General features: G+C 68.0%; 114 protein-coding genes, 2 tRNA genes and 2 pseudogenes (1 of these 118 cut by a window edge). 75 read left to right on the top strand and 43 right to left on the bottom strand.

The window, feature by feature from the left end; translation table 11 throughout:
• Positions 1 to 95, bottom strand: the 5' portion of a protein-coding gene (gene flgF / locus BM249_RS08100) for a flagellar basal-body rod protein FlgF (RefSeq protein ID WP_091970701.1). Its footprint begins 646 nt before the window's first position; the window shows 95 of its 741 coding nt (coding positions 1-95); it begins with the start codon at positions 93 to 95; its stop codon lies beyond the left edge, outside the window.
• 269 nt (positions 96 to 364) lie between these two features.
• On the opposite strand from flgF, the gene fliL reads away from it, so the two are divergent.
• From fliL to BM249_RS08065, 7 genes are all read left to right on the top strand, one after another.
• Positions 365 to 853: a flagellar basal body-associated protein FliL gene (fliL, locus tag BM249_RS08095; protein ID WP_091970699.1), complete on the top strand. Its 489-nt coding sequence runs from the start codon at positions 365 to 367 to the stop codon at positions 851 to 853.
• A gap of 37 nt (positions 854 to 890) precedes the next feature.
• Entirely contained in the window at positions 891 to 2,096 is a 1,206-nt protein-coding gene (gene fliM, locus BM249_RS08090) for a flagellar motor switch protein FliM (protein ID WP_091970697.1), read from the top strand.
• 7 nt (positions 2,097 to 2,103) lie between these two features.
• Positions 2,104 to 2,619: a DUF6468 domain-containing protein gene (locus tag BM249_RS08085; protein ID WP_091970695.1), complete on the top strand. Its 516-nt coding sequence runs from the start codon at positions 2,104 to 2,106 to the stop codon at positions 2,617 to 2,619.
• A 38-nt stretch (positions 2,620 to 2,657) separates the two neighbouring features.
• Entirely contained in the window at positions 2,658 to 3,467 is an 810-nt protein-coding gene (locus tag BM249_RS08080; RefSeq protein ID WP_425284808.1) for a MotE family protein, read from the top strand.
• Positions 3,468 to 3,723: 256 nt separating this feature from the next.
• A complete protein-coding gene (locus tag BM249_RS08075; RefSeq protein WP_091970691.1) occupies positions 3,724 to 4,287 on the top strand; it encodes an invasion associated locus B family protein in 564 nt (187 codons plus the stop codon).
• A gap of 81 nt (positions 4,288 to 4,368) precedes the next feature.
• The gene (locus BM249_RS08070) at positions 4,369 to 4,779 is read left to right on the top strand and encodes a hypothetical protein (protein WP_091970689.1); all 411 of its coding nucleotides are present in this window, start codon (positions 4,369 to 4,371) and stop codon (positions 4,777 to 4,779) included.
• Positions 4,780 to 5,431: 652 nt separating this feature from the next.
• On the top strand, positions 5,432 to 8,257 hold the full coding sequence (locus tag BM249_RS08065) for a hypothetical protein (protein ID WP_244528643.1): 2,826 nt from the start codon (positions 5,432 to 5,434) through the stop codon (positions 8,255 to 8,257).
• A 76-nt stretch (positions 8,258 to 8,333) separates the two neighbouring features.
• Here BM249_RS08065 and fliP read toward each other — a convergent pair whose 3' ends face one another.
• Both fliP and BM249_RS08055 read right to left on the bottom strand, forming a co-directional pair.
• Positions 8,334 to 9,077, bottom strand: a complete 744-nt coding sequence (gene fliP, locus BM249_RS08060) for a flagellar type III secretion system pore protein FliP (protein WP_091970686.1) — start codon at positions 9,075 to 9,077, stop codon at positions 8,334 to 8,336.
• Positions 9,078 to 9,172: 95 nt separating this feature from the next.
• Positions 9,173 to 10,501, bottom strand: coding sequence for a hypothetical protein (locus BM249_RS08055; RefSeq protein ID WP_244528642.1), 1,329 nt, complete (start codon positions 10,499 to 10,501; stop codon positions 9,173 to 9,175).
• A 339-nt stretch (positions 10,502 to 10,840) separates the two neighbouring features.
• On the opposite strand from BM249_RS08055, the gene flgB reads away from it, so the two are divergent.
• From flgB to recA, 8 genes are all read left to right on the top strand, one after another.
• Positions 10,841 to 11,290, top strand: a complete 450-nt coding sequence (gene flgB / locus BM249_RS08050) for a flagellar basal body rod protein FlgB (protein ID WP_091970682.1) — start codon at positions 10,841 to 10,843, stop codon at positions 11,288 to 11,290.
• A gap of 134 nt (positions 11,291 to 11,424) precedes the next feature.
• Positions 11,425 to 11,835, top strand: a complete 411-nt coding sequence (gene flgC / locus BM249_RS08045) for a flagellar basal body rod protein FlgC (protein ID WP_091970680.1) — start codon at positions 11,425 to 11,427, stop codon at positions 11,833 to 11,835.
• Between the two features lie 53 nt (positions 11,836 to 11,888).
• Positions 11,889 to 12,209, top strand: coding sequence for a flagellar hook-basal body complex protein FliE (gene fliE / locus BM249_RS08040; RefSeq protein ID WP_091970679.1), 321 nt, complete (start codon positions 11,889 to 11,891; stop codon positions 12,207 to 12,209).
• 229 nt (positions 12,210 to 12,438) lie between these two features.
• A complete protein-coding gene (gene fliQ / locus BM249_RS08035) occupies positions 12,439 to 12,705 on the top strand; it encodes a flagellar biosynthesis protein FliQ (RefSeq protein WP_091970677.1) in 267 nt (88 codons plus the stop codon).
• An 88-nt stretch (positions 12,706 to 12,793) separates the two neighbouring features.
• Positions 12,794 to 13,558: a flagellar biosynthetic protein FliR gene (gene fliR, locus BM249_RS08030; RefSeq protein WP_091970675.1), complete on the top strand. Its 765-nt coding sequence runs from the start codon at positions 12,794 to 12,796 to the stop codon at positions 13,556 to 13,558.
• 224 nt (positions 13,559 to 13,782) lie between these two features.
• Positions 13,783 to 14,850, top strand: a complete 1,068-nt coding sequence (flhB, locus tag BM249_RS08025) for a flagellar biosynthesis protein FlhB (protein WP_091970673.1) — start codon at positions 13,783 to 13,785, stop codon at positions 14,848 to 14,850.
• A gap of 178 nt (positions 14,851 to 15,028) precedes the next feature.
• Positions 15,029 to 17,683, top strand: coding sequence for a cell cycle histidine kinase CckA (gene cckA, locus BM249_RS08020; RefSeq protein ID WP_091970671.1), 2,655 nt, complete (start codon positions 15,029 to 15,031; stop codon positions 17,681 to 17,683).
• Between the two features lie 141 nt (positions 17,684 to 17,824).
• Positions 17,825 to 18,916: a recombinase RecA gene (recA, locus tag BM249_RS08015; RefSeq protein ID WP_091970669.1), complete on the top strand. Its 1,092-nt coding sequence runs from the start codon at positions 17,825 to 17,827 to the stop codon at positions 18,914 to 18,916.
• 177 nt (positions 18,917 to 19,093) lie between these two features.
• Here recA and BM249_RS08010 read toward each other — a convergent pair whose 3' ends face one another.
• Complete coding sequence (locus BM249_RS08010) at positions 19,094 to 20,764, bottom strand: methyl-accepting chemotaxis protein (RefSeq protein ID WP_091970667.1); 1,671 nt, start codon at positions 20,762 to 20,764, stop codon at positions 19,094 to 19,096.
• Positions 20,765 to 21,168: 404 nt separating this feature from the next.
• Between BM249_RS08010 and BM249_RS08005 the strand changes: the two genes are divergently transcribed.
• Both BM249_RS08005 and BM249_RS08000 read left to right on the top strand, forming a co-directional pair.
• Entirely contained in the window at positions 21,169 to 21,378 is a 210-nt protein-coding gene (locus BM249_RS08005; protein WP_091970665.1) for a hypothetical protein, read from the top strand.
• Complete coding sequence (locus tag BM249_RS08000; protein WP_244528641.1) at positions 21,375 to 21,827, top strand: hypothetical protein; 453 nt, start codon at positions 21,375 to 21,377, stop codon at positions 21,825 to 21,827. The genes BM249_RS08005 and BM249_RS08000 overlap by 4 nt, the downstream gene beginning before the upstream one ends.
• 106 nt (positions 21,828 to 21,933) lie before the next feature.
• On the opposite strand, the gene BM249_RS07995 is transcribed toward BM249_RS08000, so the two are convergent.
• The 6 genes from BM249_RS07995 to BM249_RS07970 form a co-directional block, all read right to left on the bottom strand.
• Positions 21,934 to 23,181 (bottom strand): Hsp70 family protein, encoded by a 1,248-nt coding sequence (locus BM249_RS07995; protein WP_091970661.1) that lies wholly within the window; start codon positions 23,179 to 23,181, stop codon positions 21,934 to 21,936.
• Between the two features lie 107 nt (positions 23,182 to 23,288).
• Positions 23,289 to 24,605: a replication-associated recombination protein A gene (locus BM249_RS07990; protein ID WP_091970659.1), complete on the bottom strand. Its 1,317-nt coding sequence runs from the start codon at positions 24,603 to 24,605 to the stop codon at positions 23,289 to 23,291.
• 50 nt (positions 24,606 to 24,655) lie between these two features.
• Positions 24,656 to 26,116, bottom strand: coding sequence for a Do family serine endopeptidase (locus tag BM249_RS07985; protein ID WP_091970657.1), 1,461 nt, complete (start codon positions 26,114 to 26,116; stop codon positions 24,656 to 24,658).
• Between the two features lie 167 nt (positions 26,117 to 26,283).
• The gene (locus BM249_RS07980; RefSeq protein WP_091970655.1) at positions 26,284 to 27,114 is read right to left on the bottom strand and encodes a hypothetical protein; all 831 of its coding nucleotides are present in this window, start codon (positions 27,112 to 27,114) and stop codon (positions 26,284 to 26,286) included.
• A 135-nt stretch (positions 27,115 to 27,249) separates the two neighbouring features.
• Positions 27,250 to 27,612 carry a phasin gene (locus BM249_RS07975; protein WP_091970653.1) on the bottom strand — a complete coding sequence of 121 codons (363 nt, stop codon included), beginning with the start codon at positions 27,610 to 27,612 and terminating at the stop codon, positions 27,250 to 27,252.
• A 159-nt stretch (positions 27,613 to 27,771) separates the two neighbouring features.
• Entirely contained in the window at positions 27,772 to 28,989 is a 1,218-nt protein-coding gene (locus BM249_RS07970; protein ID WP_091970651.1) for a glycosyltransferase, read from the bottom strand.
• A 110-nt stretch (positions 28,990 to 29,099) separates the two neighbouring features.
• On the opposite strand from BM249_RS07970, the gene BM249_RS07965 reads away from it, so the two are divergent.
• Positions 29,100 to 30,362, top strand: coding sequence for a glycosyltransferase family 4 protein (locus tag BM249_RS07965; protein ID WP_091970650.1), 1,263 nt, complete (start codon positions 29,100 to 29,102; stop codon positions 30,360 to 30,362).
• A 90-nt stretch (positions 30,363 to 30,452) separates the two neighbouring features.
• The gene (locus tag BM249_RS21620; RefSeq protein ID WP_177232361.1) at positions 30,453 to 30,626 is read left to right on the top strand and encodes a hypothetical protein; all 174 of its coding nucleotides are present in this window, start codon (positions 30,453 to 30,455) and stop codon (positions 30,624 to 30,626) included.
• Positions 30,627 to 30,795: 169 nt separating this feature from the next.
• Here BM249_RS21620 and BM249_RS07960 read toward each other — a convergent pair whose 3' ends face one another.
• The 4 genes from BM249_RS07960 to BM249_RS07945 form a co-directional block, all read right to left on the bottom strand.
• A complete protein-coding gene (locus BM249_RS07960) occupies positions 30,796 to 32,478 on the bottom strand; it encodes an acyl-CoA dehydrogenase family protein (protein WP_091970648.1) in 1,683 nt (560 codons plus the stop codon).
• A 192-nt stretch (positions 32,479 to 32,670) separates the two neighbouring features.
• Positions 32,671 to 33,561: a DMT family transporter gene (locus BM249_RS07955; protein WP_091970646.1), complete on the bottom strand. Its 891-nt coding sequence runs from the start codon at positions 33,559 to 33,561 to the stop codon at positions 32,671 to 32,673.
• A gap of 135 nt (positions 33,562 to 33,696) precedes the next feature.
• Positions 33,697 to 34,530 carry an OmpA/MotB family protein gene (locus tag BM249_RS07950; RefSeq protein WP_091970643.1) on the bottom strand — a complete coding sequence of 278 codons (834 nt, stop codon included), beginning with the start codon at positions 34,528 to 34,530 and terminating at the stop codon, positions 33,697 to 33,699.
• A 24-nt stretch (positions 34,531 to 34,554) separates the two neighbouring features.
• Entirely contained in the window at positions 34,555 to 35,328 is a 774-nt protein-coding gene (locus tag BM249_RS07945) for a motility protein A (RefSeq protein ID WP_091970908.1), read from the bottom strand.
• A 229-nt stretch (positions 35,329 to 35,557) separates the two neighbouring features.
• Between BM249_RS07945 and BM249_RS07940 the strand changes: the two genes are divergently transcribed.
• Positions 35,558 to 37,333 (top strand): glucan ABC transporter ATP-binding protein/ permease, encoded by a 1,776-nt coding sequence (locus BM249_RS07940; protein WP_091970640.1) that lies wholly within the window; start codon positions 35,558 to 35,560, stop codon positions 37,331 to 37,333.
• An 83-nt stretch (positions 37,334 to 37,416) separates the two neighbouring features.
• Here the strand turns inward: BM249_RS07940 and BM249_RS07935 are convergent, their stop codons facing one another.
• The 4 genes from BM249_RS07935 to BM249_RS07920 all read right to left on the bottom strand — a co-directional run bounded on the left by BM249_RS07935 (position 37,417) and on the right by BM249_RS07920 (position 40,921).
• Entirely contained in the window at positions 37,417 to 38,205 is a 789-nt protein-coding gene (locus tag BM249_RS07935) for an ATP12 family chaperone protein (protein WP_091970638.1), read from the bottom strand.
• 54 nt (positions 38,206 to 38,259) lie between these two features.
• The gene (locus tag BM249_RS07930; RefSeq protein WP_091970636.1) at positions 38,260 to 38,910 is read right to left on the bottom strand and encodes an HAD-IA family hydrolase; all 651 of its coding nucleotides are present in this window, start codon (positions 38,908 to 38,910) and stop codon (positions 38,260 to 38,262) included.
• A gap of 13 nt (positions 38,911 to 38,923) precedes the next feature.
• Positions 38,924 to 39,385 (bottom strand): hypothetical protein, encoded by a 462-nt coding sequence (locus tag BM249_RS21940; protein WP_244528640.1) that lies wholly within the window; start codon positions 39,383 to 39,385, stop codon positions 38,924 to 38,926.
• Positions 39,386 to 39,496: 111 nt separating this feature from the next.
• A complete protein-coding gene (locus BM249_RS07920) occupies positions 39,497 to 40,921 on the bottom strand; it encodes an RluA family pseudouridine synthase (RefSeq protein WP_091970635.1) in 1,425 nt (474 codons plus the stop codon).
• Between the two features lie 255 nt (positions 40,922 to 41,176).
• Here BM249_RS07920 and BM249_RS07915 point away from each other — a divergent pair, with 255 nt between their 5' ends.
• From BM249_RS07915 to BM249_RS22120, 4 genes are all read left to right on the top strand, one after another.
• Positions 41,177 to 42,061: a YihY/virulence factor BrkB family protein gene (locus BM249_RS07915; RefSeq protein ID WP_091970634.1), complete on the top strand. Its 885-nt coding sequence runs from the start codon at positions 41,177 to 41,179 to the stop codon at positions 42,059 to 42,061.
• Between the two features lie 140 nt (positions 42,062 to 42,201).
• A complete protein-coding gene (locus tag BM249_RS07910) occupies positions 42,202 to 43,023 on the top strand; it encodes a transglutaminase-like domain-containing protein (RefSeq protein WP_091970633.1) in 822 nt (273 codons plus the stop codon).
• 242 nt (positions 43,024 to 43,265) lie between these two features.
• Entirely contained in the window at positions 43,266 to 44,798 is a 1,533-nt protein-coding gene (locus tag BM249_RS07905; protein WP_091970632.1) for an acyl-CoA carboxylase subunit beta, read from the top strand.
• Positions 44,799 to 45,152: 354 nt separating this feature from the next.
• The gene (locus tag BM249_RS22120) at positions 45,153 to 45,281 is read left to right on the top strand and encodes a hypothetical protein (RefSeq protein WP_280142656.1); all 129 of its coding nucleotides are present in this window, start codon (positions 45,153 to 45,155) and stop codon (positions 45,279 to 45,281) included.
• A 15-nt stretch (positions 45,282 to 45,296) separates the two neighbouring features.
• Here the strand turns inward: BM249_RS22120 and BM249_RS07900 are convergent, their stop codons facing one another.
• The 3 genes from BM249_RS07900 to BM249_RS07890 all read right to left on the bottom strand — a co-directional run bounded on the left by BM249_RS07900 (position 45,297) and on the right by BM249_RS07890 (position 48,232).
• A complete protein-coding gene (locus BM249_RS07900) occupies positions 45,297 to 46,256 on the bottom strand; it encodes a metallophosphoesterase (RefSeq protein WP_091970631.1) in 960 nt (319 codons plus the stop codon).
• Between the two features lie 96 nt (positions 46,257 to 46,352).
• Positions 46,353 to 46,562, bottom strand: a complete 210-nt coding sequence (locus BM249_RS07895; protein ID WP_091970630.1) for a hypothetical protein — start codon at positions 46,560 to 46,562, stop codon at positions 46,353 to 46,355.
• 272 nt (positions 46,563 to 46,834) lie between these two features.
• A complete protein-coding gene (locus BM249_RS07890; protein WP_091970629.1) occupies positions 46,835 to 48,232 on the bottom strand; it encodes an aminotransferase in 1,398 nt (465 codons plus the stop codon).
• 104 nt (positions 48,233 to 48,336) lie between these two features.
• Here BM249_RS07890 and BM249_RS07885 point away from each other — a divergent pair, with 104 nt between their 5' ends.
• Both BM249_RS07885 and BM249_RS07880 read left to right on the top strand, forming a co-directional pair.
• Entirely contained in the window at positions 48,337 to 48,891 is a 555-nt protein-coding gene (locus BM249_RS07885) for a hypothetical protein (RefSeq protein WP_091970628.1), read from the top strand.
• Positions 48,892 to 48,893: 2 nt separating this feature from the next.
• Entirely contained in the window at positions 48,894 to 49,646 is a 753-nt protein-coding gene (locus tag BM249_RS07880) for an HAD family hydrolase (protein ID WP_091970627.1), read from the top strand.
• A gap of 109 nt (positions 49,647 to 49,755) precedes the next feature.
• On the opposite strand, the gene BM249_RS07875 is transcribed toward BM249_RS07880, so the two are convergent.
• Together BM249_RS07875 and BM249_RS07870 are read right to left on the bottom strand one after the other, a co-directional pair.
• Positions 49,756 to 50,919: a GGDEF domain-containing protein gene (locus BM249_RS07875; RefSeq protein WP_091970626.1), complete on the bottom strand. Its 1,164-nt coding sequence runs from the start codon at positions 50,917 to 50,919 to the stop codon at positions 49,756 to 49,758.
• Positions 50,920 to 51,034: 115 nt separating this feature from the next.
• Positions 51,035 to 51,526 carry a MarR family winged helix-turn-helix transcriptional regulator gene (locus BM249_RS07870; RefSeq protein ID WP_091970625.1) on the bottom strand — a complete coding sequence of 164 codons (492 nt, stop codon included), beginning with the start codon at positions 51,524 to 51,526 and terminating at the stop codon, positions 51,035 to 51,037.
• 143 nt (positions 51,527 to 51,669) lie between these two features.
• On the opposite strand from BM249_RS07870, the gene BM249_RS07865 reads away from it, so the two are divergent.
• Both BM249_RS07865 and BM249_RS07860 read left to right on the top strand, forming a co-directional pair.
• Entirely contained in the window at positions 51,670 to 52,449 is a 780-nt protein-coding gene (locus BM249_RS07865; protein WP_091970623.1) for a DUF1499 domain-containing protein, read from the top strand.
• Positions 52,450 to 52,530: 81 nt separating this feature from the next.
• The gene (locus BM249_RS07860) at positions 52,531 to 53,193 is read left to right on the top strand and encodes a nucleotidyltransferase domain-containing protein (RefSeq protein ID WP_177232360.1); all 663 of its coding nucleotides are present in this window, start codon (positions 52,531 to 52,533) and stop codon (positions 53,191 to 53,193) included.
• Here the strand turns inward: BM249_RS07860 and BM249_RS21190 are convergent.
• On the bottom strand, positions 53,168 to 53,827 hold the full coding sequence (locus BM249_RS21190; RefSeq protein ID WP_143103710.1) for a hypothetical protein: 660 nt from the start codon (positions 53,825 to 53,827) through the stop codon (positions 53,168 to 53,170). The genes BM249_RS07860 and BM249_RS21190 overlap by 26 nt on opposite strands.
• 93 nt (positions 53,828 to 53,920) lie before the next feature.
• A complete protein-coding gene (locus BM249_RS07855; RefSeq protein WP_091970622.1) occupies positions 53,921 to 54,835 on the bottom strand; it encodes an MBL fold metallo-hydrolase in 915 nt (304 codons plus the stop codon).
• Between the two features lie 191 nt (positions 54,836 to 55,026).
• Here BM249_RS07855 and BM249_RS07850 point away from each other — a divergent pair, with 191 nt between their 5' ends.
• Both BM249_RS07850 and BM249_RS07845 read left to right on the top strand, forming a co-directional pair.
• Positions 55,027 to 56,367, top strand: a complete 1,341-nt coding sequence (locus BM249_RS07850) for an Nramp family divalent metal transporter (RefSeq protein WP_091970620.1) — start codon at positions 55,027 to 55,029, stop codon at positions 56,365 to 56,367.
• A gap of 141 nt (positions 56,368 to 56,508) precedes the next feature.
• Positions 56,509 to 57,867 carry a carbohydrate porin gene (locus BM249_RS07845; RefSeq protein ID WP_091970618.1) on the top strand — a complete coding sequence of 453 codons (1,359 nt, stop codon included), beginning with the start codon at positions 56,509 to 56,511 and terminating at the stop codon, positions 57,865 to 57,867.
• Positions 57,868 to 57,903: 36 nt separating this feature from the next.
• On the opposite strand, the gene BM249_RS21615 is transcribed toward BM249_RS07845, so the two are convergent.
• Positions 57,904 to 58,065, bottom strand: a complete 162-nt coding sequence (locus BM249_RS21615; protein WP_177232359.1) for a hypothetical protein — start codon at positions 58,063 to 58,065, stop codon at positions 57,904 to 57,906.
• 439 nt (positions 58,066 to 58,504) lie between these two features.
• Here BM249_RS21615 and BM249_RS07835 point away from each other — a divergent pair, with 439 nt between their 5' ends.
• Entirely contained in the window at positions 58,505 to 58,681 is a 177-nt protein-coding gene (locus BM249_RS07835) for a DUF1328 domain-containing protein (protein ID WP_003599466.1), read from the top strand.
• Positions 58,682 to 58,822: 141 nt separating this feature from the next.
• On the opposite strand, the gene BM249_RS07830 is transcribed toward BM249_RS07835, so the two are convergent.
• Complete coding sequence (locus tag BM249_RS07830) at positions 58,823 to 59,041, bottom strand: NepR family anti-sigma factor (protein ID WP_091970614.1); 219 nt, start codon at positions 59,039 to 59,041, stop codon at positions 58,823 to 58,825.
• 185 nt (positions 59,042 to 59,226) lie between these two features.
• Between BM249_RS07830 and BM249_RS07825 the strand changes: the two genes are divergently transcribed.
• The gene (locus BM249_RS07825) at positions 59,227 to 60,030 is read left to right on the top strand and encodes a response regulator (RefSeq protein WP_091970612.1); all 804 of its coding nucleotides are present in this window, start codon (positions 59,227 to 59,229) and stop codon (positions 60,028 to 60,030) included.
• Positions 60,031 to 61,003: 973 nt separating this feature from the next.
• On the opposite strand, the gene BM249_RS07815 is transcribed toward BM249_RS07825, so the two are convergent.
• Positions 61,004 to 61,198 carry a con-10 family general stress protein gene (locus BM249_RS07815; protein ID WP_056173408.1) on the bottom strand — a complete coding sequence of 65 codons (195 nt, stop codon included), beginning with the start codon at positions 61,196 to 61,198 and terminating at the stop codon, positions 61,004 to 61,006.
• Between the two features lie 289 nt (positions 61,199 to 61,487).
• On the opposite strand from BM249_RS07815, the gene BM249_RS07810 reads away from it, so the two are divergent.
• Positions 61,488 to 61,931, top strand: coding sequence for a cyclic nucleotide-binding domain-containing protein (locus tag BM249_RS07810; protein ID WP_091970855.1), 444 nt, complete (start codon positions 61,488 to 61,490; stop codon positions 61,929 to 61,931).
• Here the strand turns inward: BM249_RS07810 and BM249_RS07805 are convergent, their stop codons facing one another.
• A complete protein-coding gene (locus BM249_RS07805) occupies positions 61,932 to 62,375 on the bottom strand; it encodes a VOC family protein (protein ID WP_091970853.1) in 444 nt (147 codons plus the stop codon). It abuts the gene before it with no gap.
• A gap of 190 nt (positions 62,376 to 62,565) precedes the next feature.
• Here BM249_RS07805 and BM249_RS07800 point away from each other — a divergent pair, with 190 nt between their 5' ends.
• The 7 genes from BM249_RS07800 to greA all read left to right on the top strand — a co-directional run bounded on the left by BM249_RS07800 (position 62,566) and on the right by greA (position 70,020).
• Complete coding sequence (locus tag BM249_RS07800; RefSeq protein WP_091970851.1) at positions 62,566 to 63,204, top strand: L,D-transpeptidase; 639 nt, start codon at positions 62,566 to 62,568, stop codon at positions 63,202 to 63,204.
• A 210-nt stretch (positions 63,205 to 63,414) separates the two neighbouring features.
• Positions 63,415 to 66,120 (top strand): pyruvate, phosphate dikinase, encoded by a 2,706-nt coding sequence (ppdK, locus tag BM249_RS07795; RefSeq protein WP_091970608.1) that lies wholly within the window; start codon positions 63,415 to 63,417, stop codon positions 66,118 to 66,120.
• A 177-nt stretch (positions 66,121 to 66,297) separates the two neighbouring features.
• Positions 66,298 to 66,552, top strand: a complete 255-nt coding sequence (locus tag BM249_RS07790; RefSeq protein WP_091970606.1) for a hypothetical protein — start codon at positions 66,298 to 66,300, stop codon at positions 66,550 to 66,552.
• Positions 66,553 to 66,692: 140 nt separating this feature from the next.
• Positions 66,693 to 67,640 (top strand): cell wall hydrolase, encoded by a 948-nt coding sequence (locus tag BM249_RS07785; protein WP_425284804.1) that lies wholly within the window; start codon positions 66,693 to 66,695, stop codon positions 67,638 to 67,640.
• 190 nt (positions 67,641 to 67,830) lie between these two features.
• On the top strand, positions 67,831 to 68,442 hold the full coding sequence (locus tag BM249_RS07780) for a hypothetical protein (protein WP_091970602.1): 612 nt from the start codon (positions 67,831 to 67,833) through the stop codon (positions 68,440 to 68,442).
• A 92-nt stretch (positions 68,443 to 68,534) separates the two neighbouring features.
• Positions 68,535 to 69,521 (top strand): acrylyl-CoA reductase (NADPH), encoded by a 987-nt coding sequence (acuI, locus tag BM249_RS07775; protein ID WP_091970849.1) that lies wholly within the window; start codon positions 68,535 to 68,537, stop codon positions 69,519 to 69,521.
• Positions 69,522 to 69,558: 37 nt separating this feature from the next.
• Entirely contained in the window at positions 69,559 to 70,020 is a 462-nt protein-coding gene (gene greA / locus BM249_RS07770) for a transcription elongation factor GreA (protein ID WP_091970600.1), read from the top strand.
• A gap of 7 nt (positions 70,021 to 70,027) precedes the next feature.
• Here greA and BM249_RS07765 read toward each other — a convergent pair whose 3' ends face one another.
• Entirely contained in the window at positions 70,028 to 70,906 is an 879-nt protein-coding gene (locus tag BM249_RS07765; RefSeq protein ID WP_091970847.1) for a LysR family transcriptional regulator, read from the bottom strand.
• A gap of 125 nt (positions 70,907 to 71,031) precedes the next feature.
• Between BM249_RS07765 and wrbA the strand changes: the two genes are divergently transcribed.
• Positions 71,032 to 71,631: an NAD(P)H:quinone oxidoreductase gene (wrbA, locus tag BM249_RS07760; RefSeq protein WP_091970598.1), complete on the top strand. Its 600-nt coding sequence runs from the start codon at positions 71,032 to 71,034 to the stop codon at positions 71,629 to 71,631.
• Positions 71,632 to 71,759: 128 nt separating this feature from the next.
• Here wrbA and BM249_RS07755 read toward each other — a convergent pair whose 3' ends face one another.
• Positions 71,760 to 72,737 carry an L-threonylcarbamoyladenylate synthase gene (locus BM249_RS07755; RefSeq protein WP_091970595.1) on the bottom strand — a complete coding sequence of 326 codons (978 nt, stop codon included), beginning with the start codon at positions 72,735 to 72,737 and terminating at the stop codon, positions 71,760 to 71,762.
• A 203-nt stretch (positions 72,738 to 72,940) separates the two neighbouring features.
• Between BM249_RS07755 and BM249_RS07750 the strand changes: the two genes are divergently transcribed.
• The 8 genes from BM249_RS07750 to BM249_RS07715 all read left to right on the top strand — a co-directional run bounded on the left by BM249_RS07750 (position 72,941) and on the right by BM249_RS07715 (position 79,612).
• Positions 72,941 to 74,692, top strand: coding sequence for an acyl-CoA dehydrogenase (locus tag BM249_RS07750; protein ID WP_091970593.1), 1,752 nt, complete (start codon positions 72,941 to 72,943; stop codon positions 74,690 to 74,692).
• Between the two features lie 70 nt (positions 74,693 to 74,762).
• Positions 74,763 to 75,518, top strand: coding sequence for an enoyl-CoA hydratase-related protein (locus BM249_RS07745; RefSeq protein ID WP_091970591.1), 756 nt, complete (start codon positions 74,763 to 74,765; stop codon positions 75,516 to 75,518).
• A complete protein-coding gene (locus tag BM249_RS07740; protein WP_091970590.1) occupies positions 75,515 to 76,357 on the top strand; it encodes an SDR family NAD(P)-dependent oxidoreductase in 843 nt (280 codons plus the stop codon). The genes BM249_RS07745 and BM249_RS07740 overlap by 4 nt, the downstream gene beginning before the upstream one ends.
• Before the next feature lie 9 nt (positions 76,358 to 76,366).
• Positions 76,367 to 77,221, top strand: a complete 855-nt coding sequence (locus tag BM249_RS07735; RefSeq protein ID WP_091970589.1) for an SDR family oxidoreductase — start codon at positions 76,367 to 76,369, stop codon at positions 77,219 to 77,221.
• A 10-nt stretch (positions 77,222 to 77,231) separates the two neighbouring features.
• Complete coding sequence (locus tag BM249_RS07730) at positions 77,232 to 78,236, top strand: magnesium transporter CorA family protein (protein ID WP_091970588.1); 1,005 nt, start codon at positions 77,232 to 77,234, stop codon at positions 78,234 to 78,236.
• Between the two features lie 42 nt (positions 78,237 to 78,278).
• A complete protein-coding gene (locus BM249_RS07725) occupies positions 78,279 to 79,016 on the top strand; it encodes an SOS response-associated peptidase (RefSeq protein ID WP_091970587.1) in 738 nt (245 codons plus the stop codon).
• Between the two features lie 161 nt (positions 79,017 to 79,177).
• Positions 79,178 to 79,381: a hypothetical protein gene (locus tag BM249_RS07720; protein WP_091970586.1), complete on the top strand. Its 204-nt coding sequence runs from the start codon at positions 79,178 to 79,180 to the stop codon at positions 79,379 to 79,381.
• A 15-nt stretch (positions 79,382 to 79,396) separates the two neighbouring features.
• Positions 79,397 to 79,612, top strand: coding sequence for an alkylphosphonate utilization protein (locus BM249_RS07715; protein ID WP_091970585.1), 216 nt, complete (start codon positions 79,397 to 79,399; stop codon positions 79,610 to 79,612).
• A gap of 64 nt (positions 79,613 to 79,676) precedes the next feature.
• Here the strand turns inward: BM249_RS07715 and BM249_RS07710 are convergent, their stop codons facing one another.
• Positions 79,677 to 79,934 carry a hypothetical protein gene (locus BM249_RS07710; protein ID WP_091970584.1) on the bottom strand — a complete coding sequence of 86 codons (258 nt, stop codon included), beginning with the start codon at positions 79,932 to 79,934 and terminating at the stop codon, positions 79,677 to 79,679.
• Positions 79,935 to 80,345: 411 nt separating this feature from the next.
• Between BM249_RS07710 and BM249_RS07705 the strand changes: the two genes are divergently transcribed.
• The 5 genes from BM249_RS07705 (at position 80,346) to trhA (ending at position 83,522) form a co-directional block, all read left to right on the top strand.
• The gene (locus BM249_RS07705) at positions 80,346 to 80,531 is read left to right on the top strand and encodes a hypothetical protein (protein WP_091970583.1); all 186 of its coding nucleotides are present in this window, start codon (positions 80,346 to 80,348) and stop codon (positions 80,529 to 80,531) included.
• A complete protein-coding gene (locus BM249_RS07700; RefSeq protein ID WP_244528639.1) occupies positions 80,489 to 80,818 on the top strand; it encodes a hypothetical protein in 330 nt (109 codons plus the stop codon). Before BM249_RS07705 ends, BM249_RS07700 begins: the two co-directional genes overlap by 43 nt.
• Before the next feature lie 351 nt (positions 80,819 to 81,169).
• A complete protein-coding gene (locus tag BM249_RS07695; RefSeq protein WP_091970582.1) occupies positions 81,170 to 82,300 on the top strand; it encodes a COX15/CtaA family protein in 1,131 nt (376 codons plus the stop codon).
• A gap of 226 nt (positions 82,301 to 82,526) precedes the next feature.
• A complete protein-coding gene (locus tag BM249_RS21185) occupies positions 82,527 to 82,709 on the top strand; it encodes a hypothetical protein (RefSeq protein WP_143103709.1) in 183 nt (60 codons plus the stop codon).
• 132 nt (positions 82,710 to 82,841) lie between these two features.
• Positions 82,842 to 83,522: a PAQR family membrane homeostasis protein TrhA gene (gene trhA / locus BM249_RS07690; protein ID WP_091970580.1), complete on the top strand. Its 681-nt coding sequence runs from the start codon at positions 82,842 to 82,844 to the stop codon at positions 83,520 to 83,522.
• Positions 83,523 to 83,699: 177 nt separating this feature from the next.
• On the opposite strand, the gene BM249_RS07685 is transcribed toward trhA, so the two are convergent.
• Complete coding sequence (locus BM249_RS07685; protein WP_091970844.1) at positions 83,700 to 84,515, bottom strand: glycoside hydrolase family 25 protein; 816 nt, start codon at positions 84,513 to 84,515, stop codon at positions 83,700 to 83,702.
• Positions 84,516 to 84,771: 256 nt separating this feature from the next.
• Between BM249_RS07685 and BM249_RS07680 the strand changes: the two genes are divergently transcribed.
• Positions 84,772 to 85,224 carry a DUF488 domain-containing protein gene (locus BM249_RS07680; protein WP_091970578.1) on the top strand — a complete coding sequence of 151 codons (453 nt, stop codon included), beginning with the start codon at positions 84,772 to 84,774 and terminating at the stop codon, positions 85,222 to 85,224.
• Between the two features lie 59 nt (positions 85,225 to 85,283).
• On the opposite strand, the gene BM249_RS07675 is transcribed toward BM249_RS07680, so the two are convergent.
• Positions 85,284 to 85,490 carry a DUF3606 domain-containing protein gene (locus BM249_RS07675; RefSeq protein ID WP_091970576.1) on the bottom strand — a complete coding sequence of 69 codons (207 nt, stop codon included), beginning with the start codon at positions 85,488 to 85,490 and terminating at the stop codon, positions 85,284 to 85,286.
• A gap of 447 nt (positions 85,491 to 85,937) precedes the next feature.
• Here BM249_RS07675 and BM249_RS07670 point away from each other — a divergent pair, with 447 nt between their 5' ends.
• The 13 genes and pseudogenes from BM249_RS07670 (at position 85,938) to BM249_RS07620 (ending at position 97,803) form a co-directional block, all read left to right on the top strand.
• Positions 85,938 to 86,165 carry a hypothetical protein gene (locus BM249_RS07670; protein WP_091970575.1) on the top strand — a complete coding sequence of 76 codons (228 nt, stop codon included), beginning with the start codon at positions 85,938 to 85,940 and terminating at the stop codon, positions 86,163 to 86,165.
• Complete coding sequence (locus BM249_RS07665; RefSeq protein ID WP_091970573.1) at positions 86,165 to 86,626, top strand: BRO-N domain-containing protein; 462 nt, start codon at positions 86,165 to 86,167, stop codon at positions 86,624 to 86,626. Before BM249_RS07670 ends, BM249_RS07665 begins: the two co-directional genes overlap by 1 nt.
• Positions 86,623 to 86,913 (top strand): annotated as a pseudogene (locus BM249_RS22215) (Rha family transcriptional regulator); the annotation flags it as partial. The gene BM249_RS07665 and the pseudogene BM249_RS22215, both read left to right, overlap by 4 nt.
• Before the next feature lie 277 nt (positions 86,914 to 87,190).
• Entirely contained in the window at positions 87,191 to 87,688 is a 498-nt protein-coding gene (locus tag BM249_RS21180) for a MarR family winged helix-turn-helix transcriptional regulator (protein WP_210186990.1), read from the top strand.
• A 582-nt stretch (positions 87,689 to 88,270) separates the two neighbouring features.
• Positions 88,271 to 88,816, top strand: coding sequence for a hypothetical protein (locus tag BM249_RS21175; protein ID WP_143103707.1), 546 nt, complete (start codon positions 88,271 to 88,273; stop codon positions 88,814 to 88,816).
• Between the two features lie 70 nt (positions 88,817 to 88,886).
• Positions 88,887 to 89,055: pseudogene (locus BM249_RS22180) on the top strand (BRO-N domain-containing protein); the annotation flags it as partial.
• Positions 89,042 to 89,389 (top strand): Rha family transcriptional regulator, encoded by a 348-nt coding sequence (locus BM249_RS22210; RefSeq protein WP_091970569.1) that lies wholly within the window; start codon positions 89,042 to 89,044, stop codon positions 89,387 to 89,389. The pseudogene BM249_RS22180 and the gene BM249_RS22210, both read left to right, overlap by 14 nt.
• 892 nt (positions 89,390 to 90,281) lie before the next feature.
• Positions 90,282 to 90,893, top strand: a complete 612-nt coding sequence (locus tag BM249_RS07640) for a recombinase family protein (protein ID WP_091970567.1) — start codon at positions 90,282 to 90,284, stop codon at positions 90,891 to 90,893.
• Positions 90,894 to 91,269: 376 nt separating this feature from the next.
• Entirely contained in the window at positions 91,270 to 91,620 is a 351-nt protein-coding gene (locus BM249_RS21165; protein WP_143103706.1) for a hypothetical protein, read from the top strand.
• The gene (locus BM249_RS07635; RefSeq protein ID WP_091970565.1) at positions 91,617 to 91,844 is read left to right on the top strand and encodes a hypothetical protein; all 228 of its coding nucleotides are present in this window, start codon (positions 91,617 to 91,619) and stop codon (positions 91,842 to 91,844) included. The genes BM249_RS21165 and BM249_RS07635 overlap by 4 nt, the downstream gene beginning before the upstream one ends.
• A gap of 66 nt (positions 91,845 to 91,910) precedes the next feature.
• A complete protein-coding gene (locus BM249_RS07630) occupies positions 91,911 to 96,284 on the top strand; it encodes a D-alanyl-D-alanine carboxypeptidase family protein (RefSeq protein WP_091970563.1) in 4,374 nt (1,457 codons plus the stop codon).
• Between the two features lie 86 nt (positions 96,285 to 96,370).
• Positions 96,371 to 96,841: a ribonuclease HI gene (gene rnhA, locus BM249_RS07625; RefSeq protein WP_091970561.1), complete on the top strand. Its 471-nt coding sequence runs from the start codon at positions 96,371 to 96,373 to the stop codon at positions 96,839 to 96,841.
• A 44-nt stretch (positions 96,842 to 96,885) separates the two neighbouring features.
• Positions 96,886 to 97,803: a DUF4238 domain-containing protein gene (locus BM249_RS07620; protein ID WP_091970559.1), complete on the top strand. Its 918-nt coding sequence runs from the start codon at positions 96,886 to 96,888 to the stop codon at positions 97,801 to 97,803.
• A gap of 248 nt (positions 97,804 to 98,051) precedes the next feature.
• Here BM249_RS07620 and BM249_RS07615 read toward each other — a convergent pair whose 3' ends face one another.
• The 3 genes from BM249_RS07615 to BM249_RS07605 all read right to left on the bottom strand — a co-directional run bounded on the left by BM249_RS07615 (position 98,052) and on the right by BM249_RS07605 (position 100,200).
• Positions 98,052 to 99,626 carry a tyrosine-type recombinase/integrase gene (locus BM249_RS07615; RefSeq protein ID WP_091970556.1) on the bottom strand — a complete coding sequence of 525 codons (1,575 nt, stop codon included), beginning with the start codon at positions 99,624 to 99,626 and terminating at the stop codon, positions 98,052 to 98,054.
• Between the two features lie 82 nt (positions 99,627 to 99,708).
• A tRNA-Leu gene (locus BM249_RS07610) sits at positions 99,709 to 99,793 on the bottom strand.
• A gap of 104 nt (positions 99,794 to 99,897) precedes the next feature.
• The gene (locus BM249_RS07605; RefSeq protein ID WP_091970554.1) at positions 99,898 to 100,200 is read right to left on the bottom strand and encodes a FliM/FliN family flagellar motor switch protein; all 303 of its coding nucleotides are present in this window, start codon (positions 100,198 to 100,200) and stop codon (positions 99,898 to 99,900) included.
• A gap of 85 nt (positions 100,201 to 100,285) precedes the next feature.
• Between BM249_RS07605 and lipB the strand changes: the two genes are divergently transcribed.
• Positions 100,286 to 101,077 carry a lipoyl(octanoyl) transferase LipB gene (gene lipB, locus BM249_RS07600; RefSeq protein WP_425284803.1) on the top strand — a complete coding sequence of 264 codons (792 nt, stop codon included), beginning with the start codon at positions 100,286 to 100,288 and terminating at the stop codon, positions 101,075 to 101,077.
• Here lipB and BM249_RS07595 read toward each other — a convergent pair.
• Complete coding sequence (locus BM249_RS07595) at positions 101,020 to 101,460, bottom strand: PACE efflux transporter (RefSeq protein ID WP_091970551.1); 441 nt, start codon at positions 101,458 to 101,460, stop codon at positions 101,020 to 101,022. The genes lipB and BM249_RS07595 overlap by 58 nt on opposite strands.
• Positions 101,461 to 101,549: 89 nt before the next feature.
• On the opposite strand from BM249_RS07595, the gene BM249_RS07590 reads away from it, so the two are divergent.
• The gene (locus BM249_RS07590; protein ID WP_091970549.1) at positions 101,550 to 102,458 is read left to right on the top strand and encodes a LysR family transcriptional regulator; all 909 of its coding nucleotides are present in this window, start codon (positions 101,550 to 101,552) and stop codon (positions 102,456 to 102,458) included.
• Positions 102,459 to 102,491: 33 nt separating this feature from the next.
• Here the strand turns inward: BM249_RS07590 and BM249_RS07585 are convergent, their stop codons facing one another.
• The 3 genes from BM249_RS07585 to BM249_RS07575 all read right to left on the bottom strand — a co-directional run bounded on the left by BM249_RS07585 (position 102,492) and on the right by BM249_RS07575 (position 104,054).
• Positions 102,492 to 103,379: a cation diffusion facilitator family transporter gene (locus BM249_RS07585; RefSeq protein ID WP_091970547.1), complete on the bottom strand. Its 888-nt coding sequence runs from the start codon at positions 103,377 to 103,379 to the stop codon at positions 102,492 to 102,494.
• Positions 103,380 to 103,506: 127 nt separating this feature from the next.
• The gene (locus BM249_RS07580; protein ID WP_091970545.1) at positions 103,507 to 103,761 is read right to left on the bottom strand and encodes a hypothetical protein; all 255 of its coding nucleotides are present in this window, start codon (positions 103,759 to 103,761) and stop codon (positions 103,507 to 103,509) included.
• 41 nt (positions 103,762 to 103,802) lie between these two features.
• Entirely contained in the window at positions 103,803 to 104,054 is a 252-nt protein-coding gene (locus BM249_RS07575; protein ID WP_091970544.1) for a hypothetical protein, read from the bottom strand.
• A gap of 131 nt (positions 104,055 to 104,185) precedes the next feature.
• Here BM249_RS07575 and queA point away from each other — a divergent pair, with 131 nt between their 5' ends.
• Together queA and tgt are read left to right on the top strand one after the other, a co-directional pair.
• A complete protein-coding gene (queA, locus tag BM249_RS07570; RefSeq protein WP_091970542.1) occupies positions 104,186 to 105,271 on the top strand; it encodes a tRNA preQ1(34) S-adenosylmethionine ribosyltransferase-isomerase QueA in 1,086 nt (361 codons plus the stop codon).
• 44 nt (positions 105,272 to 105,315) lie between these two features.
• The gene (tgt, locus tag BM249_RS07565) at positions 105,316 to 106,473 is read left to right on the top strand and encodes a tRNA guanosine(34) transglycosylase Tgt (RefSeq protein ID WP_091970540.1); all 1,158 of its coding nucleotides are present in this window, start codon (positions 105,316 to 105,318) and stop codon (positions 106,471 to 106,473) included.
• Between the two features lie 122 nt (positions 106,474 to 106,595).
• Here tgt and BM249_RS07560 read toward each other — a convergent pair whose 3' ends face one another.
• Positions 106,596 to 107,663: a hypothetical protein gene (locus tag BM249_RS07560; RefSeq protein WP_425284807.1), complete on the bottom strand. Its 1,068-nt coding sequence runs from the start codon at positions 107,661 to 107,663 to the stop codon at positions 106,596 to 106,598.
• Positions 107,664 to 107,784: 121 nt separating this feature from the next.
• Between BM249_RS07560 and BM249_RS07555 the strand changes: the two genes are divergently transcribed.
• From BM249_RS07555 to BM249_RS21605, 3 genes are all read left to right on the top strand, one after another.
• Positions 107,785 to 107,860 (top strand) — tRNA-Lys (locus tag BM249_RS07555).
• 460 nt (positions 107,861 to 108,320) lie between these two features.
• Positions 108,321 to 109,037, top strand: a complete 717-nt coding sequence (locus BM249_RS21155) for a class I SAM-dependent methyltransferase (RefSeq protein ID WP_143103705.1) — start codon at positions 108,321 to 108,323, stop codon at positions 109,035 to 109,037.
• A 126-nt stretch (positions 109,038 to 109,163) separates the two neighbouring features.
• The gene (locus BM249_RS21605; protein ID WP_177232356.1) at positions 109,164 to 109,307 is read left to right on the top strand and encodes a hypothetical protein; all 144 of its coding nucleotides are present in this window, start codon (positions 109,164 to 109,166) and stop codon (positions 109,305 to 109,307) included.
• A 71-nt stretch (positions 109,308 to 109,378) separates the two neighbouring features.
• Here BM249_RS21605 and BM249_RS07550 read toward each other — a convergent pair.
• On the bottom strand, positions 109,379 to 109,900 hold a 522-nt coding region (locus tag BM249_RS07550; RefSeq protein ID WP_143103704.1), incomplete at its 5' end, for a transposase.

Here is a 109,900-nt window from a genome sequence, read left to right as displayed (position 1 = left end):
GTGGTGGATGCGTTGGCCATGTTGTTGGCGACCACCTCCAACTCACGCTGGAGCGCGACCTGGGTTGAGACCCCGACTAACATTGCGTTCTGCATGACACGATCCGACTGCGGCGAGCGACGATGAAACACCGATCCGCACGGGCCGTGCCATTTCAGGAAAATCCATTTTCCTTAGAAAATTCCGTCACTTGCCTGAAATCATCCACCCGGCAGACTTCGACCCCATTGCGTTCGGGCGGTAAATCCGACCCGGCAGATTTTGCCGCTTTAACGGCGCGTTAACCTTAACAATCGATAGCTCTGTCTCACGAGCCGGGCGTGACCAAGCAGCCTCGGACAGAAGCGTAGGCAGGGCGAGACCGATGGCAAAGAAGCCCAAAAAGGCTGCCGTGGAGGGCGAAGAGGGGGAAGCCCCGACCGGCTCCAAGAAGAAGCTCATCATCATCGCCGCGGTCGCCGTTCTGGCGCTCGGCGGCGGCGGCGTGTTCTTCATGAAAAAGAGCGCCGCTCATAGTCAGGCCGCGGCCGAGGTCAAGGCACCAATCGTGTTCCTCGACGTGCGAGAGATGACGATCAATCTCTCCAACGAAGCCGGTCAGGACAAGGCCCGTTTCGCCAAGATCAAGGTCGCCCTCGAACTCAAGGATGCAAAGGTCGAGCAGGAGGTGAAACCTTTGATGCCGCGCATCGAGGACACCTTCCAGGTTTATCTGCGCGAACTGCGCGCCAGCGATCTGGCCGGTTCGGCTGGCCTCTATCGTCTGCGTGAGGAACTCTTGCGAAGGGTGAACCTCGCGATCCACCCGGCACGCGCCGAGGCGGTGCTCTTCAAGGACGTCGTCGTCCAATAATTCCGGCTTCCTCCCTTCACACGCATTCGAGATTGCCATGGCCGACGCGGACGAAGACGATTGGGCTGCTGCTCTCATGGAGCAGAACGAGGGCAGCGGTGATGCCACCCTCGCGGACGAGTGGGGTGCCGCCCTCGCGGAGCAGGGGACCACCACATATGCGAGCGACGTCGCCGCCGAATGGGCGACGATGATCGAGGACGGCGAGACGGACAATCTCCCCGAGCTGGCCGGCAACGACCGAATCCTCAATCAGGATGAGATCGACGGCGTCCTCGGCTTTTCCCTTCGGGAGTTGTCCGCGTCGGGGGCCGGAGGCGTACGGGCTATCGTCGATTCGGGAGTCGTTCAATACGAACGTCTGCCGATGCTGGAAATCGTCTTCGACCGGATGATCCGGTTGCTGTCGACGAGCCTGCGCAACTTCTTCCAGGATAACGTCGAAGTGACGCTGGACAACATCACGTCCGTCCGCTTCGGCGACTATCTCAACGCGATCCCGTTGCCGACTCTCCTGGGCGTGTTCCGGGCGGACACCTGGGAAAATTCGGGGCTGGTCACGGTCGAGTCGAATCTCGCCTATTCGACCATGGACCTATTGCTGGGAGGCAAACGCGGCAACAGTTCCACGCGGCTCGACGGCAGGCCCTTCACCAGCATCGAGATGCAACTGGTCCAGCGTCTCATCGAGATCATTCTTTCCGATCTTGAAATGTCTTTCCAGCCGCTCTCGCCCGTTCGGTTCACCATCGACCGGATCGAGACCAATCCGCGCTTCGCGACCATCACCCGGCCGGCGAACGCTGCCATCCTGATCAGCCTCAAGCTGGACATGGATGGACGCGGAGGCATGCTGCAGATCCTTTTCCCTTACGCTACCATCGAACCGATCCGTGAATTGCTCATGCAGAGCTTCATGGGCGAGAAGCTCGGTCGTGATCATGTTTGGGAAAGTCACCTCGCCACGGAAATTTGGCAGGCCGACGCCAAGATGGAGGCGGTCCTGCACGAAACGATGCTGCCCCTGAAACGCGTGCTGTCGCTTAAAGTCGGCGACACTCTGATGTTCGACACCAAGCCAGCGGATCTCATCTCGGTACGCTGCGGCGACTGGGCCCTGACACAGGGCCGGATCGGCCGTGTGGACGATAGTATCGCCGTCCAGCTGACCCGGCCGTTGCGCAAGTCGCGAACCACACTCCAAGCCTTCGAGGCTTCCATGAACAACCGTAACGAAGGGTGACTTCGCCATGAGCTTTCCGATCACCCTGACGGTCGACATTCTCGTAGCTGTCCTTCTCGTCGGAACCATCGTTTCGTCGATGCGGCTGAGCCGTCGCCTCGCTCGAATGAAGGCTGACGAGGTGGGTATGCGCCAGACCATCAGCGATCTCGTCGTCGCCAGTGCAACGGCCGAACGGGCTGTCGTGGGTCTGCGTGCGACTCTCGATGAGTGCGACCGCACGTTGGCCGACCGTCTCGCCACAGCAGAGCGTTATGCTGCCGACCTGTCGGCTCAGGTCGCTGCGGGCACGACGGTCATTGAGCAGATCTCCGCCATCGTGGCCCAGGCGGCCGGGGGATCGAAGGCGCCGGCACAGGTCGAGGACACGTCCGCGAACGTCGATGCGCCGGTGACGACGCAGAACCGTACCCCCGTCGAAATCCAGACGAGTCCCAACCATGAGCGCCTCGGCGCCGCCGCCGCCGCCGCCCTCGCCGTATCGGAGCGCGCCCTCGGTCGCCTGAGGAGCAAGGCCGCATGACCCAGCCTGTCTCCCCCCCGACGTCGGATCTGGTCAAGATCCCGGCCCCCCTTGAGAAAATGGGGTTGCGCGTGCGCTTTCCCCAACCGCGCCCGCTCAAGCTGCGCCTCATCGATGGCGTTACCCTCGCAGCCGCCGGTCTTCTCGTGCTGAAGCTCGCTTCCATCGCGATCGAGGATTCGAAGCCCGTCCCGGGCGCCCCCTTGCCGGAATTCGCCCGCGTCCTTGCGAAGGCCCGGACCGGATACGAGCCGTCCGATCCCGCCACCACCGGCTCCGTCACGCCAAAGGAGCCAGAGAAGGCACCATCCGAACCTAAAAAACCCGCTGCCCGTCCGCCATCGCCCCAGGAAGCGATGTCCGCCACAGAACGCGCCATTCTCGAGCGCTTGGCCAATCGGCGCGATACCCTCAAGCAGCGCAGCGAAGCCCTCGACATGCGCGAGCAACTCATTGGTACCGCCGAACGCAAGCTGGAGAACGGCGTCGATGCCCTCAAGCAGGAGGAAGGTAAGATCGAAAGCGGCACGACGGAGCGTGCCGAGGCCGAGAAGGCAGCCTTCAAGAATATCGTCACCATGTACGAGACAATGAAGCCTAAGGACGCGGCACGAGTGTTCGATCGCTTGAACCAAGACGTTCTTGTTCCGATCGTTCTTACGATGAATCCGCGCAAGATGGCGGAAGTTCTAGCACTGATGCAGTCCGAGCCGGCTGAAAAACTCACGGTTGCCCTCGCAAACCGTGCTCAAAACAAGACACCGACCTTGCAAATTCCCTCGATCGCTGGGCTTGGTCCCTCCGAGTTGCCAGCCATAGAGATGCTGAAGCCCCCCTCCAAGCGCTAAGCCACAATCTCAGGAAAGCCTTATGGTTGCGCCCGGTGGGCGGCGCGTTTAGGCGGCAGGCTCCGAAATCGTCACGCGGGCCGTTCCCCAGAGGAATGGTGCTGACCGCGTGACGGGCTTCGAAAGACCTCGATGCCCCTGGAGGCTGAATTTGCCGCTCCACCGCCCATCGTTCCGCCCGCGCGCAGTCGCGCTCGGCCTGATCCTATCCAGTCAATTCCTGCCTCTTACGATCTGTTCGACCCGCGCTCAGGACATGGGAGAGGCCAGCGCGCCGAACGCGCCCACGCCAAAGCCCAAGGCCAAGCCGAGGCCCGCCCCCGCAGTCAAATCCGCTCCGGCTGCCAAACCAGCCCCCGTCGCCCTCTGGCCAGCTGGTGCCAGTTCCATAAGCGAGGTCTACGGCGATTGGACCGTTGTCTGCGCCCGCGAGGGGACTGGGCCAGCGACATGCACCCTCATGCAGGCTCAGGGATCCAAGACCGATGGACGTCGCTCGTTCGCCATCGAGTTGCGCACACCGACGGAGGGCCGGGCGGCGGGCCTTATCTTGATGCCTTTGGGCCTTAACATTGAAGGCGGTGTGCAGTTCAAGCTCGACGAGGCGGTTCTCGGGCAGGGGGCTCCCTTCCTCAGTTGCAGCCAAGAAGGATGCATGGTTCCGGTCAGCTTTCCAACTCTGGCAACCGATGCCATGAAGTCCGCCAAGGCTCTGACCGTCACGGCGACGCGCCCCGATGCCAAAGATCCCCTTGTGGTCACCGTCCCGCTCGGTGGCTTTGGCCCGGCACTCTCACGAGCCGTGGCCTTGGCCGGATAACGACAGCGAACTGAACGCGGCGCACTCAACAATCTTCGAACAATGAAGACATCGCGCCGATACAATCACGAGGAAACGCCGATGAAGATCCTTTCGCTCGCCTGCCTGTTCGCGATCATCGTCACGACTTGCGCCTCGGCCCAGACCGCACCCGAAGCCCCCTCGCCAGCGGTGGCATCACCGGACAGTCCTACGCCGGACGCGAAAGCCGAACGGCAGCGCAACACGGCTGCGAAACTCGCTGGCCTCACATACTTCGTCCAGAACGCCTGTCCGGATCTCCAGCCCGACTACAGCCGCTTCAAGGAGGTCGTCGCCGGTCTCGGGGTGAAGCTCGACGATCTCTCCAAGGGGGACCTCCTGTTGCGGTCGCGCACCTACACGGAGACTTACACCAAGGACACAGTGGCGAACTGTTCTCGGGCCGAAACCAATTTCGGTCCGAGCGGAACGATCATCCCAGGGCTGATCGTCAAGCGCGCCGCTCCATAGTCCGGAGGACTTTTAAGCGCCCGTTAGCCCAATTCTGAAAGAGTGACCGGACTGTGTGGCGCAAGACGCCCCGCTCGCTTCGCGTGTGGTGCGTCCCTCGAGTTTGGTGAATCCCGCAATGGTTTTGGGCCGAGACATCACCCATCGACGGCGCCGGCCTAGGGCCGGCCTCGCCGTGGCGTCGATTTTGGCTGGGCTGGCTATGAGTGGCCCGACCTCAGCCGCCCGTCTGATGGGCATCACCGGAACGCAAGCGGATCGCTACGGTCGCATCGTCCTGAACTTCGATACGGTCGTAACCGTGAAGGCCCGTGTCTCGGACACGGTCCTCATCATCGGTTTCTCCGATCGGAGCCCAGCTTTCGCTGAACGCTTGGCTACCCAGATGCCAAACTACGTGTCCCTGGTCCGACGCGATCCAGATGGCACGGGGTTACGCGTCGCCCTGCAACGCCCTTACCGGGTCAACGTTCAAACGGTCGGAGAGAAAACCTTCGTCGATCTCCTCCCCGTGGATTGGGCGGGCCTCCCTCCGCCGCTACCGCCGGAGGTCGTGGCCGACCTGTTCGCCAGAACACAGGCTGCTGAAGCCGCTCTCCGATTAGTCCGTCCCAAGCCAGCCGAACCCGTGCGACTACCGCTGGAGCTTGCCTTGCGTCCGAACCTCGCCCGGTTGAGCATCCGCTTGCCGGAAAGCGTCGCGGCCCGCATCGAGCAAGTTGGAACGGCCACGCGCTTGGACGTGCCGGGCTCCTGGCGGATCGACGACACGGCGAGTCGTGGGCGTCTCAAGCCCTCTATCGCATCCCTCTCCGTCGAGGGGGATGAGGCGGGCGCTCGCCTGCTCGTGACCCCCGCAGCGGGCTATGAAATTCATTACGCTCGGGACGCGGACGGAATCACCCTCGATCTTCAGCAGAAGGCTGGCGGCACGAAACCCGTCGCTGAACGGGGCGCGGAACCCGCTCCGGACACGAAGCCTCCCAATGCTGTCAAGCCTTCGCCCGTCGAAGTCCCGACCGCACAACAGCCGGCGAGCTCCCCCCCGGCGACCGCCCCCAACGCCAAGGTACGCCCCGCCCTGGTTCGGCCTGCCGGTCCCGGACTGATCTTTCCGTTCACGCGAATTCCAGCCGCGGCTCTGTTCGAGCGCGCGGGCATCACCACGCTGGTTTTCGAAACCCCCGACACCATCGTGGTTCCGGCAGGCGATCCTGTCCTGAAACCCTTGGGTCAACCCGTGCGCACGGGCAACTTCGTCTCGATCCGTTTCCCCACGCCCCAGGACCGCCTGTTCGACCTTGTCCCGGCCGGCCCCGTCGATGCTCCGACCGGATGGGAACTCGTGGCCGGTGTCGGCGTCGCGGCCAGTGTGCCCTTGACCCCCATCAGGACACTCGCGGCGAATGGGCAACCCATCATCAGCGTGAAGTTGCCGAATACCGGGGGGGCCACATGGCTCGACCTCGACGGGGAGCGCATCGCCATCGTGACGGGGTATGGGCCAATGCCCGCAGATATCTCGAAGCGCCAGACCTTCGTCGATTTTGAACTGCTCGCGAGCCGCCAGGGCATCGCCGTCTTGGCGCAGGCCGACAATCTCGTGGTGCGACCGGACATCGATGGCGTGACCATCGAACGTGACGGCGGAATCGCGATTTCCGGCCTCGCGCGCTCCGCGGCCGCCCCCCTTACGGTGACGGCCGATCTCGTCATCGATCGTCTGCAGTGGGAAGCGGCACGCACCGGTGAGGTTCGCGACGCCATTCGTCAGAAGCTCGACGAGATTACGGAGGCCAACCGTAGCGCCCGAGGACCGCTTCGGTTGGCTTTGGCAAAAATCCTCCTCGCCAATGGCCTGGCGAGCGAAGCCAGCGGCGTCCTCAAGGTCGCGGCGACGGAAGATCCCACCCTGGCGGGAAAGCGCGAGTTATCCCTTCTCCAAGCCATCGGGGCGGCCCGTATGGGACACATGGCCGACGCCCGGCGCAGCCTGGGCAGTGACGGGCTCCGATCCGACCCCGAGGCGCGTCTCTGGCAGGGGTATCTCGACGCTCTCGCCGGCCAGTGGGACAAGGCGAGCGCCGCCTATCAGGAAACCGGGGGTGTCTTGGAGCGCTATCCCGATGACCTCCAGGTCTTCCTACGAATGGCGGCAGCGGATTCCGCCATCGAAGCTGGAGACGCGGACGCGGCTAGCCGTCAGATCGTCCTGGCGGGCGCGCGCTATCCCGAGCAGCCGATGCGTGACCAGCTCACGCTCCTACGGGCTCGGGTCGACGAGATGACCGGGCGAACGGCGTCGGCACTCGACAGCTACAAGCGTCTCGCCGAGGAAGGAAACGGCCCCGTCGGCGCCGAGGCGTCGTTGCGGGCATCGCTCCTGGGACATTCCCTGGGCAAGCTGTCGCTTTCGGACGCCATCGACCGGATCGATACGCTTTCCCTGATGTGGCACGGCGACGAGATCGAGATGCGGACCCTGTCCGCGCTCGCCCATCTCCAAGCGGAGGCCGGCCATTGGCGTGGAGCGTTCACCGCCGTGCGTCGTGCCGTGGCTTCAAAAAGCGAATCCCCCGTCGTCCGAAATCTGCAGGAATGGGCTCTCAACCTGTTCGATGAACTCTACCTGGGCGAGCGTGGAGCCAAAATGTCCGGCGTCGAGGCCTTGGCGCTGTATTTCGATTTCAAGGAATTCGCCCCGATCGGACGACGTGGCGACGAAATCGTCCGCCGGCTCTCGGATCGCTTGGTCGAATTCGATCTCCTCGAACCTGCCGCCGACCTCTTGCAGCATCAGGTGGATCATCGTCTGACCGGACCCGCTCAGTCGGAAGTGGCCGCACGTCTGGCAACCATTCGACTCATGGACGACAAGCCGCTCGCCGCACTCCAAGCGCTCGACGCGACGTATCTGCCCGAGCTTCCGGAGGATCTGCGCCGCGCCCGTGCGCTCCTGCGCGCCCGAGCCCTGTCGGATCTCTCGCGGACGGATCTCGCCCTGGAGACCGTCGAGGGTGAGACGGGCGCCGATGCGACACGCCTGCGGGCGGATATCCTATGGACCGCCAAACGTTGGCGAGAGACCGGTGAAGCACATGAGTTGCTGGCCGGAGATGCCTGGAGCCAGCGCAAGCCCCTCCATGACAAGATCCGCACGGATGTGATCCGCGCCGCCATCGCCTACGGTCTCGCCGGCGAGACGTTGAGCCTGGACCGTTTGAAGGCGAAGTTCGCCAATCCCATGGCGGAGAGCGTCGATGCCCGGACGTTCGCCCTGCTGACGCAGCCCAATGCCGCGCGGACAGCGGGCTTCCGCGAGATCGCCCAGAAGGCCAGTCGGTCCGAGACCCTGCAGGCCTTCCTGGTCGAATATCGCAAGCGCTATCCCCAGGCGGCCATGCCGGAGCGGGGCAAGCGTGAAGAGGATGCCCGCGCCGACGCGCAGTCCGAGGCCCCGGCGACGCCGCCGGGCTGAGCGCCGCGTACCGCTCGGCAACGGCTTCTGAGAAAACGCCTTTGGACGAGGCCGCGACGCCTCGTCCAAAGGCTCGTCAGCTCCCGTAGCTCTGCACGAGGGAGCCTGCCACAAGGGTCCAGCCGTCGACCAACACGAAGAAGATGAGCTTGAATGGGAGGGCCACGGTGGCCGGCGGCACCATCATCATACCCACGGCCATGAGGATCGAGGCCACCACGAGGTCGATGATCAGGAACGGTATGAAGAGCAGGAAGCCGATCTCGAAAGCCCGACGCAACTCCGAGATCATGAACGCCGGCGTCACGATCTCGAGGCCGACGGCTTCCGGGCCGGAAGGCGTCGGAACCTTCGCCATGTCCAAGAAAAGCTTGAGATCTTTCTCGCGAACGTTCTTCAGCATGAACGCCTTGAACGGAATCGACGCCCGCTCGAATGCGACGCTCTGGGTGATCTGCCCGGCCAGCAGCGGCTCGACGCCGGTGCGGTAGGCCTCTCGCCCGACGGGGGCCATCACGAAGGCCGTCAGGAACAGGGCGAGGCTCGTGATCACGGTGTTGGGCGGCGCGCTCTGCGTCCCAAGCGCCGAGCGCAGGATCGAGAAGACCACCACGATTCGGGTGAAGGATGTCGCCATCACGAGCACCGAAGGCGCCAGCGCCAGAACGGTGATGAGGGCAACGAGTTGCAGGGCGCGCTCGGTGGTGCCGCCCGCGCCGAGATCGAGGGACACGCTCTGCGCCATGGCGCCGCCCGCCGCGAGGGTCAGGCCAAGGGTCGCCGCCAGGAGGGCGACGGCACGGGGTTTTGGTCGAATCATCGTGGTTCCGCAAGAACATAGCAGGAGCAGCGAATCACCCGATGCTCCGGGGCCGCGCCGTCCTCCACCCCAAACCTGTCGGTGTCGTGGCCGGATCAGCCCTTCTTGTCGAGGGAGCGACCGAGTAGCCGCGCGAACTCGGCCTCGATCTCCTCGACGGAGAACGGATTCGGGGAGGTGCCGGCGGAGGATTTTCCCAAGTCGGTCGGTTGTTTAGCGGGCTCCGCCGGGGGCGCGACGACGTCGGGCGCCGCTGGCTTCGCAGGCGCGACGGCCGGCTCGACGACGACCGGTGCCGGCTCGGAAACGAGCGGGCGCGGCTCCGGCGCCACGGGGGCGGATACCGGCGCATCGGGCGTCGGCGTGGGACGGCGCACGGGCGGAATGGGACGGTCCGTCGTCGGTGTGGGACGCTCCGGCTCCGGCGCGGCCGGCTCGAACAGGGCATCATCCCGCTCCGGCGTCTCGGCCGTCTCCGCCATGCCGGCCGCCATAGGGTCGACCGCCTCCGGTTCGGGCGGGGCAGGGGGAGGGGGAGCCGGTACGGGTTCCGTGACGACGGGCTCGGCGGCGACCGGTTCGGCGGGGGCGGGCGGGGCAGGGGGGAGCACGAAGGCCGGCATCGCCGGGGCAGCCGGGCGTCGCACCACCTGTTCGAGTTGGCGGGCCATATCCGAGAGAATCGCCGGATCGACGGGGCGGGCGGACTCCCCGGGTGGCACCGCGTCGGTCACGCCGGCGGCGGTCACGGCCGAATCACCGTCCGTCGTCGGAGCGCGCTTGGCCGCGCCGGGGACGAGGTTGATGACGCTCGGGACGAGGTTGGCGAGGGTGGGCGAGAGCCGCCGAGCCGGACGCGAGGGGGAGGGGGCGACGGGCGGGGCCGACGCCTCCGAAAGGCCCGGGCGGGCGGGGCGCAATTCGGATGGGCGCGCGGTCTGCGGTTCGATGTCGTCGGGCGCGAACAGGTCGGGGGCAGCCAGATCGGAAATGGGCGGATCGTGGGGCCGCGCGACGGGGTCGGGGCGGGCCGGCGAATCGGGCGGGGGGGGCACCGCCACGGGCATCTCGAAGGCGGGCTCGAAGGCCGGCGGGAACCGGGCCGGGTCGGCGATGGCGGCCTCGGACGGGGCCGGCTCCCCCTCGGCCAGGCGGGCGGCGACCCCGCGGGCGATGTTGCGCTCCACCACCACATCGTTGGGCCCGCCGACGAGGAGCAGGTGCTCGACATCGTCCCGGCGCAGGAGGATGAGCTGACGCTGCCGGTCGAGTTCGTAGATATCGACGACGCCGAGGCGGGGCTGCCGGCCGCGACCGCCGACCTTGGTGGAGATGGACTGGCCCTGGCCGGACAGGCGTCGGAAGGCGAACACCGCGACGGCCAGAACCGCGAAGATGAGGGCGAATATGATCGCGAACTGCATCGTCGTGGAGCCGTCTGAACTGAAGAACGAAGACAAGGTCCGGTCTCTCGCTTTTGGGGCCCGACGGCCCAACGCAACGCTTCGATCTCAGCTTTATCACGTCTGTGACGGGCCTGGGCAACACTGTTAAGATTTCGTTAACAGTTCCTTGCGTGAGGCCGAGGGGCGGATGGGGCCGCGTCCACGGGCGCGGCGGTTGCCGCGAGGGCACATGCCTCACGGCGGCACATCGCATCCGAACTTTTGTGTAGGGCCCTTAACTCCGCATTAACCATGCGAACGGCAATTTCTACCCATCGCCCGGCACATCCCGCTCGGCGAGGGGGCTTCCGCCAAGCCATGTCCGTCACCGACCTTCCGATTCTCGGTCTTCTGCGCACCCGGATGCAATGGCATCAGACGCGTCAGAAGGTGTTGTCCGAGAACGTCGCCAATGCCGATCTGCCGGGCTTCAAGCCCCGCGATCTGATCAATCCCGAACTCGGCCGCGGCCGAGGCGGCAATCCGGGTGCCGGCTTCGGCACCCTCGCCATGGCCCAGCCCGTCGGCGCGGCCGGCGCCGGACTCGCGGTCACGAGCCCGGCCCATATCACCATCGCGCAAAGCGGCGACGGCCCGGGGGCCGCCTCCCGCCAGGTCAAGGGGTTCGAGGTTCGGCCCAGTGGCAACGGCGTGAACCTCGAGGAAGAGATGATGAAGTCCGGCGACAACCAAGCCGACTATCAGCTCGCATCCTCGCTCTATCAGAAGAGCCTCGAGACGTTGAAGATCGCCATCGGCAAGCGCTGAAGGCAGGCGGGACGCCTTTTCATGATCCTTGGATCACGAGAAAGCTCTGACGCCGAAGTAAACCGCATTTTCTTTCGCCGAACCGGTCTTCATGTCGGCGGAAAATGCTCGAGTCCCGCACGATTGAGAGCACAATGGACTTTCTCAAATCCCTCACCACAGCGGCGTCGGGCCTCAAGGCTCAGTCGAGCCGCATGCGGGTCATCGCAGAGAACATCGCCAACGCCGAATCGGCTCCGACCAAGCCGGGCGGCGAACCCTATCGCCGCAAGATCCCGACCTTCAGCCACCAGATCGACCGCGAGACCGGCGCGAGCCTCGTCGAGACCGGCAGGATTCGCCGGGACACCTCGCCGTTCCGCACCAAGCACGACCCCGGCAATCCCGCTGCCAACGCTCAGGGCGACGTCAGTCTCCCCAACGTCAATGGGCTCATCGAGAACATGGACATGCGCGAAGCCCAGCGCGCCTACGAAGCCAACCTCAACATGATCACCGCCACACGCCGGATGGTGGCCAAAACCCTCGACATCCTGAAAGCTTGATATTTCCTGGGCAGAAGGCCCGCTCAACCACTATTGACGAAAGACTATCCGTTATGGCTACCAACGCCTTCGCCGCCGGCGCCTATGCCGCGATCCAGAACATCGGAGCCAAGGGTGGCTTGGCCGAGGCTCCGCCCCTGTCCACCCCGCCGCAGGGTGGCAACTTCGGTTCGCTCCTGTCCTCGACCCTCGATTCCATCAGCGAGGCGGGACACCGCACCGATGCGCAGGCCATGACGGTTGTCGGCGGCAAGGCCAACGTCGTCGACGTGGTCACGGCGGTGGCCGAGAGCGAGACCGCCCTGCAGACCCTCGTGGCCGTCCGCGACCGCGTGATCTCGGCCTACGAGGAGATCATGCGGATGCAGATTTAACATTCGGTTTCAGCTCCGGACGACGCCTGCTCTCGCGACCGGCGTCGACACGACACCGAGGGCTCCCGCATCGGAAAGGCGATCCGGCCCGGACCGACATGCGGGACTTGCCCTCCCGCAAGACCGGTCACGAGACCTGCCTCCACGCCGCATCCGTCACGCCACAGGGCAGGCGGATATCGACCCGTCGAACGCCCGTCCTCCACGCCCCCTTGCGAAAAGTGATCCCATGACCGGCCTCGCCATCATCGACGTCGCCCGCGACGGGATCTTCGTGTTCCTGAAGGTCGCCGGCCCGATCATGCTCGTCGCCCTCGTGGTCGGCCTCGCGATCTCCCTGCTGCAGGCCCTGACCCAGATCCAGGAACAGACCCTCATCTACGTGCCCAAGATCGTGGCCGTGTTCGCCACCCTGCTGTTCATGCTGCCCTTCATGGGCGACGCCCTGGGCAGCTACATGACCCGTATCGCCGCCCGCATCGTCTCCGGCGGCTGACGCAAGGTCGCGTTCCCCTTCCGCCCGCTCGCGTGCTTCCTTTCTCCGGGAGCCTGCCCCATCCCGCGGGAGCCTGCTATGACGGGCCATGAATCTGCTCCTGCCCAGCATCGCGGCGGCTTTCCTCCTCACCTTCGCGCGGGTCGGCACCCTGGTGATGCTGATGCCGGGGGTTGGCGACCAGCTCGTCTCGCCGCGCCTGCGCCTCGCCTTCGCGGTGCTGCTCACCCTCGTGCTGTTTCCCATGGTGCGGCCGCTCCTGCCGATGCAGGGCGAAACCATCGCCGGCCCGGCGCTCATCGCCCTGCTGTTCGGAGAGATTCTCGTCGGTCTCATGCTGGGCTTGAGCGTCCGGATGGTGCTCGCCGCCCTGCAGACCGCCGGCATGGTGATCTCGCAGCAGCTCGGCCTCTCCTACGCCATGACGGTGGACCCGACGCAGGGCGGCCAGCAGGCGGCCATCGGCAATTTCCTGGCGCTCATGGGCATCACCCTCATCATGGCGACGGACCTGCATCACATCGCGATCCAGGCCATCGGCCGCAGCTACGTGCTGCTGCCGCCCGACGCCGTGCCGGGCATGGGCGAGGCGGCGCGCCTCGCCCTCAAGGCCGTGGCGCGGGGCTTCTCCCTCGGTTTGCAGATCGCCGCCCCGTTCATCGTCTTCGGCATCCTGTTCAATGTCGGGCTCGGGGTGCTGGCGCGGCTGATGCCGCAGATGCAGGTGTTCTTCGTCGCGGTTCCGGCCTCCGTGCTCATCGGCATGCTGGTGCTCCTGGGCAGCCTCGGCGTGATGATGGCCGTGTTCCTCGACGATATCGGCCGCTATCTCGCCGATCTGGCCGGGCGGTGAGAAGGATGGTGCCCGCTCCCGTCCGAGACAACGCGTGTCCTCGTTTCGTTCGCGGGCAGCGCGGGTCCCCTCTCCCGAAGGGGAGGGGGCTTGTCGCGCGCCACGCAGTTCTGGCCAGGCTCGCGAAAGCCGCCCCGGCGTACGGGACGGCTCCCATCCGTCCCGCCCGCGCGGCGCCGCGCATCGTCACCCACCCGCCAGCCCATCGCGAAAAGGTCTGAGCCATGTCCGAGGGCGCAGAGCAGGAAGACAAGACCGAAGACCCGACCGCCCGACGCATCGAGAAGGCCATCGAGCAGGGCAACGTCCCCAACAGCGTCGAGATCAACACGTTCTTCATCCTGGGGGCCTTCACCCTGGCCCTCGCCATGGCGTCCGGCACCATCGCGAGCGGGTTGCTGACGGGCCTGCGCGGCTTCCTCATGAATGCCGATCAGGTGCCGTCCGATCCGCACGTCTATGCGGGGATGGGCCTGCGCATGTTCTGGATCTACGCCCAGGCCCTGGCCGTCCCCATCGGCCTCGTGGTGGTGGCCGGGCTGGCGGCGGGCCTGCTGCAGCATCCCCTGGTGTTCTCCACCGAGACCCTCGGCTTCAAGTGGGATCGGGTGTCGCCCAAGGCCGGCGCCAAGCGCATCTTCGGCGTCGAGGCCCTGTTCCAGTTCGTGAAGGGCCTGGCCAAGCTCATGATGGTGGGCGTCGTCGGCGGTACCATCCTGTGGAACGAGCGCGACCGCCTCGACGTGTTCGCCCGCCTCGATCCGCACGCCACCCTGCAGGGCATTCTCTCCCTCGCCCTGAAGCTCATGGCCGGCATGCTGGCGGCGTTCGTCGCCATCGCCCTCGCGGACGCGGTGTACCAGCGCTACCGCTGGCGCCAGAAGCTGCGCATGTCCAAGGAAGAGATGAAACAGGAGCACAAGGAGAGCGAGGGCAGCCCCGAGGTGAAGGGGCGCATGAAGCAGATCCGCATGAACCGGGTGAAGAAACGGATGATGGCGGCGGTGCCCAAGGCCACCGTGATCATCACCAACCCGACCCACTACGCCGTGGCCCTGCGCTACGAGACCGGGATGCAGGCGCCGGTCTGCGTCGCCAAGGGCGTCGACTCCCTCGCCCTGCGCATCCGCGCCATCGCCAAGGAGAACGACGTGCCGATCCTCGAGAACCCGCCGCTTGCCCGCGCCCTCCACGCCACCGTGGCCATCGATGACGAGATCCCGACGGAGCACTATCGCGCCGTGGCCGAGGTCATCGGCTTCGTCATGCGCCTGCGGCGCAAGGCGGCGTAATCCCGGGGTGGACGGCGGGCGCGGCCTCGTCCCGCTTGCCGGATGAACCGTGGCGGCAAAGCCACTGTTTATGCACCTTTCGACCTGTACTGTGCCGGGAGCCGCGGCGGGATGCGCCTTGCCGCGCGCGTGGGCCGGGCGCTACCCCCGATGCCGATGACAGGTGGATCGACCCCCGATGGCTGAGTTCAGCGGACCAACCAAGGCCGCGCCGAACGCGATCGACCGGTCCGAGCGGCCCGGCCGCGTCGGGCTGCTCCTCGTCCTGGCGGGCCTCCTCGTGGGTGCGGCCGTCGGCCTGTCCTTCGTGGCCAACGAACAGGCCCAGCCCCTCATCCTCGGCCTCCTGGCGCTGCTGGCCATGGCGGGCGTGTTCTGCCTGTTCGCCCTCGCCATCGGGGCGCTCCAGCTCGCGGGCCAGACCGGGCGGGACGACATCACCAAGGCCATCGTGGACGCCGCCCCCGAGGGCAGCATCGTGGTGGAGGAGGGCGGCCGCCTCATCTACGCCAACGAGGCGTATCTGCGCATCGTCGGCGGCGAGACCTTCGCGAACCTGCGCGCCGTCGAGCGGGTGTTCGTGGGCTCGCCGGAGGTGTCGGAGGCCGTCTATCGCCTCGCCGAGGCCGCCCGCGAGGGCCTGAGCCACGGCGAGGAGATTCGCATGGCGCCGCCCCCCGACGGGCTCGGCGACCGGGCCTTCGCTTGGTACCGCATCGCCGTGCGGCCCATCGACCGGCCGCGCCGGCCCGCCGCCCTCTGGAGCGTGGCCGACATCACCCACGAGCGCGAGCGCCAGGAGAACGTCTTCCAGGAGCTCCAGCACGCCATCGACTACCTCGACCACGCGCCCGCCGGCTTCCTCTCCATCGATCCGGCCGGGTCCGTCGTGTACATGAACGCCACCCTGGCGGCGTGGCTCGGCTACGACCTCGCCACCGTCGGTTCGGGCGGCCTGCGCCTGCCCGAGATCGCCCCCGGGGCCGACGTGCTCACGGCCTCGGGCGGCCTGCCGGGCGAGGTCCGCACCGACCGGTTCGACCTCGATCTGCGCCGCCGCAACGGCCATCCGCTCCCCGTCCGGCTCTACCACCGCGTCGCCTTCGGGCAGGACGGCAAGCCCGGCCCCTCGCGCACCATCGTGCTCAACCGCTCGGCCGGAGCCGAGACCGACGAGCCCCAGCGCGCCGCCGAAGTGCGCCTCGCCCGCTTCCTCAACAACAGCCCCATCGCCATAGCCACGGTGGATCGCCACGGCCATATCGGCCGGGCCAACGCCTCGTTCGCCCGCCTGTTCGGCGGCACCGCCCGGCAGGCGATGCCGGACGGGGCCGGGAGCCTCGCGGCCGAGCCCGTGGTGCGCGACGCCCTCGTCGAGCGCGACCACCCCGGCTTCGACGCCGCCCTGGCCAAGGCGTCGGGCGGCCTCGCCGTGATCGAGCCCATCGAGGTGACGCTGACGGGGCCGGGCAACCGCTCGGCTCGGGTCTGGCTCAGCCCGGCCGGCGTCGAGGGCAACGCCCCGGCGGGCAGCACCGACGCGGAGCCGAACGACCGCGAGCGGGTGATCCTCTACGCCCTCGACACCACGGCCCAGCGCCAGCTCGAACAGCAGGTGGCCCAGGCCCAGAAGATGGACACCGTGGGCCAGCTCGCCGGCGGCATCGCGCACGACTTCAACAACGTCCTCCAGGCGATCATCGGCTATTCGGACCTGCTGCTCGCCAGCCACCGTCCGACGGACCCGGCGTTCCAGGACATCATGCAGATCAAGCAGAACGCCAACCGGGCCGCGTCCCTGGTGCGTCAGCTCCTCGCCTTCTCTCGCCGCCAGACCTTGCGGCCCGAGGTGATGAGCGTCGGCGAGGCGCTGTCCGACCTCACCCTCCTGTTGAAGCGCCTGCTCGGCGAGCGGGTCGACCTCGACCTCAAGCACGGGCGCGAGATCTGGCCGATCAAGGCCGACGTCAACCAGTTCGAGCAAGTCATCGTCAACCTCGCGGTCAACGCCCGCGACGCCATGCCGGAGGGCGGGCGCCTCCTCATCCGCACGCACAACGTGCTCCACGACTCCGCCCCGGCGGAAGCCCGTCTCGGCATGCCGGAGGGCGACCACGTCCTCATCGAGGTCATCGACACCGGCCAGGGCATCCCGCCCGACGTCATGGAGAAGATCTTCGAGCCGTTCTTCACCACGAAGGAGATCGGCAAGGGCACGGGTCTCGGCCTCTCGACGGTGTTCGGCATCGTCAAGCAGAGCGGCGGCACCATCGACGTGCGCTCCACGGTGGGGGAGGGCACCACCTTCCGGCTCTACTTCCCCCGCCACGTGCCGGCGGCCGAGCCCGAGCCCGTCCTCCCCGTGGCGACGGAGACCAACAGCGGCGAGATCGCCGCCCACCGCCTCAAGGGCACGCCCGAACTCGCCGCCCCCTCGCCGCGCAAGCCCGCCCCCGACCATACCGGCCAGGGCGTCATCCTGCTCGTCGAGGACGAGGACCCCGTGCGGGCCGTCAACAGCCGCGCCCTGTCGGCCCGGGGCTACACGGTGCTCGAAGCCGCGTCGGGCCTCGACGCCCTGAAGATCATCGAGGACACCGACCAGCCCATCGACCTCGTGGTCTCAGACGTGGTGATGCCCGAGATGGACGGCCCGACCCTGCTGCGCGAGCTGCGCAAGCACCACCCCGAGCTCAAGGTGATCTTCGTCTCCGGCTACGCCGAGGACGCCTTCCGCAAGAACCTCCCCGACGGCGAGGACTTCAACTTCCTGCCCAAACCCTTCAGCCTGAAGCAGCTCGTCGAGACGGTGAAGGAAACCATCGCGCGGTGAATTTTTGCGGGGCGTTCCCTCCGGCGTTCACGGGCAATCCTTGGGCGCCGGCCTTGCACAATGAGAACAAAACAGGTACATCCAGCGTCATCCGGAGCGCATTGAGCCTGGCTCCCACCCCATGCATAAGGAACCCGACGAATGGCCCAGCCCGCGCTGAAAGTTGTGGACGCTCCCATGGTGGACAAGGACAAGGCGAAGGCGATCGACGCCGCGCTGTCGCAGATCGAACGGGCCTTCGGGAAGGGCTCGATCATGCGCCTGGGCAAGAACGCCCAGGTGGCGGAGGTGGAGGTGGTGTCCACGGGGTCCCTCGGCCTCGACATCGCACTCGGCGTCGGCGGCCTGCCGCGCGGCCGGGTCATCGAGGTCTACGGTCCGGAATCGTCGGGCAAGACCACGCTCGCCCTCCACACCATCGCGGAGGCCCAGAAGAAGGGCGGCGTCTGCGCCTTCGTGGATGCCGAGCACGCCCTCGACCCGATCTACGCCCGCAAGCTCGGGGTGCAGCTCGACGACCTGCTCATCTCGCAGCCCGATACCGGCGAGCAGGCCCTCGAGATCACCGACACCCTGGTGCGCTCGGGCGCCATCGACGTCCTCGTGGTCGATTCCGTGGCGGCCCTGACGCCGCGCGCCGAGATCGAGGGCGAGATGGGCGACAGCCAGCCCGGCCTCCAGGCCCGGCTCATGAGCCAGGCCCTGCGCAAGCTCACGGGCTCGATCTCGCGCTCGAAGTGCATGGTCATCTTCATCAACCAGATCCGGATGAAGATCGGCGTCATGTACGGCAGCCCGGAGACCACCACGGGCGGCAACGCCCTGAAGTTCTACGCGTCCGTGCGCCTCGACATCCGCCGCGTCTCGACCCTCAAGGATCGCGACGAGGCCATCGGCAACCAGGTCCGCGTCAAGGTGGTGAAGAACAAGGTCGCCCCGCCGTTCAAGCAGGTCGAGTTCGACATCATGTTCGGCGAGGGCGTCTCGAAGGTGGGCGAACTCATCGACCTCGGGGTCAAGGCCGGCATCGTCGAGAAGTCGGGCGCCTGGTTCTCGTACAACAGCCAGCGCCTCGGCCAGGGTCGCGAGAACTCGAAGGGCTTCCTGCGCGACAACCCCGAGATCGCCGCCAAGATCGAAGCGGCGATCCGCCAGAATTCCGGCATCCTCGCCGACAAGATCCTGGATACGGCGAAACCCACGGAAGAGGATCTCGACGAGGGCGAAGCCTGAGACCGGCCTCGAAGCCGGGGCAGGGGACTGGAAAACAGGAAGCCGCCGGGTCCCGAGCCCGGCGGCTTCTCGCTTGTTGGGTCCATCTCCGAAGAGGTCACACACCTCACCCTGTCCCTCTCCTTTCAGGAGAGGGAACCAGCGCTCCCCAACGACCGCTTCGAGGGAGGGGCCGTCTCAGGCCGCCCGCACCGTCGCGAGGAACCGGGCGACCTCGGCATGCAGGTGCTCGGACTGGCGCGAGAGTTCGGAGGCCGCGCCGAGAACCTGGGTCGCGGCGGCGCCCGTCTCCCCGGCGGTCTCGGCGACGCCGCCGATATGGCTCGTCACCGCATCCGTGCCGGCCGCCGCCTCGGCGACATTGCGGACGATCTCCTGGGTGGCGCCGCCCTGCTCGTCCACCGCCGCCGCGATGCCGGTGGTGACCGTGTCGATCTCGCGGATGCGGGTGGTGATGTCGGCGATCGCCGAGACCGCCTGACCCGTCGCCGTCTGAATCTGGGCGATCTGCCCCGAGATCTCCTCCGTCGCCCGCGCCGTCTGCGTCGCGAGTTCCTTCACCTCGGCAGCCACCACGGCGAAGCCCCGGCCGGCATCGCCGGCCCGGGCCGCCTCGATGGTGGCGTTCAGCGCCAGCAGATTCGTCTGCCCGGCGATGCTGGAGATGAGGGCGACGACGTCGCCGATGCGAGCGGCCGCCTGGGACAGGGTCTCCACCAGGGAGGCGGTCCGGTCGGCCTGCTGCACGGCGCCCTGGGCGAGGGTGGTGGACCCGGCCACCTGCCGCCCGATCTCACGCACGGAGGCGCTCAGTTCCTCGGCCGCCGTGGCCACCATGGTGACGTTGGTGGCGGCCTCCGAGGCGGTGGTCGCCACGGTGGCGGACTGGTTGGCGGTCTGCGTCGCCGTCGCCGACAGGGTCTGGGCCGTGGCCTGAAGTTCCGTGGCGGCGGAGGTGACCGTGCCGACGATGCCGCTCACCGCGCCCTCGAAGGCGTTCGCCATGTCCTGCATCATCGCCGTGCGCCGCGCCGCCGCGGCGGCCTCGCCCGCCCGCTGTTCCGCTCGCAGCGCTTCGGCCTCGACGAGGCCGTCCCGGAACACCGCGAGGGAGGCGGCGATGGAGCCGATCTCGTTGCGGCTGTCCGCGTAGGGGATCGGGGTCGCGAGCCGGCCGGCCGCGATGGTCCGCATCGCCTCGGTGATACGGGCGAGGGGCCGGGTGACGCCGCGCAGGACGAACAGAATGCCGCCGAGGCCGAGGATCACGCCGAAAGCGCAGACCGCCAGGGTCAATGCGACGGCGCGCTCGTAGATGGTCTGGGCCTGCTTCGCCGCCGCATCCGCGCCGGCGGCGTTCAGGGACGCGGCCTTGTCGATGGCGAGCATCAGGTCATTGAAGACCGGGCGGGAGGCGTCGAACGTCGTGAAGGTCTTGGCCGCGTCGCCGGCCCGAACGGCGGCGGGAAACGCCCGTCGCGTCGCGTCGTAGCGGGCGAAGCCCTCGGTGATCTGGCGGAACAGGGCCGCCTCCTCCGGCGCGTTCACCAGGGGCTCGTACTGCTTGAGGGCGGCGCTGACGGCGGCCGAGCGCTCTTCGCCAACCCTCTCGAGATCGGCGACGGGCTCCTTGGCGATGACGTAGCGCGAATCGACGAGGCGCAGGCGGGTGAGGGTGTACTTGACCTTGCCCACGGCGTGCACGCTCGGCAGCCAGTTCTCAGCGAGGCTCACCGTGCCGTCGTTGAGATTTCGCAGCTGACTGACCGCCAGAAAGCCCTGCAGGCCAAGCCCGAGGGTCAGCAGGCTCACGATGGCGGTGAGAACGGTTTTGAGGGATGCGCGCACGGAACCGATCCTCGAAGGCCCGATCAACGAGGGCCGCGCACGTCGCGGCACACCTCGGATCGACCAATCCAAGGTAGAGGTTTTCCGTTAAGCGACCCCTCCTTTCGCAACGCGTTCCGGCGTGGCGCACCGGATCGCGTGCGATGCCCATCGAGAACGCGCCGCCTCCCCCCCGCGGACGGGTGGCCCGGGCCTGACCGCGCGAGGAAGGACACGCACGACCGGACGTGGATCGACCGTGGACCGGACAAGATCGATACCGCCGCAGCAACTTGACGGACAGCGGAAACCCATCATTCTCTGGCCCGCAACAAGCAAAGGAGCCGGCTCCGTCGCAATAATCATGAGAAATTCATGAGATCGACTGTCGGACTCCCCGCGAACGATTGATAGGCCCAGATCGCATGTCCCAACACCACAAGCATGCTTCCGTCGCGGTGGCGCAGACCCTGTTCGACGGGATGCCTCCGGCCGAACAGGCGCAGGTTCGGGCCGAGGCGGAGGCCAAGGGCGTCAGCCCCATCGAGATCGTGCGCCTGTCCCTCGACATCCTCATCGCGGAATCCCGGCCAGCCTCCGCCCCGGTGCGCGGAACCGGGCCGACGGGCGCGTGACGCCGACTGGCATCGCCCCCGGCCTGTGCCGGCCCGGCCGCCTCGATCTCGGGAGACCGAGGCGAGCGATGCTGCTCTCGGCGATGCTGTCCCTGGCGCTGCCGGTCTCGGGGCTCCCCGTCCGCGCGCAGGTGGTGGAGGACGGCTCCGACGCGGGTCTCGCCAAGGCGGCGATCCGCACGGTCCTCGACCTCGTCGCCGAGCGCTTCGCGGCCCTCGACCCGAAGGTCAGCGCCCTGCGCCGGGCCGAGGGCGGTTGGATCTGCGGTTCGGTGAACGTCAAGAATCGCGAGGGTCTCTACCTCGGCGAGCGCGGATTCGTGGTCGATCCGGCCACCCGGTTCTTCGGGCGGGTGCCGGACGGTCCCGAGCTGCTCAACCCGCGCGCCGCGGGGTTCGCCGAAATGGAGCGAATCCGGGAGGCGTATTTCCGCCGCTGCCTCGACTGAGGGGACGGGGACCCGCCCCCACCACGATGCGGCCCCGGACGAACTCCGTTCGGGGCCTTCGGATCGCCGAGGCGCGCGGGACCGAAGGGATCGCCCGGAAACGGTCTCAGGCCGCGCGCCGGGCCGCCTCGATGGTGAGGCCGGTGCCGACGGAGCCGAAGGTGTCGCCATCGACCACGCGGGCGCCCGGCACCGTGGCGGTGAGGGCGGCGCGGACATGCGGCAGGCCGGTGGAGCCGCCCGTGAGGAACAGGGCGTCGATGCGGTCGGCGGTGAGTCCCGCCTGGGCGAGGCAGCGGCCGACGCGCTCGGCGATGCGGCGGGCGAGTTCGTCCGTATGGGTCACGAGGCCCGCCCGGTCGACCTGCGCCGCGAGGCCGCGCTCGACCCAATCGAGGTCGATGCTGCCCTGGCCGGCATCCGAGGTCGCGATCTTGGCGCCCTCCACCGCCATGGCCAGCGAATGGCCGCGCTCGGCCTCCACCACCGTGTACAGCCGGTCGATGAGTTCGGGGCGCTTGGCGTCGCGGCGCACCTCCTCGATCTCCCTCAAGGTCCGGGCGTTGTACAGACGGTTGATGCTCGACCAGGTGGCGAGGTCGTGGAAATAGGCGTTGGGCACGTTGATGTCGCCCCGGCTCATGGGGGTGCCGAGGCCCAGCAGCGGCATCACCGTGCCGAGGCTCAGGCGCCGGTCGAAATCGGTGCCGCCGATGCGCACGCCGTCATTGGCCAGGATATCGTCGCCGCGCTCCGCCTTGGCGTGGCGCTCGGGCGAGAGCCGCACGATGGAGAAATCCGAGGTGCCGCCGCCGATATCGGCGATGAGGGCGATCTCCTCCGCGCGCACCTGCTGCTCGTAATCGAGGGCCGCCGCGATGGGCTCGAACTGAAAGGAGACGTGACGGAAGCCGATGCCGTTGGCGATCTCCCGCAGGGCGTTCTCGGCCTTGGTGTCGCCCTCCGGATCGGCATCGACGAAGTGGACGGGACGGCCATGCACCACGGTGTCGAATTCCGTGCCGCCCGCCTCCTCGGCGCGGGCCTTCACGGCCGTGAGGTAGCGGGCGATGACATCGCGGAACTTGATGCGCTCGCGCCCCACGGGGGTGGTCTCCTCCAGCAGGGAGGAGCCGAGGACGGATTTGAGGCTGCGCATGAGCCGTCCGGGCGTGCCCTCGACGTACTCGCCCATGGCGGCGCGGCCGACGAAGGCGGGCTGGCCGGGGGGGAAGAAGATCGCGCTCGGAATCGTCACGTGCCGCCCCTCCAGGGGCAGCAGGCGCGGGCGCGCCTCGGTGACGAGGCCCAGGGTGGTGTTCGAGGTACCGAAATCGAGGCCGCAGGCCGCCATGGTGGGTCTCCGGCAAAGGGCGGATAGGCTGGGCCGGCTCACCTACAGGCTCGCCCGCCTCCGGTCCACCGGCTTTTGTGCGTTGCGATGGTGCGGAGCCGCTCGCCTCACTCCCCCGCTCCCCGCCGGATCGCGCGCAAACGCTCCCAATGCGCCAAGCGGTCGGTGTAGCGCTGTTCCATGCCCCGGTCGGTGGGCTCGTAGAAATGCTGGCGGCCGAGCTTTTCCGGCCAGTAATCCTGGCCCGAAAACGCGTCGGGCTCGTCGTGGTCGTAGCGGTAGCCGTCGCCGTAGCCGATCTTGCGCATGAGCTTCGTCGAGCCGTTGAGGATGGTGCGGGGCGGCGGCAGGGAGCCGTGCTCCTTCGCCACCCGGGTCGCGGCCTTGTAGGCGGTGTAGACGGCGTTCGATTTCGGCGCGCAGGCGAGGTAGACCGTCACTTGCGCCAGGGCCAGTTCGCCCTCCGGCGAGCCGAGGAAATCGAACGCGTCCTTGGCGGCGGTGGCCACCACCAGGGCCTGGGGGTCGGCCAGCCCGATATCCTCCACCGCCATGCGGACGAGGCGGCGGGCGATGAACAGCCGGTCCTCGCCGCCGTCGAGCATCCGGCAGAGATAGTAGAGCGCCGCGTCCGGGTCGGAGCCGCGCACGGTCTTGTGCAGGGCCGAAATGAGATTGTAGTGGCCTTCCTGCGACTTGTCGTAGATCGGCGCGCGGCGCTGGATGAGGGTCTGAAGATCGTCCGCGCCGAAGATCTCGTCCGCCTTGGCCGAGCGCCAGATCTCCTCCGCGAGGGTGAGCGACGCGCGCCCATCGCCGTCCGCCATGCGCACGAGGACGTCGCGGGCCTCCTCGGTCAGGGGCAGCGGCCGCCCGGTCAGGTCCTCGGCCCGCCGCAGCAGCTTGGCGATCGCCGCCTCGTCGAGGGAGCGGAACAGCAGGACGCGGGCGCGCGACAGCAGGGCGGCGTTGAGCTCGAAGGACGGGTTCTCGGTGGTGGCGCCCACCAGCGTCACGGTGCCGTCCTCCATCACGGGCAGGAAGGCATCGAGCTGGGCGCGGTTGAAGCGGTGGATCTCGTCGACGAACAGCAAAGTGCCGCGCCCGAGGCTGCGGCGCTGGCGCGCGGCCTCGAACACTTTCTTCAGATCGGCGATGCCGGAAAAGATCGCCGAGATCTGCTCGAAATGCAGGTCGGTCTCGTGGGCGAGGAGCCGCGCCACCGTGGTCTTGCCCGTGCCGGGCGGCCCCCAGAACACCAGGGAACCGAAGGACTTGCCGGCGAGCAGGCGCGTTAGGGCCCCGTCCGGCCCGGTGAGGTGCTCCTGCCCCACCACCTCCGCGAGGGTCCGGGGCCGGAGGCGGTCGGCGAGGGGGCGCGGCGCGGCGTTCTGGAGACCGGCGGAGGCGAAGAGATCGGACATGGGGGCATCAAGACGCGGGCGGGGCGGCGGCGCAACCGGGCCGGGGGGTCCTATCCCCCGAACACCGACGTCAGCACCTCGCCGCCCCGGTTGATCGAGACCTCCCACATGTTGAGGCTGTTGCGGGTGACGCGTTCCAGGTCCTTCGTGGTCGCGATCGGCAGGCCGTTGATGGCCACGATGATGTCGCCCTTCTGCAGGCCGGCGCGGGCCGCGATGGAGTTCTCGTCGACGCCCGAGACGGCGACGCCCTCGGCGGGCAGGTCCATCTGGATCTCTTCCGAGACGGCCGGCGAGGTGTTGACGAGGGTCGCGCCCATGAAGGGCGAGCGGGTGCGGACCTTCAGGGTGTCGCGCGGGCGCGTCTCCGGCGCGGGGCCGAGCTTCACCGCCACGGTGGTGCGGCCGGTGCCGCGCAGCACGGCGAAGGTGGTGGTGCCGCTCAGGCCCTTGAGGGCGAAGCGGTAGCCGAAGGCTTCGGGATCGTCGACGGTCTTGCCGTCGACGCTGAGGATGAGGTCGCCCCGCTTCAGGCCCGCCTCCTCGGCCGGGCTCTTGGGCTGAAGACTCGCCACGAGGACGCCCGTGGGATGGTCGAGGCCCATGCTCTCGGCGATGTCGGGCGTGACGCTCTGGACGCGGGCGCCGAGCCAGGGCCGGCGTACGGCGGTGGCGCCGCCCTTGGCGGTCTCCACCACGGCGCGGACCATGCTCGCGGGAATCGCGAAGCCGATGCCGTGGCTGCCGCCCGATTGCGAGAAGATCGCCGTGTTGATGCCGACGAGCTGGCCCTTCAGGTCGACGAGCGCTCCGCCGGAATTGCCCGGATTGATCGCCGCATCCGTCTGGATGAAGAACTGGTAGTCCGAGGACCCGACCTGGGTGCGGGCGAGCGCCGAGACGATGCCCTGCGTCACCGTCTGGCCGACGCCGAACGGGTTGCCGATGGCGAGGACGAAATCGCCGACCTCCAGGGCTTCGGAATCGCCGAACGGCATCGCCGTGAGGCCCCCCGTCGGGCTCTTGATCTTGATGACGGCGAGATCCGTGCGCGGATCGCGCAGGACGATGGACGCCTCGAACTCCCGCCGGTCGGCGAGCGCCACTCGGACCTCGTTCATGTTCTCGATGACGTGGTTGTTGGTGATGACGAGGCCGGATTCGTCGACGATGACGCCGGAGCCGAGGGATTTCTGCGCCCGCTCGCCCGGGGCGCCGCCCCGCCCCCGTCCCCCCCCGTTCTCCCCGAAGAACCGGCGCATGAACTCGTCCATGGCGCTGCGGCTCGCCCCGCGCGGCTCGGTATGGGAGGCGTAGACGTTGACCACGGAGGGCGCCGCGCGCTTCACCACGGGGGCGAAGGACAGCTGAACCTGGGCTTTCGATTGGGGCACCGCCTTCTCGGCGACGCTCGGCAGCTTGTCCGACGTCTGCGCCATCTGGGCGCCGGCCGGCCCGGCGACGAGCAGGGCTGCCGCGAGGGGCAGGATGGTCAGGGGCAGGCGCGGCATCGAGAACTCCCGAGAAACGAACCGGTCGGCCCCGCCGGAGACGGCGGTGGCCGGGGATGAGTTCGGGTTATCTAGACGCGCCATGGGCCCGGTGCGAGGGGCGGGGACGTTCGCCGCCGCGGGCGCTCGATACCGATCCGGGCTCCGTTTCCCGGGCGGAGCGGGGATCAGGCCCGGCCGATCCCGGCGGCCAGCCGTCCGGCCCGGCGAGCCAGGGCGGAGAAGCAGGTGAGCGACGCATCCGCCGCCCGCTGCATCTCGCTGACTTGGATGCGCAGGAGATCGGCCGGGGTCTTGGCGCTGGACAGGCTCTGCCAATGCGCCATGGCGGCGTTGCCCTCGTTGCGCAGGAACGTGAGGAGGGTGGCGTTCGCTTCCGCGATCTCGCCGATCACGTCGATGGAAACCCCGCTGGTGATCCGGATCGCATCGCGCGTCTGGGTCGGGATCGCTTCCGGCGCCACCACCGCCGGGGGAGGGGTGACCACATCCGTCGCCGCGACGGGCTCGGGGGCCGGATCGGTGTCGGGGGCGGCCTCCACGGCCTCGGGCGGCTGCATCAGGGCCGGTTCGGCCCGATCATGGACGGCCTCGTCGGGAGAGGCTTCCTGGGAGTTGGTATCTTGGGAGGTAGTATCTTGGGAAGTGGCTTCTTGAGGGGCGGAATCTTGGGGAGCGGAATCTTGGGGAGCGGCTTGCTCGACGCGCGCGGCATCGGCGGTGGCGTCCTCGGGGGCGGCGGATGCCTCGGGCTCGGCCGGCGCAGCCTCGGAGGCGGGGGCCGGATGGCCGCCGGCAACGTCGATGGCCTCGGGCGACACCGTCTCCAGAAGGGCGTCGTGGACCGACGGCGCGTGGTCCTCCGTCACAGGCAGCTCCGGAGCCACGGTCTCGGCAACAGCCTCGACCGGCGGAATCTCGGAGATCGTCCCGCCCTTGTCCTCGGCATTCCGCGCCACGCTCGGCCGCGCGGTCGGCTTTCTACGCCGTTTCACCATGGCCACCGTCTCCTCGAATCGTATTGCGGTATCCTATCCCGAACCGGCGCGCCGTGCCGACCCGTGGGGACGGGCCGGTGTCGCAGGGCGCGCCGCCGGGCGGGCGATGGCCGCTGGCGGTCGCGGCGGGGTCGCTCAGGCGGAGGGGCGCAGGGCGGTCTGGGCCAGGGCGCCGAGATCCTTGGCCTGGGTCTGCAGGCTGGCGATCTGCGAGCGCAGGAACTCGGTCTGCAGCTCGAAGGCCTCGCGGGGGTCGCGGGTGCGGACGAGCTTCTGGGCGAAATCGAACGTCGCGGTGGCGTTCTCCTGAGCATGGTCGAAGCTCTTGGCGATGGCGGTCTGCACCGTCGTCTGAACGGTCTTCGAGGAGGCCTGGAGCTGCTCGGCGGTCTTCGACGCGGTGCCGAGGAGGCTGCCGACGGCAGTGCGGGCCTGATCGACGCTCTTCTCGGCGAAAGCGCGGATCTCGGTGGGGATCTCGAAAGTCTGGCCGCTCATGACGATTCTCTCTCGTGAAGGGAGGGGGCGCACCGATTCGCCGCGCCGCGTCAGCTTTATGTTGCAGTGCAATATAAACGTCAAGACTGTCACAGCCGGAAAGTGCCGCTCTCCCGCCCGCGTCTGCATTGATCGCCCGAGACGATCATCTCGACATCATCATGCGGCGTGCTCGTCGCGGATACGCCTATAGACGGCTCCCAGGGCGGCGGCGTGCGCCGCCCCGGTCATGGGCGCCGCCCAGTAGCGGTCGCTCGCCGCCCGCCCGAGGGCGCGGACGGTCGCGTCGTCGGAGAGGCGGCGCAGGGCCTCCGCCAGGGGCTCGACCTCCGGGGCGACGGCGAACCCGTTGACGCCGTCGACGATCTTCTCGGCCGAGCCCGCGCGGGTGGAGGCGATGACCGGGAGCCCATGGGCGAGGGCTTCATAGACCGTGAGCGGGCCGGTCTCGTACCAGCGCGACGGGGCCACGAGGGCGCGCGCCCGCACCCGGACGGTCTCCCAGACCGCCTCGGGGCTGCGCCAGCCCAGGATCTCGACGCCCGGCATGGCGGCGAGCTCCGCTTCCAGGGGACCGGCGCCGATGAACAGGGCCGGCAGGCCGGCCCGCGCGGCGGCGGCGGCCACGAGGTCGGCGCCCTTCTCACGCGTCAGGCGGCCGACATACACCACGGCGTCGCCCCGGGCCGGATCGGCCGGGGCCACCCGCGCCACCCGGACGGGATTGTCGATCCGGTGGTGGATGAGATCGTGGTGGCGCAGCAGCCCGCCCATCCGATCGAGGCTGGCGTCACTCACATGGATCACGTCGAGGCGCCGTCCGCTCAAGGTTCGGCGCAGGATTCCCGTGCGCCCCACCCGCACGAGCTTGTGCAGGCGGCCGCGCCCATCGCAGGGCGCCGCGAGACATCCGGCCGACAGGGGCGCGAGGGTGCAGGGACCCTGGGTGTCGAAGCGGTAATAGACCCCGTTCGGACAGGCCAGGAAGTAATCGTGCAGGGTCACGACCACGGGCAGGTCCCGCGCGAACAGGACCGGGAACAGGCTCGGCGACAGGCTGCGGGTCCATTGGTGGAGGTGAACGAGGTCCGGCCGCGCGGAAAGACCGTCGAGGGCGGCCCCGAGGCGGGCGGCGGCGGCGGCGTCCCAGAGGCCCGCGAAGGCGGCCCGATGGGCGGGCCGCTCCCAGATGTCGGTGTTGTGGAGCGGCACGCGGGTGATGCCGGGATGGTCGAGGAGCGCATCGGCCGGGCCGTCGATGCCCTGGAGATAGGTGACGGCGTGCCCGGCCTCCGCGAGACCGCGGGCGGATTCCACCGCGACCTTCTCGGCGCCGCCGCTCGCCACGGCGAATTCGGCCAGGATCACGATGTTCATGCCGCCCGGTGCTCGAACGAGGAATCGAAGACGAATGTCGGTTTACCGGCGGTCAACGCAACGCGCGGTAAATCTCCTCCCGTCGCGGGTCGTCGAGGGAAGCGTTCGCCATGCACGTCGTCCTCGTCGTCGATCACGCCTTCATCAACGGCGGTCAGGCCAAGGTGGCCCTCGATGCCGCCCTCGGGCTACGGCGGCGGGGCCACCGCGTGACGGTGTTCGCCGCCGTCGGCCCCGCCGATCCGCGCCTCGCCGCCGCCGGCATCCGGGTGGTGTGCTTGGGCCAGGACGACATCGCCTCGACGACGAACAAGCTCGCCTTCGCCGTCCAGGCGATCTGGAACCGGCCCGCCGCCCGGCGTCTCGCGCAAGAACTCGCCGGCCTCGACCCCGCCGACACGGTGGTGCATGTCCACGCCTTCGCCAAGGCCCTGTCGCCCGCCATCGGCGTGAGCCTGCGGGCCTCGGGCCTGCCGCTCCTCTACACCATGCACGAGTTCTTCCTCGTCTGCCCCAATGGCGGCTTCTACGACTATCCCGCCAACGCCATCTGCCACCGCACCCCGATGTCGCGCGCCTGCATCGCGACGAACTGCGACGCCCGCAGCTATCCGCGCAAGCTCCTGCGGGTGGTGCGCCACGCCGCCCTCGACCACGTCGCGGGAATGCGCCGGCTGTTTCCCCACATCGTCACCATCAGCGCCCTGCAGCAGCGGGTGATCACCCCTTACCTGCCGGCCGAGACGGTGTTCCACCGGGTCGACAACCCCATCGCGGTGGAGCCGGCACCGCCCCGCGCCGGGTCGCCGGGCGACTTCCTGTTCGTGGGCCGCATCTCCGCCGAGAAGGGCGCGCCGATCTTCGCCGAGGCGGCGCGGCGGGCCGGGGTCCGTCCGGTCTTCGTCGGCGACGGACCCGCCGCCGCCGGCCTCGCGGCGCAGTACCCGGAAGCGGTGATGCTCGGCTGGAAGGACGAGGCCGCCGTCCACGCCCTCATGCGCGGGGCGCGCGCCCTGGTGTTCCCGAGCGTCTGGTACGAGGGCCAGCCGCTCACGGTCTACGAGGCGCTGGCCTGCGGCGCGCCGGTCATCGTCAGCGATGCCTGCGCCGGCCGCGAGGCGGTGGAGGACGGCGAGACCGGGTTCTGGTTCCGCTCCGGCGACGCCGATGCCCTGGCGGCCCACCTCGTCCGCCTCGGCGACGATGCCCTCGCCATCCGCATGAGCCGGGCGGCCCAGGCCCGCTACTGGGCGGCGCCCCTGACCCTGGACAACCACCTCGACCGGATCGGCTCCGTCTACGATCAGGTTCTGCGCACCGCCGGGGCAACGGCCCGCGCCGACGCCCGTCCGGCCGTCGCGGCCCTCTCCTGACTTTCGTGCCGTCGGCGGATCGGGGGCGGGCGCCCCGCGTTGACCGTGCGACACGCGGGCCCGTGAGGCCGGCAGGAACAGGAGGGCCGCATGGCCGAGGACAAGACCCCCGACACCATCGCCACCACGGGCGCCCCCGCCCCGAAGGGCTCCGACAAGAGCCGGCCCGAGAACCAGCAGGGCGAACTCAGCGAACGCCTCGACGAGGCCCTGGAGGAGACGTTTCCGTCGAGCGACCCGGTCTCCGTGAAGATCACGAAGTAGGATGCATCTGGAAACGAAGAACGCCGGGGCCATGGACCCCGGCGTTCTTCGTTCCATCATCCTGTTGGTCTCGTGGTGACGGAGAAAGCGTTGTCCTTCACGCGCGGCCCTCTTCCCACGAGCGGGGAGAGGGGGAACGGCGCGATCGTCACCACGAAACGGGGCGTCGTCAGGCGGTTTCGAGCAGGCGGCGGGCGATGACCTGGGCCTGGATCTCGGCCGCACCCTCGAAGATCGAGAGGATGCGGGCGTCGCAGAGCACGCGGCTCACGGCGTATTCCAGGGCGAAGCCGTTGCCGCCGTGGATCTGCAGGGCGTTGTCGGCCGCCGCCCAGGCGACGCGGGCGCCGAGCAGCTTGGCCATGCCGGCCTCGAGGTCGCAGCGCTTGCCCTCGTCCTTCTCGCGGGCCGAGAAGTAGGTGAGCTGGCGGGCGATGTTGATCTCCACCGCCATCATGGCGATCTTGTCGGCGACGCGGGGGAAGTTGATGAGCGCCTTGCCGAACTGCACCCGCTCCTCGGCGTAGCGCAGGCCGAGATCGAGGGCGTTCTGAGCGACGCCGATGGCGCGGGCCGCCGTCTGGATGCGGGCCGATTCGAAGGTCTGCATCAGCTGGGCGAACCCCTTGCCCTCGACCTCGCCCAGCAGGTTGGCCGCCGGCACGGCGAAATTGTCGAAGGCGAGTTCGTATTCCTTCATGCCGCGATAGCCGAGGACGTGAATCTCGCCGCCCGACAGGCCCTCGACGGGGAAGGGGTTCTCGTCGGTGCCGCGCGGCTTCTCGGCGATGAGCAGGGACAGGCCCCTGTGGCCCTTCTCCTCGGGCTTGGTGCGCACGAGGCAGGTCATGATGTCGGCGCGGACGGGGTGGGTGATCCAGGTCTTGTTGCCCGAGATCCGCCAGGTGTCGCCCTCCTTCACGGCCTTGGTGCGCAGGCTGGCGAGGTCCGAACCGGTGTTCGGCTCCGTGAACACGGCGGTGGGGAGCGTATCGCCCGAGGCGATGCCCGGCAGGAAGCGGTGCTTCTGCTCCTCGGTGCCGCCGCACAGGATGAGTTCGGCGGCGATCTCGGAGCGGGTGCCGAGGGACCCGACGCCGATATAGGCGCGGGACAGCTCTTCGGAGACCACGCACATGGAGATCTTCGGCAGGCCCATGCCCCCGTACTCCTCCGGGATCGTCAGGCCGAAGACGCCGAGTTCGGCCATCTTCTGGATGATCTCCATGGGGATGTAGGCGTTCTGGCCGTGCCATTCGTGGGCGTGCGGCACCACCTCGGCCTGACCGAAGCGGCGCATCTCGGAGCGGATCGCCTCCATGTCCTCGTCGAGGCCGGACTTGCCGATGGTGGCGGCCCCGCCGTTGTCGCGGATGCGGGCGACGAGGGCGGCGCGGTTCTCCGGGGTGTTGCCCTCGGCGATCAGGGTCTCGACGGCGGGGGACCGGAACTGCGCGACCTCGCGGGCGCCCAGGCCCAGCGACCCCGTGGGACGCACCATCTCGCCCTGGCTCATGGGGATACCGGAGAACATCTGGTCGAGGTATTCGCCGAGACCGATCTTCACCAGCAGGGACTCGGTCTCGCCGAACTCGCCCGTTTCCGTCAGGCGGGCCGCGTAGGCGCCGAGTTCGCGCACGCCCTCGGCGTAGGTGGCGATCCAGGCCAGACCATGGGCGGCGTGCTGCTCGGTCTCGAGCTTGTCGGCCGAGATCTTGCCCTCGGGCGAGAGCACGCGGGCGCGGACCCGGCGGGTGGCTTCCGCCACCAGGGCCTTGGCGGCCTCACCGGCTTCGCGGGCGAGGGTCAGGAGATCCTGCGGTTCGGCGGAGACGACGGGGGAAGCGGACATGCGGACGCTCTCTTTCGAAAAGAGGAAGGATTGCCGCTCATTATAGGCAGGTTCGTCCGGGCTGTAGAGGCGTCTCGCCGCAGAACGGCACTTTCCCGCGCGTATTCATTATTCTTGCGCGCAAACACCGTCCGTCTGCCTGCGCGGTGACGCCAGTTCTAATTTAATTGCCGGTCTGTTTGAAGAAAAACTTCATCCCCGGCTCGCCAGGGCGACCCCGGCGGCGGCCAGCGCCATGCCGGCGAGCTGCACCGGCACCAGGGCCTCGCCGAACAGGCCATAGGCCATGAGGGCCGAGACCGGTGGCACCAGGAACAGGAGCGAGGCGACCCCGGCCACGGCCCCGCGCCGGATGAGGACGAGGAGGAGCAGGATTCCCGCCACGGAATTGACGAGGACCGACCAGGCGAGGCCGAACCACGCCGGCGGGGAGGCGTCGAACCGTCCGGTGCCGACGAGGAGCGCCACGGGAATCGCCAAGGCGGCGGCGCCCACGAACTGCACGGTGGCGTTGGTGAGGAGGTCGGCCGCGCCGCCCCGGCTCTTCTGCCACAGGGTCCCGGCGGTCATCGCCACCATGGCGCCGAAGCAGGCGGCCAGGGCGACGGGCGGAATCCCGGACGGATCGCTCGCCCCCACCTTCGGGGCCAGCACCAGGGCGGCGCCGACGAAGCCGAGGCCGATCCCGGCCCAGCGCCTCGAACTCACCCGCTCGCCGAGCACCGGCCCGGCGAGCACGGCCGTGAGCAGGGGCTGGAGCGACCCGACGAGGGCCGCGATGCCGGCGGGCAGGCCGTGCTGGACCGACCAGAACACCCCGATGACGTAGAGGCCCTGCATCAGGATTCCGGCCATGCCGGCATCCGCCCAGGCCCGCCCGCCCTTCGGCCAGCGCGCCCCCAGGGCCGCCGACAGGAGCGCCAGCACGACGGCGACGCAAGCCACCCGCAGGGCCACGAACGTCACCGCATCGGCATGGGGCGACACGAACCGCGCCGCCACGAAGCCCGTGGCCCAGATGAGGACGAAGACGCCCGGCACGGCGGCCGTGGCGGCGGAACGATCGGGCGCGGGCGTGCTCATGCTGGGGCCGCAGGCATCACAGGGCGAGGGGGAACACAAGTCGCGTCAGATGCACAAAGGGCGCGGCGGAAGACCCGCCGCGCCCGAGCGCCGTCACGAAGACCGGTGCGCGCCATCGCGCACCGAATCGATGGCTCAGGGGAACTTCAAGCCGACGGGCATCGCCGGGGCCTCGGAGAGCAGCGTCACCGTCACGCGGCGGTTGGCGGCCTGGAACGGATTGTCGGGGAACATCGGGTCGGTGTCGGCCTTGCCGGTGACGGAGGCGAAGCGGTCGTTGGGGACGCCGTTGGCGGCGAGGATTTCCCGCACCGAGATGGCGCGGTTGGCCGAGAGCTCCCAGGGCGGCGCGGCCGGCTTGGTGCCGGGGCGCTCCGTGGCGGTGTAACCCGTGATCGCGATGCGGTTGGGCATCTTCACCAGGGTCGGGGCCAACCGCTCGAGGAGCCGGCGGGTCTTGTCGTTGGGCCGGCTCGACCCCTCGGGGAACATGGCGGCGCCGTCCTGATCGACGATGGCGATGTCGAGACCCTTGTTGGTCGGGATCACCATGACGTTCTTGGAGATCTCGGCGATGTCCGGCATGTCCTGGAGGGCCTGGCGCAGGCTGGCGGCGGCGAGGCCGAAGGCTTCGGGGTTGCCGGTCTCGGGCAGGCCGGCATCGGGCGCGATGTCCTTCGAGGAGGTGTTGGGCCGGTCCGTGGCCTTCTCGGGCGGGATGTCGCGCTTGTTCACCACGGCGCCAGCGGCCGGCAGACCGTCCTTCTCGATGATGCCGGCGAGGCGCGATTCGCGGTTGACGCCGAAGGCTTCGCGCATGGAGCCCGCCACCGCCTGGAGCTTCTTCTGGTCCTGGGTCGAGTAGGCGGCGATCATCACGAAGAAGCTCATCAGGAGCGCCATCAGATCGGCGAAGGTCACGAACCAGCCGTGACCTCCATGGGCGCCGCCGCGCTTTTTCTTGGCCATGGCGTGGTCCTCCTTGTCCGCCGATCAGGCCGCTTCGGCCGTGAGTTCGTCGCGGTGATGCTGCGGCAGGTAGGCGACGAGCATCTCGCGGACGAGAGACGAGCTCTTGGAGTCGCGGATGAGCAGGATGCCGTCGATGATGAGGGAGCGCGACACGTCCTCTTCCTCGAGCTTGAGGTGGAGCTTGTCGGCGATGGGCAGGGTGATCATGTTGGCGATGAGCGCGCCGTACAGGGTGGCGAGGAGCGCCGTCGCCATGGCGGGGCCGAGCTTCGAGGGGTCCGACATGTTGGCGAACATGGTCACCATGCCCAGAATGGTGCCGATCATGCCCCAGGCCGGCGCGCAGTCGCCGAAGGCGCGGTAGATCTTCGAGCCCTCGTCGAGGTGCATGAGGAAGTTGTCGCGGTCCCGCTCCATGGTGTCGCGGATGAACTCGCGGTCGTAGCCGTCGGCGATGTAGCGGGCGCCCTGGGCCAGGAACGGATCGGAGATCTCCATGCTCTCCAGGGCCATGGGGCCGGACTTGCGCACGAGGTCGGCGATCTTGGTGATCTCCTCGATGAGCTCCGGCGGCTTGATGGAGCGCATGGAGAACGCATAGCGCAGGCCCATGGGCAGGCCGTGCATGATCGTGGTGAACGGAAAGCGGATCATGGTGGCGGCGGTGGCGCCGCCGAAGATCACGATCAACGCATGCTTGTCGTAGTAGGCGGCGAAGTTGCCGCCGTCGATCATGATGAGGGTGAAGACGGTGCCGAGGCCGCCGAGAAGGCCGATAGCAGTTGCGAGATCCATGGTCACCGAGCCCAAGGCGGCTGTTCCGTGCCGCGACGACGCCGCGGGAGGAGGCGTCGTCCCCACGAATAGGGAATCAGGTTGAACGAAGCGTAAAAACCGAGACCTCCGGTGGCGTCATCGCGTCATTCACCGTTCAGGGAGCGACCGCCATAACCACGCCACGCCAAGGCGTTGCCCCCCGGACAGGGGGCCGCGTTCGGGTTTGGCAGTCGGAGCGAACGGTCTCATGTCATTGATTCGCCTCTATGCGCGGGTGATGGGTCTTCTCGGGGCGGACAAGCGCCTCGCGGCAGTCCTGGCCGTCGCCAACGTCGCCCTCGCCGTCGCGGCCTTCGCCGAGCCCCTGCTCATGGGCCGGATCATCGATCAGCTCACCCATCTGAACGCCCGCTCGAACGCCTTCGCGACCCTGGCGCCCCTCATCGGCGCCTGGGTGGCCTTCGGCCTGTTCACCATCGCGGCGGGCGTGACCATCGCGCTCCACGCCGACCGGCTGGCTCACCGCAACCGCCTGTCGTCCATGGCGAACTACTTCGAGCACGTCCTCGAATTGCCGCTGGCGTTCCATTCCTCGAACCATTCCGGCCGCGTCCTGAAGGCGATGCTGGAGGGCTCGAACGGCATGTTCTGGCTGTGGCTCGGCTTCTTCCGCGACCATTTCGTCGCCTTCGTGTCGCTGGCCGTCCTCCTGCCCATGACCCTGTTCGTGAACTGGCAGCTCGGCTCGATCCTGGTCGTCCTCGTCACCGCCTTCACGGTGCTCACCACCCTGGTCATGCGCCGCACCGAGACCCTGCAGGGCCGGGTGGAAGCATACCAGTCGGGACTCGCCGCCCATGCCTCGGACGCGCTCGGGAACGTCGCCGTCATCCAGTCCTTCACCCGCGCCAAGGCCGAGAAGGAGGCGATGCACGGCATCATCCACAACCTGCTCGCCGCCCAGATCCCGGTCCTGTCGTGGTGGGCGCTCGCCAACGTCGCCACCCGCGCCTCCGCGACGCTCACCATGACGGCGATCTTCATCACGGGCATCGCCCTCCATCAGAACGGTCAGGCCAGCGTCGGCGAGGTCGTGGCGTTCATGAGCCTCGCCACCATGCTGGTCTCGCGCCTCGATCAGGTCGCCACCTGCATCAACGGCCTGTTCCAGCAGATGCCGAAGATCGCCGAGTATTTCGAGATCCTCGACACCACCCCGGCCGTGCACGACCGCCCGAACGCCGCCCAGATCGCCCGTTTCGACGGCACCGTGTCGTTCGAGGGCGTCGGCTTTTCGTACAACGCCCGCCGCAAGGCCCTGGAGGACGTGTCGTTCACGGCGCGGGCCGGCGAGACCATCGCGCTGGTCGGCACCACGGGCTCGGGCAAGTCGACGACCCTCGGCCTCCTGCACCGCGCCTTCGATCCCGACCACGGCGCCATCCGCATCGACGGCACCGACATCCGCGACATCGGCCTGTCGTCCCTGCGCCACAACATCGGCGTGGTGTTCCAGGAGCCGATGCTGTTCGCCCGCTCCATCCGCGAGAACCTCCTCGTCGGCCGCCCCGACGCCACCGACGCCGAGATGCTCGACGCCCTGGAGCGGGCCCAGGCGACGGAGTTCATGGCTCGCCAAGCCGACGGCCTCGACACGGTGATCGGCGAGCGCGGCCGCTCGCTCTCGGGGGGCGAGCGCCAGCGCCTCTCCATCGCCCGGGCGCTGCTCAAGAACCCGCCCGTCCTCATCCTCGACGAGGCCACCTCGGCCCTGGACGCCACCACGGAGCGCAAGCTGCAGGGCGCCCTGGAGACCGTGATGGAGGGCCGCACCACCTTCGTGATCGCCCACCGTCTGGCGACGATCCGCAACGCCGACCGCATCCTCGTCTTCCACGAGGGCCGGATCGTCGAGGCCGGCACCTTCGACGACCTCGTGGCCGAGAACGGCCGCTTCGCCGCCCTGGCCCGGGCCCAGTTCATGGCGTCCGAGGAGCCGGAGGACCTGCAGCTCGCAGCCTGATCCGACGGGCGATGAACGACAACGGCGCCGTCCTCCGGGACGGCGCCGTTTTCATGTCGAGGGTTAGGCCGGTGGGGCCGGCGTCAGCGCGCCAGGGCGGCGAGGCGGGCCGCCGCTTCGAATTCGGCCGTGCGCAGGGCGTGGCGGGCCGCCGCCTCGGCATCCGCGCCCCAGACGCTCGCTTGATAGGTCTCGTCCACATGGGCGGCGGCCCAGGCGTCGGCCGGGGTGAGGTGTCCGTGCAGCACCGCCAGGGCCAGCACGAGGGAGCCCGTGAGGGTCGTGAGGGTGTGGAGGGCCGCGAGGCGGAACGGTCCCTCCGTCGCCGCGATGGCCCGGCGCAGGGCCGCGACGGTGTCCTCCGGCTGGGCGACGTGCATCACCCCCTCGCCGAGGATGAAACGGGCGCCGAGGGCGTCGCGCGCCCAGTCGAGCACGGGGTCCCAGGCTGCGCCCTGCGCGGCGACGAGGCGCTCGGGATCGCCGGCCCGGTAGGCGAGGAGGTCGGTGCCGGCATAGGCCGAGAGATCGTCGATCACGGCGTCGCGCCGGGGCGCGACCCCGTCGATGGCGGTGTTGGCGAGGCGCGTCAGCGGCATGGTGGCCGGATCGATGACCCCCACCTGCGCTTCCCATTCCGCCGCCACGGCCTCGGCGAGGGTTCGGGTCGGCAGCGCCAGGGGATTGCGCGCGGGGGTGTGGGCGGGGCGCCCGTCGAGGGTCAACCGCCAGCCGCCCTCCGCGTCCGCGAGCCCCGCCGCCGTGTAGAATCGCTTGGGCAGGGCCGGTCGGCCGGGGCCACGGGCGGCGGCGGTGGGATCGGGAGCGGCCTCGGCGGTGCCGAGCCAGTCGGAGGGAGTGTCATCGCTCATGGCAGCGGGATAACCTATCGCGCCCGCCCCCGCGAGGGCCGGCGGCGCCCTGGATCACGCCTCCGGAAACAGCGCGCCCAGGGCTTCCGCGCTCTCCACCACCGTGGCGGCCCCGGCCGCGAACAGGGCGCCGGCCGGATGATAACCCCACGCGACCCCGATGGCGGCGGCCCCGGCGCTCACCGCCATGGCCATGTCGTAGGAGGTGTCGCCGATCATCACCGTGGTTTCGGGAGTGGCGCCCGTCTCCGCCATGGCCTGGAGCAGCATGGCGGGATCGGGCTTCGAGGGCGCGTCGTCGGCCGATTGGGTGGTGGCGAACCAGCCCTGCCAGCCGTGGGTCTCGATGAGCCGGTCGACCCCGCGCCGGGCCTTGCCGGTGGCGATGCCGAGCCTCACGTCGCCGCGTCCGTGCAGGCGCCGCAGCAGCGCCTCCATGCCGGGAAACAGCGGCTCCTCGTAGGTCGGATCGAGGCGCAGCAGGTTGAAGGCCCGGCGATAGCTCTCCGACAGGCCGTCCACGGGACCGTCATCGCCGACGAGGCGGCGGAACGCCTGCGGCAGGGACAGGCCGACGACGGAGAGGGATTCGGTCCGGCTCGGGGCCGGGAGCCCATGCTCGGCGAAGGCGAGGCCCTGGGCCGCCACGATGAGGTGCTGGCTGTCGATGAGGGTGCCATCGACGTCGAAGACGATGAGCGTCACGGGCGGCCGACCGTCACGGCTGACGCGACGGTGCGACTTGGGGCGGACGCGGCGTCTCGTAGCCGAGCTTGCACCGGATGAGGAAGCGCCGCCGCGCGCCGCCGCGCAGGCCCCGGGTATGGGCCTGCCGGTTGCAGGCCGCGTAGGAGACCTTGGGACGTCGCCGGGCGCCGGCCGGCCGGCCGGCCACCGACCCCGCCGGCGTGGCCTGTCCGGGATTGACCTGCCCGGGATGGGATTGGCGCCCCGCCGGCTGCGGCGCGGCGCGGGTGGGATTGGGTTGACCGGAAGTCGCTTGACCGGGAGTTCCTTGGCCCGCGCCCGCCTGCCGCGGGGCGGGCGCCGTCGTCGGCGCGGATTGCGTCGCCTGCGGCGGCGTCTGCGCCAGGGAGGCCGGCGCGCCGGCGATGGCGGTCAGGGTCAAGGCCAAAGGAAGAGCCAGAAGCGCGCTACGGGCGGCGGTCGCGGGGGTCATGGATGGCACCTTCGGGACGGCGTGACGAGGGGCGGCCCTGACGGACGACGCGGCCTCGTGGGAAAGGATAAGGCATGGCGGCCGATTGCCAAGGTCGCCACGCTGCCCTTGTCAGCTCTCCGGCGCCTCCACGATGGGATCGTAGCGCGCGGCGTCGAACCCGAGGAGATTCCAGCTCTGGGCCATGTGCGGCGGCAGGGGCGCGGTGACGTCCACGGGCTTGCCCGTGCGCGGATGCGGGATCACGATGCGGCGCGCCAGGAGGTGCAGGCGGTTCTGGATGCCGCCGGGCAGCGCCCAGTTCTCGATGCTGAAATACTTCGGGTCGCCCACGATGGGGTGCCCGATATGGGCGGCATGGGCGCGCAGCTGGTGCGTGCGCCCGGTCACCGGCTTGAGGGACAGCCACGAGACCTTCTGGGCCGCGTTGTCCACCATGGCGTAATAGGTGAGGGCGTGCGCGGCACCTTCCTCACCGTGCTGGGCGATGCGCATGCGGGCATCGGCGTCCGTCGGCTCTTCCTTGGCGAGGTAGGTCGAGATCCGCCCCTGCGGCACCCGTGGCACCCCGGCGGTGAGCGCCCAATAGACCTTGCGGGCGGCGCGCGAGCGAAAACTCTTGGCCAATGTCGCGGCGGCGAGGCGGGTCTTCGCCACGATGAGGCAGCCGGCCGTGTCCTTGTCGAGGCGGTGGACGAGGCGCGGCTTCTGCCCGTCCGGACCCGCGAGGGCTTCGAGCAGACCGTCGACGTGCCGCACGGTGCCGGAGCCGCCCTGGACCGCGAGGCCGAACGGCTTGTTGAGGATCATCATCTCGGCATCCTCGTAGAGGATGAGCGAGCGCAGGAACTCGGCATCGGTGGCGTCGCGCTGGGGGCTGCGCGGGCGTTCGCCCACGGCATCGAGCTTGAGGGGCGGCACCCGCACGCTCATGCCGGGCAGGAGCCGGTCGTTGGGCTTGGCGCGCCGGCCGTCGACGCGCAGCTCGCCCTTGCGGACGATGCTCTGGACGCGGGTGAAGGGCAGCTGCGGGAACCGCGTCGTCAGGAAGCGGTCGATGCGCATCTCGGCCTCGTCCTCCTCGACCACGAGGGTCTGGACACCGGACGCTAGGGTGGCGGAGGCGGCGGCCCGCTGCTCGCGCCGGGTCGGCCCCTCCGCGGGTGCGGCGGGTGCCTCGGCGCGGGGGGCGCGGGCGCGGCGGGGCGCCTCGTCGGAGTCCGGGCGCGGGGCGCGGGGGGCACGGGCCGGGGGGGCGTCCCATGCGTCGTCGGTCTCGACCTCGGGCGCGTCGCCGGGGCGCCAGGGCGCGCGCTTGTCGGCCTCACCGCGCAGGGCGGCGGCCCGCTGGGCCGCGTCGAGGGCGGTGTTGCGCGGCCCCTGGCGCTCGCGCTCGGGTCCCTTGGCGGTGCGGAAGTGCCGCTTGGGACCGAACGGGCCTTTGCCGCCGGGACCTTTGCCGGGGGGGCGCTTGCCCGCCCCGGCGCCGGAGCCCTTGCGTCCTGAGCCGCCGCGTGAAGGTGGTCGTGTGGTCATGCCCGCTCGTACCACCCGCTTCCGCCGGGGCATAGCGCGCCCGGCGCACGGCTGTCCGCGCCAAGTGCCGGGATTCACACATCTTGCGAGCGCGGCCGCCGACGGCGTTCCGGAAGACCCGTCCGCGTGTTCGGGGAGGCCGGCGCGTGGGTTTCCCCCGCCTGGAGCGCCCCCAACGGCCTCGTGCGTTGCGCGAGGACGCGGCCTCGGGTTTAGAGGACGGCCCGACCACCGATCGAGGAACACCCCGCCGCCGTGAGCAGCCTCAAGAAGCTCCTCGAGATCGCGAGCGTCGCCGCCCAGCGCTTCATCGCCCATGACGGCTGGGCCATCGCGAGCCACATCGCCCTGTCGATCCTCATCGCGCTGTTCCCGTTCCTGATCCTGCTGGCGGCGCTCGCCGGCCTGTTCGGCACCAAGTCCCTGGCCGACGAGGCCGGGGTGCTCATCTTCGACACCTGGCCGCGCGAGATCGCCAAGCCCGTGGTCAACGAGATGCACCGGGTGCTCACCGAGCAGCGCGGCGGCGTCCTCACCGTCGGCGCCGTGCTGGCCCTGTACTTCTCCTCGGCGGGCGTCGAGAGCCTGCGGGTCGGGCTCAACCGCGCCTACGGCCTGCGCGAGCAGCGGCCGTGGTGGCTCACCCGCCTCGAATCCATCGCCTACGTGATCTGCGGTGCCTTCGCCATGCTGGCCTTCGCGCTCCTGGTGGTGCTCGGCCCCCTGATCTGGCGCAACATCCTCAACGTCGCCCCCGGCCTCGAACCCCTGAGCCTCACCGTCGCCATCGGGCGCATCGGCATCACGGCGATCCTGCTGGTCGGCGTCCTCACCATCGCCCACAAGTTCGTCGCCACGGGTCGGCGCTCCCTCATGGCGGTGATTCCCGGGGTCGCCGTGACCCTGGTGCTGTGGTTCCTCGCCGGTCTCGGCTTCGGCTACTACCTCGACCGGTTCTCCAACGCCTACGTCTCCACCTACGGCAGCCTCGCCACCGCCATGGTGGCCCTGGTGTTCCTCTACTGGCTCGCCGCCATGTTCCTGTTCGGCGGCGAGATCAATGGCACCGTCATTGCAGCGCGGCGGGTCCGGCTCCAGGCGCGGATGCGGGAAAAGCAGGCACGGGCGCAACGGCTCTGAGGCGGAGCGGCGCACCGCGCCGCTTCATCCGCGCACAAGGGCGAAATCACGGGGGCCTGTGGCCTTCCCGGCCTAGTCTCGCCCGCGGGGGGCGGGCATAGGGCGGAGGGCGGCACGGCGACCGACCGGAGAGGGCTCCCATGCGGATCAGGTTCGGCTGTGAGATGGGGTACGAGTTCACCCATCCGACCCCGCTGATCGCCCGGCTCAACGCCTTTCCGGCGAAGGGCCTCGCCGCCGTCCCGCCCGATGTCCTGCGGATCGAGCCGCCGGTTCCGGTCAAGACGTTTCGCGACACCTTCGGCAACCGCGCCGTCCGGTTCGTCGCCCCGGCCGGGGCCGTGTCGCTCCATGTCCGGGCCGAGATCCCCGACGATGGCGGCCTCGACCCCGTGGTGCCCGAGGCCGTCGAGCACGCCGTCGAGGACCTGCCCGAGGAGGCGCTGCCGTTCCTCGTGGCGAGCCGCTACTGTGAATCCGACCTGCTCTCCAACGAGGCGTGGAACCGCTTCGGCCATGTGGCGCCGGGCTGGGCGCGAGCGCAGGCGGTGTGCGACTTCGTCCACGAGCATATCACCTTCGGGTATGCCTTCTCGCACGTGGACCGCACGGCGGCCGACGCCCTGGCCGGCGGGCGCGGCGTCTGCCGGGACTACGCCCACCTGTTCGTGGCGCTCTGCCGGGCGCTCAACATCCCGACCCGCTACTGCACCGGCTATCTCAGCTTCATCGGTGAGCCGGAGCCGCACGGGCCGGGCGACTTCGCCGCCTGGACGGAATGCTACCTGGGCGGGGCGTGGCACGTGTTCGATCCGCGCAACAACGCCCCGCGCCGGGGCCGCATCCTCGTGGCGCGCGGCCGCGATGCCGCCGACGTGCCCCTGACCCACACCTTCGGCCCCAACCGCCTGACCAAGTTCCGGGTCTGGGCCGAGGACGCGACGCAGCCGCATCGGGAGTAGGGCACCGCCGGCGCCAGAGGCCCTCCCGATCCGGCATCCTCCCGTTCGCGGCGCAAACCGGATCGTCAGGCCCGCGCGGCGGCGAGCGCCGCCGCGACCGAAGTCGATACGCGGCGCCGGGGCCACGGTCGAAAATCGATTTTCGCTGCCAGCGTCGCGTGCTAAGGGCGCTTCAAACCGTGGCCGTGGGTCGCCCCCGGCGCGGGTCCCGTGATTTCTCTCGAAGGCAGGCGTTTTTCCGCATGAAGGACATTCTCGAAAAGCTCGAGGAGCGCCGCGCCCAGGCTCGCCTCGGCGGCGGTGAGAACCGCGTCGTCGCCCAGCACAAGCGCGGCAAGCTCACGGCGCGCGAGCGCATCGAACTCCTCCTCGACCACGGGTCGTTCGAGGAATTCGACATGTTCGTGCAGCACCGCTCGACCGATTTCGGGATGGAGAAGCAGAAGATCCCCGGCGACGGCGTGATCACCGGCTGGGGCACCATCAACGGCCGCACGGTGTTCCTGTTCTCGAAGGACTTCACGGTGTTCGGCGGCTCCCTGTCGGAGACGCACGCGGCCAAGATCGTCAAGGTCCAGGACATGGCGCTCAAGATGCGCGCCCCGATCATCGGCATCTTCGACGCCGGCGGCGCCCGCATCCAGGAGGGTGTCGCGGCGCTCGGCGGCTACGGCGAGGTGTTCCGCCGCAACGTCGCGGCCTCGGGCGTGATCCCGCAGATCTCCGTCATCATGGGACCGTGCGCGGGCGGTGACGTCTACTCGCCGGCCATGACGGACTTCATCTTCATGGTCCGCGACACGAGCTACATGTTCGTCACCGGCCCCGACGTGGTGAAGACCGTGACCAACGAGGTGGTGACGGCCGAAGAACTCGGCGGCGCCAAGGTGCACACCACCAAGTCCTCCATCGCCGACGGCTCGTTCGACAACGACGTCGAGGCCCTGCTGCAGATCCGTCGCCTCGTCGACTTCCTGCCCGCCAACAACATCGACGGCGTGCCGGAGATCGAGAGCTTCGACGATCCGTTGCGCCTCGACATGAGCCTCGACACCCTCATCCCCGACAATCCGAACAAGCCCTACGACATGGGCGAGCTCATCCGCCGGGTCGCCGACGAGGGCGATTTCTACGAGATCCAGGCGACCTACGCCCGCAACATCATCACGGGCTTCGGCCGCATCGAGGGCCGCACCGTCGGCTTCGTCGCCAACCAGCCCATGGTGCTGGCCGGCGTGCTCGATTCCGACGCCTCCCGCAAGGCGGCCCGGTTCGTGCGCTTCTGCAACGCGTTCTCGATCCCCATCGTGACCTTCGTCGACGTGCCGGGCTTCCTCCCCGGCACCGCCCAGGAATATGGCGGCCTGATCAAGCACGGCGCCAAGCTGCTGTTCGCCTATTCCCAGGCGACGGTGCCGCTGGTGACGATCATCACCCGCAAGGCGTTCGGCGGCGCCTACGACGTGATGGCGTCCAAGCACGTCGGCGCCGACCTCAACTACGCCTGGCCCACGGCCCAGATCGCCGTGATGGGCGCCAAGGGCGCCGTCGAGATCATCTTCCGCAGTGAGATCGGCGACGCGGACAAGATCGCCGAGCGCACGGCCGAGTACGAGGACCGCTTCCTGTCGCCGTTCGTGGCCGCCGAGCGCGGCTACATCGACGAGGTGATCATGCCCCACTCCACCCGCAAGCGCATCGCCCGGGCGCTGGGGATGCTGCGCACCAAGGAGATGGAGCAGCCCTGGAAGAAGCACGACAACATCCCGCTCTGACGGGACGGCTCCCCGGGCTCAGACGCGCGTATTCACACATGGCAGCGCGTGCCCCCTCTCTTGGACGGAGAGGGGGCACGTTGTTGCCGACGCCGACTTTGCGAGGCTCGCGAAAGCGCTCTCGAGAGATCCGGGAATACCGCAGCCAATTCCGGCCTCGTGCTGTGACGCAATCACGTCGTTCCTGCGCCAGAGCACGAGGCTTTTGTTTTTGCATCAATTTTCCGAGACACGGCTGAAGCCTCCGTGTGGATCGATGCACTATGGACCGCAAGGGTCCGGCAAAAATACTTTCCATGCCGTGGTTTTTGAAAGTCGTGCGATGGTGAGCCTCGAAAACCCGAGGAGATCTCCATGGCGAGCGAAAACAGGCGTGGCAGTCGCGAGGCGAAGAAGCCGAAGAAACCGGTGGTGAAGACCATCGCGGCAGCGGCCTCGACCAAGGACATGGTCAGCGCGGCGGTGAAGAACGCCAAGAAATAACGAATGGACGCCGGATCATCCGTGCCGGCGACCATCGTCCTGCACGGTGCGGTCCGCGTGGCCCGCTCCCTCTGTACGCCCGAGTTCGAGCAGCACGATCTCGGGCGGCACGCCGATGCGGATGGGCACGCGGCTGACGCCGAAGCCGCCGGACACGATCATGTGGCGACCCTGGCGGACGACGTGGCCGTAGGCAAAGTCGTTGCCCTTCACGGACGGAATCACCGGCGAATAGCCGAACAGGCGGATCTGGCCGCCATGGGTGTGGCCGGCGAGCGTCAGGGACACCCGGTCGGGCACGTCGAGGAAGATGTCGGGCTCGTGCACCATGAGGAGCACCGGGGCGTCGTCGGTGATCCGCGCGAGCGTCCCGGGCAGGTCGTCGCGGCCCTGGTAGTTGCCGACCTTCACGAACGGCTCCTGATCGCCGAGCCCCGCGATCCAGAACGGATGCCCGTCCTTTTCCAGGCGCAGGACCGTGTTCTCCATCACGGGAATGCCGCGCGCTTCGAGGACACGCTGGGCCTCCGTCACGTCGCGCTCGCCCGCCTGCACGGCGGCGTCGTCCCACCAATCGTGATTGCCGAGGATCGCGTGGACGCCGAGGGGCGCGCGCAGAACGTCGACCACCCGGGCGAAGTCGCTCAGCGGCACCTTTCGGATGGTGACGCGGTCCCCGGCCGGATAATCGCCGAGCATGAGGATGAGGTCTGGCGCGAGGGCGTTCGTCGCGTCCACGATCTCGGCGATGCGATCGAGGGGCATGAACGGCTCGCAGACGTGGAAATCCGCCAGCACGGCGACGCGCAGGCGCAGAGCCGGATTCCAGCGCGGCAGCACCGGATTGTAGCGGGTGACCACGAGGCGGAAGCGCGGTTCGATGACGAAGCCGTAGGCGCCCGTGGACAGGCCGAGGGCGGCCCCGGTTCCGAGGCCGCCCAACAGCACTTGCCTGCGGCTCGGCAGAATCAACATCGCGGGCGCCTTCGGGTTACGGTCCGGACCGTCTCCCTCCGCGCCAATGGTGACGAATTGACGACCGGCGAGCCGGCGCGGCCCGCCCGTCGGCGATCAGAGCTGCGGCGCGTCCTCGTGCTCGAACCGCTGCGCCAGCCGGGCCGCCTTGGCCCGGGCGGCCTTGGTCTTGGTCGCCACCGCCGAGACCAGGACGGCGGCGGCCAGGGCCGGCAGGGCCACGGGCCGGAACCCGTCGGCCGCGCGGGCGGAGGAGGGGGAACGGCGCTCCGGGGCGGCGCTCGGGTTCTGATCGACGGCGTACATGAAACGGATGTCCTGACTTGCGCCCGCGCGCCGCGTCCAGGCGCCGTTCGGCTCATCCCGGACGCCTTGCGAGCATCTCGGGATCTATAAAGATAGCCGTCACATGAACGGAAGCTTAAGGCTCTGCCCTTGCCTCAAATGACGGCAGCCCTCTTTCTCATCATCCTTCGTGAACCAACGAATTCGTGATCGTTGTTGCGGCGATGCAATAACGTTCCCCGCAATGCGGTCGAAGCTGAATACAAATTCCCCGTTGCCGATGGGGCACCGTGTCAGGCCCCCTGGGGCGTCACGGGCGCCAGGCCCTCGGCGGCGATCCAGGCCCGGGTGCGGTCCAACGCCCGGCCGAGGCGGTCGAACAGGGTGTCGATCTCGGCGGGCGCGATGACGAGGGGCGGGCACACGGCGATGCGGTCCCCCGCGAGGAAGCGCACGATCAGCCCTTCCGCCTGCGCGAAGGCGACGCAGCGGGCGGCCACACCGGCCTTGGGATCGTATTGGCGCTTGGTGCGCTTGCAGGCCACGATCTCGATGCCGCCGATGAGCCCGACGCCCCGGGCCTCGCCGACGATGGGGTGATCGGCCAGGGCCGAGAGACGGGCCTGGAAGTGCGGGGCCTTGGCGGCAACGCCTTCCACGATCCCGTCCCGCCGGTAGATCGCGATGGTCTTCAGCGCCACGGCGCAGGCGACGGGGTGCCCGGAATAGGTGGTGCCGTGCCCGAAGGTGCCGAGCTTGGCGCTCTGCGACACCATCTCCCGGTAGAGGGGCTCGTCGATAGAGATGCCGCCGAGCGGCATGTAGCCCGAGGTCAGGGCCTTGGCGAAGGTGAGGCTGTCGGGGCGCATCCCCATGGCCTCGGCGCCGAACCAGGTGCCGAGCCGCCCGAAGCCGCAGATCACCTCGTCGGCGATGAAGCGCACGTCGTAACGCTCCAGAACCGCCTGGATCCCCGCGTAATACCCCGCCGGCGGCACGATGGCCCCGCCGGCCCCGAGGATCGGCTCGGCCACGAAGGCCGCCACGGTGTCGGGTCCCTCGCGCTGGATCAGGGCGTCGAGTTCGTCGGCGAGGCGCGCGGCGAACGCACCTTCCGTCTCACCCGCTTCCCCGAACCGATAATGGTGCGGGCACCCCGTGTGGAGGAAGCCCGGCAGGGGCAGGTCCCAATCGGCGTGGTTGGCGGGCAGGCCGGTCATGGAAGCGGTGGCCACCGTGACGCCGTGATAGCCCTTGCGGTGGCAGATGATCTTCTTCTTCGTTGGCCGGCCGAGCGCGTTGTTGAGGTACCAGGTGAGCTTCACCTGGGTGTCGTTGGCCTCCGACCCCGAGGAGGTGAAAAAGATCTTCGAGGTTGGGACCGGCATCAGTTCCTTGAGGGTCTCGGCGAGCTCGATGGCCGGGTCGTGGCTGCGGCCCGAGAACAGGTGGGTGAACGGCAGGCGGGACATCTGCTCGCGCGCCGCCTCCACCAGCTCCTCGTTGGAATAGCCCAGCGCCGTGCACCACAGCCCCGCCATGCCCTCCAGGTAGGGGCGGCCGTCGCTGTCGTAGACCCAGACGCCGTGGCCGCGCTCCAGTACGAGGGAGCCGGTCTCGCGAAACGTCGCGAGGTTGGTGTAGGGGTGGATCAGGGTCTCGACGTCGCGGGCCGCCAGGTTCGAGAGCATCCGAATGTCCGTTCCGTGAAGCGGGCCGCGCCGGCTCGCCGAGGCGGCCACACTAACGGCCCGATGCCCGGGCAGAAACCCACCGCTCGCAACCGGACCCCGCCATGCTCTCGCCCACCACCCTCGATCCCGCGAGCGTCGTCGCGATGCCGGCCCCCGGCCGGGCCTGCGGGTCCTGCACCCTGTGCTGCAAGGTCTACGACGTCCCGGCCGTGGAGAGCACCGCCGGGCAATGGTGCCGGCACACGAAGCAAGGCAGGGGATGCGCCATCCACGAAACCCGGCCCGACCATTGCCGCGCCTTTCACTGCCTCTGGATGACGGAAGCCTGGCTCGGACCCGAATGGAAGCCCGACCGCGCCAAGATGGTGCTCAGCCTCGATCCGGTCTCGCGCCACATGAACGTGCAGGTCGATCCGGGCCAGCCCAATGCGTGGCGGCGGGAGCCGTATTACGCTCAGTTGAAGCGCTGGGCGGTGTCGTCGCTGCCGCAGAAGCGCCACGTCCTCGTTCACCTCAACAAGATCACCACGGTGGTGCTGCCCGACCGCGACGTGAACCTCGGCGTGTTCGAACCCGGCGACCGGCTGGTGGCCCGCGAGCGGATGACGGCCACGGGACCCGTCGTCGAGGTCGAGAAGATACCGGCGGCGGCTTGAGCATGAACAACCGTCTCAGCGGCCTCCTGTTCGACAAGGATGGGACGCTCATCGATTTCGACCGCACCTGGGGGCCGGCGGCCCATGCGGTGATGACCACCCTGGCGGGCGGCGACCGCGCGCGGTTCGAGCGGCTGATGCGGGTGAGCCACTACGTCGAGGCCGAGCGGCGCTTCCTGCCGACCTCGCCGCTGCTGGCCGGCGCCTCCTCGGTCTACGGGCCGCTCTGGGCCGAGGCCCTCGACCGCCCCGCCGGGCCGGACCTCTATGGCGAGATGGACCGGCTGTTCCGGGCGGCGGCCCTGCGCACGCTCCACCCCATCGGCGCCCCGGCCGACCTCGCCGCCGCCTTACGCGGGGCGGGCTACACCCTCGGGATCGCCACCAACGACGCGGAAGCCTCGGCCCGCGCCCAGGCCGACCGCCTCGGCCTGACCCCGCATCTCGACTTCATCGCGGGCTACGATTCCGGCCACGGCGCCAAGCCCGGCCCCGGCATGGTCCTGGCCTTCGCCGACCGCCTCGGCGTGCCTCCGCACCGCATCGCCCTGGTGGGTGACACGACCGCCGATACCGGCGCGGCGCGGGCCGCCGGGGCCGTTGCCATCGCGGTCCTCAGCGGACCGTCGGGGGAGGGGGCCCGCGCGGTGATGCGGGAGGAGGCGGACCACGTCATCGGCTCGATCCACGACCTGCCGGCCCTACTCGCCGAGATCGACGGCCCGTCGGCCCCCACGGGGGCATCGTCCCGTTAGGGGTCTCGTGCATCGATCCAGACGGGGGCTTCAGCCGTGTCTGGGAAAATTGATGCCAAAACAAAAGCCTCGTGCTCTGGCGCAGGAACGAAGTGATTGCGTCACAGCACTAGGCCGCGGCCGACACCCGATTCGGCTGCGCGCTCTCGATGCGGTTCCGGCCGAGGCGCTTGGCCCGATACAGGGCGCCGTCGGCGCTCGCGAGCATCCCGGAGAGGTCGCGGCAATCGGGGGCCGCGAGGCCGATACTGACGGTGGCGCGGATGCCGGGACCGTCCGACCGGACGGCGGCGGCCGCGAAAAGGCTGGCGATCCCGGAGGCGCGGCGGAGCGCTTCCTCGGCGTCGCAATCCGGCAGGAGGGCGGCGAACTCCTCGCCCCCCAGCCGCACCGGCAGGGCGTCCGCTCCCGCCTCGTCGCGCAGGATCCGCGCGAACAGCGCCAGGATGTCGTCGCCGACGGCATGGCCATGGCGATCGTTGATCGCCTTGAAGTGATCGAGGTCGAAGGCGAGGAGGGACACGGGTCGGCCGGCCCGATCCGCGAGGATGCGGTTGCCCTGCGAGAAAAGGGCGTGCCGGTTCGCGAGCCCGGTCAATTGATCGGTCTGCGACAGGCGCAGGAGTTGCCGCTTCTCCTCCTCGCGGACGAGCGCGAGAAACGACATCGGCATCGCCACCGAATACAAGACGGCCTCGGTCATCGTCGCCTTGGCGATGGCGGACAGCATGTCCGGCCCGTACCACTGGGCCAGGACGGGGGAGAGGAAGGCGCGGCCGAGGTAGAACATGGCGTGGGCGCCCGAGATCGCGACGGCGAGGGGCCGGGAGCGAAGTCCCTGGACCGCGCGGCTGCGCAGGAGCGTCCACGCCGTCAGGCCGCTGGCGAGGGCGATGGGCAGGGCCGCGACATGGTTCCAGAACGCGGCCGGGGCCTGCGTGCCCAGGACCACCCAGACGACGGCGATGACGCCGAGGGCCACGGCCGATGCGCGGACGTGGCGCCGGCCATCGAGTCCGGCCGCGGCGTTGAGGACCAGAAGATAGCCCGACATCATCAGGACGTTGGTGGCTCCCATGCCGAGGGTCATGGGAAACCGGCTTCGATTCATCGCGACGATGCAGCCGAGAATGAACGCCAACAACCCCCCGGACAGAATTGCGAGCACGTCGGCGCGCCCCGGATGCGCCTGCCGCTCCCAGAGGAGAAGCAACGCCGACACGGTCAGCGTTCCGACGGTCAAATACCAGAGGGTCTGGAGATCGATTTGCATGTCTCTGCCTGTCCTGGGCGAGAAACTACAGGACCACGGTCACCGAATTCATTACGCGGGCGCGCCGACGGCTCGGCATGGTTCGCGCCCGGTTAAGCGTCGTCGTTCCCGGCCCTCAGGCCACGTCGTCCGCATCCGCCCGCGCCACGTCCCGCCAGCGCTGCACCAAACCCTCGAACGCCGCAATATCCTCGGGGGCGAGGCGGCCGAGGGTGCGGGTGACGTAGGCTTTCTGCGCCGCGATGCCGCGCGCGGCAAGGGCGGTGCCGGCGGGAGTGAGGTGCAGGGCGTGGGAGCGCCGATCCCCGGGAATCGCCCGGCGCTCGACCCAGCCGGCCTCCACGAGGCGGTCGACCAACCCCGAAACGTTGCCCTTCGTGACGTAGAGCCGGGCCGCGAGGTCCTGCTGGGTCAGCCCTTCGCGCTCGGTGAGGGTCGAGAGGGCATCGAATTGCGGAATCGACAGGCCGAGCCCCCGCAATTCGCCGGCCATGGCGGCGGTGACGCGGCGGTTGAGGCGGATGAAGCGGAACCAGACCCGGAGCGGGTCCGAGCCCTCGGCCTCGGGCAGCCTCGCCTCGGATCGGTCGGGGGCGGTCACGCTCATGATCCTGCCGCTATAGCAGAACCCCGGCGCGGCGTAAGCACGGGTGGCGCGCCGTGCCCGCGCCCGGTAAAGCTCGGGCGTCCGCCGGGGGCGCCCCGCACGGCCATGGGCAGCCTGCCCGACAGGGATCGTCCTTAAAGCCCATGCGTCGTCTGCCCTTCGAGGACCCCGTGACCCGCGCCGGTCCACTCGCCCGCACGGTGGCCGTCCTCGCCCTCCTCGTCACCCTGTTCGCCGTGGTGCTGGTGCGCGATCCGCGCGCGGAGGCCGGCCCGGCCCTGGCCACCCTCGGGGCGGGGCTGGCCCTGGCCCTCGTCGCCGTGGCGCTGGCCCTGTTCGCCTTCGTGCGGGTCTGGCGCGAGGGCGCGCGCGGCCTCGGGGCGGCCGTCCTCGGCCTGGTCCTCGCCTGCGCGCTCCTCGCCTACCCGGCCTTCGTGGGCCTGCGGGCCCTCGGCCAGCCGGCGCTGACGGACGTGTCCACCGATCTCGACAATCCACCGGCCTTCTCGCGCTCGCGCGCGGCCTTCGCGGCGCGGGACGGGCACTACACCCCCGAGCCCGGCCCGCCGGCGCGGACGGGCCAGCGCGCGGCCTATCCGCAGGTCGCTCCCCTGACCCTCGACCTCGACGCCGACATGGCCTTCGAGCTCGCCCGCAAGGCGGCGGTGAACCGGCGCTGGCAGATCGTCGAGGCGATCCGGCCCGGCGGCCGCATCGGCAACGGCCGCATCGAGGCGGTGTCACGGAGCCTCATCCTCAACCTTGCCGACGACGTCACCGTCCGGGTGCATCCGCGCGGCGACGGCGCCCGCATCGACGTCCGCTCGGCCTCCCGCCTCGGCGGCCACGATTTCGGCGCCAACGCCGACCGCATCCGGGCCTATCTCGACGAGGTCGCCAACCTCGCCATCGCGGTGAAGTAGCGTTTTGGGGGGCAAGGTCCGACCGGCGCGGCGGCGCTTGCACGGTCTGATCTTTCACATCTGCGTCCAGCGGATCTTGCGATGATCCCCCTCGACGACGATGCCTGGGATGCGTGGTCTCCCGACGAACTCCACCAGCGCCTCCGGGAAGCGACCTCGCCCTGGTACGTCGCGGGCGGATGGGCCTTGGACGTTTGGCATGGCGAGGCCACGCGCGCGCACGAAGACCTGGAGTTCGTCGCTCTTCGCGAGGACGCAAACGCTGTCCGCGCGCTTCTGCCGGAGCTGGATTTCTTCACCGTCAAGGACGGGGCCTTCGCATTTCTCCCCCCGTCATCGAACCTGCCGGACGATGTCTGGCAGCTCTGGGGGGCGGACCGGCGACACGGGTGCTGGCGCGTGGACCTGATGCTGGAGCCGGGAACGCCGGACCTTTGGATCTACAAGCGCGATCGGACGATCCGGATACCCCGCGCCGAGGCCGTTCGGAGGGGCGGAACCGGCATTCCGCACCTCGCCCCGGCCCTCGTCATGCTGTTCAAGGCCAAGTATGAAAGGGACAAGGATCAGGCGGATTTCGATCTTTTCCTCCGGCGATCCTCGGCGGAAGAGAAGGACCGATTGCTCGCCTTGCTGCGGACCTTGCATCCCGAACATAAGTGGAATGGGAGCCTGACGAAGGATCGACAGGACGGCGGCCCGATCGCGCTGTCGCCCCCTACCGCCTCAAACCCGGAAAGCTGATCTGCGGGCGAGCCGCGCGCCCGGCCGCCGCTTTCTTGATCCGATCGGCTTCACACAAGTGCCGCGCTGCTTCTGGCGTATCGGGCGAGCAGAACCAGCGTTCCTCGAAGCTCCAGTCCTTGGTGCATGAGAAGTCCGTCGAATCGGACGAACCGGACGAACCGGGCACCATGGCGCGGCGCGTGCAAATTCCCGCCGACACGTCATCGTCGGTGAACGTCGGCTCACACCAGTTCACGCCGTTGTAATAGCGCGAGCACGAGAGGTGGAGCACGGCTTCGTCGACGACCTTGCACTGGACAGAGCGGCGTCGACACGCACTGTCGTCATGGGGATGGCAGGTTGCGTCTTCCCAAACCTCGTTGCGTGAGCAGGTGGAGCAACCATCGGTCCAGCGAAGGCAGAAATTGTTGGTCCAGGCGGAAGCCAATCCCTGGCGGTCCCCGTCGATCGACGGATTGACCTGTTCGCTCTCCGGGGGATCGGGTCTCGGATCCGTTCCGGACCCGACGATCGCAACGCCACCGGCGAATTGCGCCTGAGCGTGGACGCCTCCGGTCCCATACGGCGACGCGATCATCGAGATTGCGAGAAACGCCGAAACGATCAGTCTTTGATGGACTCGCGCTGGCACCGCATCGTCCCCTGCCGCAACCCCGATCGGCGACCGGTCATGCAACCATGGATGCTAGACCGCTAACATTCGGTTCACGCGAGAGTTTTGTACCTATGCCGGCGCGTAGCGTCCCTCCAGGCGCGGCGGCCCGTCGCTGACGATCACGCCGCGCTCCACCAGATCCTCCAGATGGGCGAAGACCGAGAGGGCGGCGGCGCCGTGCAGGGCCGGGTTCAGGCCCTGGTAGATCGCCGCCACGATGGCGCGGACATCGCGGTCGCCCGCCTCGATCCGGCCCCGGATCGAAGACTCGCGCTGGCGGCGATGGGCGGCGAGGCCGCGCACGAACCGGCGCGGATCGCGCACCGGGCCACCGTGCCCGGGCCAATACACCGTCTCGTCGCGCTCCCGCAGCTTGTCGAGGGACGCGAGATAGGCGCGCATGGAGCCGTCGGGCGGCGCCACGATACTCGTGGACCACGCCATGACGTGATCGCCCGAGAACAGGGCCGCTTCCTCGGGGAGCGCGAAGGCGAGGTGGTTCATGGTGTGGCCCGGCGTCTCCAAAGCCACCAGGGTCCAGCCGTCGCCCGCGAGCGTGTCGCCCTCCCGCATGAGCCGGTCGGGCGCGTGGGCCCGGTCGGCGCTGGCGTCGAGGTGCGGAAACTCGCCCTCCGTCAGTTCACGGGCCGCACGGTGCGGGCCGCAGCCGACGATGGGCGCCCCCGTGCGGGCCTGGAGCAGGCGCGCCCCCGGCGAATGATCGCGGTGGGTGTGGGTGACGACGATCGCCGTCACCCGCTCGCCCGGCAGGGAGGCCAGCAGGGCCTCGACGTGATCGGACGCCTCCGGCCCCGGATCGATCACCGCGACGGCGCCCGTTCCGACGACGTACGTGCAGGTGCCGCTCGCCGTGAACGGGCTGGCATTGGGGCAGACGCGACGCCGGATCAGGGGCGACAGCCGCACGGTCTCGCCGCTGGGGGGGAGGGCGGCGTCGAGATCCGGTGGGGCGGGGGCGCTCATGCGGGGTGCTCGTGCTCGGTCGCGTCGGCAGGCCCGGGGACATGCGCGGATCGGCCCAGCCCCTAAGCCATCGACCGGCCTGCGACAACGCCCGGCGAATGAAGCCTTTTATTTTCATTATAGCCGATGCTATATCTCACCCATCGAAGCTGGGGCGTTGGTGTGGCCTCGCCGGGGGATCGTTCGGGCCGATGGGACATGAGGAACGGGCGTGGCGCGTGGCCCGCGACACACGGGAGCAGCCGAGCCTCGGCTCCCTGAACGGCAGCGTGCCCGTGCGGCAGACGGGCTCCTGGCTGCGGCGGCTGCTGGGCTTCCTCGGGCCGGGCTACATGATCTCGGTGGGCTACATGGACCCGGGCAACTGGGCGACCGACATCGCCGGCGGCGCCCGGTTCGGCTACACCCTCCTCTGCGTCATCCTGCTCTCGAACCTCATGGCCATCGTGCTGCAGGCGCTCTCGGCGCGGCTGGGCATCGCCACGGGCCGCGACCTCGCCCAGGCGTGCCGCGACCACTATTCGCGCCCCGTGGGCTTCGTCCTATGGCTGGCCTGCGAGGCGGCGATCATCGCCTGCGACCTCGCCGAGGTCATCGGCACCGCCATCGCCCTGAAACTCCTGTTCGGCATCCCCCTGGTTGTCGGGGCGCTCATCACGGCGCTGGACGTCTTCCTCATCCTGCTGCTGATGCGGCGGGGTTTCCGGGCGCTCGAAGCCTTCGTGATGGCGTTGCTCGGCGTGATCTTCGTGTGCTTCGGCATCCAGATCGCCCTGGCGCATCCACCGCTGCACGCCGTGCTGGCCGGCTTCCTGCCGACGCCCGAGGTGGTGACCAACCCGGCCGCCCTCTACATCGCAATCGGGATCATCGGCGCGACGGTGATGCCGCACAACCTCTACCTCCACTCCTCCATCGTGCAGACGCGCGCCTACCCGCGCACCGATACGGGTCGGCGCGAGGCCCTGCGCTTCGCCGTGGCCGATTCCACCATCGCGCTGATGCTGGCCCTGTTCGTCAACGCCGCGATCCTGATCCTGGCGGCGTCGGTGTTCCACGCCCATGGCCGCACGGACGTGGAGGAGATCGAGCAAGCCTACGAGTTGCTGTCGCCGCTCCTCGGGGCCGGCATCGCCTCGACCCTGTTCGCCACGGCGCTCCTGGCCTCGGGCCTCAACTCCACCGTCACGGCGACCCTCGCGGGCCAGATCGTGATGGAGGGTTTTCTGCGGCTGCGCATCCCCGACTGGGCGCGGCGCCTCATCACCCGTGGCCTCGCCATCGTGCCGGTGGTGGCGGTGACGGCCCTCTACGGCGAGGCCGGTACCGCCCGGCTCCTCGTGCTCAGCCAGGTCGTGCTCTCGATGCAGTTGCCCTTCGCGGTGATCCCCCTGGTCCGGTTCGTGTCCGACCGGGGCAAGATGGGCGCCCTCGTCATCCCGGGCTGGCTCGCGATCCTGTCCTGGGCCATCGCCGGCCTCATCGTCGTGCTGAACCTGAAGCTCCTCGTCGACACGGTGACGGGCGCCTGATCCCGCCGCGCGGGGCCTGACGAACCCGCGCCGACACCGCCGTCCCAGACTCCACCAGACGGACCCGGTTCTCCGACCGGGCGCCGACGGCTGCCGCACGCCCAAATTATAGCCTAGGCTAAATTGTTCAGGAGAGGCTCTATGCCGCCAGCGTCATTCCGGATTTTCGTCGCCGCCTGTCTTGTCCTGGCGCTCGCCGCCGGGAAGGCGGCCGGCGCCGAACCGGAGGGTCCGCTCCCGGTCTCCATCGGCGCGGCCCTCGGCCCATTCGCCGATCCCGGCGGCGTGCGCGCCGCCCTGCGGGCGCGGGGAATCGACCTGACCCTCCTGTCGACCCATGAGGTGCTGGGCAATCCGAAGGGCGGCCTCCGCACCGGGCCGATCTACGCCGGAAAAAGCGAAGCGATCCTGTCGGTGGATCTCGACCGTTGGGCGGGCTTGTCCGGGTTCACCGCCTTCGCCAACGCGTTCCGGATCGACGACACCGGGGGCTTGCGCGATCGCAGCTTCCGGCGGCTCGTCACCGTGAGCAACATCGAGGCTGCCTCCACCACGCGCCTGTCGGAACTCTGGCTCGAACGCCGCTGGGCCTCGGGGGTAGCCCTCCGGGTCGGGCAGCTCGCGGCGGATGGGGAGTTCTTCGCCTCCGAGACGGGCAAACCGTTCTTGAGCAACGATTGGCCCACCATCACGGGCGCCAACCTGCCGAGCGGCGGCCCGGCCTATCCCCTGGCCACGCCGGGCCTGCGCCTGCGCTACGATCCGATGCCCCACCTCTCGGGGCTCCTCGCCGTGTTCAACGGCGATCCGGGCGACCAGGGCATGACCAACCGGCACGGGACGAATTTTCGTCTGACCGATCCGCCCCTGGTGATGGCCGAATTGCAGACGCGGTGGAATCAGGATGCGGACGCACCCGGCCTCGCGGGCAGCCTCAAGCTCGGAGGCTACCGGCATGTCGGGCCGGCGGCGCATCTGCGCTTCGACGCCGAGGGCCTGCGCCTCGGCGATCCGGCGAGCCTGGGATCGGCGCGGCGTCTGCGCGGCACCGGCGGCCTCTACGCGGTGATGGATCAGCAACTCTACCGCCCCGAGGGGGGCGGACCGGCGAGCGGGATTTCGGTCTATGCCCGACTCGCGGGCAGCCCCTCCGACCGCAACCTCATCGACCTCTGGGCGGATGGGGGACTCGTCGTCGCCGGTCTGGTGCCGGGACGACCGGACGACCTGTTCGGTCTGAGCGTCATCTACGCCCGGATCGGCGCGGCGGCCCGCGGCTTCGACCGCGACCGGCTGACCTTCGGCGGCGGCGGCTTCGTCCGAACGGCGGAGGCGAGTCTCGAACTCTCGTATCAGATGCAGGTGGCGCCCGGCTGGACGGTTCAGCCGGATATCCAATGCGTGTTCAATCCGGGCGGCGGGATCGAAAATCCGTCGAAACCCGGAGCGCATCTCGACGGCGGATATGTCTTCGGACTCAGATCGACGGCACTTTACTGAAGTGCCGGCCCCCGATTGGGACCAGCTTGCCCGCCCTCACGGCCGACGGCGCGTCTGCCGAACCCGGACGGGCACGAGCTGCGGCGCGGGTGCCGCCCCCTCGACCAGGGCACCGAGACCGCGGGATACGGCGTCTCCCACCGTACCCACCGCCTTCACGAGCCGCCGCACGAGCGATCCGATGGGCGATTCCTTCATCACGGGCTCCTCGATCAACGACGGACAACGAACGCGACCCGGGACGGGCCGGTTCCTGCACCGGTTAAGGAAGACATAACGAGTGCCGGTGTGGCTGCGCAGGGTCGAACGTCAATCCGCCGCACCTTCGCGCCACCGGGACATGACGCGCAAAAGCCATGCCCCCCGGGACATTGCCCCGGTCCGACACCCGCGTGCCCCCACGCGGTGTCAGCGTCCCGGGAAATCTGACAGCCCCGGCGTCCCCTGGCAAGGACAGGCCGGGTTCCCCGGCCGAGGATGGTTGCCGGATTAGGATCGCGGCGAACCCGCGCGAGGAATCGTCGTGCCGAGCCCCCATTCGACGAACGCTGGGGCGGAACCGGGGTGAAAACTTGGCGTTATCGCTGCAATGAGGTCGCAGCCGACGCTGCGCCGGTCTTTCGAAGGATAGAGTCAGATGCTGGGTTGGGCCGTTACTTTCCTCGTCGTCGCTCTCGTGGCCGCTCTGCTCGGATTCGGCGGCATCGCCGGCACCGCCATGGAAGCCGCCAAGCTCGTCTTCTTCGTCGCCATCGTGCTGTTCGCCATCTCGGCCGTCATCGGCCTGATGCGCGGCCGTTCGCCGACCCTGTAAGGACGATCCTCGACGGGCGGGCCGTGTGGTCCGCCCACCGAGCCGGCCCCTTCGAGGGGCCGGAGACGGCACGAACAGGAAGAGGGCCGCCCGGCGGCCCTCTTCCTGTTCGTGTTTTCGCGATTGACGCCATCCGGCGCCTCAGGACGCCGGATCGTCCGACGGCGTGGCTTCGAGTTGAGCGATGAGATCGCGAAACCGATCCGGCACGGGCTGCTCGACGATCTGATCGTAGAGCGCCCTCAGGTGAAGTCCGATGCGTTTCTGCGTGTGATCGCTCAATCCCCGGCCACGGGTCTCCTCCTTGGCACGCAGGGCCGTCTCCCCCGGCGGGGAACCGCCCTCGTCGTGGTCTGTCATCCGTTCTTCCCCTCGATGCCGCACGGGCATCGCCGCAATTGTTTTGCGGCCCGACTTAGGCCATGGCTGCACCTGCAACGCCGATGTGAACAGTCGGTTCCCGCAGCGCGGAACGCAGCCCTTTATCCCGCGTTGTGGCGGAACGGCCAAGAGGCGGCCCAGAACGGCAAAGCCAAGGGGATAGTATGTCGACAGCCCAACTCGTGGTGCAGCACCTGCCGTATCTGCGCCGCTACGCGCGGGCGCTCACGGGCAGCCAGGTCGCGGGCGATGCCTACGTCGCCGCCACCCTCGAGACACTCGTCAACGAGCCGGAGACCCTCGGCCGCAGCGCCAACGTCAAGGCCGACCTCTTCCGCGTCTTTACGCGCATCTGGAATTCCCTCTCGGTGAACGGCCAGAGCGAGCAAGTGCAGCACGACCTGCCGGCGGAAGTGCGCCTCGGCCAGATCACGCCGCTGCCGCGCCAAGCCTTCCTGCTCTCCTGCCTCGAGGGCTTCTCGGAGGAGGATGCGGCGATCATCCTCGATGTCGATGTCAGCGAAGTCCGCGACCTCGTCGACGAGGCGGGCCGCGAACTCGCCGCCGACATGGCCACCGAGATCCTCATCATCGAGGACGAGCCCCTCATCGCCATGGACCTCGAAGCCCTGGTGGAGGGCCTCGGACACAACGTCATCGGGGTCGCCCGCACGCGGACGGAGGCGATCAAGATCGCCTCCGAGGGCACGCGCCCCGGCTTGATCCTCGCCGATATCCAGCTCGCCGATGGCAGCTCGGGCCTCGACGCCGTGAACGACCTGCTGAAGACCTTCGAGGTGCCGGTGATCTTCATCACAGCCTATCCGGAGCGATTCCTCACGGGCGAGCGTCCGGAGCCGGCCTTCCTCATCGCCAAGCCGTTCCAGCCCGCCAACGTCTCGGCTGTGATCAGCCAGGCGCTGTTCTTCCAGCAGAGCGCCCGCCGCCGGGATGTGAAGTCGGCCTAACCCCCTTCGGTCCTCCTGGATCGACCCGAGGCCCCGGCATCGCCGGGGCCTTTTTCATGCGGCCCGGGCCACGAAAAAACGGGCCGGAGCGCAAGCTCCAGCCCGTCGATGAGGTTCCGGCCTGTTCACAAGGGGATTGCGGGGGAGGACCAGACGGCCGGGTGATGGAACAACGGTTTCGCGGTCACGCCGTTCCAACCGAGGCCCGAGGAGCTCCGATTTTTCGCAATTTGATGCTTTTTCGCCACGCCCCGCCGTGCGGGACGATGGCCAGATCCGTCAAATCCTAATGATTTTCGATACGATCATTATTGTGTTTGCCCATTTCGAAACAGTCGAGGAACCGTCAAGGTCTGACGGCGTTGTTATGACATCCTGTCAAGCTCCTTTTGGGAGACAACGACGATGTTTCGGTCGGGCTTCCTCCTCAGCATCAGCGGACCCGCAGCCCTCCTGACCATCTTGGTCCAACCGACGGTACAACAGACCGCCGATCACTGGCTCGGCGCGACCGCCGCGCCGATGGCGCGGCAAGCCGCGCTTCCCGGACAGCGCGTCGCCTCGACGGCGATCAGCCCGATCCGTCTCGCCTCCATCGCACGCCCCGTGAATCGTGCGAACTCCACGGCTTCGAACCAGCCGGCGCGTACTGCGAGCGAGAAAGAGACCCCGAAGGTGCGTCGCCTCATGCGCGAAGGCTGTGAAGGTGCCATCAGCTCCCTCGCTGGCCCCGAGGCCCGGCGCATGTTGCCGGGGCGGTGCATCTCGTAAACGCAAACAGCCCCCTTACCGAAGGGGTTAGCACTCAGCCCAGCGCGACCGGCATGAGACCATCCTGATCCCGTGGCCCTCCAAGGAGCGCCAAAGCATCCCATCAACGCAAACAGGCCCCCTCCAACCCGGAAGGGGCCTGTTCGGTTCTCAAGACCGCAAGAGGGCGCGCCGAGGCTCCGAGAGCCTCGGCGCCCACCCGTCAATCCTCGCCGGGACGACCCGTTCCCGTCGACTGACCGCCCTTGCGTCCGGCCGACGAAGCCAGCTCACGATCCTGGGAAAACGAGCGCTTCTCGGCCGGCACACTGCGCCCACCCTTGCTCGCGATCTCCCGCTGCCGCTCCAGATCCATCGAGGCAAAGCCCCGCTTCGAGGTGGAGTTCGATGCCATCAGCGCCTCCTCAAAATTGCTCTCACTGCCAAGACAACCTTCACCAATATCGATGGTTCCTTGGCGAAGATCGCCGCAAATGGAAGCCCGACGGACAAGCGTGGCTATAGCATCGGGGTGAATTTCCGTTACCGTACCGAGACTGCCGGCGACACACGGTCGTCGGCGATTCGCTTCCTCACGATTGGTTCCAACCGCTCCGTGCCGCAGGGAGCACCGGATCTGAACAATTCGTGCGCGCGCAACCCGAATGGGCTATGAGTTCCGGCATGACGTGCACGATGACCGGCCGATGACCCTCGAGACCGAAGTCTCGTCCCTCCGACAGGTCCCCCTGTTCCGGGGCGTCGAGCCCTCGCGCCTGAAGCTCCTCGCCTTCACGAGCGAGCGGGTGCATTTCGAAGCCGGCCAGGCCCTGTTCGCCCGGGGCGACGCGGCGGACGCCGCCTACCTCCTCCTGGAAGGCGAGGCGGAAGTGTCCATCGACGGGCCGCAGGGGCGGTTTCGTCTGGCGCTGCTCGGCGCCAACGCCCTCCTGGGCGAAATGGGAATCCTCGCCGAACAGCCGCGCTCGGCCACGGTGACGGCCCTGACGACCCTCACGGCGCTGCGCATCGACCGTACGGTCTTCCTCGAACTCCTGGCGCAGTTCCCACAGATCGGCATCGCGGTCCTGCGCGAACTCGCCCTGCGCCTCGAACAGACGAATCAGCAGCTCGCCCAGAGCCAGGGCTGATCACACCTCCGGATAGGTGATGAATTCCAGCAGCGATCCGTCGGGATCGCGGAAATAGACGCTGACGCCCGCCCCCGCCGCGCCATTGCGCTCCACGGGACCGAGTTCCACCGCCACGCCCTGCGCCGCGAGGTGCGCCGTCGCCCCCTCGATGGGACCGGACCAGCGGAAACACAGGTCGCTGTTGCCCGGCAACACGGGCTTGGCGGCGAGCGGCGCCGCCGTCACGCCGGGACCGTGGACGTTGAGTTGTACCCCGCCGAAGCGGAACGCGGCGCCCACGGGACGCGCGATGATCTCGGCCCCGAGGACGTCGCGGTAGAACGCGATCGACCGATCCCAGTCCGAGACGTGGATGACGCAATGGTCGAGGTGAATCGCGGGCGCCAGTTCCCGCAGCACGTCTTCCACCTCGGGAACCGGAAGCGTCTCGGTGTCGGGCATGGCCATCCTCGTTCGCGTCTTCTCCTGATGTGGCCCTGACCACGGCCGGATCAACATCACCCGGACGACGCCCGGATCGCCGCTCGGCGGCACCTGCGGCGGGAAAGAGACACCCGTCGGCCGTCGAAGGGGCTAATCAGGACACCGAAACGGCCACCATCGGTCCGATCCCGCCCTCGTGGAGCCCGCCATGCCGATCCGCAACGCCATCCTCGGCCTGGTCCTCATCGCCCCCCTGGCCGCCTGCAACGCGCGCGGGCCGGTCAACGTCGCGGCCGAGGACGCCGCCTGGTACACCGGCACCCTGCCGGACAAGCCGTTCGACGTGCCCCTCGTCGACAAGACGCGCCTCGATCCGAAATATCGCCGTCAGGTGGTGCGTTACACCGGCCCCGAGAAGCCCGGCACCATCGTGGTCGACATCGATAACCGCCTCATCGCCCTGGTGCAGGAGGACGGCACCGCCCTCCAGTACGGCGTCGGCGTCGGCAAGGCGGGGTTCTCGTGGAAGGGCGAGGCCCGGATCGCCCGCAAGGGGGTGTGGCCCGATTGGAGCCCGACCCCCACCATGGTGTCCCTCAACCCCGACCTGCCGCGCACCCGCAAGGGCGGCCTCGACAATCCCCTCGGCGCCCGCGCACTCTACCTCTATCAGGGCAACCGCGACACCCTGTTCCGCATCCACGGCACCAACGAGCCCTGGAGCATCGGCGAGCAATTGTCGTCGGGCTGCGTGCGGATGCTCAACGAGGACATCGTCGACCTCTACGAGCGCGTCCCCGTGGGCACCCAGGTTCTGGTCAAGCGCAACGGCAAGTATCGGGCCTGAGGTCCGGCGTGCCCCCGGCGGGGCCTTGGACCGGGTCGGCACGGCCGCTTTTGAGCCGGCGCAACGCCGGAGGGTGACAACACTCGCAATCCGTCATGTCCGCACAGGCTGGCCGCCCCGTTCACCTTGCGTTGCAGCAAGAGATGGTCCAACCCGCCGGTACGATGGGCGCGCGCTGCGCGATGTCCTCCAGCAACCGGGCGGATCACGATGGGCAAGTGGGTCTATTCCTTCGGGGACGGCAAGGCGGAGGGCGAGTCCTCCATGCGCAACCTGCTCGGCGGCAAGGGCGCGAACCTCGCCGAGATGTCGAATCTCGGCCTGCCGGTCCCGCCCGGCTTCACCATCACGACGGAAGTCTGCACCGCTTACTATGACAACGGCCGCACCTATCCGGCGGAACTGAAGGAACAGGTCGCCGCCGCCCTGGCGGCCGTGGGCCGGCTGACCGGGCGCGGCTTCGGCGATCCGAAGACTCCGCTCCTCGTCTCCGTCCGCTCGGGCGCCCGCGCCTCCATGCCCGGCATGATGGACACGGTGCTCAACCTCGGCCTCAACGACGTCACCGTCGAGGCCCTGGCGGAGGGCGCCGGAGATCCGCGCTTCGCCTACGATTCCTACCGCCGCTTCATCACCATGTATTCCAACGTGGTGCTGGGCGTGGAGCACCACGCCTTCGAGGAGGCCTTGGAGCACTACAAGGACGAGAAGGGCGTCAGCCTCGATACGGAACTCGGCGCCGAGGATTGGAAGCACCTCGTCGGCAAGTACAAGGCCATCGTGAAGGCCGAGCACGGCTCGGACTTCCCGCAGGGCGCCGAGGACCAGCTCTGGGGTGCCATCGGGGCGGTGTTCGATTCGTGGATGATCCCCCGCGCCAAGAAGTACCGCGAGCTGAACGGCATCCCGGAGAGTTGGGGCACGGCCGTGAACGTCCAGGCCATGGTGTTCGGCAACATGGGCGAGACCTCGGCCACCGGCGTCGCCTTCACCCGCAACCCCTCCACGGGTGAGCGCGCCCTCTACGGCGAATTCCTCATCAACGCGCAAGGCGAGGACGTGGTGGCGGGCATCCGCACGCCGCAGGACATCACCGAGAAGGCCCGCATCGAAGCGAAATCCGACCGCCCCTCCATGGAGAAGGCGATGCCGGAATCCTACGCCGAGCTGGTGCGGATCTACGGCCTCCTCGAGACCCATTACCGCGACATGCAGGACATGGAATTCACCATCGAGAGCGGCAAGCTCTGGATGCTCCAGACCCGCAACGGCAAGCGCACGGCCAAGGCGGCCCTGCGCATCGCCGTCGACCTCGCGGCGGAGGGCCTGATCACCCAGGAGGAGGCCATCGGCCGCATCGAGCCGGCGGCCCTCGACCAGCTGCTCCACCCGACCATCGATCCGAAAGCCGAGCGCAAGGTCATCGCCTCGGGCCTGCCCGCCTCGCCGGGCGCGGCCACGGGCGAGATCGTATTCAATTCCGAGGATGCCGAGGCCGCCCGCAAGGCCGAGCGCAAGTGTATCCTCGTGCGCATCGAGACCTCGCCGGAGGACATCCACGGGATGCACGCCTCCGAGGGCATCCTCACCACGCGCGGCGGCATGACGAGCCACGCGGCCGTGGTGGCCCGCGGCATGGGCAAGCCCTGCGTCTCCGGCGCCGGCACCGTCCGGGTCGATTACAAGGCCGGCACCCTGACGGTGGCCGGCACGGTCCTGAAAGCCGGCGACAAGATCACCATCGACGGCTCGACGGGCCAGGTGCTGCTCGGCGAGGTGGCGATGCTGGAGCCGTCCCTGTCGGGCGAGTTCGCCACCCTGATGGGCTGGGCCGACAAGGTCCGCACCATGAAGGTGCGCACCAACGCCGACACCCCGACCGACGCGCGGGCCGCCCGCAACTTCGGCGCCGAGGGCATCGGCCTGTGCCGCACGGAGCACATGTTCTTCGAGGGCGACCGCATCGTCGCGGTGCGCGAGATGATCCTGGCCGACGACGCGGAAGGGCGCCGCTCGGCGCTCGCAAAGATCCTGCCCTATCAGCGCCAGGACTTCGCGGAGCTGTTCACGATCATGTCGGGCCTGCCCGTCACGATCCGCCTGCTCGATCCGCCGCTGCACGAATTCCTGCCGCACACGGATGCGGAGGTTCAGGATGTCGCCACCAGCATGGGTGTTTCGGAGGACAAGCTGCGCCGCCGGATGACGGAGCTGCACGAGTTCAACCCCATGCTCGGCTTCCGCGGCTGCCGCCTCGCCATCGCCTTCCCGGAGATCGCCGAAATGCAGGCCCGCGCCATCTTCGAGGCCGCCGTCCAGGCCGCCAAGGAGACCGGCGCCCCGGTGACGCCGGAAGTGATGGTGCCGCTGGTGTTCACCCAACGGGAGTTCGACATCGTCAAGGCGCGCATCGACGCCATGGCGAAGGCCGTCTCGGAGGAGACCGGCAGCAGCGTCGCCTATCAGGTCGGCACCATGATCGAGCTGCCCCGCGCGGCGCTGCGGGCCGGCGACATCGCCCGGACGGCGGAGTTCTTCTCCTTCGGCACCAACGACCTGACCCAGACGGCCCTCGGCATCTCCCGCGACGACGCGGCGACCTTCCTCGGGGCCTATACCCAGAAGGGGATTCTGGCCGCCGATCCGTTCATCTCCATCGATCAGGAGGGCGTGGGCGAGCTCGTACGCATCGGCGTCGAGCGCGGCCGGGCCGTGCGCCCGGACATCAAGCTCGGCATCTGCGGCGAGCATGGCGGCGATCCGGCCTCCATCGGCTTCTGCCAGGAGGTCGGTCTCGACTACGTGTCGTGCTCGCCCTACCGCGTGCCGATCGCCCGCCTCGCCGCCGCCCAGGCGGCTCTGGCGTCCCGCGACGGCGCCAAGGATGCCGGCAACACCGGGCGCAAGGACGCCTGAGACACGTCCGTCCCGGGCGCTCCCCGCCGCTCGGGACGGACATGGCGAAATCCGTTCAACAAATTGTCGGAAACACGGCGAACCGATTTCGTTCCGGCACGTTCGATGCTAGTGCCACTCCATTGCGCGATACGTCCGGCTCACTGGAGTGGCTGCCTTCGCGTGGGAACGCCGGCCATGATCGATACGACGCCCACCCCCCTGTTCCTCAACGAAAATCCCGCTGCCGTCCCGATCCCGAAAGCCGTCCAGCAGGCATATGTCTGGGCCTTCGGCGGTCTCGCGACGCTGGCGCTCCTCGTCGTCGCCGTCGCCACCCAGAGCAACGCCGACGCGGCCCGGATCACCGGCCTGCGGGAGGGCGGCGCCTCGGCGCCCGCTACCCTGGTGAACGCCTTCGCCGTCGCCCACGGGCGCCCCGGCGCATTCTGAACCGACGGCGGCGGAACGGCCTTAACCGCTCCGCAACCATGCCACGCGATCATACTCCGGTCGGCGGCCGAACACGGGAACCCATAAGGGCACCGTGAACGGCGGGCCGCTGTGGTGTTGTGTAGCGTGAGTCGGTGAGCGTGGGCACGAAACGGGTACGACGCGATTCGAGCCTGCGTTGGCTCAGCGCCGCCATGGCGCCCTGGGCCGCCGGCATGGGCCTCCTGGTGTCCTTCACGGCGAGCGCCGGCACGGGGGCCTCGTACCCCGTCGCGCGCACCGCGCAGATCGGGACACCGGCCGTCCCCCTCATGGGCGCCCGGATCGGCACGGCCGGATCGGCGGATGCCGCCGCCGCGCTCCTCCTCGCCGGCCTGTCCGGCGCGATCCTTCCCGGCGCCGCCGCGTGGACGCCGGACCTCGATCCCGAGGCCGGCTGGGTTCCGCCGCGGACGGGGGAGGGGATCGTCGAGACCGACGACGGTGCGACCCCGGCGATTCCCCGCGCCGTCGCCCTGTCCTCCACCACCCCGGCCCCCGCCGACGCCACTCCCGTGGAAGTCGCCGCCGCGAGCCTCGTGATCCCCGGCTTCTCGCCGCGCCACGATGGCGGAGCGCCCGCCGCCTCCATCCCCGAGGTCGCCCGCCACCGCTATGCCGACCTCATCGAACCGGACGCCCTCGACCGCGAACAGCGCTGCCTCGCCGAGGCCGTGTATTTCGAGGCCCGCAGCGAGCCCGAGGAGGGCCAGGCCGCCGTGGCGCAGGTGGTGCTGAACCGCGTGAAAAGCGGGCTCTACCCCACCAATGTCTGCGGCGTGGTCTACCAGAACCGGCACCGCTACATGGGCTGCCAGTTCTCCTTCGCCTGCGAGGGCAAGTCCCTGCGCATCACCGATGGCCCGTCCTGGCAGACGGCCACCCGCATCGCCAACGCGGTGATCGAGGGACGGACCTACCTCAGCGAGGTCGGCGGGGCGACGCATTACCATGCCGATTACGTGAAGCCCGGCTGGTCGCGGCGCCTGCGCAAGATGGATGTCATCGGCCGGCACATCTTCTATCAACTCAAGCGCGGGCAGACCTGAATCCCCATCGGTTCCCCGCGCCTTTACGTAAGTAGCGCAAGATCTAAGTAGTCCTAAGCTTGGGTTAATTTTACCCTGAGTCTGAATCCGGCTTGCTCGGGCCGCAACAAAGCTGCCTCTGATACGTCGAGATGTGCGCCCGGTCACGGCGCCCGTTTCACGGTATCCGCGTCCAGCCCGAGGAAGCCCCATGACCGCGCCGGTCACCCGACTCATCTCCGCCGCCACCTTCGCCATCGCCGGCGCCGTCCTGTCCGCCGCCACCGCCCAGGCGGGCGGCTGCGGCGGCGCCGAGTGCTACCGCTACGTCGCGACCCCGCCGGTCTACGGCGCCGTCAACGAGCAGGTCCTCGTGCGTCCCGCCGAGACGGTCTACCGCACGGTGCCGCCCGTCTACGAAACCGTGTCCGAGCGCGTCCTCGTCAGCCCCGGCGGCCGGGTCTGGCAGACCCGCCGCGATGCCTATGGCGAACTCGTCGGGTGCTGGGTGGACGTGCCGCCGCAATACACCGTGCGCAGCCGCCGCGTCCTGGTGCAACCGGCCCAGACCATCCCGGAGACGATCCCGCCAGCATACGCCAATGTCCGCCGCCGCGTCCTCGTTCAGCCGGCCCGCGCCGGCTGGGTTCCGGCCGGGCACCGTCCTGTCGGCTACGGCGTCGGCTACGCGCCGCGCTACAATGCCGGCTACGGCCCACGCATCGGCTCCCTGCCGGACGCCTTCGGGATCACCGGCGCCAGCTCGGCCGATATCGGCGTCGGCCTCGGCTTCTCCTCCGGCAGCATCTACGACGGCTATTGAGGGCCGCGTCGTTCCGGCCGGGCACACCGGCCGGGACGCTTGATTCCCGCGTCTCCCGCCGTACCTTCCCGAACGGGTGACGGGAGATGTCGATGGGCCGGTTCAGGGCATGGGTGGTCGACAAGACCGCGACGGGGCAATCCCTGACCTTCGGCGAGCGCGACGACGCCGACCTCATGGACGGCGACGTCACCGTCCGGGTCACCCACAGCACGGTGAACTACAAGGACGGTCTCGCCCTCACGGGTCGCTCGCCCATCGTGCGCCGGTTCCCGATGATCCCGGGCATCGATTTCGCAGGAGTGGTCGAGACCTCGACCCACCCCGACTACGCCCCCGGCGACGGCGTGATCCTCACGGGCTGGGGTGTCGGCGAATCGCATTTCGGTGGATATGCCGAGCGGGCGCGGGTGAAGGGCGATTGGCTCGTGCCCCTGCCCGAGGGCTTGAGCGGCGCCGAAGCCATGGCCATCGGCACCGCCGGCTACACGGCGATGCTCTGCCTCATGGCCCTCGAACATCACGGCGTCCGCCCGGAGGACGGCCCGGCCCTGGTCACGGGCGCTTCGGGCGGGGTCGGCTCCGTGGCGGTGGCGCTCCTGGCGCGGGCCGGTTGGCGGGTCATCGCCGCCACCGGCCGGGCGACGGAGGCGGATTATCTGTTCGGCCTCGGCGCCAACGAACTCCTCGACCGGGCGAGCCTGGCGCAGGCCGGCAAGCCCCTCGCCAAGGAACGCTGGGCGGCGGCCGTGGACGTCGTCGGCTCCCACACCCTCGCCAACGTCCTGGCCGGGACCAAGGCCGACGGGGCGGTCGCGGCCTGCGGCCTCGCGCAGGGCATGGATCTCCCGGCCTCCGTGGCGCCGTTCATCCTGCGCGGCGTGTCGCTCCTCGGCATCAACAGCGTGACGACGCCCCAGCCGAAGCGCCGGGCGGCCTGGGACCGCCTGGCCCGCGACCTCGACCGCGAGGCGCTCGCCGCCATGACCACGACGGTTCCCCTCTCGGAGGTCGACGGCGTCGCCGAGACCATCCTGGCCGGGGATGTGCGCGGCCGTACGGTGGTGACCGTTTCGTGAGCGGAACCGCACACGGGGTCGGCGCATTGCTGGTTTCATGAGCAGAGCATTCGTCAAAGAACCCGAAGGCGGCGAAGCCTTCGAGGACCTTCCCGATCGTCCGATCTCCGAGCACCCGAATTTCGTGACCCCCGAGGGGTTGGCGCAGATCGAAGCGGAAGTCGCGCGCCTGCGCGACGCGTTCTCGGCCCTGACGCCGGACGCCAAGGCGGACGAAGCCCGGATCACCCGCGACCTCGCCTACTGGACGGCGCGCCTCGGCTCCGCCCAACTCGTGGAGGTCGAGCCCGGCGACGTCGTGCGGTTCGGGTCCACCGTGACCATTCTGCGCGCGGACGACAGCCGTCAGACCTTCCGCATCGTCGGCGAGGACGAGGCCGACCCGGCCAAGGGCAGCATCGCCTATGTCTCGCCCCTGGCCCGGGCGCTGACGGGCAAGGGCGTTGGCGACGCCGTGGAGGTGAACGGCCAGGAGATCGAGATCGTCGAGACGAGGTAGCTCGCCGTCACCGGGGAATCGTCGTGCCCTCGATCCGGGGGCGCAGGGCCGCGATCTCCTCCGCCATGAAATCCATGAACGCCCGCACCCGTGCCGAATGGCGCAGATCCGGGTGGGTGAGGAGCCAGAGACCGGCGCCGAGTTCGGGCTCCAGGCCCGACAGCCGGATGAGGCCGGGGCGGCCATCCGCCGACCAGCAGGGCAGGGGGCCGATGCCGAGCCCGGCTTCCACGGCCTCGCGCAGGCCAAGCACCGTGTTGAGGGTGAGGACGACGCGCTCGCCGGCGCCCCGGTTCTCGCAGAACCGAGTGAAACGCCCGGCCGCGACCCCGTCGCTCGGCACCACCCAGGGGCATTCGTCCAGCTTCGAACCGGCGAGATCCGCCCGGCCGTAGAGCGCCCACGCGATGGTGGCGAGGCGGCGCCCCACCAGGGTCGCGGGCGGGGCGTCGCTGGCGCGCAGGGCCACGTCGGCGTCGCGGCGGGAGAGGTTCAGGGCCTCTTCCGCCACCACCATGTGGAGGCGCAGGCCCGGATAGGTTCGCGTGAAGCGCCCCAGCGCCGGCATCAGCATGTCGGCGACGAGGCTCGCCGGGGCGGTGATCCGCAACTCACCGACGGGATTGCGGTCCTGTCCCGCGAGTTCGCGGGTGAAGCGTTCGACGTCGCCGGCCATGCGGGCGGCCGCCGCCATCATGGCGAGACCCGCCGCCGTCGGCACGTAGCCGGCCCGGTGACGGTCGAACAGGGCGGTGTCGAGGTTCGCTTCGATCCCGGCGAGGCGGCGGAACGCCGTCGAGGGGTTGATGCCGAGACGCTCGGCCGCCCGCGTCAGTCCACCGGCCTCCGCCACGGCGCGCACGAGGCGAAAGTCGTCCCAATCCATGGCCGCCATGCCTTGCGAAATTGCAAGATCGCTCTTGCACGACAGGGCATTTTCGCAAAGCCGTTTCCGGGCGATAAGGCGACACGAACCCCGGTTCGGGGCGTGATTTGCGAGGAGACGACGCGATGACCAAGGTTCTGGTGCTGTACTATTCGTCGTGGGGCCACGTGGAGAAGATGGCCGAGGCCGTCGCCGAGGGTGCGCGCGAGACGGGCGCCGAGGTCACGATCAAGCGCGTGCCCGAGCTGGTGCCGGAAGAGGTCGCCCGGCAGTCGCATTACAAGCTCGATCAGGCCGCCCCCATCGCCACCGTGGACGAGTTGCCGGGCTACGACGCCATCATCTTCGGCACGCCGACCCGCTACGGCAACATGGCAGCGCAGATGAAGCAGTTCATCGACCAGACCGGCGGCCTGTGGGCCAAGGGCGCCCTCGTGGGCAAGGTCGGCTCGGCCTTCACCTCGACGGCGAGCCAGCATGGCGGCCAGGAGACCACGCTGACGAGCTTCCACACGGTGCTGCTGCACCACGGCATGGTGGTGGTGGGCCTGCCCTACGCGTTCCAGGGTCAGATGGGCGTCGATGAGGTGAAGGGCGGCTCGCCCTACGGCGCCACGACCTTGGCCGACGGCGACGGCTCGCGCCAGCCGAGCGCCACGGATCTGGCCGGCGCCCGCTTTCAGGGCCGCCACGTCGCCGGGATCGCGGCCAAGCTCGCGGGCTGAGCGCCCAAGAAAAAAGGCTCGGATCGCTCCGAGCCTTGAAAGGCGAAAGGCCATTGGGGGCTGAACTGGCCTTCGAGCCGGGAAAACGGCCCATCCGCCGAAGAGTTCCCAAACGTTTTGAAAAAGTTTCAGCGGGGCGCGGCGGCCCGGCGCAGGCGGTCGTTGATCGCCTCGCCGAGGCCGCCCCGCGGGATCGGCGCGACGGCGATGGTCTCGGCCCCCGAGGCATCGAGCAGCCGCAGGGCGGAGAACAGGTTCGCGGCGGCCTCCGCGAGGTTTCCCGTCGGGCTGAGATCGAACACCGCCGGAGCCTCCGTGGCCTCGGGCACGCCGCCGAAGCGTAGGACCGCCTCTGCGAACACTGCGGTTGTGGCATCGAGGCGCACGCGGGCGCGGGGGGCATAATGCGAGGCGAGCAGCCCCGGCCCGATGGGGGCCGCCGCATTCTCCGCCTCGACCCCCGCGAGGGCGTAGCCCAGCACCCGCTCCAGTTCGGCCCGCGTCACCCCGCCCGGCCGCAGGAGGCGCGGCGGGCCGCCGAGGCAGGCCACCACCGTCGATTCGACCCCCACGGGGGCGGTGCCGCCGTCGAGAACCGCATCGATCCGCCCGTCGAGATCGGCCAGCACATGGGCCGCGCAGGTGGGGCTGACCCGGCCCGAGCGATTGGCCGAGGGCGCCGCCACGGGGCGGCCGACGCGGGCCAGGAGATCGCGCGCGATGGCGTTTCCCGGCACCCGCAGGGCCACGCTCGCGAGGCCGGCGCGGGCGAGGTCGCACACCGTGCAGGCGGGACCGGCCGGGACCACCAGGGTGAGGGGGCCGGGCCAGAACGCCCCGGCGAGGCGGGACGCCGCGTCGTCGAACACGCCCTGCGCCTTGGCCGCGGCGGTCTCGGCCAGATGCGCGATGAGGGGATTGAAGCTCGGCCGCTCCTTCGCCGCGTAGATGCGGGCCACGGCGACCGGATCGGAGGCGTCGGCCCCGAGGCCGTAGACCGTCTCCGTGGGGAACGCGACGGTGCGCCCCGCCGAGAGCAGCCGCGCCGCCTCGGCGAGGCCGTCGGCATCGGGCACTAGGCGCAGGCTTGACCCGAGATCGTTCATATCTAAACTATCTCCGGAACCGCTGCGGCGACCGCCCTGATTCTTCCCACCGGAGAGGGCTTAAGTCGTTGCATGGTCGAAGCTTAAGGCCCCCCGGCGTCACGCTTGGGGGTGCTCTAGCGCCGGGGCCGCCCTTACGTCAAACAGGGATCGAAGCGCGCGAAGAGAAGCGCGACACCAGAAAACGGTTCTGAGGGAGCCCCATGACCTACCGTGCCCCGGTCTCCGACATGCTGTTCGCCCTGCGCCACGTCGCCGGGCTCGATGCGGTGCTCGGCGACGACCTCACCCCCGACGATGCCCGCACCATTCTGGAGGAGGCCGCCCGCGTGGCGGACGGGGTCATCGCCCCCCTGAACCGGATCGGCGACCGCCACGGGACGCCGTTCGCGGACGGCGCCGTCACGACGCCCCCCGGTTGGAAGGAGGCGTATCGGACCTGGATCGAAGGCGGTTGGAACGGCCTCTCGGCCGATCCCGAGCATGGCGGGCAGGGCCTGCCGCTCCTCCTCAACGCCGCCTGCACGGAGATGTGGAACGGCGCCAGCATCGCCTTCGGCCTGTGCCCCCTGCTCACGGCCGGCGGCATCGAGGCCCTGGCCCAGCACGGCTCGGACGACCTGAAGACGCGCTACCTCGGCAAGCTCGTCTCGGGCGAGTGGACCGCTACCATGAACCTGACGGAGCCGCAGGCCGGCTCCGACCTCGCCCTCCTGCGCAGCCGCGCCGAGCCCATGGGCGACGGCCGCTACCGCATCGTCGGCGCCAAGATCTACATCACGTATGGCGAGCACGACCTGTCCGATAACATCGTCCACCTCGTCCTCGCCCGCCTGAAGGATGCGCCCGCCGGCACCCGCGGCATCTCGCTGTTCCTCGTGCCGAAGGTGCTGCCCGACGGCAGCCGCAACGACCTGCGGTGCTCGGGGCTGGAGCACAAGCTCGGCATCCACGGCTCGCCGACCTGCTCCATGGCCTTCGGCGACGCGGGCGGCGCCATCGGCTGGCTCATCGGCGAGGAGAACCGGGGCCTCGCCTGCATGTTCACGATGATGAACTCGGCCCGGCTCAATGTCGGCCTGCAGGGCGTCGGCATCGCCGAGCGGGCGACGCAGGCGGCGCTGGCCTATGCCCGTGAGCGCCGCCAGGGCAAGGCGCCGGGGGCGCAGGCCACCAGCGCCATCGTCGAGCACGCCGACGTGCAGCGCATGCTGCTCGCCATGAAGTCCTATACGGCGGCGTCGCGCGGCATCTGTTACCTCACGGCCGCCGCCCTCGACGCGGCGCATGGCCCGGAGGGGCAGGCGGCCCATGACCGCGCCTCGCTCCTCACTCCCGTCGCCAAGGCGTTCTCCACGGACATCGCCAACGAGGTCACGTCGCTCGGCGTGCAGGTCCATGGCGGCATGGGCTTCGTCGAGGAGACGGGCGCCGCCCAGCACATGCGCGATGCCCGCATCCTCGGGATCTACGAGGGCACCAACGGCATCCAGGCCATCGACCTCGTCACCCGCAAGCTGCCGCTGCGGGACGGCGCCACGGTGCGGGCGCAGATCGCGTCGCAGCGCCGGGTGGCCGAGGGCCTGCTCAAGGACGCCGACCCGGCCTACGGCCAGATGGGCGCGCGCCTGCGCGCCGGCATCGAAGCCCTCGACCGGGCGACGAGCTTCCAGCTCCGGGCGCTGACGTCCAACCGGCCCGAGGCGGCGCTGGCCGGAGCGAGCCCGTACCTACGCCTGTTCGGCCTCGTCCAGGGCGCGGCCTGCCTCGCCCAGGCCGCGCGCGCGGCGCGGGCCGCCCTCCAGGCCGGCGACACCGATCCGGCCCACGCGGCCCGCATCGCCCTGGCGCGGTTCTTCGCCGAGAACGAGCTGACGGCGGCGGCCGGCCTCGCCGACAGCGTGATGGACGGTGGCGCCTTCACCGAAACGGCGGCCCTTGCGCTGGCGGGGTGACCGAGAAACCCCTCTCCCGCAGGGGAGAGGGGGATAGGCGGCGTGCCGCGAGACAGCCGAGGACACACCCATGACCGAGCACGTCGTCATCCAGGATACCGGCCCCGTCCGCCTTATCCGGCTCGACCGGCCGGACAAGAAGAACGCCCTCACGGGCGCCATGTACGAGGCCCTGCGCGAGGCCCTGGCGGAGGCCGACGGCTCGGAGGCCATCGGCGCCGTGGTGTTCGCCGGCGGCCCCGGGGCGTTCAGCGCCGGCAACGACCTCTCGGATTTCGTGGAGGCATCGCGCCATCCCTTCGAGCAGTCGCCCGCCCTGCGGTTCATCCGCCAGCTCGCCCGCACCCGCACGCCCCTGGTGGCGGCCGTCGACGGGATCGCGGTGGGCATCGGCGCGACGCTCACCCTGCATTGCGACCTCGTCTATGTGAGCCCGGCGGCCAATTTCCGGATGCCGTTCGTGGAACTCGGCCTCGTGCCGGAAGCGGGGTCGAGCTACCTCCTGCCGCGCCGGGTCGGCCTGCCGCGCGCCACCGAAATCCTGCTGTTCTGCGAACCCTACGGGGCCGACGAGGCCGTGCGCCTCGGCCTCGCCAACGCGGTGATTCCGTCCGACCTCCTCGTCGAGCACGCGATGACCAAGGCCGCCCGCCTCGCCGCCCTGCCGCCGGGGCCGCTCCAGGCGACCCGCGCGTTGATCCGGGGCGATCAATCGGCCCTCGAAGCCGCCGTCGAGACGGAGGCCGTGGCCTTCGAGGCGCGCCTGCGCTCGCCCGAGGCGCAGGCCGCCTTCGCGGCCTTCCTCAACCGGGCGCGGAAGGGGTGACCCCGGATCTGCGCCGGAAAATCTGCCTCGTCGCCGGGGCGTCGCGGGGGGTCGGGCGTGGGATCGCGCAGGCGCTCGGCGAGGCCGGCGCCACGGTGATCGTCACCGCCCGGTCCAGCGAGACCGGCCCGCGCACGGAGGGGCGGCCCGAGACCATCGAGGACACCGCCCGGATCGTCGACGCCGCCGGCGGGTCCGGTCACCACTACCTTTGCGATCACACCAGCGAGCGGGCCGTCGATACCCTGGTCCACTGGGCCCTGCGCCGCTTCGGCCGCATCGATGTCGCCGTCGCCAGCGTCTGGGGCGGATCGGAAGGCTATGACGGCGAACGCTATCCCGATGGGGCCGCCTGGGGCACGCCATTCTGGCGCCGTTCGGCCGAGCCGTTCGCGGACTTCTTCGGCACCGGGCCGTATCCGGGCCTCCTCCTGGCACGGGCGGTGGCCCCCGCCATGGTGGCGGCAAAATCCGGGCTCCTCGCCTTCGTGTCGTTCGACACCGCGCCCGGCTACCTCGGCGACGTGTTCTACGACCTCGCCAAGGCGACCACCAACCGCCTCGCCTATGCCTGCGCCCAGGAACTGGCGCCGCACGGCGTCACGGCCCTCGGCCTGTCGCCGGGCTTCGTCCGCACGGAGCGTGTGGTCGATGTCGGCCACGGCGACCTCGCCACGGAGAGCCCGCTCTATGCCGGCCGGGCGCTTGCGGCCCTGGCGGGCGACCCGCAGGTCGCGGCCCTCGCCGGGCGCATCCTGCACGCGGGCGACCTCGCCGCCCGCTACGGCTTCACCGACGCCGACGGCACCCGGCCGGCGCGCTTCCACATCGGACCTTGAGAGGACGGCATGTCACTAAGCGGCAAGACCCTGTTCATCACCGGTGCCTCGCGCGGCATCGGCCTCGCCATCGGCCTGCGGGCGGCCCGCGACGGCGCCAACGTCGCCATCGCGGCGAAGACCGACACGCCGCATCCGAAACTGGAGGGCACCATCCACACCGCCGCCGCCGCCATCGAGGCGGCCGGGGGAAGGGCGCTGCCCCTGCTGGTGGATGTCCGCGACGAGGACAGTGTCGCGGGAGCCATCGCGAAAACCGCCGAGACCTTCGGCGGCATCGATATCGTGGTGAACAACGCCAGCGCCATCTCGCTCACCCGCACGCCGCAGACGGAAATGAAGCGCTTCGACCTCATGCATCAGATCAATACCCGCGGCACCTACATGGTCTCGAAATACGCGATCCCGCATCTCGAAATGGCCGAGAACCCCCACATCCTCATGCTGTCGCCGCCCCTCGACATGGCGGAGAAGTGGTTCGCGCCGCACCTCGCCTACACCATGGCGAAGTTCGGCATGTCGCTCTGCGTCCTGGGATTGGCTGGCGAACTCAGGCGCCAGGGCATCGCCGTCAATGCCCTGTGGCCGCGCACCACCATCGCGACGGCGGCGGTGAAGAACCTCCTCGGGGGCGAGGCCCTGATGCAGGCGAGCCGCACGCCGGAGATCATCGCCGACGCGGCCCACGCCCTGTTCCGCCTGCCCGCCCGCGAGACCACGGGGCGCTTCCTCATCGACGACAGCTTCCTCGCCGAACAGGGTGTCACGGACTTTACAAAATACCGCGTCACACCGGATGTCCCCCTTGCTCCGGACTTCTTCGTGCCGGATGCGAGTTCACCGCCTCCCGGGGCCTTCGCCTGAGACGCCATCCGTGATCTTCATCCACCAGCCGGTCGCCGGCGCCGGGCAGACCCTGCTCGAGCGCCGTTCCCTCGAATTGCAGGACGCCATCCCCGACGACACCGTATGGCTCGACATGATCCGCCCGACGCGGGAGGAGGACCTGAAGGTCGAGGCGTTCATGGGCATCTCGGTGCCGACCCGCGAGGAGATGAAGGACATCGAGCCCTCCGAACTCCTCTATGTCGAGGACGGGGCGCGCTACATGACCGGCCGGGTCCTGAGCAAGGTGAGCGACGGCGACGAGCCGGGGCTCGCCGGCATCACCTTCATCCTGCGCGGCAACCGCCTCGTCACCGTGCGCTACGAGGAGCCGCAGGCATTCCGGATGTACACCCAGCGGGCCGGGCGCTCCACGGGCAACGGCCCCTCGGCCGTGCCGTCGGGCGAGACCATCCTGGCCGGCCTCATCGAGACGGTGATCGACCGGGCCGCCGATGTGCTCCAGCTCCAGGGCGAGCGCATCGACCGGCTGTCGGGCAAGATCTTCGAGGAGAAGGCCGATCCGAGCGCCCGCAACACCGCCCTGCAGGACACGCTCCGGGCCCTCGGGCGCCACGGCGACCTCATCTCGAAGCAGCGCGAGAGCCTCGTCTCCATGGAGCGCATCCTGCTCTCGCTCTCGGCCACCTACCGCACCACCAAGGCGCCGCGCGAATTGCGCGAGGACGTGCGCTCGACCCTGCGCGATCTTCAGTCCCTCGAAGAGCACGCCACCTTCCTGTCCTCGAAGATCCAGTTCCTCCTCGACGCGACCCTCGGTCTCGTGAACCTGGAGCAGAACAACATCATCAAGCTGTTCTCGGTCATGGCGGTGGTGTTCATGCCGCCGACCCTGATCGCGTCGATCTACGGCATGAACTTCAAGGCCATGCCGGAGCTCGACTGGAACTTCGGCTACCCCATGGCGGTGGTGATGATGGTGGTGGCCGCCGTGCTGCCCTACGTGTTCTTCCGCTGGAAGCGGTGGCTTTAGGGCGCCCGTCGCCTCGCCCGAACGAACTCCCGGTGGTTCCCCATGTGCGGTCGCTACTTCGCCTCCCAATCACCGGAGATCTACCGGCGGTTCTACGGCTATGCCGAACAGCCGAACTTTCCGGCCCGGTACAACATCGCCCCGACCCAGCCGGTCCCCGTCGTTCTCCAAGAGAACGGCCGCCGTCAGTTCCGCCTCGTGCGCTGGGGCCTGTGGCCGAGCTGGCTCAAGGACCCCAAGGGGTTTCCCCTCGTCATCAACGCCCGGGTCGAGACGATCCAGGAGAAGCCGACCTTTCGCGGGGCGCTGCGCCACCGCCGCTGCGTCTTCCTCGCCGACGGGTTCTACGAGTGGCGCCGGGAAGGCACGGGTAAGGCGGCGATCAAGACCCCGTTCATGATCCGCCGCGCCGACGGCGCCCCCATGGTGCTCGCCGGCCTGTGGGAGAACTGGCTCGGGGCCGACGGGTCGGAGATCGACACGGCGGCCATCGTCACCACCGGGGCCAACGGCACCATGGCGGCGGTGCACGACCGCATGCCGGCGATCCTGTCGCCCGACCAGGTGGAGCCCTGGCTCGACACGCGCGGCATCGAACCGGCGGCGGCCACCGCCCTGTGCCGGCCATGCCCCGAGGATTGGCTGACCCTCGATCCCGTGAGCCCACGCGTCAACGACGCCCGCAACGACGGGCCGGACCTCGTCGTCCCGTTGAGCCAGCCGCGAGGGGCCACGACGCCGCCGGACACGCCGCAGGAGGAATCGACCGCGCTCCAGTGACGCCGATGCGCAGGGGATGCTGTTCTGAAGACCGTTCCGGTCCCGTCGCGGGCGGGGCGGGGGCGCGTGATGCGACATTGCGTCAAGCGCGCAAACGCGGCATCGCACGGGGGCGACCGGACGAACCGTCCGGTTCGCGCAACGACCCGAGGGGACGAACCATGACGCCCGACGACATCCGCGATCTGAACCGGGCCCGTGAGAGTCTGGCTCGGCAACGCAGCGCCCTGTGCAAGCGGATCGGCGCCAGCGAACTCGCCGCCGCCTCGGCCGCCGAGGATCTGACCCGCATCCTCCTCGCCATCGAGGCCGTGGACCGCGCCCTGACCGAGGCGGGACGGCCCTACACGCCCCCCATGGACTGACCTTAAGAGACGACGATGGACGACACGAAAGATTCCAACGGCACTAAGCTCGCCGACGGCGATTCGGTGACCCTCATCAAGGACCTGAAGGTGAAGGGCACATCCGCGACCCTGAAGCGCGGGACACTGATCAAGAACATCCGCCTCACGGACGATCCCGACGAGATCGAGTGCAATGCCGAGAAGGTCAAGGGCTTGGTGCTGAAGACCCAGTTCCTGAAGAAGGCTTGAGCGACTGGACACCGGGCCCGATGCGGGATGCCTCGCCGGGTGGAGGCCCGGCGAGGCCGTGGGGTCAATCGTCGTCGCCGCTGCTCGGGGCACGGGCCGGCGAGCGGGTCAGGCTGCGGATCGACTTCATGGGGCGACCCGACTTTTCGGAGATGGCGCGGTCCTGCTCCTCGATGAGGTCGCGGGCCGGCGCGTCGCCGTCGAGGCCGCCGAGGATCTCCATGGGGACGCGGCGGTTCGAGGCGCGGGACTCGTCTTCGTAGAGAACGTCGAACAGGACGGAGCCCCGCTCCTGCGGTTTCGATTTGGTGCGCTTGGCCATGACGGAACGGTACTCGGACGCTGAGAATCGCGGAAAAGCCGACGGCCACGCGGCGGCGCGGAAGGCGGCGTCTCCCGGACCGTCCCATGGCCGTCTCCGGTCGAGCGACAGGCATCGCCACCGGCACGGGGCTGAGATGGGCGCGCGGGCACGGCTTGGCAAGCCGAGGCCCCGCATGGCTCCCAACCGAAACCGGACCTCCACCGGCCTCGGGACGACCGCGCTTTTTCGTCGGCTTGACAGGAACCGATCCCCGTCTCGGTCCGTTTGAGAAACAGGTCTCAGCGCCTCGATTCCTCCCGAGCCTCTTGCAGTCTGTCTGCCGTTCCCGCGGCGGCAGGCTGTTTCTTTTTCGGCCGTCGCGTGGTGAAAGACGGGGCGGGAATCGTCCGCGAGACCCGGAGCGAGACCATGCGCAACATCCTCACCCTCGCCCTTCTCGGAGCCATCGGGTTCGTTCTCGTGGCCCTCTACGTGGCGCCGAGCCAGCCGGACCTGCGCCGCTGGTACCTCGACCATGCCTGTGAGCACCTCGACAAGGTGAGCCCGACGCTGTGCCAGCCCCTGCGCGACGCCGATGGGGCGCGGGGCATCTGAGCGCCGTCGACTGGTTCCTGCGCAACCGCCACACCGGTGAGATCACCATCGCGCAGTGGCCCAACGCGCCCCTGACGCTGTTCGGCCTCTGCGCCGTGATCGATTGGGCCTTCGCCCCGGCCGGGACCGTCGGAACCGTGGTAAGGGGTGCCGGCAGCCTGGCCCTCGTCGTCTGGGCCGCCGACGAACTCCTGCGCGGCGTCAATCCGTGGCGGCGTCTCCTCGGGGCCGGCGTGCTGGTCTGGCTCGCCCTGCGCTGGGGCTTCGGAGCCACCGGCCCCATCTGAGTGCCATCCACCAAACTCCCGCCGCACCGTCGTCGCCAGAGCGCGGACCGTCCAGGGACGGGAGTGTGGTGAGGCACGCCAAGGCCCCGAATCCACGGCTCGGTTTGATCGCTTGCGACGCGCCGCGACTCGCCTATCATCGGGCATCTTCGCGCGGGAACGGGGCGACTCAGATGGCTTTCTTCATTGGCATCGCTTGCCCCTGGCTGGTGGTGGCCGTTCTCGATCTCCTCGCCCTGAATCGCAGCCGCGAACTCGCCGCCGCCGAATAGGGACGCCGCTGCGTCGCCCGGCGGCGTTGCCCTCGCGGGCGCCCGCGTCTACCTCCCGTTCGAGGATTCGAGCGGCCGGATGGGGAAGAGCGCGATGATGCTGGGGAATGCAGCCGGCCGTGACAACGGCGACCGCGCCGTTCGCGTGTGGCTCTACGTGCTGGCCGCCCTCGTGGTCGCCATGGTGGCGGTGGGCGGAGCGACTCGCCTCACCGGCTCCGGCCTCTCCATCACCGAATGGCGGCCGGTGACCGGCGCCGTGCCGCCCCTCTCGAACGAAGCCTGGATGGCCGAATTCGACAAATATCGGGACACGCCGCAATACCGCATCCTCAACCAGGGGATGGGCCTGTCGGACTTCAAGACGATCTACGCCTGGGAATGGGGGCATCGCCTGCTCGGGCGCTTCGTCGGCCTCGCGTTCTTTCTCCCCTTCCTCTGGTTCTGGGCGAGCGGGCGCCTCAGCCGCCGCCTGGGGCTCGGGCTCCTCGGCCTCGGCCTCCTCGGTGGCCTTCAGGGCGCCATCGGCTGGATCATGGTGGCATCCGGCCTCCAGCCCGGCATGACCGCGGTGGCGCCCCTCAAGCTCGCCCTGCACCTCACCACCGCGAGCCTCATCCTCGCCGGCCTCGTCTGGCTCGCCGCCGGCCTGCGGGCCGAGCCGGCGCCGCCGGTGACGGCCCGGGTCGGGGGGACCGCGAAGGCCATCGTGGTGCTCGCCCTCGCGCAGATCTTCCTCGGCGGCCTCGTCGCCGGCTCGAAGGCCGGGCTCGTCTACAACACCTGGCCGGACATGGACGGCGCCTTCGCGCCGCCGCTCGGCGAACTCTTCGCCGTCCGCCCCTGGATCGAGAACTTCGTCGACAATCACGCCCTGGTGCAGCTCAACCACCGCCTGACGGCCTATCTCCTCCTCGTCGTGGCGATCTTCCACGCCGTCGATGCCCGCCGGACCCTGCCGGGCAGCGGCGCGGCGCGGCGGGCCACGGGCATCGCCGGCCTCGTCCTGGCCCAGGCCGCCCTCGGGGTGACGACCCTGCTCCTCGCCGTCCCGCTCTGGGCCGGCCTGAGCCATCAGGTCTTCGCCATGGCGGTGCTGACGATGGCCACCGTCCATGCCCGCCTCAGCCCCGTGGTGACGCCGCTTCCGATGCGGCCCGAGACGGCGCCCGCCTTCGGGTTCGAGGCCTGGAACGGTCGCGCCGCCTGATCCTGCGCTGCCGCGGTCCGGTTTTCATCCGGGCCGTCCGCACGCCCGGTGACGGGACGCACGGCCCCGAGAGACCCTCCCTTCCCATCCTTAGCCGGAAACGGCATCGTTCGGTCGGACGCTTTATTGCGCTGCAGCGAACCGGATCGCATCCCGGACGTTGATGTCCGAGCCACGCTCGGGACGCTGCGTTCGCCCGCGCACAACGAACGAGGACCACCCCCCCATGACACCCACGCCGATGACCCCCACCGCATCGACGGACGAAGCCGCGCCGAAGAAGCCGACCCCGCGGCGCCACAAGCGCGACCGGCACACGCGCCGGATCGTGTTCGGCCTCACCGGCGCCCTCGGCTTCGCCTGGGCCGTCGTCATCGCCAGCCGTTATACGGGCCTCGTCGCCGGCTGATCGCCCGCCCGACGCCCCGCCCGCGTGCAGTGCGGCGAGAGTTCGCCTGTGTATGGCATCCATCCTCGATGTATGTTGGGAACACTTGGGCAAAGCCAAGCGTAGCCTTCCCATGACCGATGGGAGTCAGCGATGTTCCTGGCAGAGGATGGACGGCCCGCTGGGCTGAGATGGGATTACACCCGCCGCGAACTGCTCGCCGACGGATTGATACACTTCCTCGGCGTCGCCTCCGGGCTCGCCGGGGCCATCGCCATCGTCATCCTGGCGGCGCTCTCGCCCCTGCCGGCCCTGGACCAGGCGGCCGTCGCGGTCTACGCCGCCGCCCTCGTGTCGATGCTCGGCGTCTCGGCCACCTACAACATGTGGCCCGTGGGGCGCCGCAAGTGGCTGCTGCGCCGCGCCGACCACGCCCTCATCTACCTCATGATCGCCGGCACCTACACGCCCCTGGTCGCCCTCGTGGGCACCGGCGCCGTCGCCTGGGGCCTGCTCGCCGGGGTCTGGCTCGTGGCGGGTATCGGCATCGCCCTGAAGTTGACCCTGCCGGGCCGGTTCGACCGGGCCGCCATCGGCCTCTACCTGCTTCTGGGTTGGAGCGGACTGGCGGCTTACGAATCCGTGATCGCCCGGCTTCCACCCGCCGCCCTGTGGCTCATCGCCCTCGGCGGTCTGCTCTATTCCTTCGGGGTGGTGTTCCACGTCTGGCGCAGCCTGCCGTACCAGAACGCCATCTGGCACGCCTTCGTGCTCGCCGCCACGGCCTGCCACTACGGCGCGGTTCTCGGCTTGGTCAGTTCCGCAGCGGCCTGAGACCGCGCGCGTGTGAGAAAGCCCGGATCACCGCGTGAGCCCCCGCGAGCGCGCCGGATGCCGTCGGATCTACGATGATGGGCGGGCTCACAAGCGAAGGCCGGCTTCGCTCGAACAGCACGATCCGATCTCCGCGCCGGAACGCGGAAATCGGATCGGACCGATCGTCCAAGACACCTATTTGTCGGTGCAGAGGCCCCGGTTCGACAGCATGCCGTGGTCGCGCGGATCACAGGCGGTGGAGAGGAACGAGGCCCATTCGGCCGTCGAGCCGTAGAAGGCGTTGCGGTCGACGTCGCCGCGCACGCCCGGCACCCGGCCCGTGGAGGTGAACTGCCAGAGCATCCACCGGCGCTTGGCGAAACGCTGCTCCGGCTCGGCCGCCGTGGACCGGACCCAGTGCGGATAATCCAGGAGTTCGTCCTCCAAGACGTCCTTGTGGAAGGTGATGTCGGTGTAGATGATCGGTCGCTTACCCGTGTAGCGCTCCATCTCGTCGAGCATGTAGCGGATCATGGAAAGGGCCTGCGCCTTCGGCAGCTTCTTCGGGCAGAGCTGCGAATGGCCGTTCCACTCCACGTCGAGGACAGGGGGAAGGGCGGTGGGATCGGCCGGAACGTTCTTCTTGAACCACGCCATCTGGTCCTGGGCCGAGCGGCACCAGAACACGAAGTGGTAGGCCCCGCGCGGCACGCCGGCCCGCGCCGCGCCGTCCCAGTTGGCGCGGAACCGCTCGTCGACGTGGTCGCCGCCCTCCGTGGCCTTGATGAAGGCGAACTGAGTGCCGGCGGCGCGCACGGACGCCCAATCGACCGGCCCCTGCCATTTCGAGATGTCGATGCCCTGCACCGGATGCTGCTTGGCCCGGGCGACCCCCGGATGGGGCTTCACGTCGCCCTTGGTGGGGTAGAAATCGGTGCTGCCGGAGCAGGCGGCGAGGGAAGCCGCGAGGGCGAGGCCCGTCGCGCGCGCCACCCAACGGAGCGCGCCCATCCGGCCGTCACGGCGGGGGGCGAGGAGGTTCGCGGTCCCGTTCGTCCTCGACATCGATGCCCGACCCATCTCTTTCCACGCACGCAACATGGGACCACGGTTGCCGGTGCGCAGTTAACAGAGCTTTGACGGCATTGCGGCGCTTTTCGGGAAGGCATGGCGTCACAGCCACATACGGGGCGCCCCGAAGGGTCGCCATCGACCCCACGGATCGCCTAAGTCCCGGTCACGTCTCGTCCTTTGCTCAAGGGTTCGCATGCGCAAGACTGTGTTCACCATCGGCTACGAAGGTCTCGACCTCGAGCGGTTCACCCTCGCGTTGACGGATGCCGGGGTCGGCACCCTCGCCGACGTCCGCGCCGTGGCGAACTCGCGCAAGCGCGGATTCTCGAAAGGCGCCCTCAAGGCCGGGCTCGAGGCGGCTGGCCTGTCCTACGCGCACGCCCGCAGCCTCGGCACCCCGAAGGCGGGTCGCCAGGCGGCGCGGGCCGACGACGCGGCCTTGATGCGCAAGATCTACTGCGAGGAGGTGCTCGATACGGCCGATGGCGGCCTCGCCCTCGACGCCCTGTGCGATCTCGCGGCCCGCAGTCCGACCTGCCTGCTCTGCTTCGAGCGCGACCCGGCCCGCTGCCACCGCCGGGTCCTGGCCGAACGGATGGAGGCGCGCGGCTTCGTCACCGTCGATCTGTTCGGCCCGGAGCTGTGAAACCCCAGACGTACCCCGACGTGCCGCCGGGAAGAGGGCGGCTGAAACGCGTGGCGAACTCAGACGATGCCGCCGCCATCCCGCGCCGGCCAGCTCTTGCCGAGGCGGTCGGCCACATCGGAGGGGGCCTCGCCGACGGCGGCGACGGCGGCCTCGATCTCCTCCACGGGCACCTCGAAGTAGCGGGCCCAGTAGGCGCGCGTCCAAGGCTCGGAGACGTTCACGGATTTCGGGGCATGAGGATCGGGCGGCGGGCTGTCGGTCATCACGGGTCCGGGCTCAAGAGAGAACTCCGGATCAACGCACCTGCCGCGCCACGGTTCGTCCTGCGGGACACCGTCAGACAAGAGAGTTTTGCGATCTCACGCACGCATGCGGAGATCGGCCTCGAGCCTCTCTCACCCGGACGACGTCCATCGCGCTTTCGATGGACAGGGCCGGCGGAAATTCCCTCGCCGTCACCCGACAATTGAGCACCAACACAACTGTGTTGGTGCGGCCAAGAGGACTCGAACCTCCACGGAGCGAGTTATCTCCCGTAATTACAATGACTTAACGAGACCGCTTGGTGCCATTGTGTGAGAGTGTAGTGTGACCGTCAAGGTAGCTCGCCGGGGCGCCATTAATTCATTCCTTCCCACCCTTGGCCGAACCTATCGACCTGTGGAGCGTTCCCTATCCGTTCTCACGGCGGATCGAAGGGGCATCACCGCGTGGCACCGAGAGACGACACCCAGCCACCCGCCTCTTGTCCCATCAAGGCCATCGCTCAAGCCTACCTCGTGACCACCGAGGGCAACGAAGGGTGGGCGCTTCGCATCGCAATCACGGATGCCCTCGCGGACCTCATGGAGGCTGATAAACGAGCCCGAGCGCAGAGCCGTCTTATCTCCCGTGGCTACGTGCGTGGTGCCCTGGACGATGCCACCTCGGAAGCCTGATGCCGTCTCTCGCCCTCACGGTCCATGAGGTCGAAGGGGAGCCTCGGGTTCTCGATACGGACCTCGCCAAGGCGCTTGGTATGGCAAAGCCAGCCATGATCCGATCCAACATCATCGAGCCGAACCGGGCCACGTTGGAGCAGTTCGGGAGTTTGCCTGCGGTGAAGGCAAACCCTGGCCCGAAGGGAGGACGGCCTACCACGGCCTTCTACCTCAACGAGGAACAGGCCCTCTACGTCACCATGCACTGCCGCACGGAACGCGCGAACGCGGTCAAGGTGGAAGTGGTGAAGGTGTTCACGGCGTGGCGTAGAGGGACGCTTCAGCCCCTCGTTCCCGCTCAGCCCGCGCTCCCGAACTTCGCAGACCCCATCGAAGCTGCCCTGGCGTTCGTCCAGGCCGAACGTGGGAGGCGTGAAGAAGCAGCTCGGAAGGAGCCCCTCAAGGAGCACCGGACATGAACATGATGACCACCATTCCCGCCAACCTCACGATGTCGAGCCGGGAGATCGCAGAAAAGACCCGGAAGCGTCATGACAACGTGATGCGGGACGTACGCGCGATGTTGATTGCGCTCCATGGGGGAGGGGGTCTCCTCAGTTTTGAGGACACCTATACGAACCCTCAGAATGGGCAGAGCTACCCGATCTTCAACCTTCCCAAGCGCGAGTGTCTGATCCTCGTCTCTGGCTACAGCGTCGAGCTTCGGGCCGCGATCATCGACCGCTGGCAGGAGCTGGAGGCGCAGCAGGCACCGCGCATACCTACGCATGTCGAGGCCCTTCGGCTGGCCCGTCGTCAGCCAAACAGCGCGGCTGGATGTAAACTGAGCGATCCTCCCATGATTTTTTCGACCATTCACCAGCGCCACACTTACCGCCACACGGCTCACGATGATCGCGAATGAGCGGCTCCCAGCGCAGGCAGATCAGCGAGTTACGGCTGGGCAGCTGCGATGAACACAGGGACTAAATTCTCGTGGAGTAGAGGTGAGTAGCGATTTCATCCCAGAGCGATGCTTGACGATGCTGGGAGTGGTTGCGACAGATGGATTTGTCCGATCCCTCCAAATCCATAGTTGCACCTTCGTGGACCACCAAATCCCATCGTCTGAAGTCGCAAAGCTCATCAGGATTATCCGTCACGCGCGGCTTACGGGAAACATCAAGCGCCCAGACGGCAAGTGGATTGACCTGATGTCTCCTCAGGCGCTCCAGATCACGCTTGAAGTAGCGCAGCACCCTGGCATCACCATGAAGGAACTCATGGACGCCTCTGGTATCGCCCTAGGCTCCGTATCGAGAAATCTAATGGCGCTTGGTGAGTGGCACCGCTCAGACATGCCAGGGCTCGGCTTGATTGAAGCCGTTGACGACCCTCGTGAGTACCGCAGGAAGGCGGCGTTCCTCACAAAGAAGGGCTGTAAGTTCGTGTCTGATCTGGTGTCCATCCAGACAGGCGAACGAGTTTCGGTTTTAGCGCCCTCCGCAAGGGAGTGGGCATCCTCAATCGCTACAATTTAGACAGGGCAGCTTAATGAATGAGATAAACACTCTGGGTGATATATAACCCACCGGTGGATAGTTGCTATGCCCATAGAAACACTTTCTGATCGCAAAGACAACTAGACATCAGGCCGCGTGGACTTGGAGGGAACTTCGCACCATAAGCGGAACTGTTCGCGGCACGCCAATCCCGGCAAGCGACTGAGACCACGACAATGCAAATCCTCGGTTTCGTGTGTGAGAAGCTGTTCCGTAGTTGTTTCGTAAAAGTGCCACTGCTTGGCGAGTTCTGGGCTGAGACCTCCTCCGTAGTGCGAGGACGTTGGTGGGCGGACTATATGGTGCAGGGCAGTGCGCTGTGCTTCTACCTGGGCAGCACGCACATTGCGCTGTGCCCGTCCTCATGGATGGTGAAGGCATTCACCAGCGGCCGTGAAGTGGTCTCAGCCACCTGACCGGCCAATCTGCACTGGAGGCCGTTGGCAGTCGCTATGGTGGCGCTGGAAATGGGCACCCAGATTGGAGGCCCATTGGACTGAACCGCGTGCCAGATTACGAATGTCGGCCAGACGCTTTTGGTGCCTCGGGAGAAACTATCAAATGCTAGACAGCGGGTTTGTGGAAGGTATCAAGCTCGTTGGCGGCTTCCTTGGTATCGGAACAGCGATCTTCACAATCTGGGATCGGCTGTTCCGTAATCGGCCATGGGCTCATCCCATCGCAGTGGTAGATGAAAGCGGTTCGTGGGTTCTTTCCGACTACCGCATGAACACCACCGCGCTCATCAAGATCACCAATGAAAGTCGCCGTGACATCGTGATCCGAGATGTCCATCAAAGCTTCCCCGATTTCATTGGCGTGAACTACCACGCATCGTTCTACGGTTTAATCGCATCACAAACGAACACCCGTGGCGAGGCAGTCGTACCTTCAGGTAAGAGCCGGAGCTTGGAACTCATGTACGATCACGAGCGGGGTAAACCTGAGTTAGAGAAGCGTTTCTGGGTCTGGATACATTGGAAGCCCGCCGGTGCCTTCTTTCCGCGCTTCCCTCTCGTGTTCCGCACCAGCCTGAAGGAGATTGATGGGTATCGCAGAGATGCGTTTGAACTCGTCAGGGCACAGGACAAGGGAAACCGTCACTGAGATGGGCCTGCGCTCCATCGACCCCTTTCAGCAGGCTAAGAAGTTCTTAGGTCACCCGAAGGCGGTGAACATCATCTCCGAGAGCGGCCTTTACGACCTCATCATGCGTGCTCAAAAGGCCAACCCGAAGGCCCGTGAGTTCCAGAACTGGGTCACCGGTACCGTCCTCCCCGCGATCCGTAAGGACGGGCGGCTACATCCAAGGCGAGGAGAAGCTCGCCACGGGTGGGATGTCCATGCACTCGCCCCGTGCATGCCCCGAACGCCTCTAGCGAGGTCCGTATCGAGGACGCGAGGCTCCCCGGAGATGACCGAAACGGCCAGCGCGGGGCCAACGCCAACAGTTGTGATGTGGCTGCCGACTTCGACAGGAAGCACCACCACGTCCTCCGAGATATCGACACGTTACGAAAAGCCGGCCATCCAAATTTGGATAGCCTTATGTTTCAAGAGGTTAGCGCCTTCTGCCCCAAGGCCAACCGTAAGGTCCGCTCCTTCGACATGAGCCGAGACGGCTTCACGCTGTTGGTCATGGGCTACACGGGGTCAAGGCAGGATCGTCTAACTCATTGATTTCCTGCATGAATACCCCCTCACAGCACATTGCCCCGCACACAGGCTAATAGAGACGGGCACCTCAGCCCGCCTGAAGGACCGCCGCTCACGATAGCGACGACCGACAGAAGCGACCCCTCACGGGTGGCATGAGGCCGGACGGGAGGTGATGGTCCCCGCAACCGCGATGCAGATGGACAGTTGTCATAAACTGTCGGAGACAAGGTTATAGACAGTACCCTTAAGGGTATGATGATTATGGTATTCACCTTTAAGGTGTTGTCTAGGAGACCTTAAGTGGCTCCTTAAGGTTTTCGTTTATCGTGGTCGGAGGTTCCTGTCTGGAACCACCACCATCAGGGAGACCTCACAGTGTGGACGTGGAAGAACTTCATCATCCTGGCCATCGCCATGTTCCTCCTGTCTGCCGTGGTGAACGGATACCGTGGCACTTCTCCGAAGGTGTGGGGGAGCCATAGCCGGTACTGAAGGTGCACCTGAAGGAGCCCGAATATTCGTCGGAAAAATGTGAGGGGGCATCGACATTTTCGAGGTTGCCAGTTTCCCCCTCGGCACCCCTCGCGCCTGTTGTCGTGCGGTAACGCCCGCGATCATCGCGCCTAACGATGCGTGAGCGCCCACAGAGCGGCAACCACAGGCGCGAGTTGGCGCGGTAAGGCTCGCTCAACAGGCAGGGATGGTGTGGTCTCCCTACCGCTCCGGGTCGTAGGTACGGCGGGGCCGCAGACCAACTTCGAGCCGAGCGACCTCATCAACGTGGTTCAGTTTGGGTGTGCTCCTGGCAGACTGGTTCAACGCACCCTCAAGTATGGTTCACCAATCCAACTTGACGAACCAAAACAGACTGAGGTAGTGTGAACTATCCAAATCAGACCGGATGGGTTTTTCGATGTTCGTCAGGGCCTACCTTCGTGCCAGCACCACCGAACAGGATGCAGAGCGTGCCAGAGGGCAGCTCGATGCCTTCGCGGCCGAACGTGGTCTCACCATCGCGGCTTGGTATGTGGAGAACGAGAGCGGCTCGAAGCTGGCACGTCCAGAGCTGTTCAGGCTCCTGAAGGATGCCCGTCCAGGCGACATGCTCTTGGTCGAACAGGTTGATCGGCTATCTCGGCTGACCTCCGCTGACTGGGAGAAGCTGAAGGTTGAGATTGCAGCTCGGTCGATCCGCGTTGTGGCGCTGGACCTCCCCACCTCGTGGATGATGGCGACCACCAACCCTGATGAGTTCACAGGGCGCATGTTTGCGGCCATCAACAGCATGATGCTCGACATGCTCGCTGCCGTAGCTCGCAAGGACTACGAGGATCGCCGCAGACGGCAGACCGAAGGCCAGCTCAAGGCGAAGGAAGCGGGTGTCTACAAGGGCCGTCCTGAGGACAAGGAGCGCAATGCTGGTATCGCTGACCTCCTCGCCAAGGGCGTGTCATGGTCTCAGATACAGGCTGCCACCGGATGCAGTCGTGCGACCATCGCAAAGGTAGCCAAGCGGGCCGCGTGAAGGTTTCGCCCAGCCGCTTCAGTCGGGGCGTCCTATAGCTTTTACAATGTCCCTTTCAGCACCCGTCTATCCCACCATCGCGACACCCCTGGTCCAATCCAAGCGGTGTCGTTTGTTTTTTGTAATGTCCCGATAACGGCATCTACTCTCCACCGCTGGCGCTGTTACTCGCGCTACCAATAGGCGCTGCAATCGCCTTCAAGCACCCGCCAGCGCCCTCTATCGACTTCTCGGCACCTACCTAGCCGAAGCGCCTTCATGGCCGTCTGTGAGCACCACAGCGCACGGCCTCCATTCCAATCACTGCCCTACCGTCACTGACCTGAACCCTCGGGCCGGCTCGATGCCGCATGGGCGAACCTGAAAGCCCACCCTCATGGCACGCAACACCATCTTCCACGCCACCGATCCCAGCGGAGTGGCCCTCATCGGGGTCAGTCTCGCCCTTGGTCGCACCGCTTGGCTCTACCGTTCCGACTTCGAGCGCATCGACGCCCTGCACCCTGACGGTCGCTGGGGAGTTACCCATAACTCCGAGGGACGTATCTTTGTCCGCATCCGTCCTCCCCGTACCCAGAGGAATATCTACGTTGCTCGCCTCGTGGCCGGTGACTTTGAGCGCACCGTGGTCCGTTATCGCGATGGCAACAGCATGAACCTTCGCCCCACCAATCTGAAGCATGACAATGGCGGTGGGGGTCGTCCCAGGCGGCACAGCTTGGGATGACCGATCCCCACCAAATCCGTGACCTCATCAAGGGTCATCTGGACGAGTTGGAAGCCTTCGGCGAGGTTTCCGTTCGGCGCACGGAAACCGGCCCTAAGGGCGGACGCCCCGGAACGGCCTTCTACCTCAATCGCCAGCAAGCCCTCCTCGTCTGCATCCTCTCGAAGACCGAGAAGGCCAAGGCGGTGCTCCAGCACGGCCCTCCAACGACGTTCGGCGCTTAGTTCGCCGCCCATCGCCCTGACCTCGTAGCCGGGCACCTCCCATCCCACCATTACCAAGAGAATCACATGAACGATCCCGTCCCGTCACAGGGCGAGAGCGATGGCACACCCGTGCCTGCGCCCGTCACTCTCCCGGAGCAGACCGTAAAGGCCCCTTCAGAAGCCCCAGAAGCCCCACAGACAGGCACCAAGCCCGCTCCGGTACTCGCTCAGCCTCCTGCCCCGATGCCCGCTCCTGAGGCTCCTACGGGCATCCAGCCGCCTCGCATCACGCAGCCTATCGTGGCCCCGGTATCGAACGGTCCATGGGAGCCTGAACTGGAGCGTTCATCTGCCTCAGCGGGTGTGGACGTGAACCTCATGCGCCGTGTTGCGACCACGGAGAGTGGCAACAACACGAACGCTCGTGCCCGTACCTCCACGGCTGGTGGCCTGTTCCAGATCATCGACGGAACTTGGAACGACCTCTCGGCTCGCTATCCCCAGCTCGGTCTCACCAACCGTATGGACCCCATCCAGCAAGCCCGTGTGGCTCCCTTCTACATGAAGGAGATCAACGAGAACCTGACCAGGGTGGTTGGGCGAGCGCCTACCGCCGCTGAGAGCAAGCTCGGGTGGGTCTTCGGTCCCACGGGCGGGGCCATGATCCTCAAGGCGTCCCCTGACACCCCAGTGGATCGCGTCCTCGACACGTCAGCCATCGCCTCCAATCCCGGCATCTTCAAGAAGGTCCGCACTGTCGGGGACCTCTACGCCTGGGCGGGTGGCACGATGGGCGAGGAGGGGGCTCACCCGAAGCCCCGCATCGACCTCAAGCCCTTCCTGGCTCCCGGTCACGATGCCGAGCACCTCGATAAGATGGACTGGGACTTGAAGTCCCGCTTGGCGAACATGGTCGCTGACATGCCCGAGAACCTTCGGGCCAAGTTCCAGATCAACTCTGGCTTCCGTTCCCCGGAGCGTCAGGCCGAGCTGTTTGCGGCGGCGGTGAAGAAGTACGGCTCGGAGGAGGCTGCACGGAAGTGGGTTGCTCCTCCCGGCAACTCCATGCACAACCACGGACGTGCTGCCGATCTGAACATGAACGGCGACCCGGCTGTGAAGGAGTGGCTCCACGCCAACGCATCCAAATACGGCCTTGGGTTCCCCATGAGCCACGAGCCGTGGCACATTGAGGCCCTGGACGCGCGTGCCTCCAAGATCGCCCGAATGGGCATGACCAGCGACCCTGTCAGCACCTCTCAGCGCATCCCGTTCACCCGTGAAGATGACCGTCAGCGGGTGAAGGCTGAGGAGAACAAGGCGTACTCCCTCGTCCAGGCTGCCCAGGCGTCAGCCACCCAGGACTGGATGATCGCCAATGCCCTAAAGTCCAACAACAAGGCCGTCTATGACCCCGGCTTCGATCCCGCCTCGGTGCCTAAGAACGAGGACGTGAAGGCCCTGGACGCACGCTATCTGCCCTACCTGTCGAAGGCGATGTCCGAGCAGGACTTGGACTTCCGCATTAGGCAGGCTCAAGGGGACGCTGAACGGGAGAGCAGGCTGGCTGCGACCCGTGGCGGTATACTGATCCGTCTGGCGACCGGCATGGCTGACCCTGCGGGGCTCGCATTGTCCGCTATCGCCCCCGTTGGTGCCCTCGTCCAGGGCAGCCGAATGGCTCGTCTGGGTGCCGCTGCTGCTGATGGCGCTATCGGTGCCCTGGCCTCCGAAACCCCGGCAATGGTCGACCGCCCCGGCTACGAGACCCAAGAGGCGCTCTGGGCTGGTGTAATGGGCACTGCGGGATACCTGGCTCTCAACCGAAGCGCCTGGAAGGGAACCCACGTCGAGGAGACTGCCGAGCAGGCCGTGAAGTCCCTGCATGGGCTCCGTACCGAGCTGGAGAGCGGTACGGCCTTCAGCAACAAGTCCGCTGGTGCCGCTGCGGTGCCTTGGGCTCGTGATCCTGTCCGCTCCGACACCTATGAGCTGTCCCTGCTGAAGACGGAGGCTTCCGGTGACGCCCTGGTGAACCCCCTGCGGTTCGATATGGCCCGCCACAAGAACTCTCCGAACCCCCTGGTGGCGTCCCTGACGGACAACCTCGTGCAGGATACCATCGGCAACAAGAACACCTCGAAGGCCGTCTCCATCCCCGTAGAGGCCCAGGCACGGCAGCTTGAGGAGCGCGCTAACACCGTCTGGTCGCGTGAGTACGAGGCCGCTACCGCTGACTACAGGAAGCGAAACAACATCTCGTGGTACGATTGGCAGGCTGGCAAGGAAGTCGAGTTCCAGCGTGAGATCAGCTACGCCGTCCGAAACACCGATCCCCTGACCCAGGTGGACCCGGCTGTGCAGCAGATGGCATCAAGCTGGCAGAAGCAGGCCGAACACTGGCGTGAGCTGGCCAGGAACCCTGGTAAGGAGCGTGGCGAGACTATGCGCCCCTTACCGGGAGCTGAGGACTGGGCTGATAACCCGAACTACCTCCCTCGGTACACCAATTGGGGCCGCTTCAACGAGCTGAACATGGAGCACGGCAACGAGCTGCGCCGCCTTCTCGGCACGGCCATCGAGCGAAAGAACCCTGACCTCGACCCGAAGTTCGCAGCCAAGCTGGGCTCCTACTACTACGACCGCCTCGCGAAGGTGGATGCAGGCCAGGAGCTGTCCACCATGAAGGCCCTGTCAGGCTCCGATGTGGAAGCTCTGAGGGCTGATCTGGTGCGTTATGGGCTCGATGAGGTGGAGGTAAACCAAGCCCTCTACCAACTTGAGCAGAAGGCTGGTGACGGGAAGTCCATGACGAGCCGTCAGAAGCGCCGTACGGTCATGGACGAGAACTTCAAGATGACCTTGGAGGGACGCAACGGGCCTCGTGAGGTGGCTATCGCCGACCTCTGGGAGGACAACATGCATTCCATCGTCCACGCCTACAATAAGCAGATGTCTGGCGCTGTCGCCATGGCACAGCTCCGCATTGAGAACCCGAAGTGGCACCCTGACGGTGATGGCCCGAAGTACCTCGTGGACGGTGTTCACTCTGAGGGCGACTGGCAGAAGCTGGAGGCTCAAGCACGGGCACTCGACAAGGAGTTCCGACCCGAAGACGGTGGAAAGCGGATTGAGACGGAGCTAGCCGACCTTCGGTTTGCCTTCGACGCAATCCGAGGTGTTCCCCACAACTTCGACCGTACGCAACTCGGTCAGGCCATGAGAGTGATCCAGAAGGTCAACTTCGTGCGCCTGATGTCCCAGGCTGGTTGGTCCTCAGTGGCCGAGTTCGGGCGCATCCTGGGTGAGTTCGGTGTGAAGCACATGCTCCAGACCATCCCCACCTTCCGCGACTTCATGCGTGATGCCCGTACCGGCAAGCTCCTTCGGGACGAGTTGGAGGACTGGGAGTACGCCTTCACGTCCGGAACGGACCACCTCCGTGGCTCTGGCATGACGTGGCAAGGTTCCCAGGTGGCCTCTGCCATGAACGATGGGGCCTCGAAGCGGGCAGGAGGCTTTCTCGACCGTGCCGAGCAGATCACCTCGAAGGCATCCCGGTACACCTCCATGGTCTCCCTAGCGCCCCTCACCACGTTCCAAGAGCGGTGGGCGATGAAGGCAGCGGTCTCGAAGTTTCGTGCTGCTGCCTTGGAAGACGGTGCCCTCTCCGAGAAGCGTATGCGGCTGATCGGGCTGGATGACGACATGCAGAAGCGGGTGCTGAAGGAGATCAAGACGCACAACTCGACCATCGAAGGGGAGAACGGGCGTAAGGTCGAAATCCTCGGTTTGGAGAAGTGGGAGCCCCAGGTTCGCTCTGCCTTCGAGCACGCGATCACCACATGGACCCGTAGGACCATTCAACAGAACGATCTGGGCCAGATGAACGCCATGTTGGGTTCCCCGATGGCGAAGCTACTGTTCCAGTTCAGGAACTTCACGATTGGTGCTTGGTCCAAACAGACGCTCTCAGCGGTCCATAATCACGAGCTGAACGACCTCTTTGGTTTCATGGCTTCGATGCTGTTTGGGGCGATGGCGTACACCGTTCAGACCAACCTGAGCCTCATAGGGTTGTCTGAGGAGGACCGGAAGAAGGCGGTAAGCGACCGCCTGAGTGACGCTAAGATCGCCATGGCAGGTTTCCAGAGAGCGGGCGCTTCGTCGCTCATTCCGGGTGCGTTTGATTTCGGAGCGGGGATCGCGGGGTTCGACCCGTGGTTCAACACGAGGAGCACTCAGCAGCCTTCAGCAGGCTTGCTTGCCAATCCCACTGCCGGGCTGGTGGACGACTTCATGAAGGGGATCGGTGGGGTCACCGGCTCCTTCCACGAGGGCGGCAAGCTGGTCAGCGGAGACGTTCGCAACCTCTCCAGGGCGCTGAACGTGCTGCACAACTACCCGCTGATGATTCAGACGATCAACGCCACATCATCGCTCCTCCCGGCCAAGTAACCGGGGGAGGGCGCATCACACACGACCAACCGGGAGGGGCTCGCAAGGGCTCCTCCCTTTTTCGTTTCAGAATAGGATCACGAAACATGACAGACGAGATCACCAAGAGCACACCACGCGAGATCACCATCGCCTTTGACGGGGCCTGTAAGGGCAACCCTGGACGGGGCGGTTACGGGGCCATCCTCGTGAACACCCGCACGGGCGCTGAGAAGGTCGTAAAGGGCTGTGAGGCCAACACCACGAACAACCGGATGGAGCTAACAGCGGCCATCGCGGGCCTGGGAGCCCTCAGCCCCGGTGCCGTGGTCACCATGCTGGGAGACAGTCAGTACGTCATCAAAGGCGTGACCGAATGGCTTCCAGGGTGGAAGGCAAAGGGCTGGAAGGCAGCCGGGGGAAAGCCAGTGGCGAACAAGGAGCTATGGCAGGCACTGGAGATGGCCGTAGCGCGTCACGAGAGCGTTGAGTGGGTGTGGGTGAAGGGGCACGCTGGGCACGAGCTGAACGAGCGCGTGGACGAGATCGCTAGCGGGGAAGCTGAACGAGCTCGCTAAATACGAACTTGGCAGGGCGCCTTTAGTACGAGTAAGCTCTTTGGATGGGTGAGACACAGGTCGCGTGGCGGCACCACTACATACCAGAGTTCTACCTGAAGCGTTGGGCCAACAGCAAAGGGCAACTCATCGAGTTCAGTAAGCCCTACGGCCCATCTGTGAAGCCGCAGCGCAGGTATCCGCGCGAGACGGGCTTTATGGATAAGCTCTACGCCATTGAAGGCGTACCAGAACATCTCTCCCACTATTTCGAGACTGCGTTTTTCAGGCCAGTCGACACCAAGGCCGCGACTGTTCTTGAAAAGATGGAAGCCGGTGGACGCAACTTCTCAGCTACCGAGAGGTCAGCATGGGGAAGGTTTATCCTCTCCCTGATCTTCCGGCATCCTGAGAATGTCTCCGCCATCAAGGGGCGCCTTGCACACGACTACCTCGAAACGTCTCCCGATGCAGAAAGAGCGTACAGACGTAGGCGGCTGCCTAACGATCCACGCACTCTACGCGAAGCGATGTCTGCTGAAAGAACTCGGCCCGCTCTCGTTCAGCACGCCATGCGCCTCCTAGCGTCAACATCAAACAGCCCAAAAATCGGAAGCCACCTTATCAACATGAGGTGGGGAATGGTGTCGCTCCCATTCCACGCACCAGCCCTCCTAACTTCGGATCGTCCAGTAGTCTGGGCCTACGGACTACAACATCCAGATAGCCACATTCTGCTGCCAGTTGGTCCAAAGAAGATATTCTTCGCGGTCAACAGCGAAGCCATCCAGTTGACGCTAAATACGATGGACCCTTCATCGCTCGCAAGGTTCGTCAATGAACAGGTTGTAAGGCGGGCGAAGAAGTTGGTATTTGGATTTTCTGACGGGCATTTAGATTATGTACAGCGACACATGGGGGTGAACCCTGAGGTCACCATTCCTGATCAATTGGTAGGATACCGAAGAAACCCTCGCAGCTAGGGGTTTCTCTGCCCATAGGCAGAGACCGGGATGCGATCCAGCGCCTCCTTCATCGTAGCGAGAGTGACGGTGCCGTACGCCTTCGCAACACTGTCCGGGGCATGACCCACGATGGCATCCGCAACGCTGTCGTTGATGCTTGCGGCCCGTGCGAGGGTCTTGAAGCGGTGCCTCCATGCGTGGGACGGGTCTTTCCGGTGAGCCCGACCGACCTCCAGCCCCAGGAGGCAGCACGTTCAATCGGCAACTCAGAAGCTGTAACGAGGAAATCGCTTCATTGCCTCAGTGAGCATGACGAGCGAAGGGGCCTCATATCTACGGCCCACCGAAGCCACACGATGCCCCGTTATGGCATCCCTCAACCGCTCCTCAATCCCAGCGCCAAGGGCTCGGGTCTTCCACGTGTGACGCCATCCGTGGTTCGGATCGACATCAGGATCGAGCTTCACGACCTCACGAACCCACTTGCCCACCTTGTGCCCGCGTAGCTCCGCAGGGGACGTTGACGACGCCTTGCCGTGCCTCTTGGGATCGTAGAACAAGGGACCACTCCCAGAAGCCTCCACGAAGGCCAAGAAGCCCAGTTCCAGAAGGTGAGGGTGCAATGGCACCGTGCGAGGTTCCCCCGTCTTCGTGACCCTCAGGTTCATCACCACAGTGCCTGATTCGGTCCTGATGTCTCTCGCCTCCAAGTGGGTCAGTTCCGCGATACGGGCACCTGAGTAGGCCGCGAGCCAGGGGCACCAGCGACGAGCTGCCGCGAAGGTCGGGTTGAGGGAATCAGCCTTCACTGCGGAGGCGGCAGAAAGGATGGAGGCAATCTCGGCGTCCCTGAAGGTGCGCTCCCGCTTCGGCACCTTCCTGGGCTCATCGAGCGTGATGCCCGTAACTGGGTTGGCGGGCAGGAGCTGCTTACCGGCTCGATCCACCGCCCATCCAAAAACCGAGCTGGCAGCCACCATGTCGTTCTTGTTGATCGCCCTTGGCGTCACGCCTTCCACATCGCGGCGGTGCTCCGCCCATGCGTAGAGGTCGTCACCGCTCAAGGTGCGAACGTCGCGGTCCTTCATGAACGCGCTAAGCGACCGGAAGCTGCCTCGGTATCGCTTGATGGTGTTCGCGGCCTTCTTATCGACGCTGTAGGTCGCCCACCGCTCAAACAGCTCGGCAGTCGTGACCACTTCGCCCACCGCCTCCATTCGCGGGGCAGGGGAGGGACCTGGAGGCTGCCATGCGGGAAACCGGGCGGCATCGGGATCGGGCCTGTAATCCCCTTCAGCGTTCCGGCTGATGAGCGAAGCGGCTTGCACGAGCGCGCTGTCCACAGCCTCGATAAGGCGCTTCCGGCTGCCATCATCGGTGACGATCCCCTCCCTGAGGAGAAGCACGTCCACATTAGGACCAACCCACTGATCCAGCTTGCCAGCCGCTTGGGCCTGCTGATGAAGGCGCAGCATTCCACTCCACGCCTCTGAAGGTCCAGGCTCGTCGCTCCAAGCCTTCGTCAGGTCCGCGTAAACCAGCCCGCTAAGGGCAATGATCTGGCGTTGGGTGAGCGATACCGGCCCAGCCTTCTGGGCCTCCCAGAACCGCTTCAGAGCCCCGTCAGCGACCGCGTGGCGGGTACGCGCTTCGGCAGCTTCCTTGGTGCGTAGGGACGCCTGAACGACATCCCCGACCTTCACGGAGACGAACGTATCACCGACTGGGAGAGAGACCGTCTGGCCCTTCACGCGGACCAAAAGGTCACGCGGAGTGCGCTGTCGGATATGATAGACCCCTGTCTTCGGGTCTTTCCAAGGTCGGGCTGTCATGAGGGCCATGTGGGGTACCGCTGTGTGAGAGCGCGGCTACCCGTAACCCGTTGTAATGCACCAACTCTTTGACGTTCAAGATCAAAAGAGTTGGTGCGGCCAAGAGGACTCGAACCTCCACCCCTCGCGGGACTAGCACCTCAAGCTAGCGCGTCTACCAATTCCGCCATGGCCGCATCTGTGTCACCTTGGTTCCGGTGCCGCCCCCTGAAGCGCGGCGCCCGTTTCTTCCGGCGCGGCGCAGCAATTAGCAGAAGGTTTTGGGGGCGACAAGCGGGTTTTAGGCGAATTCCGCATCTTCGAGGATCGGGACCGCGCCCTCGCCGATGGTGGCGCCCGCCGTGCGGATCACCGACTCCTTCTGGATCATCTCGGTGACCTCGATGGAGATCCGGCTTCCCGTCACCACGATCTGGCCGCGGGCGATCGGGTGGTCGTTGGCCAGGATCTCGACCATATCGGTCTCCGTGGACTCGAGTTCGATCACCGCACCCCGCCCCATGCGGAGCAGGATGTGGAGAGGCATGTGGCGGCGCCCGAGCACCACCGAGAGATCGATCTTGAGATCTTCGAGAACCGCCACGCGATCCGTTCCTTGCATCGATGGGGCGGATCGCGCCGATCGCATCCGCCCCCTGGACCCGACTGTCATGCGCGATGGTGAAATCTTGGTAAACGAACCCCTAATCGGCCGTCGCCTCGGCGTCGCAACGGGGGACTTTTTCGCGCGGGCGGGGTCGCCCCCCGTCGAATGGCGGATCAGCGACGCGCCCGTGCCCTACGACGAGGCCGTCGCCGCCATGGAGGCGCGGGCCGCCGAGATCGCGGCGGGGCGGGCCGACGAATGCGTGTGGCTCCTGGAACATCCGCCCCTCTACACGGCGGGCACCTCGGCCAACGCGGCGGATCTCGTCGATCCGGGGCGGTTTCCCGTCCACCGCACGGGCCGGGGCGGGCAATACACCTATCACGGCCCCGGCCAGCGGGTGGCCTACGTGATGCTCGACCTCGGGCGGCGGCGCACGGACCTGCGCGCCTACGTGGCCGCCCTGGAGGGCTGGATCATCGCCACCCTGGACGCCTTCAACGTCCGGGGCGAGCGGCGCGAGGACCGTGTCGGCGTCTGGGTGCGGCGGCCGGAGAAGGGGCAGGTGAACGGCGAGCCCGTCGAGGACAAGATCGCCGCCATCGGCATCCGCGTGCGGCGCTGGGTGAGCTTCCACGGCATCAGCCTCAACGTCGAACCGGATCTCGGCCATTTCACCGGCATCGTGCCGTGCGGCATCACCGGCCACGGCGTCACCAGCCTCGTCGATCTCGGCCAGCTCGTGACCCTTCCGGAGGTGGACATGCAGTTGCGGGCCGCGTTCGAGGCGATCTTCGGAGCAACCCGCATGGGGGATCAGGCGGTCGGGGCCGAAACGGCGCTCCAGCTCGGCAGCGGGAAGGCGCGGTCGTAGGCGAGGTTGAAGACGAAGGCGTAGGCCACGTAGAACGCCGCGATGGCGAGATCCATGACGAAGGCTTGCGCCAGACCGATGCCGAGGTACCAGGCGATGGGCGGCAGCAGGATCGTCAGCAGCCCGGCCTCGAACAGCACGGCGTGGGCCATTCGCAGGGGCACGCTCTTGCGCGTATGCCCGAGGCGCCGCTGCATCACCCGGTCGAAGCCGAGGTTGTAGACGTAGTTCCAGGCCGTCGCCGCCAGGGCGCTGCCGACGCCGATCACCCCCATTTCCGAAGCGTGCAGGCCGAACAGCACGGTGCCCAGCGGGATGATGAGCAGGAGGCCGAACGCCTCGAACAGGAGGGCGTGGCGGATACGGTCGCGGGTGCTGCGCATGATGAGCTCCGGAAGGGGAATTTGAGTTTCCGGCGTTCTATCTGCGATACCCCGAGGGGCAAGTTAGGACGTATCGGGATATCAGATAGATGGCCGTCTCCCTCGACCAGCTTCAGGCGTTCGTGGCCTCGGCCGAGGCGGGGTCGTTCTCCGGCGCGGCCCGGGTGCTGCGAAAGGCGCAGTCGGCCGTCAGTACGCAGGTCGCGAACCTCGAAGCCGATCTCGGGGTGGCGTTGTTCGACCGCACGGGCCGCAACCCCGTGCTCACCCCGGCGGGGGCGCGGCTGCTCCTCGAGGCGCGCGTGGTCCTCGACCGGCGCGAGCACCTCATCGGCGTGGCGAGCAGCCTGGAGCGCCGGGTGGAGAACCGCCTCGTGGTCGCCATCGACGAACTCTATCCCGAGCACGCCCTCGGCGCCCTCTTCGCCGATTTCGCCCGGGCGTTCCCGTTCGTGGAACTGGAATTGCTGTTCCCCCTCATGGAGGACGTCAGCCGCATGGTGCAGTCGGGGGCCGCCGACCTCGGCGTGATGTGGCGTCAGGAGGTGCTGCCGACGGAACTCGGGTTCCAGACCATCGGCTGGGTGCCGCTCAAGCTCGTCTGCGGGCGCGATCACCCCCTCGCGAAGGCGCGGGTGGACTGGGAGGAACTGAAGCGCCACCGCCAGATCCTCGTGGCGGCGCGCGGCGACGGCCCCGAGAAGCGCCGCCTGAGGGTCGCCGCCGAGGTGTGGTGGGTGGAGAGCCACTGGGTGATTCTGGAGATGGTGAAGCACGGCATCGGCTGGGCCTTCGTCACCGATCACGTCATCGCCGCATCCCTCACCGCCCCCTTCCTCGTCACGCCGGATCTGCAGTTCGACAAGGGCGACTGGCCCATCGCCCTGGAACTGGTCTGGCACAAGCAGCGGCCCTGCGGCCCGGCCGCGACCTGGCTGCGGGAGCGGTTCGCAGCGGAACGGATCGGGCCGGTTGCGGGGCCGAATCGGTCGGGTTGAGCCTCGCGCGGCGGACCCTTCGAGCCGTCCGCCCTACACCACCGGCACGCCGCGCCCCTTGGCCTGCTCGCCCGGTTCCACGTGAATCACCACCACGGCGCCCTCCACGGCGCCCTCGATGGCCGCTTCGAGGCGGTCGCAGATCTCGTGGGAATCCCGCACAGTCATCTCGCCCGGCACCACGAGGTGGAAATCGATGAAGGTGGCCTGACCGGCATGGCGGGTGCGGACGTCGTGCGCCTCGAGGGCGCCGGCCCCGTGGATCGAGATGAGTTCGCGGATCTGGTTCACCATCTCGGCCGGCGCGGCGCGGTCGAGGAGCCCGCTCACCGAATCACGCACCATGGTCCAGCCCGACCACAGGATGTTCAGCGCGACGAGGCCCGCGATGATGGGATCGAGCACCGCCGCCCCGGTGAGCAGCACGAGGCCGAGGCCGACGAGGACGCCCGCCGAGGTCACCACGTCGGCCAGTACGTGCCGGGCATCGGCATCGAGGGCCGGCGAGCGCCACGCCTTGGCACGGCCCAACAGGTAGAGGGCCCACGCGGCGTTGATGACAGTGGCGACGCCGTTCACCGCCAGACCCATGATCGGCGCATCGAGGGGTTTCGGATCGAGGATGCCGTGGAAGGCTTCTCGCAGGATCAGCATCGCCGCCGCGATGATGAGCGCGCCTTCGATGACGGCGGAGAAATACTCGGCCTTGTGGTGGCCGTAGGGGTGGTCCTCGTCGGCCGGGCGGGCGGCCACCCGCAGGGCCACGAACGCGAAGGCCGCCGCCGCCACGTTTATGATGCTCTCCAGGGCATCCGAGTAGAGGGCGAGGCTGCCCGTCAGGGCGAAGGCCGCAAACTTGATGGCCGTGACGAGGGCGCCGACCCCGGCGCTCGCGAGGGCGGCTTTCTGTGTGCGGTCCATGGCGGGGGTTCCGAGATCCGATGGCCCCGGCCTTAGCGCCCCCATCGCCCACAAGGCCACGGCAAAGGTTGAACCCGCCGCTGAACGATTGAGCCTTGGCTATTTCAAGCGGGACGACGCGACGGGATCACGCCGCCTGCTCGGTCTCCTCGGGCTCGCCCTCCGGCGCCTGCCCCCGGGCGGCCTCCCGCTCGGCGCTGCGGGCCGCCTGTGCCCGGGCGCGTTCGGCCTTGCGGGCATAGCCGCGCGCGACCCAACCGAAACGCGCGGCGGCCGCCAGCGCCTCGAGGCGGGTGGCCTCGCGCTCCCAGTAGGTCAGAAGCTGCGCATCGAGCGTCACCCGGCGACGCGGCGGACGGGGCTTCAGGTCGGACGAGGGCATGACACGGCTCCCAGGTGCGCGAGTGAGAGGCGGGGCGGGGTTCAGGTCCGGGGCGGGCTCGGCGGCTCGGCGGTCGGCGTCACCACGAGGGCGTCGGGGTCGCCGCGAAATCCGGCCTCCCCGGCATCCGGCACGGGGGAGGTCGGCGTGCCGAACGGTCGGCTCGGATAGGCCGCCATGAACTTGTCGCGCGCGTCCTGGGGATCGTCGGCCTTCAAGGTAAGGCTCGGGCTCTCGGGCAGGGGCCAGCGCGGATCGGCGGGATCGCGGGGGCTCAACGCGTACCAGGCCATGCGGGACCGTTCTCCTGGGGCGCCCGGGCTGTCCGGGCGGGGTGAAGCGGCAACCGGAACGGCGCCCTCCGGTTCCCGGCCTTCGCGCCGGGGCATTGATCGGACACGAAAAACCGTGCTGTTGGCGCGCCATGCGCGTCGACCTCTTCGATTTCGAGCTGCCCGAGGCGAGCATCGCCCTGCGGCCCCCCACCCCCCGCGATGCCGGCCGCCTCCTCGTGGTGCGGCCGGGGGAGGCCCTCGACGACCGGGCCGTGCGCGATCTGCCCGGTCTGCTGCGGCCCGGCGACGCCCTGGTGTTCAACGACACCCGCGTGATTCCGGCCCGGCTGAAGGGCGTGCGCCACCGTCCCGGCGCGCCGGGCCTGCGGATGGAGGCGATGCTGCACCTGCGCGAGGCGCCGGACACCTGGCGGGCCTTCGCCCGGCCGGCCAAACGCCTGGCACCGGGCGACCGGATCGTGTTCGGCCGCCAGGGCGCCGGCGAGCCGTGCGACCTCGGCGGCCTCGACGCCACCCTGGTGGAGAAGGGCGAGGCCGGGGAGATCACCCTAGCGTTCGACCTCAGCGGCCCGGACCTCGACGCGGCCATCGCGGCCACCGGCGACCTGCCCCTGCCGCCCTACATCGCGGGTAAGCGCCCGACCGATGCCCGGGACACCACCGACTACCAGACGGTCTATGCCGATGCGCCGGGGGCCGTCGCCGCCCCGACGGCGGGCCTGCACTTCTCCGAAGCTCTTCTCGCCGACCTCGACGCCGCCGGAATCCAGCGTCACCGGGTCACCCTGCACGTCGGCGCCGGCACCTTCCTGCCCGTGAAGGCCGACGACACCGACGACCACCGCATGCACGCGGAGATCGGCCACCTCTCGGGCGAGACGGCCGACGCCCTCAATCGCGTCCGGGCGGCGGGCGGACGCGTCGTGGCGGTGGGCACCACGGCCCTGCGCCTCCTCGAAAGCGCCGCCGACGCGGAGGGCCGGCTGCATCCGTTCTCCGGCCCCACCGAAATCTTCATCACCCCCGGCACACCGATCCGCGCCGTCGATGCCCTCATGACCAACTTCCACCTGCCGCGCTCGACCCTGTTCATGCTGGTCTCGGCCTTCTCGGGGCTGGAGACCATGCGGGCCGCCTACGCGCACGCCATCGAACACGGCTACCGGTTCTATTCGTACGGGGATTCGAGCCTGCTGTTTCCGGCCGGGCGATAGGCTGGTCGGTGCCAAGCCCGCCGCTCCGGTGCTAAGGAGCGGTCATGTCCGAGCCAGCCCCCGCCGCTTTCCCCCAAAACTTCACCTTCCGGGTGGATGCCACAGACGGCACCGCCCGCACGGGGGCGATCTCCATGCCGCGCGGCGTCATCCGCACGCCGGCCTTCATGCCCGTCGGCACCGCCGCCACCGTGAAGGCGATGTATCCGGGGCAGGTGCGCGACCTCGGCGCCGACGTGGTGCTCGGCAACACCTACCACCTCATGCTGCGCCCCGGCCCCGAGCGCATGGCGCGGCTGGGCGGCCTCCACCACTTCATGAACTGGCCGCACCCCATCCTCACGGATTCCGGCGGCTTCCAGGTGATGTCGCTCTCGGCGCTGCGAAAGCTCGACGAGCAGGGCGTCACCTTCCGCTCCCACGTCGACGGCTCGACCCACCACATGAGCCCCGAGCGCTCCATCGAGATTCAGGGGCTGCTCGGCTCCGACATCCAGATGCAGCTCGACGAGTGCGTGCGCCTGCCCGCCGACCACGACACCATCGAGAAGGCCATGCGCCTGTCCCTGCGCTGGGCCGAGCGCTGCCGGGTCCAGTTCGGCGAACAGCCGGGCAAGGCGATGTTCGGCATCGTCCAGGGCGGCGACGTTCCGGCCCTGCGGGTGGAGAGCGCCCGTGCCCTCGTGGACCTCGACCTCAAGGGCTACGCCATCGGCGGCCTCGCGGTCGGCGAGCCGCAGGACGTGATGCTGGCGATGATCGAGACCGTGGCGCCGCACCTGCCGCAAGCCAAGCCGCGCTACCTCATGGGCGTCGGCACCCCCGACGACCTCATGCGCTCGGTGGCGCGCGGCATCGACATGTTCGATTGCGTGATGCCGACCCGGGCCGGGCGCCACGGCCTCGCCTATACCCGCCACGGCCGCATCAATTTGCGCAACGCCCGCCACGGCGAGGACACGCGGCCGCTGGACGAAGCCTCGTCCTGCCCGGCGGCACGGGATTACAGCCGCGCCTACCTCCACCACCTCGTGCGCACGGACGAGATCCTGGGCATGATGCTGCTCACCTGGAACAACCTCGCCTATTATCAGGAGCTCATGGCCGGGATGCGCGCCGCCATCGCGGCCGGCCGCCTCGCCGATTTCTGCGACGAAACCCGCGACGCCTGGGCGAAGGCCGAAGCCGAACGCAACGCCTAACATCGGTTTCGAAGGGCAAGCCCTTCGCGGGTCCAGGCAAATTCTACCAAGGTCTGGCCCTGTGAGACCGTCGGGCTCTGCCCGACACCCGCCGAAGGGGTGCCCCCTTCGGGATCCCGGATTCAGGAGCGCGGCGTCAGCACCCGGTAGAACCCCTGCGGATCGTCCCGGCCCGTAGCGACGGCGGCGCCGAGGGCGGTGACGATACGCCCGGCGATGGGCAGGCGGTAGTGCAGGGCGTCCCAGTAATTCGTGTCCTCGGTGGTGACCGCGGAGGGGATGCGGAAATCCACCACGCGCGCGCCGTGCCGGGCGCCGATCTCGGCCACCCGCGCCTTGCAGGCGGCCTCGCGCGCGCCCTTGGCCGTGCCGGGCAGGCCCTGCGCCGCCACGTGGACGGGCATGAAGACGAGGAGGCGCCGCGTCTTCGCCGGCATCTCGCCGAGCAGCCCGTCGAGCCAGGCGAGGGCCGGCATCGGCGCGTCCACGGGATCGAGGGGCGGATCGGCCGTCGCCGCATCCGGCAGGGCGGCTCCGCCGCCATGGATATGGGCGGCGGCCCGCGCCGCGTCGTAGCGCGCCTCGGGCGGGGTGAATACGCCGTACCCATCCGCCCGCAGGCGCTCGGGCAGGCCGGTCCAGCGATTCAGCCACACCCGCGCGGCGGTGGCGACGCTCTGGCCGTTGACCTGACGCAGCAGATTCCACGGCGTGCCCTCGGCGTAGAGCCAAGTCGGGAACGGCCGGAAGGTGAGGCGCTTCACATCGGCATCGGCGGCGCACCAATTGGCATCGAGGCCGAACAGCACGGTTTTGGGCGTCGCGTGGCGCAGGAACACGCGGGCGAGGGACACCTGCTCGAACGGGGTCGCGGCGTTCATGGCGAGATTGGCGAAGCGCCCGCCGAACACCGCTTCGAGATCGTCGGGATCGAGGAGGCGCGCCGTGGAGGAGCCGAACACCGCCGCGTCGTAGAGACCGCTGCGGGCGACCTGCGGGTACATGAAGCGCTGGTTGCCATCCATCAGGGGGCTGGGTCGGTGCCCCGGCCCGACGCGCAGGCCATAGGGATCGGCCAGCGCCACGACCCCGATGGCCGCGAGGCCGAACCCGACCACGGACACCCCGAACATTGCCGCGAACCGACGCCACGCCCCGGCCTCTCGCCCCTCCGGCGCCATCTCACCCATCACGTCCCGACCGATCGTTCCACATGAAGGCGATGTGGCGCGGTTGACCCCCACCCGTCGAGCCCCTATTGCGAGCCTCGCTTCCCGGCGGATGCAGGCCACAAGCCCCCGCCACGGACGCGAGCGCGTAGCTCAGCTGGTAGAGCAACGGACTTTTAATCTGTAGGTCCTGGGTTCGAGCCCCAGCGCGCTCACCATTTTTCCTAACACTGAGAACAGGTTAGGCCCAAAGCCCAGTGTGAACAGGCCGAGACTGTGTCCACGTCCTCGGCACCTGTGTCCAAACTCCCCGTTCCCCCCGTGTGGCAGAAATGCCAAAAAGGTTGGCGCGGGTCTCTGCCCAGGACTCTTGTGGATGCGGTGACGGGGGAGGTCGAGGAGTTTAAGCTCAAGCATGTGCAACTGATTGCGAAGAACCGGTCGGGCATCTCGATGAAGGGGCTGCTGGACGAGGCGTTCGCCCTTTAACGTCGCCCGGCACGGGTTGGCCGATATCGTGCGCGAGGCCCGCTCGAGACCCAGCAGCAGGGCAAGCTCGAGAAGCAGGCCCAGGCTCAGCGCGAGCGGCAGGCCCTCAAGAAGACCCAGCAGTTCGAGGGTTAGCGTCTAAATGGCGACTGTACTCAATTCTCGTATGATGACGACGGAGACAGGAAAATGACGAGGCATATCGAACTTATTGAGCGAAGTGATCCAGAGGTTTTTGTGGTTGAGTCGCAATCGACCGACGGTGATCGTACAAGTTTTCTAGATATACAAAATATTGTCCGGAACAATTTTGATCGCTATATCTATCTTGAAGTTGGCTCTCATCTCGGTGGTACGCTTGTACCGCATCTATTGGATCCTCGTTGTAGTTCAGTGATTTCTGTGGACCCGCGCCCACCCTCCCAGCCAGACGAACGCGGCCTCGATTTTGATTACGAAGGCAACTCTACTGCGCGCATGGTGGAAGGATTAAGCAAAATCATTCCGCGATCGGGCATGCTCAAACTGCGAACGTTTGATTTGGATGTTTCTGACCTATCTCCGGAAATTGTTTCGGCAAAAGCCAATCTCGCCCTTATCGATGGTGAGCACACCAACCGCGCATGCTTTCGTGATTTCATGGCAGTACTCGGTCATGTAACGCCCGACTGTATCATTGCATTCCATGACGCCAACTTGATATATGACGCATTGCTGAATGTTGAAACATTCTTGAAGTATGAGCGGCGAAAATTCACTGCGCTCTATCTGAGACATAGCGTCTTCGCGATAGGGCTCGGCTCGATGGCAATCGCCCTGGAAGCTCTTCGTCGAGACGCTTATGATCCAAACGAATACGTAACCAACGCTCGGAATAGTTTGCAAGCATCGCTAGCGAGCCGATGACTATTAGTCTGCGCTGAATAAGCTACTCATGAGTGCCTGTGAGGCCCCGTGGCTTCTCAACGACAAACCTGCATGAAAGCGTATTATGATCCAGACAGGGATCCTACTGGCCCATCCGGTGAAGGGATGAGCGAGACCAATCCGAAAGCCGACCGCACGGCGACCGCCAAACGTCTCTCCGAACGGCTGAGCGGCTTCGTGTTGGAAAATGGGATGAGCGGAGCGGACGCGCGCGCGATCACCGACTGCGTGATCGCGTCCGAACCTTAAGCCGGGGGTGGCGACCTGATGGCGAAGGCGCGTACCTGGATGCTGATCGCGCTGAGAGTCCGTCCGATAAGTCATGCTTTTCGCCCCAGCCTTCGAACGAGGATCATGACGGCTGCGGCGTGGAGGAAGGCTTGTGCGGAGGCGAGGGTCGCCTCCGGGTCCTTCCAGGGGCGTCGGTTGCGGCGGATCCATCCGAAAAAGCGTTCCCCCCCCCATCGACGCGGATGCACGGCAAAGCCAACTTGATCCTCGGGTTTACGCACGATCGCGACGGTGATGCTCGTGGCGGTCGCGGGTCTGTCGCCAGCGTGGTCCGCATCGGCGAAGACCTTGACGATGAACGGAAGCGTTCGCCGCGACGGGCGCAGCACCGGTCCGGCCCCATCGCGATCCTGGATGTCGGCGGCCTGCGGATCGAGCACGAGGGCGCGCCCGTCCGTATCGACCAGGGCCCGGCGCTTGCGGCCCTTGACCGTCTTTCCAGCGTCGTCGCCGCGCGGCCCGCCACTCTCGGTGGTCTTCACGCTCTGGCTGTCGAGCACGGCCGCCATCGGAGAGGCCGCGCGACCGGCCCGCTCCCGGTCGGCCATGAC

Source organism: Methylobacterium gossipiicola, from assembly GCF_900113485.1.
GTDB lineage: Bacteria > Pseudomonadota > Alphaproteobacteria > Rhizobiales > Beijerinckiaceae > Methylobacterium > Methylobacterium gossipiicola.
The sequence above is the reverse complement of the archived record's forward strand: the minus strand, read 5'-3'. Positions and strand labels throughout refer to the sequence as shown.

Coding starts and splice junctions, on each gene's coding strand:
- BM249_RS08055 (WP_244528642.1), bottom strand. CDS start 10,501: ATGCAGTTCGCGATCATATTCGCCCTCATCTTCGCGGTTCTGGCCGTC.
- BM249_RS21620 (WP_177232361.1), top strand. CDS start 30,453: ATGGCCGAGGACAAGACCCCCGACACCATCGCCACCACGGGCGCCCCC.
- BM249_RS07640 (WP_091970567.1), top strand. CDS start 90,282: ATGTTCGTCAGGGCCTACCTTCGTGCCAGCACCACCGAACAGGATGCA.
- BM249_RS07995 (WP_091970661.1), bottom strand. CDS start 23,181: ATGGCGGCCTGCGGCCTCGATTTCGGTACCTCGAACACCACCCTGGGC.
- queA (WP_091970542.1), top strand. CDS start 104,186: ATGCGCGTCGACCTCTTCGATTTCGAGCTGCCCGAGGCGAGCATCGCC.
- BM249_RS07580 (WP_091970545.1), bottom strand. CDS start 103,761: ATGCCCTCGTCCGACCTGAAGCCCCGTCCGCCGCGTCGCCGGGTGACG.
- BM249_RS07890 (WP_091970629.1), bottom strand. CDS start 48,232: ATGCTCTCGAACCTGGCGGCCCGCGACGTCGAGACCCTGATCCACCCC.
- BM249_RS07850 (WP_091970620.1), top strand. CDS start 55,027: ATGGGACATGAGGAACGGGCGTGGCGCGTGGCCCGCGACACACGGGAG.
- BM249_RS07765 (WP_091970847.1), bottom strand. CDS start 70,906: ATGGATTGGGACGACTTTCGCCTCGTGCGCGCCGTGGCGGAGGCCGGT.
- fliP (WP_091970686.1), bottom strand. CDS start 9,077: ATGATTCGACCAAAACCCCGTGCCGTCGCCCTCCTGGCGGCGACCCTT.
- acuI (WP_091970849.1), top strand. CDS start 68,535: ATGGGCCGGTTCAGGGCATGGGTGGTCGACAAGACCGCGACGGGGCAA.
- BM249_RS07900 (WP_091970631.1), bottom strand. CDS start 46,256: ATGTTGATTCTGCCGAGCCGCAGGCAAGTGCTGTTGGGCGGCCTCGGA.
- BM249_RS07705 (WP_091970583.1), top strand. CDS start 80,346: ATGCGCAACATCCTCACCCTCGCCCTTCTCGGAGCCATCGGGTTCGTT.
- BM249_RS22120 (WP_280142656.1), top strand. CDS start 45,153: ATGGCGAGCGAAAACAGGCGTGGCAGTCGCGAGGCGAAGAAGCCGAAG.
- BM249_RS07845 (WP_091970618.1), top strand. CDS start 56,509: ATGCCGCCAGCGTCATTCCGGATTTTCGTCGCCGCCTGTCTTGTCCTG.
- BM249_RS07975 (WP_091970653.1), bottom strand. CDS start 27,612: ATGAGCGGCCAGACTTTCGAGATCCCCACCGAGATCCGCGCTTTCGCC.
- BM249_RS07880 (WP_091970627.1), top strand. CDS start 48,894: ATGAACAACCGTCTCAGCGGCCTCCTGTTCGACAAGGATGGGACGCTC.
- BM249_RS07755 (WP_091970595.1), bottom strand. CDS start 72,737: ATGAACGATCTCGGGTCAAGCCTGCGCCTAGTGCCCGATGCCGACGGC.
- trhA (WP_091970580.1), top strand. CDS start 82,842: ATGTTCCTGGCAGAGGATGGACGGCCCGCTGGGCTGAGATGGGATTAC.
- BM249_RS07945 (WP_091970908.1), bottom strand. CDS start 35,328: ATGGATCTCGCAACTGCTATCGGCCTTCTCGGCGGCCTCGGCACCGTC.
- BM249_RS07745 (WP_091970591.1), top strand. CDS start 74,763: ATGACCGAGCACGTCGTCATCCAGGATACCGGCCCCGTCCGCCTTATC.
- BM249_RS07695 (WP_091970582.1), top strand. CDS start 81,170: ATGGGGAAGAGCGCGATGATGCTGGGGAATGCAGCCGGCCGTGACAAC.
- BM249_RS07970 (WP_091970651.1), bottom strand. CDS start 28,989: ATGAACATCGTGATCCTGGCCGAATTCGCCGTGGCGAGCGGCGGCGCC.
- BM249_RS21155 (WP_143103705.1), top strand. CDS start 108,321: ATGACGAGGCATATCGAACTTATTGAGCGAAGTGATCCAGAGGTTTTT.
- BM249_RS07675 (WP_091970576.1), bottom strand. CDS start 85,490: ATGACCGACAGCCCGCCGCCCGATCCTCATGCCCCGAAATCCGTGAAC.
- BM249_RS07860 (WP_177232360.1), top strand. CDS start 52,531: ATGATCCCCCTCGACGACGATGCCTGGGATGCGTGGTCTCCCGACGAA.
- BM249_RS07805 (WP_091970853.1), bottom strand. CDS start 62,375: ATGCCCGACACCGAGACGCTTCCGGTTCCCGAGGTGGAAGACGTGCTG.
- cckA (WP_091970671.1), top strand. CDS start 15,029: ATGGCTGAGTTCAGCGGACCAACCAAGGCCGCGCCGAACGCGATCGAC.
- BM249_RS07810 (WP_091970855.1), top strand. CDS start 61,488: ATGACCCTCGAGACCGAAGTCTCGTCCCTCCGACAGGTCCCCCTGTTC.
- BM249_RS07575 (WP_091970544.1), bottom strand. CDS start 104,054: ATGGCCTGGTACGCGTTGAGCCCCCGCGATCCCGCCGATCCGCGCTGG.
- BM249_RS07680 (WP_091970578.1), top strand. CDS start 84,772: ATGCGCAAGACTGTGTTCACCATCGGCTACGAAGGTCTCGACCTCGAG.
- BM249_RS07715 (WP_091970585.1), top strand. CDS start 79,397: ATGGACGACACGAAAGATTCCAACGGCACTAAGCTCGCCGACGGCGAT.
- BM249_RS07985 (WP_091970657.1), bottom strand. CDS start 26,116: ATGCCGCGCCTGCCCCTGACCATCCTGCCCCTCGCGGCAGCCCTGCTC.
- BM249_RS07990 (WP_091970659.1), bottom strand. CDS start 24,605: ATGTCCGATCTCTTCGCCTCCGCCGGTCTCCAGAACGCCGCGCCGCGC.
- BM249_RS07710 (WP_091970584.1), bottom strand. CDS start 79,934: ATGGCCAAGCGCACCAAATCGAAACCGCAGGAGCGGGGCTCCGTCCTG.
- BM249_RS07895 (WP_091970630.1), bottom strand. CDS start 46,562: ATGTACGCCGTCGATCAGAACCCGAGCGCCGCCCCGGAGCGCCGTTCC.
- BM249_RS21605 (WP_177232356.1), top strand. CDS start 109,164: ATGAGCGAGACCAATCCGAAAGCCGACCGCACGGCGACCGCCAAACGT.
- BM249_RS07615 (WP_091970556.1), bottom strand. CDS start 99,626: ATGGCCCTCATGACAGCCCGACCTTGGAAAGACCCGAAGACAGGGGTC.
- fliM (WP_091970697.1), top strand. CDS start 891: ATGGCCGACGCGGACGAAGACGATTGGGCTGCTGCTCTCATGGAGCAG.
- BM249_RS07885 (WP_091970628.1), top strand. CDS start 48,337: ATGCTCTCGCCCACCACCCTCGATCCCGCGAGCGTCGTCGCGATGCCG.
- greA (WP_091970600.1), top strand. CDS start 69,559: ATGAGCAGAGCATTCGTCAAAGAACCCGAAGGCGGCGAAGCCTTCGAG.
- BM249_RS07665 (WP_091970573.1), top strand. CDS start 86,165: ATGCCGTCTCTCGCCCTCACGGTCCATGAGGTCGAAGGGGAGCCTCGG.
- BM249_RS07835 (WP_003599466.1), top strand. CDS start 58,505: ATGCTGGGTTGGGCCGTTACTTTCCTCGTCGTCGCTCTCGTGGCCGCT.
- BM249_RS07685 (WP_091970844.1), bottom strand. CDS start 84,515: ATGGGCGCGCTCCGTTGGGTGGCGCGCGCGACGGGCCTCGCCCTCGCG.
- BM249_RS07960 (WP_091970648.1), bottom strand. CDS start 32,478: ATGTCCGCTTCCCCCGTCGTCTCCGCCGAACCGCAGGATCTCCTGACC.
- BM249_RS08070 (WP_091970689.1), top strand. CDS start 4,369: ATGAAGATCCTTTCGCTCGCCTGCCTGTTCGCGATCATCGTCACGACT.
- BM249_RS21175 (WP_143103707.1), top strand. CDS start 88,271: ATGCTAGACAGCGGGTTTGTGGAAGGTATCAAGCTCGTTGGCGGCTTC.
- BM249_RS08005 (WP_091970665.1), top strand. CDS start 21,169: ATGTCCCAACACCACAAGCATGCTTCCGTCGCGGTGGCGCAGACCCTG.
- fliE (WP_091970679.1), top strand. CDS start 11,889: ATGGCTACCAACGCCTTCGCCGCCGGCGCCTATGCCGCGATCCAGAAC.
- wrbA (WP_091970598.1), top strand. CDS start 71,032: ATGACCAAGGTTCTGGTGCTGTACTATTCGTCGTGGGGCCACGTGGAG.
- BM249_RS07935 (WP_091970638.1), bottom strand. CDS start 38,205: ATGAGCGATGACACTCCCTCCGACTGGCTCGGCACCGCCGAGGCCGCT.
- BM249_RS07780 (WP_091970602.1), top strand. CDS start 67,831: ATGACCGCGCCGGTCACCCGACTCATCTCCGCCGCCACCTTCGCCATC.
- BM249_RS07800 (WP_091970851.1), top strand. CDS start 62,566: ATGCCGATCCGCAACGCCATCCTCGGCCTGGTCCTCATCGCCCCCCTG.
- BM249_RS21165 (WP_143103706.1), top strand. CDS start 91,270: ATGGCACGCAACACCATCTTCCACGCCACCGATCCCAGCGGAGTGGCC.
- BM249_RS21615 (WP_177232359.1), bottom strand. CDS start 58,065: ATGAAGGAATCGCCCATCGGATCGCTCGTGCGGCGGCTCGTGAAGGCG.
- BM249_RS07910 (WP_091970633.1), top strand. CDS start 42,202: ATGCGGATCAGGTTCGGCTGTGAGATGGGGTACGAGTTCACCCATCCG.
- BM249_RS21180 (WP_210186990.1), top strand. CDS start 87,191: ATGCTGGGAGTGGTTGCGACAGATGGATTTGTCCGATCCCTCCAAATC.
- BM249_RS07585 (WP_091970547.1), bottom strand. CDS start 103,379: ATGGACCGCACACAGAAAGCCGCCCTCGCGAGCGCCGGGGTCGGCGCC.
- BM249_RS07905 (WP_091970632.1), top strand. CDS start 43,266: ATGAAGGACATTCTCGAAAAGCTCGAGGAGCGCCGCGCCCAGGCTCGC.
- BM249_RS07790 (WP_091970606.1), top strand. CDS start 66,298: ATGATCGATACGACGCCCACCCCCCTGTTCCTCAACGAAAATCCCGCT.
- BM249_RS07590 (WP_091970549.1), top strand. CDS start 101,550: ATGGCCGTCTCCCTCGACCAGCTTCAGGCGTTCGTGGCCTCGGCCGAG.
- BM249_RS07940 (WP_091970640.1), top strand. CDS start 35,558: ATGTCATTGATTCGCCTCTATGCGCGGGTGATGGGTCTTCTCGGGGCG.
- BM249_RS07620 (WP_091970559.1), top strand. CDS start 96,886: ATGGGTGAGACACAGGTCGCGTGGCGGCACCACTACATACCAGAGTTC.
- BM249_RS07920 (WP_091970635.1), bottom strand. CDS start 40,921: ATGACCACACGACCACCTTCACGCGGCGGCTCAGGACGCAAGGGCTCC.
- rnhA (WP_091970561.1), top strand. CDS start 96,371: ATGACAGACGAGATCACCAAGAGCACACCACGCGAGATCACCATCGCC.
- fliQ (WP_091970677.1), top strand. CDS start 12,439: ATGACCGGCCTCGCCATCATCGACGTCGCCCGCGACGGGATCTTCGTG.
- BM249_RS21940 (WP_244528640.1), bottom strand. CDS start 39,385: ATGACCCCCGCGACCGCCGCCCGTAGCGCGCTTCTGGCTCTTCCTTTG.
- BM249_RS08085 (WP_091970695.1), top strand. CDS start 2,104: ATGAGCTTTCCGATCACCCTGACGGTCGACATTCTCGTAGCTGTCCTT.
- BM249_RS07630 (WP_091970563.1), top strand. CDS start 91,911: ATGAACGATCCCGTCCCGTCACAGGGCGAGAGCGATGGCACACCCGTG.
- BM249_RS21185 (WP_143103709.1), top strand. CDS start 82,527: ATGACACCCACGCCGATGACCCCCACCGCATCGACGGACGAAGCCGCG.
- BM249_RS07875 (WP_091970626.1), bottom strand. CDS start 50,919: ATGCAAATCGATCTCCAGACCCTCTGGTATTTGACCGTCGGAACGCTG.
- BM249_RS07950 (WP_091970643.1), bottom strand. CDS start 34,530: ATGGCCAAGAAAAAGCGCGGCGGCGCCCATGGAGGTCACGGCTGGTTC.
- BM249_RS08075 (WP_091970691.1), top strand. CDS start 3,724: ATGGGAGAGGCCAGCGCGCCGAACGCGCCCACGCCAAAGCCCAAGGCC.
- BM249_RS07855 (WP_091970622.1), bottom strand. CDS start 54,835: ATGAGCGCCCCCGCCCCACCGGATCTCGACGCCGCCCTCCCCCCCAGC.
- BM249_RS07560 (WP_425284807.1), bottom strand. CDS start 107,663: ATGGGTGAGATGGCGCCGGAGGGGCGAGAGGCCGGGGCGTGGCGTCGG.
- recA (WP_091970669.1), top strand. CDS start 17,825: ATGGCCCAGCCCGCGCTGAAAGTTGTGGACGCTCCCATGGTGGACAAG.
- BM249_RS07720 (WP_091970586.1), top strand. CDS start 79,178: ATGACGCCCGACGACATCCGCGATCTGAACCGGGCCCGTGAGAGTCTG.
- BM249_RS07595 (WP_091970551.1), bottom strand. CDS start 101,460: ATGCGCAGCACCCGCGACCGTATCCGCCACGCCCTCCTGTTCGAGGCG.
- fliR (WP_091970675.1), top strand. CDS start 12,794: ATGAATCTGCTCCTGCCCAGCATCGCGGCGGCTTTCCTCCTCACCTTC.
- BM249_RS07725 (WP_091970587.1), top strand. CDS start 78,279: ATGTGCGGTCGCTACTTCGCCTCCCAATCACCGGAGATCTACCGGCGG.
- BM249_RS07825 (WP_091970612.1), top strand. CDS start 59,227: ATGTCGACAGCCCAACTCGTGGTGCAGCACCTGCCGTATCTGCGCCGC.
- BM249_RS07965 (WP_091970650.1), top strand. CDS start 29,100: ATGCACGTCGTCCTCGTCGTCGATCACGCCTTCATCAACGGCGGTCAG.
- BM249_RS07980 (WP_091970655.1), bottom strand. CDS start 27,114: ATGGTGAAACGGCGTAGAAAGCCGACCGCGCGGCCGAGCGTGGCGCGG.
- ppdK (WP_091970608.1), top strand. CDS start 63,415: ATGGGCAAGTGGGTCTATTCCTTCGGGGACGGCAAGGCGGAGGGCGAG.
- BM249_RS07735 (WP_091970589.1), top strand. CDS start 76,367: ATGTCACTAAGCGGCAAGACCCTGTTCATCACCGGTGCCTCGCGCGGC.
- flgB (WP_091970682.1), top strand. CDS start 10,841: ATGTCCGTCACCGACCTTCCGATTCTCGGTCTTCTGCGCACCCGGATG.
- tgt (WP_091970540.1), top strand. CDS start 105,316: ATGTCCGAGCCAGCCCCCGCCGCTTTCCCCCAAAACTTCACCTTCCGG.
- BM249_RS07635 (WP_091970565.1), top strand. CDS start 91,617: ATGACCGATCCCCACCAAATCCGTGACCTCATCAAGGGTCATCTGGAC.
- BM249_RS07955 (WP_091970646.1), bottom strand. CDS start 33,561: ATGAGCACGCCCGCGCCCGATCGTTCCGCCGCCACGGCCGCCGTGCCG.
- flhB (WP_091970673.1), top strand. CDS start 13,783: ATGTCCGAGGGCGCAGAGCAGGAAGACAAGACCGAAGACCCGACCGCC.
- BM249_RS07830 (WP_091970614.1), bottom strand. CDS start 59,041: ATGACAGACCACGACGAGGGCGGTTCCCCGCCGGGGGAGACGGCCCTG.
- flgC (WP_091970680.1), top strand. CDS start 11,425: ATGGACTTTCTCAAATCCCTCACCACAGCGGCGTCGGGCCTCAAGGCT.
- BM249_RS07750 (WP_091970593.1), top strand. CDS start 72,941: ATGACCTACCGTGCCCCGGTCTCCGACATGCTGTTCGCCCTGCGCCAC.
- BM249_RS07865 (WP_091970623.1), top strand. CDS start 51,670: ATGCGTCGTCTGCCCTTCGAGGACCCCGTGACCCGCGCCGGTCCACTC.
- BM249_RS07870 (WP_091970625.1), bottom strand. CDS start 51,526: ATGAGCGTGACCGCCCCCGACCGATCCGAGGCGAGGCTGCCCGAGGCC.
- fliL (WP_091970699.1), top strand. CDS start 365: ATGGCAAAGAAGCCCAAAAAGGCTGCCGTGGAGGGCGAAGAGGGGGAA.